At 71.9% G+C, this 113,246-nt stretch carries 101 protein-coding genes, 1 tRNA gene and 3 pseudogenes (2 of these 105 cut by a window edge); 57 read left to right on the top strand and 48 right to left on the bottom strand.

What is annotated here, in order from left to right; all coding sequences use genetic code 11:
* From ACIQOU_RS24445 to ACIQOU_RS24435, 3 genes are all read left to right on the top strand, one after another.
* Nucleotides 1-89, top strand: partial view of a transglycosylase family protein gene (locus ACIQOU_RS24445; protein ID WP_401538952.1) — the final stretch only. The gene continues 586 nt to the left of window position 1, outside the view; the window shows 89 of its 675 coding nt (coding positions 587-675); its start codon lies beyond the left edge, outside the window; the stop codon is at nt 87-89.
* A 112-nt stretch (nt 90-201) separates the two neighbouring features.
* Nucleotides 202-801, top strand: coding sequence for a transglycosylase family protein (locus tag ACIQOU_RS24440; protein ID WP_401538950.1), 600 nt, complete (start codon nt 202-204; stop codon nt 799-801).
* Nucleotides 802-1,147: 346 nt separating this feature from the next.
* Nucleotides 1,148-1,363 carry an I78 family peptidase inhibitor gene (locus ACIQOU_RS24435; protein WP_401538948.1) on the top strand — a complete coding sequence of 72 codons (216 nt, stop codon included), beginning with the start codon at nt 1,148-1,150 and terminating at the stop codon, nt 1,361-1,363.
* A 121-nt stretch (nt 1,364-1,484) separates the two neighbouring features.
* Here the strand turns inward: ACIQOU_RS24435 and ACIQOU_RS24430 are convergent, their stop codons facing one another.
* Together ACIQOU_RS24430 and ACIQOU_RS24425 are read right to left on the bottom strand one after the other, a co-directional pair.
* Nucleotides 1,485-2,519: a phosphatase PAP2 family protein gene (locus tag ACIQOU_RS24430; protein ID WP_401538946.1), complete on the bottom strand. Its 1,035-nt coding sequence runs from the start codon at nt 2,517-2,519 to the stop codon at nt 1,485-1,487.
* A 238-nt stretch (nt 2,520-2,757) separates the two neighbouring features.
* Complete coding sequence (locus ACIQOU_RS24425; RefSeq protein WP_401538944.1) at nt 2,758-4,038, bottom strand: hypothetical protein; 1,281 nt, start codon at nt 4,036-4,038, stop codon at nt 2,758-2,760.
* Between the two features lie 256 nt (nt 4,039-4,294).
* Here ACIQOU_RS24425 and ACIQOU_RS24420 point away from each other — a divergent pair, with 256 nt between their 5' ends.
* Together ACIQOU_RS24420 and ACIQOU_RS24415 are read left to right on the top strand one after the other, a co-directional pair.
* Nucleotides 4,295-5,899: an MFS transporter gene (locus tag ACIQOU_RS24420; RefSeq protein WP_401538942.1), complete on the top strand. Its 1,605-nt coding sequence runs from the start codon at nt 4,295-4,297 to the stop codon at nt 5,897-5,899.
* 531 nt (nt 5,900-6,430) lie between these two features.
* Nucleotides 6,431-7,600 (top strand): acyl-CoA dehydrogenase family protein, encoded by a 1,170-nt coding sequence (locus ACIQOU_RS24415; RefSeq protein ID WP_401538940.1) that lies wholly within the window; start codon nt 6,431-6,433, stop codon nt 7,598-7,600.
* A 37-nt stretch (nt 7,601-7,637) separates the two neighbouring features.
* Here the strand turns inward: ACIQOU_RS24415 and ACIQOU_RS24410 are convergent, their stop codons facing one another.
* Nucleotides 7,638-8,078: a cell division protein SepF gene (locus ACIQOU_RS24410; protein ID WP_401538939.1), complete on the bottom strand. Its 441-nt coding sequence runs from the start codon at nt 8,076-8,078 to the stop codon at nt 7,638-7,640.
* 325 nt (nt 8,079-8,403) lie between these two features.
* Here ACIQOU_RS24410 and ACIQOU_RS24405 point away from each other — a divergent pair, with 325 nt between their 5' ends.
* The 4 genes and pseudogenes from ACIQOU_RS24405 to ACIQOU_RS24390 all read left to right on the top strand — a co-directional run bounded on the left by ACIQOU_RS24405 (nt 8,404) and on the right by ACIQOU_RS24390 (nt 10,847).
* Nucleotides 8,404-9,576, top strand: coding sequence for a DUF5685 family protein (locus ACIQOU_RS24405; protein ID WP_401538937.1), 1,173 nt, complete (start codon nt 8,404-8,406; stop codon nt 9,574-9,576).
* Between the two features lie 152 nt (nt 9,577-9,728).
* Nucleotides 9,729-9,914: pseudogene (locus tag ACIQOU_RS24400) on the top strand (roadblock/LC7 domain-containing protein); the annotation flags it as partial.
* A gap of 29 nt (nt 9,915-9,943) precedes the next feature.
* Nucleotides 9,944-10,267, top strand: a complete 324-nt coding sequence (locus tag ACIQOU_RS24395; RefSeq protein WP_401538935.1) for a DUF742 domain-containing protein — start codon at nt 9,944-9,946, stop codon at nt 10,265-10,267.
* Nucleotides 10,251-10,847 (top strand): GTP-binding protein, encoded by a 597-nt coding sequence (locus ACIQOU_RS24390; RefSeq protein ID WP_401538934.1) that lies wholly within the window; start codon nt 10,251-10,253, stop codon nt 10,845-10,847. Before ACIQOU_RS24395 ends, ACIQOU_RS24390 begins: the two co-directional genes overlap by 17 nt.
* Before the next feature lie 81 nt (nt 10,848-10,928).
* Here the strand turns inward: ACIQOU_RS24390 and ACIQOU_RS24385 are convergent, their stop codons facing one another.
* The gene (locus ACIQOU_RS24385; RefSeq protein ID WP_401538932.1) at nt 10,929-11,873 is read right to left on the bottom strand and encodes an ABC transporter substrate-binding protein; all 945 of its coding nucleotides are present in this window, start codon (nt 11,871-11,873) and stop codon (nt 10,929-10,931) included.
* A 435-nt stretch (nt 11,874-12,308) separates the two neighbouring features.
* Between ACIQOU_RS24385 and ACIQOU_RS24380 the strand changes: the two genes are divergently transcribed.
* From ACIQOU_RS24380 to ACIQOU_RS24350, 7 genes are all read left to right on the top strand, one after another.
* Nucleotides 12,309-13,157, top strand: coding sequence for an amino acid ABC transporter permease (locus tag ACIQOU_RS24380; protein WP_401538930.1), 849 nt, complete (start codon nt 12,309-12,311; stop codon nt 13,155-13,157).
* Complete coding sequence (locus tag ACIQOU_RS24375; RefSeq protein ID WP_401538928.1) at nt 13,154-14,932, top strand: FAD/NAD(P)-binding protein; 1,779 nt, start codon at nt 13,154-13,156, stop codon at nt 14,930-14,932. Before ACIQOU_RS24380 ends, ACIQOU_RS24375 begins: the two co-directional genes overlap by 4 nt.
* Nucleotides 14,933-14,996: 64 nt before the next feature.
* Nucleotides 14,997-15,758 (top strand): amino acid ABC transporter ATP-binding protein, encoded by a 762-nt coding sequence (locus ACIQOU_RS24370; protein ID WP_401538926.1) that lies wholly within the window; start codon nt 14,997-14,999, stop codon nt 15,756-15,758.
* A gap of 36 nt (nt 15,759-15,794) precedes the next feature.
* Complete coding sequence (locus ACIQOU_RS24365; protein WP_401538924.1) at nt 15,795-16,874, top strand: LLM class flavin-dependent oxidoreductase; 1,080 nt, start codon at nt 15,795-15,797, stop codon at nt 16,872-16,874.
* The gene (locus ACIQOU_RS24360) at nt 16,871-18,175 is read left to right on the top strand and encodes an NtaA/DmoA family FMN-dependent monooxygenase (RefSeq protein WP_401538923.1); all 1,305 of its coding nucleotides are present in this window, start codon (nt 16,871-16,873) and stop codon (nt 18,173-18,175) included. Before ACIQOU_RS24365 ends, ACIQOU_RS24360 begins: the two co-directional genes overlap by 4 nt.
* Before the next feature lie 784 nt (nt 18,176-18,959).
* Nucleotides 18,960-19,862 carry a S1 family peptidase gene (locus tag ACIQOU_RS24355; protein ID WP_401538921.1) on the top strand — a complete coding sequence of 301 codons (903 nt, stop codon included), beginning with the start codon at nt 18,960-18,962 and terminating at the stop codon, nt 19,860-19,862.
* Nucleotides 19,863-20,490: 628 nt separating this feature from the next.
* Nucleotides 20,491-21,534 carry a S1 family peptidase gene (locus ACIQOU_RS24350; protein WP_401539033.1) on the top strand — a complete coding sequence of 348 codons (1,044 nt, stop codon included), beginning with the start codon at nt 20,491-20,493 and terminating at the stop codon, nt 21,532-21,534.
* Between the two features lie 117 nt (nt 21,535-21,651).
* Here ACIQOU_RS24350 and ACIQOU_RS24345 read toward each other — a convergent pair whose 3' ends face one another.
* Complete coding sequence (locus ACIQOU_RS24345; RefSeq protein WP_401538919.1) at nt 21,652-22,695, bottom strand: protein kinase family protein; 1,044 nt, start codon at nt 22,693-22,695, stop codon at nt 21,652-21,654.
* A gap of 361 nt (nt 22,696-23,056) precedes the next feature.
* Between ACIQOU_RS24345 and ACIQOU_RS24340 the strand changes: the two genes are divergently transcribed.
* From ACIQOU_RS24340 to ACIQOU_RS24325, 4 genes are all read left to right on the top strand, one after another.
* A complete protein-coding gene (locus ACIQOU_RS24340) occupies nt 23,057-23,581 on the top strand; it encodes a hypothetical protein (RefSeq protein WP_401538917.1) in 525 nt (174 codons plus the stop codon).
* 79 nt (nt 23,582-23,660) lie between these two features.
* Nucleotides 23,661-24,506 (top strand): DUF4097 family beta strand repeat-containing protein, encoded by an 846-nt coding sequence (locus ACIQOU_RS24335; protein ID WP_401538916.1) that lies wholly within the window; start codon nt 23,661-23,663, stop codon nt 24,504-24,506.
* A 180-nt stretch (nt 24,507-24,686) separates the two neighbouring features.
* Entirely contained in the window at nt 24,687-25,673 is a 987-nt protein-coding gene (locus ACIQOU_RS24330) for an ATP-binding cassette domain-containing protein (RefSeq protein WP_401538915.1), read from the top strand.
* Nucleotides 25,670-26,461: an ABC transporter permease gene (locus ACIQOU_RS24325; RefSeq protein WP_401538913.1), complete on the top strand. Its 792-nt coding sequence runs from the start codon at nt 25,670-25,672 to the stop codon at nt 26,459-26,461. Before ACIQOU_RS24330 ends, ACIQOU_RS24325 begins: the two co-directional genes overlap by 4 nt.
* 192 nt (nt 26,462-26,653) lie before the next feature.
* Here ACIQOU_RS24325 and ACIQOU_RS24320 read toward each other — a convergent pair whose 3' ends face one another.
* Nucleotides 26,654-27,754, bottom strand: coding sequence for an NAD(P)-dependent alcohol dehydrogenase (locus ACIQOU_RS24320; RefSeq protein WP_401538912.1), 1,101 nt, complete (start codon nt 27,752-27,754; stop codon nt 26,654-26,656).
* 373 nt (nt 27,755-28,127) lie between these two features.
* On the opposite strand from ACIQOU_RS24320, the gene ACIQOU_RS24315 reads away from it, so the two are divergent.
* Complete coding sequence (locus tag ACIQOU_RS24315) at nt 28,128-28,988, top strand: esterase/lipase family protein (protein ID WP_401538910.1); 861 nt, start codon at nt 28,128-28,130, stop codon at nt 28,986-28,988.
* Nucleotides 28,989-29,046: 58 nt separating this feature from the next.
* Here ACIQOU_RS24315 and ACIQOU_RS24310 read toward each other — a convergent pair whose 3' ends face one another.
* Nucleotides 29,047-29,385 (bottom strand): hypothetical protein, encoded by a 339-nt coding sequence (locus ACIQOU_RS24310; protein ID WP_401538909.1) that lies wholly within the window; start codon nt 29,383-29,385, stop codon nt 29,047-29,049.
* Nucleotides 29,386-29,570: 185 nt separating this feature from the next.
* Here ACIQOU_RS24310 and ACIQOU_RS24305 point away from each other — a divergent pair.
* Nucleotides 29,571-29,915: pseudogene (locus ACIQOU_RS24305) on the top strand (GNAT family N-acetyltransferase); the annotation flags it as partial.
* 243 nt (nt 29,916-30,158) lie between these two features.
* On the opposite strand, the gene ACIQOU_RS24300 reads toward ACIQOU_RS24305, so the two are convergent.
* Nucleotides 30,159-30,296, bottom strand: coding sequence for a hypothetical protein (locus ACIQOU_RS24300; protein ID WP_401538907.1), 138 nt, complete (start codon nt 30,294-30,296; stop codon nt 30,159-30,161).
* A gap of 141 nt (nt 30,297-30,437) precedes the next feature.
* Between ACIQOU_RS24300 and ACIQOU_RS24295 the strand changes: the two genes are divergently transcribed.
* The gene (locus ACIQOU_RS24295) at nt 30,438-31,043 is read left to right on the top strand and encodes a class I SAM-dependent methyltransferase (RefSeq protein WP_401538906.1); all 606 of its coding nucleotides are present in this window, start codon (nt 30,438-30,440) and stop codon (nt 31,041-31,043) included.
* 365 nt (nt 31,044-31,408) lie between these two features.
* On the opposite strand, the gene ACIQOU_RS24290 is transcribed toward ACIQOU_RS24295, so the two are convergent.
* Both ACIQOU_RS24290 and ACIQOU_RS24285 read right to left on the bottom strand, forming a co-directional pair.
* The gene (locus ACIQOU_RS24290; protein WP_401538904.1) at nt 31,409-31,909 is read right to left on the bottom strand and encodes a DUF402 domain-containing protein; all 501 of its coding nucleotides are present in this window, start codon (nt 31,907-31,909) and stop codon (nt 31,409-31,411) included.
* The gene (locus tag ACIQOU_RS24285; protein ID WP_401538903.1) at nt 31,890-32,819 is read right to left on the bottom strand and encodes a GNAT family N-acetyltransferase; all 930 of its coding nucleotides are present in this window, start codon (nt 32,817-32,819) and stop codon (nt 31,890-31,892) included. Before ACIQOU_RS24285 ends, ACIQOU_RS24290 begins: the two co-directional genes overlap by 20 nt.
* Before the next feature lie 71 nt (nt 32,820-32,890).
* On the opposite strand from ACIQOU_RS24285, the gene ACIQOU_RS24280 reads away from it, so the two are divergent.
* Nucleotides 32,891-33,265, top strand: a complete 375-nt coding sequence (locus ACIQOU_RS24280) for a GntR family transcriptional regulator (RefSeq protein ID WP_401538902.1) — start codon at nt 32,891-32,893, stop codon at nt 33,263-33,265.
* Nucleotides 33,266-33,380: 115 nt separating this feature from the next.
* On the opposite strand, the gene ACIQOU_RS24275 is transcribed toward ACIQOU_RS24280, so the two are convergent.
* Complete coding sequence (locus ACIQOU_RS24275) at nt 33,381-34,475, bottom strand: DUF5925 domain-containing protein (RefSeq protein WP_401538901.1); 1,095 nt, start codon at nt 34,473-34,475, stop codon at nt 33,381-33,383.
* Between the two features lie 167 nt (nt 34,476-34,642).
* Here ACIQOU_RS24275 and ACIQOU_RS24270 point away from each other — a divergent pair, with 167 nt between their 5' ends.
* Entirely contained in the window at nt 34,643-36,061 is a 1,419-nt protein-coding gene (locus ACIQOU_RS24270) for a xylan 1,4-beta-xylosidase (RefSeq protein WP_401538900.1), read from the top strand.
* A 45-nt stretch (nt 36,062-36,106) separates the two neighbouring features.
* Here ACIQOU_RS24270 and ACIQOU_RS24265 read toward each other — a convergent pair whose 3' ends face one another.
* The 6 genes from ACIQOU_RS24265 to ACIQOU_RS24240 all read right to left on the bottom strand — a co-directional run bounded on the left by ACIQOU_RS24265 (nt 36,107) and on the right by ACIQOU_RS24240 (nt 44,611).
* Nucleotides 36,107-39,814, bottom strand: a complete 3,708-nt coding sequence (locus tag ACIQOU_RS24265; protein ID WP_401538899.1) for a lipopolysaccharide biosynthesis protein — start codon at nt 39,812-39,814, stop codon at nt 36,107-36,109.
* Nucleotides 39,807-40,580: a polysaccharide deacetylase family protein gene (locus ACIQOU_RS24260; protein WP_401539031.1), complete on the bottom strand. Its 774-nt coding sequence runs from the start codon at nt 40,578-40,580 to the stop codon at nt 39,807-39,809. Before ACIQOU_RS24260 ends, ACIQOU_RS24265 begins: the two co-directional genes overlap by 8 nt.
* Before the next feature lie 19 nt (nt 40,581-40,599).
* Nucleotides 40,600-41,661 carry a glycosyltransferase family 2 protein gene (locus ACIQOU_RS24255; protein WP_401538898.1) on the bottom strand — a complete coding sequence of 354 codons (1,062 nt, stop codon included), beginning with the start codon at nt 41,659-41,661 and terminating at the stop codon, nt 40,600-40,602.
* The gene (locus tag ACIQOU_RS24250) at nt 41,658-42,479 is read right to left on the bottom strand and encodes a glycosyltransferase family 2 protein (RefSeq protein WP_401538897.1); all 822 of its coding nucleotides are present in this window, start codon (nt 42,477-42,479) and stop codon (nt 41,658-41,660) included. Before ACIQOU_RS24250 ends, ACIQOU_RS24255 begins: the two co-directional genes overlap by 4 nt.
* A gap of 347 nt (nt 42,480-42,826) precedes the next feature.
* Nucleotides 42,827-43,228, bottom strand: coding sequence for a hypothetical protein (locus ACIQOU_RS24245; protein ID WP_401538896.1), 402 nt, complete (start codon nt 43,226-43,228; stop codon nt 42,827-42,829).
* Between the two features lie 174 nt (nt 43,229-43,402).
* Nucleotides 43,403-44,611, bottom strand: coding sequence for a S8 family peptidase (locus ACIQOU_RS24240; protein ID WP_401538895.1), 1,209 nt, complete (start codon nt 44,609-44,611; stop codon nt 43,403-43,405).
* Between the two features lie 334 nt (nt 44,612-44,945).
* Between ACIQOU_RS24240 and ACIQOU_RS24235 the strand changes: the two genes are divergently transcribed.
* Entirely contained in the window at nt 44,946-45,752 is an 807-nt protein-coding gene (locus ACIQOU_RS24235; RefSeq protein WP_401538894.1) for an SGNH/GDSL hydrolase family protein, read from the top strand.
* Nucleotides 45,753-46,112: 360 nt separating this feature from the next.
* Here ACIQOU_RS24235 and ACIQOU_RS24230 read toward each other — a convergent pair.
* The 4 genes and pseudogenes from ACIQOU_RS24230 to ACIQOU_RS24215 all read right to left on the bottom strand — a co-directional run.
* Nucleotides 46,113-46,953, bottom strand: a pseudogene (locus ACIQOU_RS24230) (serine/threonine-protein kinase); the annotation flags it as partial.
* Between the two features lie 63 nt (nt 46,954-47,016).
* A complete protein-coding gene (locus ACIQOU_RS24225; protein WP_401538893.1) occupies nt 47,017-48,693 on the bottom strand; it encodes a nickel transporter in 1,677 nt (558 codons plus the stop codon).
* Nucleotides 48,690-50,276, bottom strand: coding sequence for a tetratricopeptide repeat protein (locus tag ACIQOU_RS24220; RefSeq protein WP_401538892.1), 1,587 nt, complete (start codon nt 50,274-50,276; stop codon nt 48,690-48,692). The genes ACIQOU_RS24225 and ACIQOU_RS24220 overlap by 4 nt, the downstream gene beginning before the upstream one ends.
* Nucleotides 50,277-50,411: 135 nt before the next feature.
* A complete protein-coding gene (locus ACIQOU_RS24215) occupies nt 50,412-51,941 on the bottom strand; it encodes a DUF4331 domain-containing protein (RefSeq protein ID WP_401538891.1) in 1,530 nt (509 codons plus the stop codon).
* Between the two features lie 155 nt (nt 51,942-52,096).
* On the opposite strand from ACIQOU_RS24215, the gene ACIQOU_RS24210 reads away from it, so the two are divergent.
* The 3 genes from ACIQOU_RS24210 (at nt 52,097) to ACIQOU_RS24200 (ending at nt 53,991) form a co-directional block, all read left to right on the top strand.
* Nucleotides 52,097-52,693 (top strand): sigma-70 family RNA polymerase sigma factor, encoded by a 597-nt coding sequence (locus tag ACIQOU_RS24210; protein WP_401539029.1) that lies wholly within the window; start codon nt 52,097-52,099, stop codon nt 52,691-52,693.
* Complete coding sequence (locus ACIQOU_RS24205; protein ID WP_401538890.1) at nt 52,690-53,598, top strand: anti-sigma factor domain-containing protein; 909 nt, start codon at nt 52,690-52,692, stop codon at nt 53,596-53,598. Before ACIQOU_RS24210 ends, ACIQOU_RS24205 begins: the two co-directional genes overlap by 4 nt.
* A 126-nt stretch (nt 53,599-53,724) precedes the next feature.
* Nucleotides 53,725-53,991, top strand: a complete 267-nt coding sequence (locus ACIQOU_RS24200) for a hypothetical protein (RefSeq protein ID WP_401538889.1) — start codon at nt 53,725-53,727, stop codon at nt 53,989-53,991.
* 291 nt (nt 53,992-54,282) lie between these two features.
* Here ACIQOU_RS24200 and ACIQOU_RS24195 read toward each other — a convergent pair whose 3' ends face one another.
* From ACIQOU_RS24195 to hmgA, 3 genes are read right to left on the bottom strand one after another with little or no spacing between them, the layout of a single operon-like run.
* Entirely contained in the window at nt 54,283-55,449 is a 1,167-nt protein-coding gene (locus ACIQOU_RS24195) for a type ISP restriction/modification enzyme (RefSeq protein ID WP_401538888.1), read from the bottom strand.
* 26 nt (nt 55,450-55,475) lie between these two features.
* Nucleotides 55,476-56,225: a GntR family transcriptional regulator gene (locus tag ACIQOU_RS24190; RefSeq protein ID WP_401538887.1), complete on the bottom strand. Its 750-nt coding sequence runs from the start codon at nt 56,223-56,225 to the stop codon at nt 55,476-55,478.
* 40 nt (nt 56,226-56,265) lie between these two features.
* On the bottom strand, nt 56,266-57,672 hold the full coding sequence (gene hmgA, locus ACIQOU_RS24185) for a homogentisate 1,2-dioxygenase (protein WP_401538886.1): 1,407 nt from the start codon (nt 57,670-57,672) through the stop codon (nt 56,266-56,268).
* Nucleotides 57,673-57,901: 229 nt separating this feature from the next.
* Between hmgA and ACIQOU_RS24180 the strand changes: the two genes are divergently transcribed.
* From ACIQOU_RS24180 to ACIQOU_RS24155, 6 genes are all read left to right on the top strand, one after another.
* Nucleotides 57,902-58,693 carry a hypothetical protein gene (locus ACIQOU_RS24180; protein ID WP_401538885.1) on the top strand — a complete coding sequence of 264 codons (792 nt, stop codon included), beginning with the start codon at nt 57,902-57,904 and terminating at the stop codon, nt 58,691-58,693.
* Nucleotides 58,690-59,376, top strand: a complete 687-nt coding sequence (locus tag ACIQOU_RS24175; RefSeq protein WP_401538884.1) for a TetR family transcriptional regulator — start codon at nt 58,690-58,692, stop codon at nt 59,374-59,376. The genes ACIQOU_RS24180 and ACIQOU_RS24175 overlap by 4 nt, the downstream gene beginning before the upstream one ends.
* Nucleotides 59,377-59,499: 123 nt before the next feature.
* Complete coding sequence (locus tag ACIQOU_RS24170; RefSeq protein WP_401538883.1) at nt 59,500-60,966, top strand: CitMHS family transporter; 1,467 nt, start codon at nt 59,500-59,502, stop codon at nt 60,964-60,966.
* Nucleotides 60,967-60,988: 22 nt separating this feature from the next.
* Nucleotides 60,989-62,218, top strand: coding sequence for an MFS transporter (locus ACIQOU_RS24165; RefSeq protein WP_401538882.1), 1,230 nt, complete (start codon nt 60,989-60,991; stop codon nt 62,216-62,218).
* A 438-nt stretch (nt 62,219-62,656) separates the two neighbouring features.
* On the top strand, nt 62,657-64,042 hold the full coding sequence (locus ACIQOU_RS24160; RefSeq protein WP_401538881.1) for an aldehyde dehydrogenase family protein: 1,386 nt from the start codon (nt 62,657-62,659) through the stop codon (nt 64,040-64,042).
* Nucleotides 64,043-64,052: 10 nt separating this feature from the next.
* Nucleotides 64,053-65,135, top strand: coding sequence for a Zn-dependent alcohol dehydrogenase (locus ACIQOU_RS24155; RefSeq protein ID WP_401538880.1), 1,083 nt, complete (start codon nt 64,053-64,055; stop codon nt 65,133-65,135).
* Between the two features lie 84 nt (nt 65,136-65,219).
* On the opposite strand, the gene ACIQOU_RS24150 is transcribed toward ACIQOU_RS24155, so the two are convergent.
* Nucleotides 65,220-65,861: a TetR/AcrR family transcriptional regulator gene (locus tag ACIQOU_RS24150; protein ID WP_401538879.1), complete on the bottom strand. Its 642-nt coding sequence runs from the start codon at nt 65,859-65,861 to the stop codon at nt 65,220-65,222.
* A gap of 73 nt (nt 65,862-65,934) precedes the next feature.
* On the opposite strand from ACIQOU_RS24150, the gene ACIQOU_RS24145 reads away from it, so the two are divergent.
* From ACIQOU_RS24145 to ACIQOU_RS24135, 3 genes are all read left to right on the top strand, one after another.
* Nucleotides 65,935-67,086 carry an acyl-CoA dehydrogenase family protein gene (locus ACIQOU_RS24145; protein ID WP_401538878.1) on the top strand — a complete coding sequence of 384 codons (1,152 nt, stop codon included), beginning with the start codon at nt 65,935-65,937 and terminating at the stop codon, nt 67,084-67,086.
* Between the two features lie 60 nt (nt 67,087-67,146).
* Nucleotides 67,147-67,392 carry a YiaA/YiaB family inner membrane protein gene (locus ACIQOU_RS24140; protein ID WP_401538877.1) on the top strand — a complete coding sequence of 82 codons (246 nt, stop codon included), beginning with the start codon at nt 67,147-67,149 and terminating at the stop codon, nt 67,390-67,392.
* Between the two features lie 80 nt (nt 67,393-67,472).
* Nucleotides 67,473-68,099 carry a TetR/AcrR family transcriptional regulator gene (locus ACIQOU_RS24135; RefSeq protein WP_401538876.1) on the top strand — a complete coding sequence of 209 codons (627 nt, stop codon included), beginning with the start codon at nt 67,473-67,475 and terminating at the stop codon, nt 68,097-68,099.
* Nucleotides 68,100-68,171: 72 nt separating this feature from the next.
* On the opposite strand, the gene ACIQOU_RS24130 is transcribed toward ACIQOU_RS24135, so the two are convergent.
* Complete coding sequence (locus tag ACIQOU_RS24130; RefSeq protein ID WP_401538875.1) at nt 68,172-68,633, bottom strand: MaoC family dehydratase; 462 nt, start codon at nt 68,631-68,633, stop codon at nt 68,172-68,174.
* Nucleotides 68,634-68,763: 130 nt separating this feature from the next.
* Between ACIQOU_RS24130 and soxR the strand changes: the two genes are divergently transcribed.
* Nucleotides 68,764-69,261: a redox-sensitive transcriptional activator SoxR gene (gene soxR / locus ACIQOU_RS24125; protein ID WP_401538874.1), complete on the top strand. Its 498-nt coding sequence runs from the start codon at nt 68,764-68,766 to the stop codon at nt 69,259-69,261.
* Nucleotides 69,262-69,485: 224 nt separating this feature from the next.
* On the opposite strand, the gene ACIQOU_RS24120 is transcribed toward soxR, so the two are convergent.
* Entirely contained in the window at nt 69,486-70,091 is a 606-nt protein-coding gene (locus ACIQOU_RS24120) for a hypothetical protein (RefSeq protein WP_401538873.1), read from the bottom strand.
* A 222-nt stretch (nt 70,092-70,313) separates the two neighbouring features.
* Between ACIQOU_RS24120 and ACIQOU_RS24115 the strand changes: the two genes are divergently transcribed.
* Nucleotides 70,314-73,124, top strand: a complete 2,811-nt coding sequence (locus ACIQOU_RS24115; RefSeq protein ID WP_401538872.1) for a penicillin acylase family protein — start codon at nt 70,314-70,316, stop codon at nt 73,122-73,124.
* A gap of 30 nt (nt 73,125-73,154) precedes the next feature.
* Here the strand turns inward: ACIQOU_RS24115 and ACIQOU_RS24110 are convergent, their stop codons facing one another.
* Together ACIQOU_RS24110 and ACIQOU_RS24105 are read right to left on the bottom strand one after the other, a co-directional pair.
* The gene (locus tag ACIQOU_RS24110) at nt 73,155-74,495 is read right to left on the bottom strand and encodes a serine-threonine protein kinase (RefSeq protein ID WP_401538871.1); all 1,341 of its coding nucleotides are present in this window, start codon (nt 74,493-74,495) and stop codon (nt 73,155-73,157) included.
* A gap of 81 nt (nt 74,496-74,576) precedes the next feature.
* The gene (locus ACIQOU_RS24105; protein WP_401538870.1) at nt 74,577-75,815 is read right to left on the bottom strand and encodes an exo-beta-N-acetylmuramidase NamZ domain-containing protein; all 1,239 of its coding nucleotides are present in this window, start codon (nt 75,813-75,815) and stop codon (nt 74,577-74,579) included.
* A gap of 164 nt (nt 75,816-75,979) precedes the next feature.
* On the opposite strand from ACIQOU_RS24105, the gene ACIQOU_RS24100 reads away from it, so the two are divergent.
* Genes ACIQOU_RS24100 through ACIQOU_RS24090 form a run of 3 tightly spaced genes read left to right on the top strand, consistent with a single transcriptional unit; the run spans nt 75,980 to nt 79,042 of the window.
* Entirely contained in the window at nt 75,980-76,750 is a 771-nt protein-coding gene (locus tag ACIQOU_RS24100; protein WP_401538869.1) for an SDR family oxidoreductase, read from the top strand.
* A complete protein-coding gene (locus ACIQOU_RS24095) occupies nt 76,747-78,411 on the top strand; it encodes a class I adenylate-forming enzyme family protein (RefSeq protein WP_401538868.1) in 1,665 nt (554 codons plus the stop codon). Before ACIQOU_RS24100 ends, ACIQOU_RS24095 begins: the two co-directional genes overlap by 4 nt.
* Before the next feature lie 37 nt (nt 78,412-78,448).
* Nucleotides 78,449-79,042: a TetR/AcrR family transcriptional regulator gene (locus ACIQOU_RS24090; protein ID WP_401538867.1), complete on the top strand. Its 594-nt coding sequence runs from the start codon at nt 78,449-78,451 to the stop codon at nt 79,040-79,042.
* A gap of 133 nt (nt 79,043-79,175) precedes the next feature.
* Here the strand turns inward: ACIQOU_RS24090 and ACIQOU_RS24085 are convergent, their stop codons facing one another.
* From ACIQOU_RS24085 to ACIQOU_RS24075, 3 genes are all read right to left on the bottom strand, one after another.
* Nucleotides 79,176-80,390, bottom strand: coding sequence for an acyl-CoA dehydrogenase family protein (locus tag ACIQOU_RS24085; protein WP_401538866.1), 1,215 nt, complete (start codon nt 80,388-80,390; stop codon nt 79,176-79,178).
* Nucleotides 80,391-80,396: 6 nt separating this feature from the next.
* Entirely contained in the window at nt 80,397-81,419 is a 1,023-nt protein-coding gene (locus ACIQOU_RS24080) for a phosphotransferase family protein (RefSeq protein WP_401538865.1), read from the bottom strand.
* 196 nt (nt 81,420-81,615) lie between these two features.
* A complete protein-coding gene (locus tag ACIQOU_RS24075) occupies nt 81,616-81,915 on the bottom strand; it encodes a hypothetical protein (RefSeq protein WP_401538864.1) in 300 nt (99 codons plus the stop codon).
* A gap of 87 nt (nt 81,916-82,002) precedes the next feature.
* Here ACIQOU_RS24075 and ACIQOU_RS24070 point away from each other — a divergent pair, with 87 nt between their 5' ends.
* Nucleotides 82,003-82,947, top strand: coding sequence for an NADP-dependent oxidoreductase (locus tag ACIQOU_RS24070; protein ID WP_401538863.1), 945 nt, complete (start codon nt 82,003-82,005; stop codon nt 82,945-82,947).
* Nucleotides 82,948-83,079: 132 nt separating this feature from the next.
* Here ACIQOU_RS24070 and ACIQOU_RS24065 read toward each other — a convergent pair whose 3' ends face one another.
* From ACIQOU_RS24065 to ACIQOU_RS24050, 4 genes are all read right to left on the bottom strand, one after another.
* Nucleotides 83,080-83,403, bottom strand: a complete 324-nt coding sequence (locus ACIQOU_RS24065; protein WP_401538862.1) for a DUF202 domain-containing protein — start codon at nt 83,401-83,403, stop codon at nt 83,080-83,082.
* A gap of 133 nt (nt 83,404-83,536) precedes the next feature.
* The gene (locus ACIQOU_RS24060) at nt 83,537-83,929 is read right to left on the bottom strand and encodes a YidH family protein (RefSeq protein ID WP_401538861.1); all 393 of its coding nucleotides are present in this window, start codon (nt 83,927-83,929) and stop codon (nt 83,537-83,539) included.
* Nucleotides 83,930-83,939: 10 nt separating this feature from the next.
* Entirely contained in the window at nt 83,940-84,464 is a 525-nt protein-coding gene (locus ACIQOU_RS24055; protein ID WP_401538860.1) for an NUDIX hydrolase, read from the bottom strand.
* 26 nt (nt 84,465-84,490) lie between these two features.
* On the bottom strand, nt 84,491-85,393 hold the full coding sequence (locus ACIQOU_RS24050; RefSeq protein ID WP_401538859.1) for a DMT family transporter: 903 nt from the start codon (nt 85,391-85,393) through the stop codon (nt 84,491-84,493).
* A 431-nt stretch (nt 85,394-85,824) separates the two neighbouring features.
* Here ACIQOU_RS24050 and ACIQOU_RS24045 point away from each other — a divergent pair, with 431 nt between their 5' ends.
* From ACIQOU_RS24045 to ACIQOU_RS24030, 4 genes are all read left to right on the top strand, one after another.
* Complete coding sequence (locus ACIQOU_RS24045; protein WP_401538858.1) at nt 85,825-86,775, top strand: hypothetical protein; 951 nt, start codon at nt 85,825-85,827, stop codon at nt 86,773-86,775.
* Nucleotides 86,776-86,833: 58 nt separating this feature from the next.
* Entirely contained in the window at nt 86,834-88,342 is a 1,509-nt protein-coding gene (locus ACIQOU_RS24040) for an APC family permease (protein WP_401538857.1), read from the top strand.
* A 102-nt stretch (nt 88,343-88,444) separates the two neighbouring features.
* Nucleotides 88,445-89,170: a molybdopterin-dependent oxidoreductase gene (locus tag ACIQOU_RS24035; protein ID WP_401538856.1), complete on the top strand. Its 726-nt coding sequence runs from the start codon at nt 88,445-88,447 to the stop codon at nt 89,168-89,170.
* On the top strand, nt 89,154-89,780 hold the full coding sequence (locus ACIQOU_RS24030) for a cytochrome b/b6 domain-containing protein (RefSeq protein WP_401538855.1): 627 nt from the start codon (nt 89,154-89,156) through the stop codon (nt 89,778-89,780). The genes ACIQOU_RS24035 and ACIQOU_RS24030 overlap by 17 nt, the downstream gene beginning before the upstream one ends.
* A 323-nt stretch (nt 89,781-90,103) precedes the next feature.
* Here ACIQOU_RS24030 and ACIQOU_RS24025 read toward each other — a convergent pair whose 3' ends face one another.
* From ACIQOU_RS24025 to ACIQOU_RS24010, 4 genes are read right to left on the bottom strand one after another with little or no spacing between them, the layout of a single operon-like run.
* Nucleotides 90,104-91,129: an L-idonate 5-dehydrogenase gene (locus tag ACIQOU_RS24025; protein WP_401538854.1), complete on the bottom strand. Its 1,026-nt coding sequence runs from the start codon at nt 91,127-91,129 to the stop codon at nt 90,104-90,106.
* A 14-nt stretch (nt 91,130-91,143) separates the two neighbouring features.
* A complete protein-coding gene (locus ACIQOU_RS24020; RefSeq protein ID WP_401538853.1) occupies nt 91,144-91,902 on the bottom strand; it encodes a glucose 1-dehydrogenase in 759 nt (252 codons plus the stop codon).
* 27 nt (nt 91,903-91,929) lie between these two features.
* Nucleotides 91,930-93,327: a GntP family permease gene (locus ACIQOU_RS24015; protein WP_401538852.1), complete on the bottom strand. Its 1,398-nt coding sequence runs from the start codon at nt 93,325-93,327 to the stop codon at nt 91,930-91,932.
* Nucleotides 93,328-93,357: 30 nt separating this feature from the next.
* On the bottom strand, nt 93,358-93,876 hold the full coding sequence (locus tag ACIQOU_RS24010; protein WP_401538851.1) for a gluconokinase: 519 nt from the start codon (nt 93,874-93,876) through the stop codon (nt 93,358-93,360).
* Between the two features lie 174 nt (nt 93,877-94,050).
* On the opposite strand from ACIQOU_RS24010, the gene ACIQOU_RS24005 reads away from it, so the two are divergent.
* On the top strand, nt 94,051-94,752 hold the full coding sequence (locus ACIQOU_RS24005) for a FadR/GntR family transcriptional regulator (protein ID WP_401538850.1): 702 nt from the start codon (nt 94,051-94,053) through the stop codon (nt 94,750-94,752).
* 83 nt (nt 94,753-94,835) lie between these two features.
* Here ACIQOU_RS24005 and ACIQOU_RS24000 read toward each other — a convergent pair whose 3' ends face one another.
* The 4 genes from ACIQOU_RS24000 to ACIQOU_RS23985 all read right to left on the bottom strand — a co-directional run bounded on the left by ACIQOU_RS24000 (nt 94,836) and on the right by ACIQOU_RS23985 (nt 101,155).
* The gene (locus tag ACIQOU_RS24000; RefSeq protein WP_401538849.1) at nt 94,836-95,237 is read right to left on the bottom strand and encodes a YchJ family protein; all 402 of its coding nucleotides are present in this window, start codon (nt 95,235-95,237) and stop codon (nt 94,836-94,838) included.
* Between the two features lie 63 nt (nt 95,238-95,300).
* Nucleotides 95,301-96,635, bottom strand: a complete 1,335-nt coding sequence (locus ACIQOU_RS23995; protein WP_401538848.1) for a M1 family metallopeptidase — start codon at nt 96,633-96,635, stop codon at nt 95,301-95,303.
* 95 nt (nt 96,636-96,730) lie between these two features.
* Complete coding sequence (locus ACIQOU_RS23990) at nt 96,731-100,585, bottom strand: Pls/PosA family non-ribosomal peptide synthetase (protein ID WP_401538847.1); 3,855 nt, start codon at nt 100,583-100,585, stop codon at nt 96,731-96,733.
* 482 nt (nt 100,586-101,067) lie between these two features.
* Nucleotides 101,068-101,155, bottom strand: a tRNA-Leu gene (locus ACIQOU_RS23985).
* 198 nt (nt 101,156-101,353) lie between these two features.
* Between ACIQOU_RS23985 and ACIQOU_RS23980 the strand changes: the two genes are divergently transcribed.
* The 3 genes from ACIQOU_RS23980 (at nt 101,354) to ACIQOU_RS23970 (ending at nt 104,354) form a co-directional block, all read left to right on the top strand.
* Nucleotides 101,354-102,679, top strand: coding sequence for a M20/M25/M40 family metallo-hydrolase (locus ACIQOU_RS23980; protein WP_401538846.1), 1,326 nt, complete (start codon nt 101,354-101,356; stop codon nt 102,677-102,679).
* Between the two features lie 157 nt (nt 102,680-102,836).
* On the top strand, nt 102,837-103,070 hold the full coding sequence (gene chpH / locus ACIQOU_RS23975; RefSeq protein ID WP_401538845.1) for a chaplin ChpH: 234 nt from the start codon (nt 102,837-102,839) through the stop codon (nt 103,068-103,070).
* Between the two features lie 141 nt (nt 103,071-103,211).
* Entirely contained in the window at nt 103,212-104,354 is a 1,143-nt protein-coding gene (locus ACIQOU_RS23970) for a chaplin family protein (RefSeq protein ID WP_401538844.1), read from the top strand.
* 97 nt (nt 104,355-104,451) lie between these two features.
* On the opposite strand, the gene ACIQOU_RS23965 is transcribed toward ACIQOU_RS23970, so the two are convergent.
* Nucleotides 104,452-104,640 carry a DUF5703 family protein gene (locus ACIQOU_RS23965; RefSeq protein ID WP_005485166.1) on the bottom strand — a complete coding sequence of 63 codons (189 nt, stop codon included), beginning with the start codon at nt 104,638-104,640 and terminating at the stop codon, nt 104,452-104,454.
* Between the two features lie 47 nt (nt 104,641-104,687).
* On the opposite strand from ACIQOU_RS23965, the gene ACIQOU_RS23960 reads away from it, so the two are divergent.
* On the top strand, nt 104,688-105,383 hold the full coding sequence (locus tag ACIQOU_RS23960) for a hypothetical protein (protein ID WP_401538843.1): 696 nt from the start codon (nt 104,688-104,690) through the stop codon (nt 105,381-105,383).
* Nucleotides 105,384-105,514: 131 nt separating this feature from the next.
* Here ACIQOU_RS23960 and ACIQOU_RS23955 read toward each other — a convergent pair whose 3' ends face one another.
* Nucleotides 105,515-107,905, bottom strand: a complete 2,391-nt coding sequence (locus ACIQOU_RS23955; protein ID WP_401538842.1) for a helix-hairpin-helix domain-containing protein — start codon at nt 107,903-107,905, stop codon at nt 105,515-105,517.
* Nucleotides 107,902-108,888 (bottom strand): aldo/keto reductase, encoded by a 987-nt coding sequence (locus tag ACIQOU_RS23950; protein WP_401538841.1) that lies wholly within the window; start codon nt 108,886-108,888, stop codon nt 107,902-107,904. The genes ACIQOU_RS23955 and ACIQOU_RS23950 overlap by 4 nt, the downstream gene beginning before the upstream one ends.
* Before the next feature lie 172 nt (nt 108,889-109,060).
* Here ACIQOU_RS23950 and ACIQOU_RS23945 point away from each other — a divergent pair, with 172 nt between their 5' ends.
* Nucleotides 109,061-110,116, top strand: a complete 1,056-nt coding sequence (locus ACIQOU_RS23945; protein ID WP_401538840.1) for an LLM class F420-dependent oxidoreductase — start codon at nt 109,061-109,063, stop codon at nt 110,114-110,116.
* 143 nt (nt 110,117-110,259) lie between these two features.
* On the opposite strand, the gene corA is transcribed toward ACIQOU_RS23945, so the two are convergent.
* Nucleotides 110,260-111,255, bottom strand: a complete 996-nt coding sequence (gene corA, locus ACIQOU_RS23940) for a magnesium/cobalt transporter CorA (protein ID WP_401538839.1) — start codon at nt 111,253-111,255, stop codon at nt 110,260-110,262.
* Between the two features lie 62 nt (nt 111,256-111,317).
* Here corA and ACIQOU_RS23935 point away from each other — a divergent pair, with 62 nt between their 5' ends.
* The 3 genes from ACIQOU_RS23935 to ACIQOU_RS23925 all read left to right on the top strand — a co-directional run.
* Entirely contained in the window at nt 111,318-112,004 is a 687-nt protein-coding gene (locus ACIQOU_RS23935) for a histidine phosphatase family protein (protein ID WP_401538838.1), read from the top strand.
* Nucleotides 112,005-112,073: 69 nt separating this feature from the next.
* Entirely contained in the window at nt 112,074-112,664 is a 591-nt protein-coding gene (locus tag ACIQOU_RS23930) for a DUF3090 domain-containing protein (RefSeq protein ID WP_401538837.1), read from the top strand.
* Nucleotides 112,628-113,246 carry the 5' portion of an SCO1664 family protein gene (locus ACIQOU_RS23925; protein WP_401538836.1) on the top strand. 200 nt of this gene lie beyond the right edge of the window, so the window shows 619 of its 819 coding nt (coding positions 1-619); the start codon lies at nt 112,628-112,630; the stop codon falls past the right edge of the window. Before ACIQOU_RS23930 ends, ACIQOU_RS23925 begins: the two co-directional genes overlap by 37 nt.

Raw genomic sequence — 113,246 nt, 5'->3', positions numbered from 1 at the left:
CCAGCTGGCAGCGGCTCTACGCGGCCAACAAGGCCGTCATCGGCGGCGACCCCGACCTGATCGTCCCCGGGCAGCAGCTCAACCTCTGACGCGCGGCGGGCCCCGGTACGGGCCCCGCCCGGTCCTCCGACCGGGTGGGGCCCGCGGCCGTCCCGGACGCGCCACGACCACCCCGCCGCCCGCGCTGCCTAGCGTGGCCCGATGCCCCGCATCCCGATCGCCCTCGCCGCCGCCCTGCTCGCCGTGTTCCTGCCCGGCACCGCCGAGGCCGCGCCCCGGCCCCCCGCGCGCGTGCCCTACCCGTGCGCGGGCGACGAGTGGCCCTGGGGCTGCGTCGCCGACTGCGAGAGCGGCGGCCGCTGGGACGCCAACACCGGCAACGGCTTCTACGGCGGCCTGCAATTCTGGCAGCCCACCTGGAAGGAGTTCGGCGGCCTCGGGTATGCCGCGCGCGCCGACCTCGCCACCCGCGCCCAGCAGATCGCCGTCGGGCAGGAGGTGCTCGCCGTGCAGGGCTGGGAGGCCTGGCCGGAGTGTTCCAAGCGGTACGGCCTCGCGGGCCGCGTGTACACGGTGAAGCCCGGTGACACCCTCGCGTCGATCGCGCGCAAGTACGGCGTCCGGGGCGGCTGGCAGGGGCTGTACGAGGTCAACAAGGACATGGTCGGCAGCCGTCCGGAGCTGCTGAACGTCGGCACCCTGCTGGTCATCCCGAAGGGCTCGGGACGCGCTCTGCCGCCGGTCCCCGAGCGTGTCGTCTTCGGCCCGCCCGCCTCGGCCCGGCCCACGGGGACGCGGTGAGGGAGGCGGGTATTTCTTACGGGCTGTCAGTTTTCGGGCGCCCGTGCGAAATCGGCTGGGAAAGGGGTTTTCCGGGACCCTCCAGGGCTGTTCTCGGGGCGTATTCCGGCCGGGGGCGTGAGGGGTGGCGGAGCGATATTCATGGGTCCCGCACAGCGCCTGTGAATTACATGGGAGCGGCCCGGAATGGCGCGCGGAAGTCGGCTTGAACCGCTCGATCGTGTGAGGGAGTTCGACCGAAACGCGTGTCGTGATCCTGTGACAGAAGCGTGACCGGAGAGGTGCGCGCGGCCCTCGGCGACCGTCCCGGCTTTCCCGCTCGCGCCGGGGGGCCTAGCGTGGCGGTATGGCACCGATACCCACTCCGCAGCCGGAGCCCCAGGACAGTCCGGACGGCTATGTCGGCCTCGGCACGGCCGACGCCGAGCACCGCGCGCGGGAGCGCGGCTGGACCACGGTGCGCTCCCTGCCGCCGGGGACGATCATCACCATGGAGTACCGCGTGGGCCGGCTGAACTTCGAGGTCGAGCACGGCCGGGTGACCCGGGCCTGGAAGGGCTGAACGGGCCGGCACCGACAGCCGGTACGGCATGACGAAGGCCCCGGTCCCGTGGTGGGGACCGGGGCCTTCGGCTGCGCGGACAGGGGGTGCGTACCGGCCCCGCAGCTCGGTCGTGCGCCGGTCAGTTGCCCGTCAGGGGGCGGGCGGTGGAGGTCGGCGCCGAGCGCGGGATACGGTCGGCGTGCGGCGGCCGACGGCTGCCGATCGGGGTGACCGGGGTGCGCTCGCCGCGCGTGGTGTGCGGCACCGGGGCCAGGTGGTAGGCGGGGGTGCGGGCGGCCCGGCCGGTGCCGGAGACCGTCTCGCGGGCGGCCGCCTCGTCCTGGGCGGTGACGGTCCGCGGCTTGATCATCACGGGGGCGCCGACCGGAGCGGCCGGCACCGGGGCGAGGGCGCCGCGACGGGCCCGCCAGCGGTCGCGCAGATCGAAGAGGGCGACCTCCGCGCGGGCGATCAACGGCTCGCACCAGGGCAGCGCCAGCAGGATCAACAGCCCGGCGGCCCACCCGAGAAGCACATCGCTCAGCCAGTGCGTACCGAGGTAGACGGTGGCCATGCCCACGCCCAGCGAGGTCACCGCGGAGAGGGCGGACAGCCAGCGCCGCGCTCTCGGCGTGGAGGCGAGGTAGGCCAGGATTCCCCAGGTCACCACGGCGTTGGCGGTGTGACCGCTGGGAAATATATCGCCGCCGAGACCCATCTCGTTGGCCCCGATGGTCGTCGCGTAGTGCGGTCCCAGGCGGCCCATGCCGAGCTTCGCCGCGCCCACCGTGCTGTTGAGCAGCAGCAGCGAGGCACCGAGCGTGAGCAGCGGACGCAGCGTGTGCTGCCGCCAGGAACGCCAGCCGAGCCAGGCCGCGACCATCACCGCGGTGGGGCCGCGCTGGCCGAGGACCACGTAGTAGTCGACGAACCAGTGGATGCCCGCCCACTGCTGGTACGGCCGGAAGAACATGACCTGCCAGTCGAGACGGACCAGCCAGGAAGTGATCACCACGGCCCACACGATCGCCAGATAGAAGGCGAGTGTTCCGGCGAACAGTGCGACCCGGTGTCTGCTCATTCTGGGCACGTCGATGTGCGCCGGCCGTTCCGGCTCACGGTCCAGCCTGGCGAACACCCGGTCCAGACGGGTGAGGTTTCGTTCGGTACGCACCCAATCGACGTTACAGCGAGTGAGCTGTGTTCCCGGGCGAATCAGCGTCTTTGTGATGACGATGTGATGTGGGATTCCTCTCAGGCGGGCGTTTATTTCCCGAGAATCCGCAATCCTGAACGATCCTCTCCTGCATTTCCTTTGATCATTCCGGGGGGAAATTTTATCCGGATTATGAATTCGTTCACCGAATCCTGGCCCGCACTTCTGCGGACGCTCACCGGGAGTACCCGGACGCTCAGGGCGGCCCCGAGCCGTTCAGCCAGAACGCCCCGTACGCCGCCGACGCCACCGCGACGGCGCCCACCACCAGCGCCGCCGGGCGGGTCCGCAGCCGGGCCAGCGCCAGGGCGAGCGGGAACAGCAGCGGGAACGCGGGCAGCAGCAGCCGGGGCTTCGAGCCGAAGTAGCTCGACGCGCACAACGCCAGCGCGGTGACGACACCCGCGTACACCAGCAGCGCGAGCGGCTGCCGTTGCCGGACGCAGGTGACGTACAGCCACAGCAGCAGGACCACACCGACGATCAGGGCGAGCCCCGCGAACACCGCCGGGAACGACGTCAACTTCCCGGCGATGAAACGGGCGAAGGCCCAGCCGCCGTCGAACCCGTTGCGCCAGCCCGCCTGGACGTCCAGGTAGCCCAGGGGGCCCAGGCCGGTGTGGAAGCCGACCCACAGCACGTAACCGGCGGCCCCCAGGGGCGCGAACAGCATGCCGAGGGCGCGTCGGGTGCGGGATGCGCCGGAGTGGGGCGCGCGCGAGAGGGCGTGCGATGAGGGGCGCGCGCTGGGCGAGATGGCCGCGCTCCGGGGTACCCCGAAAGAGGTACCCGACGGGGAGGAGGGAGCCCGGGCAGGAGAGGGGGCGCCTTGGGACGACGAGGGCTCGTGGAGGAACGAGGTGAGGGCGGCCGCCCAGATCGCGGCGACCAGGGCGAGGCCGACCGGCCGGGTCAGGCCCGCGAGCAGCGCCAGCAGGCCCGCGCTCACCCAACGGCCGGTCAGGACCGCGTACAGCGACCACGCGGCGAGCGCGGTGAACAGGGACTCGCTGTACGCCATCGACTGCACGATCCCGACCGGCAGCAGCGCCCACACCAGCACCGCGCACCCACCCGCCCGGCGCCCGTACACATGGTCCGCGACCGCGAAGATCCCCCAGGCCGCGACCAACGAGGACAGCAGCGCGACGACGAGACCGGCGTCCGCGTACGACAGGGGCGTCACCGCCGCCAACCCCCGCTCCAGCCACGGAAGCAGCGGGAAGAACGCCAGGTCGGAGTGGACATCGCCGTTCGGGAGCCGCACCTCGTAGCCGTACCCGTTCCCGGCCACCCGGCTGTACCACAGGGCGTCCCAGCGGGCCGTCAACAACGTGTACGCGCTCGTGCCGCGCGCCCCGCTCCACCCCATCAGCGCCAGCAGCCCCAGCGCGCGGACGGCCAGGTACCCGAGGAGGGCGGGGGCGGCGCGGCGCAGGGCGCCCGGCGGCGCGGCACGCGGTTCACGTTCGATCACGGCACCGATTATCGACGGCGCACGGTACCCGCCCTCCGGACGCTGCGTGACGGGACCGGTGGAGAGTGGCGTACACCACACGGCTGGGCGGGGGCTCTGAGAGGTCCGCCACGTGGCCGACGCGCGAACTCGCGTACGCTGCGTGTCACTCGCCAACGGTGCGCGGGCCGGGGACCACCGCTCCTCCCCGGCCGAGTCACGGGGAGTCCCCACCCCGTGAACCCGCCGAAGGCGAGGAACATCTGGGAGGTACGACATGTCCGGGACGACCACGGCTGCCGCAGCGCTGCGCCGTCGGGCGGCCGGGGCCGGTGCCAACCGCTGGGTCGTTCTCGTCGTCCTGTGCGTGAGCCTGCTGCTGGTCGCGGTCGACGCGACCGTGCTGCACGTCGCCGTGCCCGCCGTCACCGAGGACCTCAGACCCGGCGCGATCGAACTGCTCTGGATCGTCGACGTCTATCCGCTGGTCTGCGCCTCGCTGCTGATCCTCTTCGGCACGCTCGGCGACCGGGTCGGCCGCCGCCGCATCCTGCTCCTCGGCTACACCCTGTTCGGGGTCGCCTCCGGGATCGCCGCCCTCGCCCAGGACCCCCAGGTGCTGATCCTGGCCCGGGCGCTGCTCGGCGTCGGCGGCGCCATGATCATGCCGGCCACGCTCTCCATCCTCCGCCAGGTCTTCCCCGACCGGCGCGAACGGGCCGTCGCCATCGGCCTGTGGAGCGCCGTGGCCGCCGTCGGCGCCGCCGCGGGACCGCTGCTCGGCGGGTTCCTCCTCGAACACTTCTGGTGGGGCTCGGTCTTCCTCGTCAACATCCCGCTGATGCTGATCAGCCTCCCCGTGGGACGGCTGGTGCTGCCCGAGTCGCGCGGCAGTGCCGACGGCCCCTGGGACGTGGTCGGCGCGCTGATGGCCGCCGGTGGCCTGTTCGGCATGGTCTTCGGCGTGAAGCGGCTCGGGGGCGGGGAGCCGGTCGTGAACGTCCTCACCGTGGCGCCCCTGGTCGTGGGCGCGGCGCTGCTCGTCCTCTTCGTACGTCGGCAACGGCGACGCGCGCATCCCCTGGTGGACCTGCGGATGTTCTCCCGTCCCGCGTTCAGCACCTCCGTCGGCTGCATCGTGCTGGCCATGCTCGCGCTGGTCGGCCTCGAACTGATCGCCGCCCAGTACCTGCAACTCGTCCTCGGCCTGTCCCCGTTGCAGACCGGGCTGCGGCTGCTGCCGCTGACGTTCGCCGCGATGGCCTCGGGGCTCGCCGGGGCGCGGATGCTGCGGCGGTTCGGGCCGCGCCGGATGGTGTGCGTCGGGTTCTGCCTCACCGCCGTCTCCGTGCTGCTGCTCACCGCGATGGGCGCCGTCGACAACCCGGGGCTGCTGCTCCTCGGGTTCGTGCTGCTCGGCTTCGGCCTGGAGATGACGTTGTTCGGGGCGTACGAGTCGATGCTCAGTGAGGCTCCGCCGGAGCAGGCGGGTGGGGCGGCGGCGATCGGCGAGACGTCGTACCAGCTCGGCGCCGGGATGGGCATCGCGCTGCTCGGCAGCGTCATGAACGCCGCGTACGCGCCCGGGCTCGCGTCCGTGCGCGGGGTGCCGGCGTCCGCGTCCGCCGCTGCGGGGCATTCGCTCGGGGAGGCCTACGACGTCGCCGGGCGGCTCGGGGGGCCTGCGGGAGTCGCCCTGCGCGTTGCGGCGCGGGACGCGTTCGTGCACGGGCTGCATGTGACGTTGTTCGTCAGTGCGGGGTTGTTGGTGCTCGGGGCGGTGATGGCGTTGCGGTTGCCGCGGGTGATGCAGTGTGAGGTGGGTGGGGGTGTGGGGGTGCCTGCGCCTCGGGAGTCCGCGGAGGCGCGGGTCTCGGTCTGACGCCGGCCCCGGCGTCCCGCCCTTTGCCCACCCACGCACCGCCCATGGCCGTCGGCCGGGGGGCTCGGGTCGCCCGTGGGGGCGGGGGTTCGTCGGCGGGTGCGGCGCCGTGGGTCCGTCTTTTGCCCGCCCACGCGCCGCCCGTGACTGTCGGCTGGGAGGCCGGGGTCGCCCGTGGGGGTGGGGGTTCGTTGGCGGGTGCGGCGCCGTGGGGCCGTCCTTGCCCCGCCCACGCGCCGCCCGTGACTGTTGGCTGGGAGGCCGGGGTCGCTCGTGGGGGCGGGCGTTCGTTGGCGGGTGCGGGTTCGTTCTTGTCGTGCCTGCGCGCCGTCTGTGACTGTGGGCCGGGAGGCTTGCGTCGCTCGTGGGGGTGGGGGTTCGTTGGCGGGTGTGGGTGCGTTCTTGTCGCGTTTGTGCGTCGTTTGTGGCTGTGGGTGAGGGGCTTGCCTTGTTTGTTGGTGGACGGGGGGTGTGGGGGGTCGTAGCTTCTGGGGTGGAGGGGGCTGGCGGTGCTTGGTTTGGAGGGTTTTGATGGGGTTTGATTCGGCTGATCCGCTCGGGATCGATGAGCTGCTCGGCGTCGAGGATCTGGATGTTCGGGGGGTCGTGCGGGGGTGGGCGCGGGAGCGGGTCGTGCCGTATGTGGGGGAGTGGTACGAGGCCGGGGAGTTGCCCGGGATTCGGGAACTGGCCCGGGAGTTGGGGAGCCTCGGGGCGCTCGGGATGTCGCTCAGCGGCTACGGCTGCGCGGGCGCCAGCGCCGTTCAATACGGTCTTGCCTGCCTGGAGTTGGAGGCCGCCGACTCCGGGATTCGGTCGCTCGTGTCGGTGCAGGGGTCCCTCGCCATGTACGCGATCCACCGGTTCGGGAGCGAGGAGCAGAAGCAGCACTGGCTGCCCCGGATGGCCACCGGTGAGGCCATCGGATGCTTCGGGCTCACCGAACCCGACCACGGCTCCGACCCCGCGGGGATGCGCACGTACGCCCGGCGCGACGGCGCCGACTGGGTGCTCAACGGGCGCAAGATGTGGATCACCAACGGCTCCGTGGCCGCCGTCGCCGTGGTGTGGGCGCAGACCGAGGGCGGGATTCGGGGGTTCGTGGTGCCCACGGAGACGCCGGGGTTCGCGGCGCCGGAGATCAAGCACAAGTGGTCGTTGCGCGCTTCCGTCACCAGTGAACTCGTGCTCGACGACGTGCGGTTGCCCGGTGACGCCGTGCTGCCGGAGGTCACGGGGCTGCGGGGGCCGCTCAGTTGTCTGTCGCACGCCCGCTACGGCATCGTCTGGGGCGCGATGGGCGCCGCACGCAGCTGCTTCGAGACCGCCCTCGACTACGCGAAGACGCGGGAGCAGTTCGGTCGGCCCATCGGGGGCTTCCAGCTCACCCAGGCCAAACTCGCCGACATGGCGGTCGAACTGCACAAGGGAATCCTGCTCGCCCACCACCTGGGGCGCCGCATGGACGCCGGCCGCCTGCGTCCCGAGCAGGTCAGCTTCGGCAAACTCAACAACGTCCGCGAGGCGATCGAGATCTGCCGTACGGCGCGGACGATCCTCGGGGCCAACGGGATCTCCCTCGAATACCCCGTCATGCGGCACGCGACCAATCTGGAGTCGGTGCTGACGTACGAGGGGACCGTCGAGATGCACCAGCTCGTGCTGGGCAAGGCGCTCACCGGACTTGACGCCTTCCGGTGAAACCCTGCGCGGGGCAGGGCCGGTGAGCGGCCCTGCCTCAGCTCTGGTTGAAGAACCCGTCCGACCGGTGCGCCGCCGGCTCGCCGCTGACGATCTCCGTGTCGGCGGGCGTGAGCAGGAAGACGCGGTTGGACACCCGGTCGATGGAACCGCGCAGCCCGAAGATGAGCCCGGCCGCGAAGTCGACCACGCGCTTGGCGTCGGTCGCGTCCATCGCGGTCAGGTTCATGATGACCGGGACACCCTCGCGGAACAGCTCGCCGATGGCGCGGGCGTCCCGGAAGCTGTCCGGGGTGACCGTGCCGATCCGGCGGTCCTTCTGCTCGGCCAGGTCCTCGGCCACCTTGACCCGAGGGTCGGTGACCCAGGCCTCCCTGGGCTGCTCGGTCCCATCGGAGTAGTCGTCGTCGTAGTAACGCTCGTCGTCGTTGTCGTCGACGAGGCCAAGCCAGGCACTTGCCTTGCGTACCGATCCCATGGACGCCTCCTCTCACAGCGGTCTGTCTTGTCTTCCGCATCCCTATGGTCATCCATGATGCGGACGGCGTGCCAAGTGGTTAGACGCCGTGCGGGGGGTTTGTGACGGTACTGGTGCACAGCGAATACGTCGAGAGGCCGGATGCCCCAAGGGTCCCGTCGTACACCACTGCTGACTGTGAGTGAAATATGATTCTTCACGGCGTACGGGTGACGGATGCGTCGTACGGGTGAACGTAACGGGAGATACCGTGCTTGTTACTTTGCGACCGTTCAGCGCCTGATCAGACCGTCTGAATGTCCTGTATGTCCGGGGGGAAACGCGCATGTTCGGAATGGTGAGGCCGTGTCGGCACCGGCTCGGTGAGCGTCTCAACGCCCAGTGGATGGCGCATCTGTGCGGACTCTGCCTCGCGCTGCGCACCGACCACGGCCAGTTCGCGCGCGTGGTGACGAACTATGACGGGCTGCTGCTCTCGGTCCTGACGGAGGCTCAGGCCGAGCGGGCGGCGGCGGAGCGCCGAACGGCCGGGCCGTGCCCGTTGCGCGGGATGCGCACCGCGTCCGTCGCGCGGGGCGAGGGCGCCCGGCTCGCCGCCGCCGTCTCGCTGGTCCTCGCCTCGGCCAAGGTGCGCGACCATCTCGCCGACGGGGACGGGCTGCTGGGCCGCGCGCCGGTCGCCCTCGCCGCCCGCCGGGTGGCCGCCCGCTGGGGCGGCGCCGGTGCCAGGACCGGCGCCGACGTCGGCTTCGACACGGCGGTGCTCGTCGACTCCGTGGAACGGCAACTCGGCATCGAGGGCCTCGCCGGGCCCGGCACGCCGATCCTGACGGTCACCGAGCCGACGGAGACGGCCACCGCGGCCGCCTTCGCGCACACCGCCCATCTCGCCGGGCGGCCCGGCAACGCGCCGCCCCTGTCCGAGGCGGGGCGGCTCTTCGGGCGGCTCGCGCACCTCCTGGACGCCGTGGAGGACCGGGACGCCGACGCCGCGTCGGGCGCCTGGAACCCGCTCACGGCCACCGGGACGCCCCTCACCGAGGCCCGCAGGCTCGCCGACGACGCCCTGCACGGCATCCGACTCGTCCTGCGCGAGGCCGAGTTCACCGACGGCGCCCTCGCCCACCGGCTCCTCGTGCAGGAACTCGCCGCCTCCGTCGACCGCGCCTTCCGCACCGGCTGCGCGCACGACGCCGCGCCATCGGCGTCGTTTCCGCAGGCGCCGCCCGGTGGTCCCGGTGCCCCGCTGCCCCCGGGGTCTCCGCGCCGTGATCCGCGCGGGCTGCTCGCGGGGTGCGCGGTGTGGGTGGGGCTCGCCTGCACCTGCCAGATGTGCTGCGGCCAGTTCGAGGACCCGTGGAGCCGTAAGCGCCGGGACGGGCTGTGCGAGCAGTGCGACGGCTGCGGCGACTGCGGCGACTGCTGCCCGGACTGCGGGGGCTGCTGCGACGGGTGCGATTGCTGTGACTGTGATTGCGGGTGCGACTGCGGCTGTTGAGCCGCCGCCCCCCCGCTGTCCCGTCGGCCGGCCGCCCCGGCCGCCCCGGCTGTCCCGTCGGTCGGCCGCCCCGGTTGTCCCGTCGGCCGTGCCGTATCGGCCGTGCCGAATCGGTCGCGCCGTATACGGGATGTGGCGTGGCCGGGCGGCACGTCGAGATGGGGCGCGGTTTCCTGCTGGTCTCCGCGGTGCGTGACGGCAGCTGTCTCGGCGTCCTCGCCGACAGCAGTGGTGAACTCGGCCTCGTCGGCTACGAGATGGCCGTGCTCGCCGAACGCGCGGGCGATCTGTTGAACCCGGCGCTCATCGCCGATCTGCGGCAGGCGTTGCCCCGGTGAACGGTGGCGGGTCCGGGGACGTACCCCCCGTGGAGGACGCGACGTTCGTGCGGCCGTTCATCATCACCGGCGGTCGCGCCGAGCCGACGCGGGCGGACCTGCGCCTGGAGACGCTCGTCGTCGCCGTTCAAGGACCGGACGAGACGCTGGAGTTCGAGCGCCGGCACATCGTCGCGGTGTGCGCGCAGCCGACCACGGTCGCCGAGGTGGCGTTCAAGGTCGGGGTGCCGCTCGGGGTCGCCAAGGTGCTGATCTCCGATCTCGTCGTGGCCGGCCGGCTCATGTGCCGGCACCCCGCGGAGCTGCCGCTCCCGATGCTGGAAAGGATCAGGGACCATGTCCGGGCGCTCTGACAGGATCGTTCCGCTCGCCGTGAAGATCGTGGTGAGCGGCGGCCTCGGGGTCGGCAAGACCACGTTCATCGGGGCCATTTCGGAGATCGAACCCCTCGACACCGAGGCGGCGATGACCCAAGTGTCCATCGGCGTCGACTCGTTGGAGGGTGTCGAGTCGAAGACCACGACGACGGTCGCGCTCGACTTCGGGCGGATCACCCTCGACCCGACCATCGCGCTGTACCTGTTCGGGACGCCCGGACAGGACCGGTTCTCGTTCCTCTGGGACGACCTGGTGGAGGGGGCGCTCGGTACGGTCGTCCTCGTGGACACCCGGCGGATCGAGGAGTGTTTCCCGGCCGTCGACTACTTCGAGGCGCAGGGGCAGCCGTTCGTCCTCGCCGTGAACCGATTCGACGGCGCCGACCGCTTCGACCCCGAGGAGGTACGGGAGGCGCTGGGGCTCGGGGACGTGGTGCCGGTCCTGGAGTGCGACGCGCGGGACCGGGGGTCCGTACGCGATGTGCTCGGCGCGCTGATGGACCGGGTCGTCGGGGTGCGGACCGACTCCAGGAGGAAGGCGGCGCTGGTGCGTTGACGCCGGGAGCGCCGTGAGGGTGAGGGGCGTGGGTCCGTGCAGCCGGGTCCACGCCCCTGGTCCGCGTGCGGGGTTGAGGTGTCAGCCCTTCAACTCCGGTGGGGAGATCTGGGACGTGGGGATCGCCGACGCCGTCGTTCCCCACTTCTTGAGGATCTTCGCGTAACTGCCGTCCGCGATCAGCTTGTTGACCGCCGACCGGAACGCCGGGGCCAGGTCGCTGTGCTTCTTGAAGGCGAAGCCGACATCGAGACGGTGGAATTCGTTGAGGAACTTCACGCCGCTCTGCTGGGAGACCGCGTAGCGCAGGCCGTTGATCGTGGACATCACGATGTCGCTGCGGCCCTGCTGGAGCGAGGACCAGATCGCGCCCTGCTCGCTGTACGTCTGCACCTGGTACGCCTTCTTCCCGGCGTCCGTGCACAGGTGCTTGTTCTCCTCCAGCGTCGCTTCGAAGGTGGTGCCGGCGCCGGTCGCGACGTTCAGACCGCACAGCTGCTTGAGGTCGGTCACCTTGCCGAGCTTGCTGTCGTCGCGGGTGGCGAAGCCCTGGCCGTCGTTGATGTAAGTGACGAAGTCGATGGTCTTGCGCCGTTCGTCGGTCACGCCGAAGTTGCTGGCGCCGACGTCGTACTTGCCGCTGTCGAGGGCGGGCAGGATCGCTTCGAAGCTGGCCTGTTCGGTCTTCAGGCGGATGCCGAGCACCTTTGCCACCGCGTCCGCGAAATCGACGTCCTGGCCGGTCAGCGTGGTGCCGTCGGCGAGATAGGTGGTGCCGGGCGGGGTGCCGCCGACGCTGAGGGCGAGGGTCAGGGAGGTGGTGCGGGCGGGCAGGAGTTTCGCCGACGCCGGGTCCTCGGCGATGCCGGAGACGACGTCCGTGGTGGGGATCTGGTCGGCCCCGGCCGCCTTGCCGACGGTGTCACCGCCGGTGTCCGAGCCCGAGCCGCAGGCCGTGAGCAGCAGGGTCGCCGAGGTGATCAGGGCGAACGGGGTGAGGAACCGGGCGCGCGAAGGCGTGCGCATGGGTGCGGTCTCCTGGAAGAGAGGAGGAGAAAAAAGGGGGCGCGAGGGGAGGGGAGCGCGTGTGAAGGCGGAGCGACGAAGCGCTGAGAGCGTCCGGTCCGGTCAGCGGACCTGGCACGCGGCGGGTCGGCTCAACAGGAAGAGGACCACACGCGACCGAAGTCGATGTGGGAGCGCGTGACCAGCCACTGCTGTGGATGCATGGGCCCAGTGGAACAGGTCTCCGAATCTCCGTCAACGACTTGAGACGTACCGTTCACATCATGGACAGCCTTGACAGTTGGGGGAAACGGCGCCGTACAGTCGACGGACGGCCCTGCTGAGGGGCTCGGCCGTAGCGCGCCGTCGAGGCGCGTCCGTGTGAAGGCACCACCCGTGTTCGCCATCCCCCACGCCCGGCGTCGATCGAGCAGGGGTCCCACCACGGAGCCTCGCATGTCATCCGACACCCTCGCCCAAGAACCCGCCACCGCCGCACCGGCCGATGTCCTGCCGATCGTTGCGCAGCGCCGCTACGGGCAGTGGGCCGCCGCGGCCGTCGTGCTCGGGCTGCTCGCCGTCGTCGTCCAGTCGGTGCTGCGCAACCAGGCCTTCCAATGGGACGTCGTCGCCGCCTACTTCACCGCGGACTCGGTGCTGCGCGGACTGTGGCTCACGCTGTGGCTGACCGCCGTCGTGATGGTCCTCGGCTTCGCCCTGGGCACCCTGCTCGCCGCCTGCCGACTCTCCGCCAACCCCGTGCTGAGAGCGGTGAGTTGGGGATACGTGTGGCTGTTCAGGTCGATCCCGATCCTGGTGCAGCTGCTGTTGTGGTTCAACATCGGGGCGCTGTACCCGGTGCTGTTCGGGGTACGGACCGTGGATCTGCTCGGTCCGGTGACCGTGGCGATCGTCGGACTCACCCTGCACGAGGCCGCGTACGCCGCCGAAGTGGTGCGCGGCGGCATCCTCTCCGTCGACCGGGGTCAGATCGAGGCCGCCGAGGCGCTCGGCCTGAGCCGGTGGCGGCGCTGGCGGCGGATCGTGCTCCCGCAGGCGATGCGCGCCATCGTGCCGCCCGCCGGGAACATGCTGATCGGCACCCTCAAAGGCACCTCCATCGTCAGTGTCATCGCCGTCAACGACCTGTTGTTCTCCGCCCAGTTGATCTACCACCGCACCTACCAGGTGATCCCGCTGCTGATGGTGGCGACCCTCTGGTACACCGTCGTCACCTCGGTGCTGAGCGTGGGCCAGCACTACGTCGAGAAGCGCTACGCGCGCGGAGCGGGGCGCACCCGATGAAACCCAGCCTGGTGATCGTCGGGGCCGGTCCGCGGGGGACCGGTCTCATCGAGCGGATCGCCGCCAACGCCCCTGAGCTGTACGCCGGTTCGGGCCTCGACATCCACCTCGTCGACCCGCATCCGCCGGGCGCCGGGCGGATCTGGCGGCGGGCGCAGTCGCCGTTGCTGTGGATGAACTCCCATGCCGAGGACGTCACCATGTTCACCGACGAGACGGTGGTCATGGCGGGCCCGGTGCGGGAGGGGCCCACGCTGCACGAGTGGGCCGGGGTCGAGGGCCGGCTCTTCGCGGACCGCCGGTTGCAGGGCGACTACCTGAGCTGGGTGCACGAACAGGCCGTCGCCGCCCTGCCCGACGGGATCACCGTCCACCACCATGTCCGGCGCGCGGTGCGGGTGACCGGGGCGCCCGAGGGAGGTCAGCAGGTGTGGCTCCAGGACCGGCCGCGCCCGCTGGTGGCCGACCTGGTGGTGCTCACGATGGGGCACCTCGACGCCGAACTCGACGCGGAGCAGGCCGCGTTGGCCGCCTACGCCGGCACGCACGGGCTGGTCCATCTGCCGCCCGACTTCACCGCCGACAGCGACCTGTCCGCGCTCCGGGCGGGCGAACCGGTCCTGGTCCGCGGGTTCGGCCTGGCCTTCGTCGACCTGATGGCGCTGGTCACCGAGGGGCGGGGCGGGCGCTACGACGGTGACACCTATGTGCCGTCCGGGCGGGAGCCGGTGCTGTACGTCGGGTCGCGGCGCGGGGTGCCGTACCACTCGAAGATCGGCTACGACTGGACGGGCGAACGGCCGCCGCTGCCGAGGTTCTTCGGACCCGCGCAGGTCGACGAACTGCTGTCCCGGGAGGGCGGGTTCGAGTTCCGGGCCGACATCTGGCCGCTGGTGGAGAAGGAGTTGGGGTTCGCCCACTACCACCGGCTCTTCGCCGTCCACCCGGAGCGCACCAGCGTGGCCTGGGACGTCTTCGAGGCCAAGTACGCGGCCGCCGAAGGCACTTCGGAACGGGCCGCGCTCATCGCCTCCGCCGTGCCCGACCCCGCCGACCGCCTCGACCTGGACGCGCTGGACCGGCCCCTGGAGGGCGTGCGGTACGGGTCCCACGAGGAGTTCCAGGAGGGGCTGCGGGCCTACGTGGAACGGGACTTGACGCGACGTCATGATCCCGGGCACAGCGAGGATCTGGCCGTCTTCCTCGGACTCCTCTCCGTGTACGGGCAGTTGATCCGGCTCGGCGGCATCGGGCCCTGGTGGCACGGCTTCTTCAGCTACCTCGCCTCCGGCCCGCCCGGACCCCGGCTGCGGCAACTGCTGGCCCTGTCCCGCGCCGGGGTGGTGAGGTTCCTGGGCGCCGACACCGTCGTCACCGCCGAGGACGGGGTGTTCCGGGCGTCGAGTCCCACCGTGCCGGGTGCCGTCGTCGAGGCCCGTGCCCTGGCCGAGGCGCGGCTGCCCGAGCCGACCCTCGGCCGCGCCCGGGACAGCCTGCTGCGCGCCCTGCACGCCGACGGCGCCACCGAGACGCCGGACGGGCTGCTGCGGGTCGACCCCGCCGACGGCCGCATTCTGGACCGCGACGGACGCCCGCATCCGCGCCGTTTCGCCCTCGGCCCGCACACCGACGCCCGGGCGCCCGGCGCCTTCACCCGGCCCCGCACCGGCGGCCCCGCCTTTCGGCAGAACGACGCGACCGCACGGGCCGCGCTGGAGTTCCTGCGCGAACAGGCCGACGAGGAACGGGAGTTGGATGCGGGTGAGGCGCCATGAGCCGCCTGCCCCGGTCGGCCGGGGCCGCCCGCCCGTCCACTCGACTACCGCAAGGACTCCCGCGATGAGCGTCATGGTCGACATCAGGTCCGTCCACAAGAGCTTCGGCGCGCTCGACGTGCTCCGGGGCATCGACCTCCAGGTGCGCGCCGGGGAGGTCACCGTCGTCCTCGGCCCGTCCGGGTCGGGCAAGTCGACGCTGCTGCGCACGGTCAACCACCTGGAGAAGGTGGACCGGGGCACGATCAGCGTGGACGGCGCGCAGATCGGCTACCGGCGCTCCGGCGGGAAACTCCACGAACTCCCCGAGCGCGAGGTGCTGAAACAGCGCACCCGGATCGGCTTCGTCTTCCAGCACTTCCATCTGTTCCCGCATCTGACCGTCCTGGAGAACGTCGTCGAGGCGCCCGTCCACGCGCTGAAACGCCCCCGCAAGGAGGCCGAGGCCGCCGCCCGCCGCCTCCTCGACCGGGTGGGGCTCGCGGACAAGGCCGACGCCTACCCGAAGCTGCTCTCCGGCGGTCAGCAACAGCGCGTGGCCATCGCCCGCGCGCTCGCCCTGGAGCCGAAGCTGCTCCTCTTCGACGAACCGACCTCCGCGCTCGACCCCGAACTGGTCGGTGAAGTCCTCGACGTCATGCGGGACTTGGCGCGCACCGGCACCACGATGATCGTCGTCACGCACGAGATCGGATTCGCCCGCGAGGTCGCTGACACCGTGGTGTTCATGGCTGACGGCAGGATCGTCGAACAGGGGCCGCCAGGAAGGGTGTTGGACGCCCCGGCACAGGAACGGACGCGGGCTTTCCTGTCCAAGGTTCTCTGACCTCCCGTCCCGGAAGGTCTCTTCGGAAGGGTTTCCATGACCTCAACGCACGGCCGGGGGCTGCTGCATCTGGCCGCCGCCGTCGACCACGAGGCGTCCTACGACGGCAGCTGTCACCTGGAGTCGGTGCGGCTCGCCGAGCGCGGCGGACTGGACTTCGTGACGCTCAACGACTCCTTCGGCCGCCCCGGGCCCGACGCGCTCGCCGTCCTGTCCCGGGTGGCGCCCGCGACCACCCGGATCGGCCTGGTGCCCACCGTCACGACCACCCACACCGAGCCGTTCCACGTACAGGCCGCCGTCGCGACCCTCGACTGGGTCAGCCGGGGCCGGGCCGGCTGGCGGATCGACGTGTCCGGCACCGAGGGCGAGGCGCGTCTGTTCGGGCGCCGACACGCCGCGCCCGCCGAGGAGTTGTGGCAGGAGGCCGGTGAAGTCGCGGACGTGGCCGCCCGGTTGTGGGACAGCTGGGAGGACGGCGCGGAGATCCGGGATGTCCCCACCGGCCGTTTCATCGACCGGGACAAGCTGCACCACGTCGACTACACCGGCACCACGTTCGCCGTGAAGGGCCCCTCCATCGTGCCGCGCCCGCCGCAGGGCCACCCCGTGCGGGTGGTCGACGCGACCGAGGGCGCCGCCCGCACCGTCGCCGCCCGGTACGCCGACGTGGCCCTCGTGCAGGCCACCAGCCCGGCCCAGGCGGCCGCCGTACGCCAGCAACTCCGCTCCACGGCAGCGGAGTTCGGCCGGGACCCCGGCACGCTCCGGGTCCTCGCGAGCCTCCTCGTCGACCTCGGTGGCGGTGAGTGCGCGGCCGAGCGCGGACACGGCGGCGGCGGACCCCGGCCGACCGTGCAGGGCCCGTTGTACCGGGGCGGCCCGGTCGACCTCGCCGAACTGATCGCCCACTGGCACGCCGCCGGCGTCGTCGACGGCTTCCACCTCACCCCGTCCGAACCACGCCGGGACCTGGAACGCCTCGTCAACGGCACGGTCGCGCTGCTCCAACACCGGGGCCTGTTCCGCACGTTCTACCCCGGCAGCACCCTGCGCGAGCATCTCGCCCTGGCCAGGCCCGCCAACCGGTACGCCACGACCGGGGGCACCTCATGACCGTTCGGCCGCGTCGGCGCCTGCATCTGGCGGCGCACTTCCCCGGCGTCAACAGCACCACCGTGTGGGCCGATCCGCGGTCCCGGTCGCAGATCGAGTTCGCGTCGTTCGCGCATCTCGCGCGCACCGCGGAACGCGGGCTGTTCGACTTACTCTTCCTCGCGGAGGGGCTCCGGCTGCGCGAGCACAAGGGGCGCGTCCACGATCTCGACGTCGTCGGACGCCCCGAGTCGCTCACCGTGCTGTCCGCGCTGTCCGGCGTCACCGAGCGGCTGGGGCTCGCCGCCACCGTCAACGCGACGTTCAACGAACCGTACGAACTCGCCCGCAGATTCGCCACGTTGGACCATCTCAGCGGCGGCCGGGCGGCCTGGAACGTGGTCACCTCCTCCGACGCCTTCACCGGCGAGAACTTCCGGCGCGGCGGCTACCTCGACCACGCCGACCGGTACCAGCGGGCCGCCGAATTCCTCGCCACCGCACGGGAGTTGTGGGACTCCTGGACGCCGGAGGGCATCGCGCGGCCGTTCGCGCACCGGGGGCGGCACTTCGACATCGCGGGTGAGTTCACCGTGCCGCGCTCACCGCAGGGGTACCCGGTGGTGATCCAGGCCGGGGACTCCGCCGAGGGACGGGAGTTCGCCGCCGCCTCCGCCGACGTGATCTTCACCCGGCACGGCACCCTGGCGGAGGGGCGCGCCTTCTACGCCGATGTGAAGCGGCGGCTCGCGAGGTACGGGCGCGGCCCGGACGACCTCAAGATCATGCCCGGCGTCGGCGTCGTCCTCGGTGACACGGCGGCCGACGCACGCGAACGGGCCGCCGTCGTCCGGCGCCGACAGGTCTCCCCGCAGAACGCGCTCCTCGCCCTGGAGCAGATCTGGGGCGCCGACCTCTCCTCCTACGACCCCGACGGGCCCCTCCCCGACATCGACCCGGTACCGGGCCCCGCGCTCACGCGGGGCCGGACCCGGCGCGGGGACACCGTCGCGCTCGCCGAGAAGTGGCGGGCGCTGTCCCGTGAGAAGGGGCTGTCCATCCGGGAGACCGTGATCGAGGCGGGCGGCCGACCGTCCTTCGTCGGCACCCCCGCGTCCGTCGCCGAGGAACTCGACAGCTACGTCCGCCACGAGGCCGCCGACGGTTTCGTCCTCGTCCCGCACCTCACCCCGGACGGCCTCGACGACTTCGTCGACCGCGTGGTCCCCCTCCTCCAGGAACGCGGCGCCTTCCGCACGGCGTACCGGGGCACGACCCTGCGCTCCCACCTCGGCCTGCCCACACCGGGAGAGGAGCGGTGAGTGCGGGTGTGCCGGGAGGGGGACCGGTACGCAGGGGCGGGTGGATTTATTCAGACGGCGACTTTCGGCCATCCCCGGTGCCGGGGCGGCGTCGGGGACGGCGATCCGCGCCGGGCGGTGCCGGGGTGGGGCACGCCGTTTGGCGTGGTGCGGGGCGTGCGGGGGTGAGTGGGGCGGGGGTGCGGGCCGGGCGGGAGCGCGGGTTCGGCTTCGGCGGAAAGGTGGCGTCCATCGCCTGATGGGCGGGCGGAGGTGCGGGTGGGGCGCGGTCGTGGTGGGCGGGGCGTCGCGGGTGACCCTTGCCGATCTCACCAGCGGGAACGGTGGTTGTCGCCTCCGGTTCCGAGGGGCCGGGCGGGTCCGATGCCGAGGGGCGTGCGGCCGTTGATCCCGTTCGCGCCCTCCTGCTTCCGTGCGCCTTCGCGGAGTGCGTCGGCTGCGCCTTGTCCCGCGAACGGCGATGCCCTCGATGTGCCGGTCGCGGCGGGGGAGCGCAACCTGCGCTGACGTGCGGGGAGTTGACGTCTGCGGGGGTTCGGCGGCCCGTCGGGCGCCGCGTGCCGGGACGGCGCCGGGGCGGATACCTAAAGGTTCCCCCATGGTTGATTCAAGGGTTGGCGGCCGAAAGGCGCTCTTGCGCCCGTCATCGGTGCGGCCGAATACTCCCCCTCAGCGCTTGTCAGGGGCACGGCAACGTTCGGATTCCGGACGGTCGTCCTTCTGGCTGCGCCTCACGGGCCCGACCCCACGAGGGCCCCCGACTTCCCATGTGGAGGAACGACAAGTGAGGATCAAGCGCACCACCCCCCGCGGCGGCATCACGAGACGGACTCGGCTGGTCGCCGTCACCACCGGCCTCGTGGCCGCGGCAGCGATCGCGATCCCCAACGCGAACGCGGCTGACGTCACCACGTTCAGCGCCTCCCAGCTCAAGAGCGCCAGCAACTCGGTGCTCGACGCCGATGTCGCCGGCACCGCCTGGTCCGTCGACCCGAAGACCAACCGGGTCGTCGTCACCGCCGACAGCACGGTCTCCCAGGCCGAGATCGCGAAGATCAAGGAGCAGGCGGCGGGCAACGCCGGCGCGCTCACGATCAAGCGGACCGCGGGCAAGTTCAGCAAGCTGCTCGGTGGCGGCGACGCCATCTATGCGAGTAGCTGGCGCTGCTCGCTGGGCTTCAACGTCCAGGACAGCAGCGGCAATTACTACTTCCTGACCGCCGGTCACTGCACCGACGGCGCGGGCACCTGGTGGTCGAACTCGGGTCACACCACCACCCTCGGCACCACCGCGGGCTCCAGCTTCCCCACCAACGACTACGGCCTCGTCCGCTACACCAACACGTCCGGTGTCTCCGGCGCCGTGGGCAGCGTCGACATCACCAGCGCCGCCACGCCGTCCGTGGGCACGACCGTCTACCGGCGCGGTTCCACCACCGGCATCCACAGCGGCCGGGTGACCGCCCTCAACGCGACCGTCAACTACGGCAGCGGTGACATCGTCTACGGGATGATCCAGACGACGGTCTGCGCCGAGCCCGGTGACTCCGGCGGCTCGCTGTACTCCAACAGCGGCATCGCGTACGGCCTGACGTCCGGCGGCAGCGGCGACTGCACGTCCGGTGGAACGACGTTCTTCCAGCCGGTGACCGAGGCGCTGAGCGCCTACGGGGTCCACGTCTTCTGACTCTTCTGATCCGATCCGCTCCGGCGGTATCGGGCAGGGCCCGGCAGACCAGGGGCGAGCCCCCGCACGCAACCGGCGTGCGGGGGCTCGCCGTTGTGTGTGGGGGCGGGTGCGGGGCCGCCGTGTGGGGCGTTGGCCTCTGCCCGTGAGGTGCGGGGCGCCGTGGGCGGGTGTGCACCCGCGTTCTTGGAACAGGGGCGCCTGCGGGGGGGGCCTTCGGGTTCGTTGTCGTGGGGCGGAGTGGGCTTTCGGGGTGCCCAGGGTGCCTAGGGGGACCTTAAGGGGGTCTTAAGCGGGGGCTGGTATAGGTCTCAAACAGGGTGCCCCGCGCGGCTGATGGGTGATTTCAAGCCACCCTGATCCTCACCCTCTGCCGATGGTTACTCGCCCGTAGTGTTTGCAGTGCGAATTTTCCTGCGTCGACTGCGAACGCATGGCGGCGCGGGTGTGCGGCGAGTGTTCGCCCGCGCGTCTGGAAGTCGACCTTGTGTGCCCCCTGTGTGTCTCGGAATAGTTGGCGCCTGTCAACCAGCCTTCCGGCTCGTGAGGTCCCCACTACCTCTCGGGCCGACCCCCCACAGGAGGACGCGAGTTGAAGCACCGACGCATACCCAAGAGGCGGATGGCCATGGCAGGCGCGGGCGTTGCCGCACTGGTCGTCGCCGGAGTCACCTTCCAGACTGCGAACGCCAGTGAGCCCGTGAAGGACGCAGCGCCGCGCACCCTGTCCGCCCCGGCGGCCGGAAAGCTCGCCTCGTCCCTCGGCCGGGAGCTGGGCGCCGACGCGGCCGGCACGTACTACGACGCGAAGGCCAAGAGCCTCGTCGTGAACGTCCTCGACGCGAGCGCGGCGAAGACGGTCGAGGCGGCCGGCGCCCAGGCGAGAATCGTCGAGAACTCCCTCGCCGAACTGAAGGGCGCCCGCGCGACCCTCAAGAGCGACGCGACCATCCCGGGCACCTCCTGGGTGACCGACCCGACCACCAACAAGGTCGTCGTCACCGCCGACCGCACGGTCTCCAAGGCCGAGTGGGCGAAGCTCACCAAGGTCGTCGAGGGGCTCGGCCAGGTCGCCGAAGTCAAGCGCACCCAGGGGGAGTTCAAGCCCCTCATCGCGGGCGGCGACGCGATCACCGGCTCCGGCTCGCGCTGCTCCCTCGGCTTCAACGTCGTCAAGGACGGCGAGCCGTACTTCATCACCGCCGGACACTGCACCGAGTCGGTCTCGACGTGGTCCGACTCCAGCGGCGTGATCGGCACCAACGAGGAGTCCAGCTTCCCGGAGAACGACTTCGGCCTCGTCAAGTACACGTCCGACGTCGACCACCCGAGCGAGGTCGACCTCTACGACGGCTCCGCGCAGGCCATCACGCACGCCGCCGAGGCCACGGTCGGCGAGAAGGTGACCCGCAGCGGCTCGACCACCCAGGTCCACTCCGGGACGGTCACCGGTCTCGACGCCACCGTGAACTACGGCAGCGGCCAGGTCGTCAACGGCCTCATCCAGACCGACGTCTGCGCCGAGCCCGGCGACAGCGGCGGCTCGCTCTTCGACGGCGACGCGGCGATCGGCCTCACCTCCGGCGGCAGCGGTGACTGCACGTCCGGCGGGGAGACGTTCTTCCAGCCGGTCACCGAGGCGCTCTCGACGTTCGGTGCCGAGATCGGCTGACCCACGGGGCCGGGCCCCACACCGGCTCCCCCGAAGTCCCGTCCCTCACCCGAGGGGCGGGACTTTTCGTCGGGCGCGGGATCAAGGTGCTCTATCGGTGGGCGGGATCAAGGTGCTTTATCGGTAGGCGAGTTGGCGGCGGATCGTCTCCGCCGGGTACGGCGTCCGACGGTCCTCGTCCTGCACGGCGATGTAGAAGTCGGTGAAGGTCGCGGCGATCGGGGCGAGGCGGATGAGCGTCTCGACGGCTCCCGGGGGCGGGCCCGCCGGTGGCCGCGCACCGTCCGCGCAGGCCCGGATCAGCGCAAAACGCTCCGCGCGTCCGACGTCGTACAGGCCGCTGAACAGCCAGTTCACCAGGTAACTGCGCGTGTAGGCACGGTCGTACTGGCGGTGCGTGGCGAAGAAGTCGGCCTCGGCGGGGGAGAGGCGGAAGCCGTCGGCGAGGGCGAGGCCGAAGTCGGTGAAGTACAGGCGGCGGCCGTCGGTCAGGACGTTCTGGAAGTGGGCGTCGAAGTGCATCAGGCCACGGGCGTTCATGAACGACGTGCCCAACTCCAGCTCCCGTTCGACCAGTTGGCAGGCCCGCTCGATCGCCGCGTCCCCGGCCCGCACCTGCTCGCCGAGCCACTCGTGCAGGGTCAGCGGGAAGTACTCCAGGAACAGCACCAGGCTCGCCGGGGACTCCCGCAGCCCCTCGATCCTTCCGCGCACGGCCACGTGGCCGTCCCAGTACGCCACCGCCCGCTCCACGTCGGCGAGTTCGGCGGGCAGATCCGGTGCGGGGCCCGGCAGCATCCGCCAGTGGTACAGGAGCGGGAACCCCTGATGCCCGCCCGCGAGAACCCAGTTGGTCGTCATGACGTGCGCGGCCAGCTCCCGCCACGCCCCGAACCCCGGCCCGCCGACGCCGTACTGGCAGATGAGCGGCAGCCCGTGCAGGTTCGCCGTGGAACGAGCGTGCTCCGGCAGCAACTCCCTTGCCGTGAGCGGCACTCGCTTCACGAACACCGGTACGCCCGAGACCTCCAGCCGGGCCGACCTCCCGCCGATACCGCTGCCGAGGGGGGTGGCGGTGCTCAGGAGTTCCCTCAGCTCTTGATCGCTGTACAGGGAGAGGGCGGTGGATGCCTCGGCGTGGGCGGTGGGGCGGGTGTCCATGAGGGTCCTTCGCTCGGGCACGGCACGGTGGGGAGGTCCGGGGTGGGTGTCGTCTGTTGCTGTCTTCCCTTTGCTGTCTTCCCTTCTGGGGTGTGGGGGAGTGCGGTCGGGGTGGTGTTCGGTTTGCCGTTCGTGCGGTGTGGTGCGGTGGGGTGTTGGGGGTGGGGCCTGGCGGTGTGGTGCGTGGCGTGGCGCCGAGTGGTGCGGGGTGGCGCCACTCTGTGGTGATGTGGCGCCGCGATGGCGTACGTGGCTCTGACCTGTGCTGATTGGTTGGTTCGTCAACCTGGTGAGGGGGCTTGTACCTCGTGTTGCGTCATGGGGCTTGCCAATGGCGCCATTGTGGCGCCATTATGGGGTCATGGATCTCACGCCGTATGTCGAAACGCTGCACCGGGAGCTGGCGGTGGCCGCCGAAGCCGGGGGTGACGAAGCTCGTGAGCTGGCCGAGCGGCTGACCACGCCGCTGGAGTCGGCCACCCGGCTGACCCTGCTCAATGTGCTGTCCGCCGCCATGGACGAGGTCACTCGTGAACTCGCCCCCGGCTCGGTCGACGTACGGCTGAGAGGCCTCGACCCCGACTTCGTGGTGGTGCTGCCGCAGCACGAGGACCTGAGCGGACCGCACGACGTACCGGCATCGGCACCGGTGCCCGCTCCGGTGCCGGTCGACACGGACGAGGGTGGCACCGCTCGCGTCAATCTGCGACTGCCCGCCCACCTCAAGACCCGCGCCGAGGAGGCGGCGGCCGCCGAGGGCCTCTCGGTCAACGCGTGGCTCGTGCGCGTCGTGTCCGCCGCGGTCGACACGGGCGCCGCCGCCACCCCCCGTACCCCCGGCAAGGCGAAGAGCATCGGCCAGAGCTTCACGGGCTGGGTGCGCTAGCCGGCCGTTCGGAACGACTTCACTCACTTCACGTCCCACCTGCGGGGACGCCACGGACACCCAAGAGGACGGGACCGTCATGCCTTCTTTCGACACTCCCCAGCCGATCTCGGTCAACGCCCACGTGGACGCGGGGGCCATCCAGTTCACGGCGGCCGACCGCGCCGACACCGTCGTGGAGGTGGCTCCGCGCGACCCGAAGAAGGAACAGGACGTGCGGACCGCCGAGCAGACCGAGGTCACCTACTCGGGCGGCCGGTTGCAGATCAGGACGCCGAAGCAGCGCTACCTCTTCGGACGCACCGGCACCGTCGACATCACCGTCGAACTGCCCACCGGCTCCCGGGTGGAGGCGCTCGGCGGATGGGCCGAGGTGCGCGGCGAGGGGCGCCTCGGCGAGGTCCGCGTGAAGACCTCCTCGGGCGACGTCCGCCTCGACACCACCGGCCCACTGCACCTGACCGCCTCCCACGGCTCCATCACCGTGGACCGCGTCGAGGGCGCCGCCGAGATCACCACCAGCTCCGGCAGCATGCGCGTCGGCACGGTCACGGGCGTCGCCGTCCTGAAGAACTCCCACGGCACCACCAGCATCAACGACGTCACCGGCGACCTCCGGGTGAACGGCGCCAACGGCGACATCATCATCGAGCGCGCCCAGGGCTCCGTCCGGGCCACCACCGCGAACGGCACCTTGCGGGTCGCCGAGGTCGCGCGCGGGAACGTCCAGTTGGAGACCTCCTACGGCGCCATCGAGGTGGGGGTACGCGAAGGTACCGCCGCCTGGCTCGACGTCAGCTCGGGCTTCGGGAGCGTGCACAGCTCGCTGACCGCGTCGGAGGGGCCCGAGGAGTCCGAGGACGCCGTCGAGGTCCGCGCCCGTACGCGCTACGGAAACATCGACGTCCACCGCGCCCGCGCCTGAGAGCCCCCCGGCCGCCGTTCGCCCCACTCTCCACAACTCCGCTCCACACCTCCGCCTCAGAGAACTCCACCTCCGCCTCAGAACTCCGCGCCACCCCTTCACGCCGGTGCTCCTCGCCGGTGCTCCAGTTCCGCACTCCACACCACTCTTCGACCGGGAGGGCGCATGCCTTCGTCCGTCATGTCCACATCCAGGCGCGGTCACGGTCAGGAGCCGCCCGCCGCCATCTCCGCCGTCGGCCTGCGCAAGTCCTACGGCGACAAGCTCGTCCTCGACGGGATCGACCTGCACATCCCGACCGGCACGGTCTTCTCCCTGCTCGGCCCGAACGGCGCCGGCAAGACGACCGTCGTCAAGATCCTCTCCACCCTCATCACCGCCGACGCCGGTGACCTCCACGTCGGCGGTCACGACCTGGCCGTCGATCCACAGGCCGTGCGGGCGGCGATCGGCGTCACCGGGCAGTTCTCCGCCGTCGACAACCTGATCACCGGCGAGGAGAACATGCTCCTCATGGCGGACCTGCACCATCTCTCCCGCCGCGAGGGGCGCCGCACCGCCGCCGACCTCCTCGAACGCTTCGACCTGACGGACGCCGCGAAGAAGCCCGCCGCCACCTACTCCGGCGGCATGAAGCGCCGTCTCGACATCGCGATGACGCTGGTCGGCGACCCGCGGATCATCTTCCTCGACGAGCCCACCACCGGCCTCGACCCGCGCAGCCGCCACACCATGTGGGGGATCGTCCGCGACCTGGTCGCCGGCGGCGTCACCGTCTTCCTCACCACCCAGTACCTCGACGAGGCCGACGAACTCGCCGACCGCATCGCGGTGTTGAGCGACGGCAGGATCGCCGCCGAGGGCAGCGCCGAGGAGCTGAAGCGGATCGTCCCGGGCGGCCACGCACGGCTGCGGTTCACCGACCCGGCCGCCTACCGGTCCGCCGCCGTCGCCCTCGGCGAGGTCACCGCGGACGACGAGGCACTGTCGTTGCAGATCCCCAACGACGGCAGCCAGCGCGCACTGCGCTCCCTCCTCGACCGGCTGGACTCGGCCGGTGTCGAGGCGGCCGGGCTCACCGTGCACACCCCCGACCTCGACGACGTGTTCTTCGCCCTGACCGGCGGAGCGAAGGTCCCCCACCAGCCGAAGAAGGCAGTCCGATGAGCGCCCTCTCCCTCGCGGTACGCGACTCGAACACCATGCTGCGCCGCAACCTGCTGCACGCGCGCCGCTACCCGTCCCTCACCCTGAACCTCCTGCTCACGCCCGTCATGTTGCTGCTGCTCTTCGTCTACCTCTTCGGCGACGTGATGAGCGCGGGCATCGGCGGCGGCCCCGCCGACCGCTCGGCGTACATCGCCTACCTGGTCCCGGGCATCCTGCTGATGACCATCGGCGGCACCGTCGTCGGGACCGCGGTGTCCGTCTCCAACGACATGACCGAGGGCGTCATCGCCCGCTTCCGCACGATGGCGATCCACCGGGGCTCGGTGCTCGTCGGGCATGTCGTCGGCAGTGTGGTGCAGGCGATGGCGAGCGTGGTCCTGGTGGGCGCCGTCGCCGTGGCCATCGGGTTCCGGTCCACTGACGCCACGGTCCTGGAGTGGCTGGCGGCGTTCGGACTGCTGGTGCTCTTCGCCCTCGCGCTCACCTGGATCGCCGTCGGCATGGGCCTGATCAGCCCGAACGCCGAGGCCGCCAGCAACAACGCCCTGCCGATGATCCTGCTGCCGCTGCTGTCCAGCGCGTTCGTCCCGGTGGACGCGATGCCGGGCTGGTTCCAACCGGTCGCCCAGTACCAGCCGTTCACCCCGGCCATCGAGACGTTGCGCGGGCTGCTGCTCGGCAGCGGGATAGGTGACAACGGGTGGCTCGCGGTCGGCTGGTGCGTGGGGCTCGCGGTGCTCGGGTACTTCTGGTCGACGTCGAGGTTCCACCGCGACCCGAGGTAACCGCCCGGACGGGCGCGGGCGGCCTCCCGCACCGCCTCTCTCCGCGCCTCTCCCCGCGTGTCTCCGCACCGGGTTCCGCCGGAGGGCGGCGTACTCCGACATCACGTCGGGTGCACGCCGCCCGCACGACGGGCGGTGCCGGTGGGGAACGGGTGCTCGTTGCGGGCCCCGCTCGAAGGTTCAGCCGAAGCGTCAGTCGAAGGTGAGGACCGGCTTGATGGTGTCGCCCCGTTCCGCGTCCTCGACCGCCCGGTTGATGTCCGCGAAGGCATACGTCGTGATCAGCCGGTCGAAGGGGAAGCGGCCCTGCTGGTACAGGTCGACGAGCTGGGGGATGAAGACCTGCGGCACGCTGTCGCCCTCGATGATGCCCCGCACGGTACGGCCGGACAGCAGGGTGAACGTGTCGAGCGCGACCTCGCTGCCGGGTTCGGAGGCGCCGATCAGGCCGCAGGTGCCGCCCTGGTTGAGGGCGTCGACGGCCTGCCGCAGCACCGCTGGGACCGCCGTGGCCTCCAGGCTGTGGTCCACGCCCTCGCCGCCGGTGAGGTCACGCAGCCGCTGCACGGTGTCGCCCTCGGTGCCGTTGATGACATGCGTGGCGCCCAGCTCCTTCGCCAGTCGCAGCCGTCGTTCGTTGATATCTATGGCGACGATGGTGGTGCAGCCCGAGACGACCGAGGCCAGCACGGCGCTGAGACCGACCGCGCCCGCGCCGAACACGGCGATGCTGCTGCCCGCCGCGGGGCGCAGGGAGTTGAGGACACTTCCGGCGCCGGTCTGGATACCGCAGCCCAGCGGACCGAGCAGCTCCAGCGGGGCGGCCGGGTCGACCTTCACGACGTTGCGCTCGTTGGCCAGGGCGTAGGTGGCGAACGACGACTGGCCGAAATAGACGCCGTTCACATCTCCGGACGTCCGGTGCAGGGGGGTGCTGCCGTCGGGGCGGGCGCCGGCGAAGTTGTAGGGGAAGGCCTGGAGGCAGTAGGCGGGGCGGGCCTGGACGCACATCCGGCAGGTGCCGCACGAGTTGAACGTCAGCACGACATGGTCGCCGGGCACGACACCGGTGACGCCGTCGCCGATCGCCTCCACGATCCCCGCGCCCTCGTGCCCGAGCACGGCGGGAAGCGGCATCGGGAACCACTGGTCCCGCACGATCAGATCGGTGTGGCACACGCCCGAACTCACCAGCCGGACCACGATCTCGCCATGCCGAGGCTCGTCCAGTTCGAGCGGCGCGAGCACGAACGGGGCACCCTTGGCCTCGGTCAGCGCGGCGGTGATCTGCATGGAAACTCCTTGCGGTCGGTCCTTGTGAACGGCAGAGCAGAAACGCGCACATGGCGTGATCTGTCTGTTCGCCCCCTAACTACCCGCAACGACCATGAAGTTATGAGTCACACCCCGGTATGAAAGTGAACTGATGGGGTTCCTGGGGTCGGATCGGTCGAGAGGGGCCCGCTCCCTGGGGTGCTCTGCACCGGGGAGATCGAGGCTGGGTGGGTTCCGGTTCAGGGCACGGTTCGTGTCGGAAGTTTTTACTTGCGCGTAACTTCACAGTTGAACTACTCGACCGTAACTTGGCGATTGGAAATCATGCTCGTGATCCGGAACACAGGGCGTGAGCCGTCACGCATACCTTGAGCCGCAAGGAGATCACCCGGTGCTGCCCTGGAAACGAGTGCTCAGACCGCTGAGCGCGGTCCTTCTGGCCGCCGCTGTCGCCGTCGTCCCCGCCACCGCCGCCCATGCCGCATCCGCGCCGAGTAGCGGATGGAACGACTACTCCTGCAAACCGTCCGCCGCGCATCCCCGCCCTGTGGTACTGGTCCACGGGACGTTCGCCAACTCCGTCGACAACTGGCTCGGTCTCGCCCCCTACTTGAAGCATCGCGGCTACTGCGTCTTCTCCCTCGACTACGGCCAACTGCCCGGCGTTCCCCTCGTCTTCGGTCTCGGCCCCGTCGACAAGTCGGCCGCGCAGCTCTCCGCGTTCGTCGACAAGGTGCTCGCCGCCACCGGCGCCGCCAAGGCCGACCTCGTCGGTCACTCGCAGGGCGGCATGATGCCCCGCTACTACCTCAAGTTCCTCGGCGGAGCCGCCAAGGTGAACGCCCTCGTCGGCATCGCGCCCGACAACCACGGCACCGACCTGCTCGGACTCACCCGCCTGCTCCGGTACTTCCCCGACGTCTCCGACCTGATCTCCACCGCGACCCCGGGCCTGGCCGACCAGATCGTCGGCTCGGCCTTCCTCACCAAGTTGAACGCGGGCGGCGACACCGTGCCCGGCGTCCACTACACCGTCATCGCCTCGAAGTACGACGAGATCGTCACGCCGTACCGGAGTCAGTTCCTGAGCGGACCGGACGTGCACAACGTCCTGTTGCAGAAGCTGTGCGCCCTCGACTTCTCCGAGCACGCGGCGATCGGGCTCACCGACCGGATCACCTTCCACGAGGTGGCCAACGCCCTCGACCCGGCCCGCGCCACCCCCACCACCTGCGCGTCGGCGATGAGTTGACGCCCGTCGGGGTCTGTCCGACCTGAGCCGCCGGACAGACCCCGCCCCCGTCCATTCGTCAACGGCCCTGTCGGACACCGCCGTTCACCGCGCGACGCCGGACGGACCCGAACAGGGTCGCCGCGCCCAGCGCCAGCACGGCGGCCCCGCCCACGGCGACATGCCAGGTGCCCTCGTTCGAACCGGTCGCCGCGAGCCTCAACGTCCGGTGGCGCCCGGCGGCGTCGCCGACGCGGACGCCGTTCCAGTCGTGGAGCGCCTGCGTCCCGCCGGTCGACAGGGTCGGCGTGAGCGGCGCGACCACGGCGGCCGTGATGGTGGTCGTGGTGGCCGACGTGGTGGTTCCTCGGCGTGCGGGCGTGCCGTTCTTGGGGGTCATGGAAGCCATGGGTGCCATGGGGACTCCTCGGATACGGCCTCGGCTGGCGGGAGCGGCGCGATCAGAAGTTAGCCCCTGGGCGGTGGGAAATCGCCTGCTGAGGAGGGGGTGGGGAGATCCTTATGGCGGCGTTAAGGGAGTGCTGAGGTTGCGCTCAGGTAGGTACCGTTCGCGGCATGACGCCCGATGAGATCCGGCCCGCCGCCGCCGCGAAGGTGTTCGTGACCGGGTGGCCGGTGGTCGGGCTGGTCTTCGTCGAGGTGCGTGAGGGGCATCTGTTCGTCGACAGCATCGCCGTCCATCCCGACGCGCATGGCAGGGGGGTGGGGCGGCGGTTGTTGCGTTTCGTGGACGCACACGCGCGTGAGTTCGGGCTGGTCGAGATCAGGCTCTATACGAACGCGCTGATGTCGGAGAACCAGGTGATCTATCCGCGCTACGGCTATGAGGTCGTGGAACGTCGTGTCGACGGTGCGTATGACCGCGTCCACTACCGCAAGCGGGTGACCTCGGGGGGCACGTTGCCCCCGGCGGGCATGTCCGCCTGAAGGCGGGGCGGTCGCGGGTCGCGTGCGGGTGCGGGTGCGGGTGCGGGTGCGTGCGGGTGCGTGGGGGTTGCTCGCGCAGTTCCCCGCGCCCCTAAAAGACGCGCAGTTCCCCGCGCCCCTGAAAGACAGGCGGTTCGTCGGGGTGCGGGTTCGTTGTGGCTGGTCGCGCAGTTCCCCGCGCCCCTAAAAGACGCGCAGTTCCCCGCGCCCCTGGAAGGCGGGCGGTTCGTTGGCTGGGGCCGGTCAGCCGTCCGGCCACCAGGTGCGGGCGATGTCCTTGCGGATCTCCGGGCGCGCGGTGGGCCGTTGCTCGGACTCCTCCCGCACCCGGCGGGAGTCCGGCTTCCTGATCAGGGGCTTCTGCACGGTCGTCCGGCGCATGACTGCCTCCTCACCGTGTCTGCCGAGTTCCCTGTCCTCCAGGACGGCAGACGCTTTCCCGGGAGGGTGACTCATCTGCCGGGGTCTGTCAGTGGCGGCCGTCACGTCGGGACTGTCAGTGGCGGGTGTCACTCTGGGGTCATGACCAACGACCGCACGCTCGACGGCACCGACTGGGACGCGCTGGCCGCCACCTTCGACGACGAACCCGACCACGGGCTGCGCGACCCCGGAGTGCGCCGCGCCTGGGCCGAACGGCTGGCGGGATGGTTGCCGGGGCGGCCCGGTGAGGTGCTCGACCTCGGCTGCGGCACCGGCAGCCTGTCGCTCCTCGCGTCCGAGCAGGGGCACCGGGTCACCGGCGTCGACCTCGCGCCCGCCATGCTCGCGCTGGCCAGGGCGAAGCTCGCCGGGCGCGACGCGGAGTTCCTCGTCGGCGACGCGGCGGCGCCCCCGGTCGGGGAGCGGCGTTTCGACGCCGTGCTGGTCCGGCACGTGCTGTGGACGCTGCCCGACCCCGCGCACGTCCTGCGCACCTGGCGCGGGCTGCTGCGCCCCGGCGGCCGGCTCATCCTCGTCGAGGGCATGTGGGGCACCGTCGACCCGGCTGGCATACCCGCCGACCAGCTCACCGCCCTGCTCGCCCCGATCGCCCCGCACGTGCGCGTGGACCGACTGTCGGACGACCCGGCGATGTGGGGAGGGCCGGTCGAGGACGAGCGGTACGCGGTGATCGCGGCGCTGTGAGCGAGGGGCTCGCGGGGGCGTCCGGCCTGGTCGGTGGTGCCGTTCGCCGGGCTGGGCATGGTCGGCGTGCCCGCCGCGCCGCTCCCCTCGTCACGTCAGCCGCGTGGCCAAGTCGGCAGCCTGGTCATCCGGTCGCCCCGTTCGCCGCGTCCGCGAGGCCCGCTCACCGCACCGCACCGCACCGCGTCCGCTCACCGCACCGCGTCCGCTCACCGCACCGCACCCGCTCACCGCACCGCATCCGCTCACCGCACCCGCACCGCGTCCGCCCCGCTCGCCGCACTGTGCCCGTCAGGCCCGCCACCGCACCGCGTGCGTCCGCCTCACCGCCCCACCCCCACTCCCACCCCCGCCCCCGCCCCTCCTCAGCCCAGAAGTGTCGTGAAGTCCGCTGTGCGGGCCAGTCTCTCCAGTTCGGTCAAGGCTGATGTTGCTGATGTTGCCGCCTCGGGGTCGCGGTCCCGTAGGCCGCTTGCTGTGAACTCGTCCTCGTCCAGGCGGCGGACGTCGGTGCCGTCGGCCGAGCGCCACAGGTCCAGGTCGAGATCCTCGACGACCAGTTCGGTGCCGGTCAGCACGGCCGGGCGGGCGATGTCGCAGTACCAGCCCTTCAGCACGCCCGAGGAGTCGCGGACCTCCTTCACCGCGTACCAGCGGTCCCGCCAGAAGTGCTCCGTGAACACATCACCCGGCTCGAACCGCACGAACCCGAAGTCCCGCACGCCCGCACCCGCCCAGGGTGCGCGCACGGTGAGGTGCGTGCCGTCGTCGTGGAGCAGCTCGGCCTCGTAACAGATCTTCGTGCGGCCGGACTTGACCAGCCGCACCGTCAACCGGGCGGTCGGGTCAGCCGAGTTCGCGGACATACCGCACCTCCGTCGCGCGGATCTCGTAGCCGAACCACTGGTTGACGGCGAGCATCGGTCCGTTGCCGCTGTCGTTGCCGGTCAGGGCCTCGGTGAGACCGGCGGCGCGGGCGCGGTGCAGGGAGGCGTTCTTCGCCAGCTTGGCGAGACCTCGGCCCCGGAACGCGCGGGCGGTGCCGGTCATCCCGGAGGCGTAGCGGGTGGAGCCGTCGGTGTGGGCCACGGTGAAGGCGGCGGGGCGGCCGTCGACGACCGCGACCGTGGACAACTCCCGTTCCAGCGACGGGTGTTCCCAGGTCGACCTGAGCCACGCCTCGTAGTCGGCCAACTCGGTCTCGACGTCGCTGGGTTCGTCGGACGTCGTCTCCGCGTCCAGGGCGAACAGCGGGCGGGGATCGTTCGCGAAGTCGGCGAGAGTACGCAACTCCACGCCCGGCGGCGGGGGTTGGAGCGGCGGGAGCGCGGCGGCGGTCAGGTCCAGGCGCAGGAAGTGGGCGGTGCGGCCGGAGCGGTAGCCGTGCCGTTCGGCGAACGCGCGGTCCGCGGGCGTGTCCAGCACCCAGGAGAACAGCTTCGTCGCCCCGTGCGCGATCAGGTGTTCCTCGGAGGCCCGGACCAGCCCCGTGCCCGCGCCCCGGCCCAGACGCTCCGGGTGGACGTAGACGTTGAGGTACCCCTGGCCCGGCTCGGGGCTGTCGTGCAGCAGCGCCACCTGCGACGTGCCGATCACCTCACCGTCCTCCTCCGCCACCAGGGCCCGGCGGCGGGCGGCCGGGGCAGTGCCGGTGAGGCTGTGGCGGATGGCCTCCGCCGTCCACAGTACATACGGAAGGGCCAGGTGGCGGACGTGGGCGAAGCGCTCCACATCGCCCCGGTCCTCGATGCGGAGGTCACGCACGATCAGGGTCATGAGGGCGCACGCTACGGGGCGGCCGCATCCGGATGCCTCTCATTTTCCGGCGGGTACGGGACAATCGCCGAGTGACCTTGAAGATCCACATCGATGACAGTGCGGCGCCCTACGAGCAGGTGCGGGCGCAGATCTCCGCACAGGCGCGGACCGGAACGCTGCCCGTGGGGTACCGGCTGCCGACCGTGCGGGGGCTCGCCGAGTCGCTCGGCCTGGCCGCGAACACGGTGGCCAAGGCGTACCGGGCGCTGGAGGGCGACGGGGTGATCGAGACGCGGGGGCGCAACGGCACGTTCGTCGCCGCCGCGGGGCAGGCGGCCGAGCGGGAGGCGGCGTCGGCCGCGCAGGCCTACGCGGAACGGGTACGGCGGCTCGGCCTCGACGAGGACACGGCCCTCGCGACCGTACGGGACGCCCTGCGCGCGGGGTACGGGACAGCGGGGTAGCCCGGAGGAGCAGCCCGGGGGGAGGGGAGGGGGACGGGGGACCTGGGGGCTACGGGGCCTGCGGGCCGCCCGGGTCGCCCCCCCCCGCGTCGCCTCCGAGTACTACGGGTTCCCCCTACAGGTACAGGCCCGCGTCCGTGCCCTCTCTCGGTTCGGGCAGGGAGGTCGGGGACGTGCCTCGGCGCAGGGCGAAGAGTTCGGCGAGGGTCGCGCCCTCGCGGCCCACGCCCTCCTCCGTGCCGAGCCAGGTGACCGCCTCCGGGCGGGTCAGGGGGCCGATCTCGATGCGGGCGAGGCAGCGGCCGGGACGGACGACGGCCGGGTGGAGCCGTTCCAGATCCTCGTTGGTGGTCACGCCGACCAGGACGTTGCGGCCCTGGCCGAGCAGCCCGTCCGTCAGGTTGAGCAGCCGCGACAGCGCCTGCCCCGCCGTGTGCTTGGCCTCACCCCGGATCAACTCGTCGCAGTCCTCAAGCAGGAGCAGCCGCCAACGGCCCTTGCCGGTGCTGTCGTCCTCGCCGATCGCGATGTCCATCAGATAACCGACGTCGGAGAAGAGCCGCTCGGGGTCGAGGACGCAGTCCACCTGGCACCAGTCCCGCCAGGAACGGGCCAGCGTGCGCAGCGCCGACGTCTTGCCGGTGCCCGGCGGGCCGTGCAGCAGCAGGAGCCGGCCCGCGATGTCCTCCGGGGTCGTCTTCATCAGCCGGTCCATCGCATCCGCGACCGGCGCCGTGTAGTTGGGCCGCACCTCGTCCCAGGTACCGGCGGAGATCTGCCGGGTGGTGCGGTAGGGGCCGCGCCTCGGGGAGACGTACCAGAACCCCATCGTCACGTCGTCCGGCTGGGGTTCGGGCTCGTCGGAGGCGCCCTCGGTGGCCTGGTCGAGGACGGTGCGGGCCAGCTCGGCGCTGGTCGCCGTGGCGGTGATGTCCGCGCCACGGCTCCAACGGGAGATCAGCAGCGTCCAGCCGTCGCCCTCGGCGAGCGTCGCGCTGCGGTCGTCGTCCCTGGCCACCCGGAGGACCCGGGCGCCGGGCGGCAGTAGGGTCGCCGCCGATCGCACCCGATCGATGTTCACCGCGTGGGAGTACGGCTGCTCGCCTGTCGCGAAACGGCCGAGGAACAGCGCGTCGACGATGTCGGACGGCGAGTCGCTGTCGTCGACGTTGAGCCGGATCGGCAGCACGTCGTATGGGTTCGCAGACATGCCGCCCATGATCCGGCACGAGGACGCCCCGTGCACCCCGTTTCGGTGGTGCGCCGGGCGTGTCCACCGGGCATCACGCGCCCCTTGTGCCCCATGTGCCCTCCTATGGAACGGTGCTTCCGCGACCTCTGCCCCACCCCGTCCCGGCCCGGCTACTGTTGCCCACGATGCGACGGCACGGGTGTACCGCGGAGGTCGGACAGGTGCGGCGGTGGCGGCTGGCCGCACTGCTCGGGGTGGCCGTGGCGGTCCTGGCCCTGCTGGTGACCCTGATCCACACGTTGCCCGGCGACGGCCCCGACACCGCCGGGACCTCCCGCGACGGCACCCGCGCGTACGGCACCCCGGGGTCCCCGCCCGGAGGCGACCGCCCCGAGGTCGGCTGGGGCTTCACCCACACCCAGTACAGCGCCGACGACGGTGACGACGCCGCCACCGCACGGGTCGAGCAGCGCGTCAAGGGCGTCGGGGGACTGCCGCAGGACCAGGCCATGATGGGCTGGGGCGCCGACAACCCCGAGCCGGTGAAGGGGCGTTACGACTTCGGCGCGATGGACCAGCGCATCGACTTCATCCGGAGGTCCGGCGGCATCCCCGTCGTCACCCTGTGCTGCTCCCCGGACTGGATGAAGGGCGGCACCTCCGGCGTCGGCCACACCGACTGGAGCCAGGCCGCCCTGGAGCGAGCCCCGCTGCCCGAGCACTACGCCGACTTCGCCGCGCTCGCCGCGACGGTCGCCAAGAGGTACCCGGACGTACGGCACTTCATCGTCTGGAACGAGTTCAAGGGATTCTGGAACGACGCCAGGTCCCGCTGGGACTACGAGGGTTACACCCGGCTGTACAACCTCGTGTACAAGGCGCTGAAGAAGGTCGACAAGAACATCATGGTCGGCGGCCCCTACCTCGTCATGGACAGCCTCGACCCGCGATCGAGCGACGCCTCCCCCACGTTCAAGGGGAGTTGGGGCGCGATGGACCAGCGGGTCCTGGACGCCTTCTCCTACTGGAACCGGCACAAGGCGGGCGCCGACTTCGTCGTCGTCGACGGCTCCAGCTACACCAACGACGACGAGCTGCTGCCGGACGAGTTCGCGGCGACCGACAAGTTCACCGCCGTCGGGGACTGGGTGCGGGCGCGGACCGGGGATCTGCCGCTGTGGTGGTCCGAGTACTACGTCGAGCCCGCCGACGGCGACGACCAGCGCCGGGACTGGTCCGAGACCCGCCGGGTCGCCGTCCAGGCCGCCGGTCTGATCGCCATGGTCAAGGGCGGCGCCACCTCCGGTTTCTACTGGAACCCGGAGAAGAAGAAGGGCACCGACTGCCCCGGCTGCCTGTGGACGCCGACCTACGACGCCGACGGGGGACGGGAGTTGCCCCTGTTCGGGCTGGTCTCCCGCTTCCACCAGGAGTTCCCGCCCGGCACCCGGTACGAGACGGTGACCGCCGACGACGAGGTACGCGTCCTCGCCGACGACCGCACCGCCCTCGTGGTCAACACCCGGAACCGGACGATCAGCGCGAAGGTCGACGGACAGCGCTTCGCGATGCAGGCCTACGAGGTCACGTGGCTGAAGCGGTAGGCCACTTCAGCCACTCACCCGGACAGCTCCTGCTCCGCCGTCGCGCTACTTCATCGTCAGGAACCGCAGCACCAGTGACGCCAGGAACACCGCGAGCAGGGGCAACGAGAACCAGAAACTGCCCTGCATCCAGTGGAGTCGGCGCACGCCGGGCCCGCCCGCGACCCGCACCAGCTCCCGTGCCGTCAGCAGCACGATCAGCACCAGCGCGGCGATCCCGCCCACGATCGACCACGGCGTCCAGGTGATCCGCGGCCCGATCGGACCCGGGTCCGCCTCGACCACCGCGCCCGCCGGTCGCTGCCGCAGGGTGTAGAGCGTGGCGTCGCCGTTGCCGAGGACTTTCTCCAACTCCGGCCGCCGGTCCAGGCTTTGGAGCAGCCGGGGTGCCCAGTCGGCCGGGTAGCCGATGTCCATCTCCAGGTAGGCGGCCTGGCTCGCGCCCACGATCAGATACGAGTTCGGGCCCGCGTCCCTGAGCGCCTTGACGAGCCCGGACACCAGCGCCGGGTCGCTCGGCGCCAGGGTGGGGACATAGGCGACCTTCTCCATGTCCCGCGATCCCCACGGCATCGCCGGGGTCACGTCGTTCACCGGGTCCTCGCTCAGCCACAGCAGCCGGACCGTCGGATCGTCGTGCGCGTACACGTAGTTCATCGCGGCGACCTCGCCCGGCCGGGTCCGCTCGAACGCCTCGTTTCCCAGGCGGGCCACCAGGAAACCGCCCATGAGCAGCAGCCCCACCAGCAGCGCGGCCAACGGCGCGAGGCTCACCCGGTCCTTGGCCCGCTCCTCGGGGTTGACGCCGGTGCGTGGGAACAGGGCGAGCCCGGTCAGCAGGGCGGCGCCGGGCAGCGCGAACAGGAAGACGCGCAGGGCCATTTCACCGCCGTAGGACTGCATGCCGAAGCCCAGGAACGGGACGAACGTCAGCACCAGCAGCGAGCGTTCCCGGTACCGGTGGGAGCGCCGTCGCCACCAGCCCCAGCAGGCGAACGCCATGACCGCACCGGCCAGCAGGACGCGCGCGTACAGCACCAGCTTGTGGGCCGGACTCCCGCCCTGGATACGGCCGGAGACCGACGAGGAGACGTTGCCGCCGATGCCGCCGATCCCGCCGAACAGGTCGTCGAAGTGCCCCGACCAGTACGGCTCGGCCATGAACCCCAGCCAGCCGACCACCAGGACGCCGAACAGGACGGGCAGACCGAGGAGTTCGCACCGCTTGACCAGGACCAGCACCGTCAGGACGCCCAGCATCATGAACGGGGTGAGCTGATGGGCCGGGACGCTCGCCGCGAACAGGCCGATGACCACCAGGAGCAGAACGGCCTTCTGGCGCCGGTCGGTCGGCTCGACCTCCAGCTCGCCCGGCCGCATCGCCCTCCACACCGGCCGGGGCGCCCGGAACCACACCAGCAGCATCGCCACGAACACCAGGTACAGCAGATACGTGAAGCCCTGCGGGGAGAAGTAGTCCTGGCCGACCCAACTGCTCAGCGCGAACACCCAGATGCCGGTCCAGCGGGCCCGCCAGCTCGCCCGCAGGGCACGCGCCAGCAGGAACAGCGGGGCCAGACAGGCCAGTTCGAGGAGCGTCGGCCACCAGCGGATGACCTCGGTGAGGTCCGTGACCCCGCACGCCTTCGCGACGAACGCGGCCACCGCGAAGAAGCCCGGCCAGCTCCAGCGCGCGTCCAGGTCGGGCACGGCCGACCCGGTGCGGTCGATGTAGTCGAGGAACCCGAGGTGCTGCCAGGCCGTCGGGAACCGGGGTTCCGACTCGACGACGGCGGGCAGCGCGTGCAGGGACACCACCGTCGCGACCAGCGTGACCAGCAGCAACGCCTTGTGCTCACGGCTGCGCCCGAGCAGCGCGCCGAACACCACCACGAGCAGCGCGGCCCCGGCCATCGTCGCCGGTGGCAGCACCGAGATCAGGCCGAGGCCGCCCATCCGGTCGAGGTCGGCCGCGCCGAGCCCCAGGGCCGGAACCCAGTACAGCAGCAGCGCGACGGCCAGCAGACCGGCCAGCACCGCCACGGCCCGGGACGGCCGCCGCCGTTCCCACCAGGAGCCCGGCACCCTCGGCGGCGCGAGGAACTCCTCGTTCTCCGGCGCGAGTTGGGCCTCTCCACTGGGCGCCACCGGCATTACCGTCTCGGGCGCGGGGGCCCGGTGCGGCTCGGCCCGTGGCCACAGCACGAGGGTGCCCGTCGGCGGGGTACCAGGACCCGGCCGTACGTCCGGGCGCCGTTCCGGGTGGTCGACGTCGAGGTGGACGCCGAGCGCGAGGGTGTCGCTGTCCAGCGCCCACGCCGTCCCGTGCCGACGCGGCTGCCCCGGGCCCTTCCATACGCGCAGGTCGGAGAGGTCCCCGTCGGGCGCCATGTCGTCCGGCACCGCACGCGCGGGCGCCGCCTTGAGCGTCCGCAGCAGCTTCGGGGCGGCGAGGGCGACGATGACCGCGAGGCTGGTGATCTCGGCGATCCCGGCGCCGGTCAGACCCATCCGGGGGAGCAGCAGCAGCGTCAGACCGAGCACCAGCACGCACAACAGGCCCTGCAACCAGGCGAGTCCGGCCGTGCGGCTCTGTGCCCGCAGCACCGCGAAGTACGTCTCCATCACGACCCGCAGCAGCGCGCCCACCGCGAACCAGCGCAGCAGCGGCGTCGCCGCGTCCGCGTACCCCGGGCCGAACGCGCCCAGAATCCACGGCGCCGCGACGAACAGACCGCCGCACACCGGCAGCATGATCCGTGCCATCCGCCGCAGCGCGGCACGGGTGTCGGCGGCCAGCCGCGCCGGATCGTGCGAGCCCTCCACGGTGAGCGAGGCGCCCATGTTGATGGCGAGCAGGTTGACCGTGCCGCCGATCGTGGTGGCGATGTAGAAGTACGCGTTGTCCTGGGAGCTGACCTGCGAGGCGATGATCACCGGGATCAGATAGACCACGGCGAGCGAGAACAGCGAGCCCGTGTAGTCACCGGCCAGGAACCGCCCGACCTCCTTGAGATCCGGGGGAGTTGCGTGCCCCTCGGTGGCCCGCGCGTGCCGGGGCACCAGCCGCCGGAACACCAGCCAGCCCAGCGGCACCACCGAGGTGGCGATCGCCGCGACCCACGACACGAAGACACCGGCCGCCGGGATCGCCACCGCGAAGGCGACCAGCAGCCCCAACTTCACCACGGAGAAAAGGGTGTTGCCCACCGGCACCCAGGGCGCGCTGCGCAGCCCGGTCAGCACCCCGTCCTGGAGCGTGAGCAGATTCCAGGCGACGACGGCGAGCAGGAACCCGGCCCCGCCGAGCGGCCCGTGCAGGAACCGGTACGACGGCCCCCACCGCTCCAGCGTCAGCAGGAAGATCCCCGCCGCCACCGCCACGACCAGTGAACTGCCCGCGTACGTACGGAGGATGAGCCGCCCGGTGTGCCGTCCGGCCACCGGGATAAAGCGGGCCAGCGCGCCGGTCAGCGTCACCGCCGTCAGACCCGCGAGGAACTTCATCGCGGCGATCGCGGCCGAGCCCTGACCGACCGCGCTCTCCGTGTAGGAGTGGGCGGCGGCCAGCCAGAAGCCGAGACCGAGCACGGCGGAGATGCCCGTGTTCAGCATCAGGGCATAGGCGTTGCGGAACAGCTGTCCGCTCCCGTCGGAGTGGCCGAGCCCGGGCAGCCTCAGCCGTCGCCCCGGCGGCTCGGGCGGCTGGTCCGGGGGCGGCGCGGGTGCGGTCGTGGTGGTGGTGTCAGACACGGGAACGGATGGCCTTCCGGCGGACCTGGCGTGCTCTGCGGACCAGTGCGTACCCCTGCGTGAGGGTCCGGTCCCGGACGAAGGTGCGGGCGATGGCGCGGCCCTGGAGCAGCCGCTCGAACTCCTCGATGCCGGTGCGGCGCCGCACCGTGACGCGCCGCAGCGCGTACGGGCCCTGGGCGCGGCGGGCCAGGTCGTTGCCGACGGCGAGCGCCTGCGCGTAGCCCGCCTGCCGCACGGCGAGCCGCACCCGGCGACTGGAGTAGCCGTACGGATAGGCGAACGAGGCCGGTGCGGCGCCCAGTTCACCGGCGACGACCTCCTTGCAGTGGACCAGTTCCCGCCGCAGCCGTCCCTCGTCGAGCTGGTCGAGTTGCGGGTGGGAGTGGCTGTGGCCGCCGATCTCCACCCCGGCGGCGGCCAGTTCGCGTACCTGGTCCCAGTCGAGCATGGTGTCCGGGGCGGCGCCGGTCTCGTGGGCGCCGCGCAGCCAGCCGGTGCAGACGAACAGGGTGGCGGCGAAACCGTGCCGGGCGAGCACCGGCAGCGCATGGCGGTGCACGCCCTCGTAGCCGTCGTCGAACGTGATCAGCAACGGCCGTCTGGGCAGCGCCCGTTCACCGCGCCAGCTCGCCGCGAGGTCGGCCGTGCGGATCGGCGTGAACCCCGACGCGCCGATCAGGGAGAGCTGTTCGGCGAACGACGCCGGGGTGACCGACAGACCCCGGGCGGCGTGGCTCGGGGTGGCCGCGACGGAGTGGTACATGAGGATCGGCACGGGCACGTCAGCCACCGGACACCTCCCGACGCCCACCAGGTCTCCCCGGGCTGCCGTCGGGCGACGTCGCCGCCGCCGTCGGCCGGTTCCCGATCTCCGTGACGGAGTAGGAGGCGGCGCCCCGGCGGGCCCGTGCGGTGCCGATCAGGTAGCCCGTGGCCGCCATGAGCACCCCGGCGACGATGGCGCCCGCCCGGCCCGCGCCGCCCGGTCTGGCCAGCACGGCATCGCGCAGCCCGCGGGCGACGCCGGCCGGCAGGACCCGGGTGGTGTACCGGCGTTCGGACTCAAGTCCCTTGGCAGCGCCCACACGTCGGGCCACCAGCGCCTTGGAGAGGCCCTCGGCGTAGGCGCGGGTGCGGAAGTACCGGAAACGCTCACGGGCTGCGGGCACCCGGTGGTGGATCACCGCCCGGTCGTCGATCAACAGCACGGCGTCGGGGCGTAGGTGGGTGAGGCGGATGCACAGTTCCGTCTCCTCGCCGCCCAACGGCCGCCGGTCGCCGTCGCGTCCGATGCCGGTGGCGAAACCGCCCGCCGCCTCGAACGCCGCGCGCCGGAAGGAGGCGTTGCCGCCGAGGACGTTGCGGACCCGGACCCGGCCGGGCGGCAGGCCCTTGTAGGTGCAGCCCACCACCCAGTCGAACTCCTCCGGGAACCACGCCGGTCGGCGGCCCGACGCCCAGATCGGCAGGGTCCGGCCGCCGACCGCCAGCACCCTCGGGTCGGTGTACGCGGCGGCGAGCCGGCCGAGCCAGTCGCGTTCGGCGACCGCGTCGTCGTCGAGGAAGGCGATCACCTCGCCGTGTGCGGCGGCGATACCGGTGTTGCGGCCCGAAGACAGGCCGCGCGGGCCCGCGTTGGCGAGCACGCGCACCCCATGGCCGTCGGCGCACTCCGGGTACTGGTGCGAAAGCCGTTCCAGGAGTGGGGTGTTGTGGTCGACGACGAGGAGAATCTCCAGGGCCGGACGGGACTGGGCGCGCACCGAGTCGACCGCCGCGAGGATGTCCTCCCAGCGGTCCTCGGTGTACACGCAGATCACCACGGAGAGATCAGGACCGCTCAAGACGCCTCTCCCGGTGCGGAGTCGAGCAGGGGGGAGCGGCGCACACGGCGGCGCAGGGCACGCCGGTTGGAGCGTTCCGCGAGGATGACCTTGAGGACCCGCAGCCCGTCCCGCACCGCGCGCAGATTGCTGGTGCCGTGGATGCGGAGGTACTCGTGGCTCGGGATCTCCTGGACCTTCAGGCCCGCCTTGACGACCCGGATGTTCATGAGGGTCTCGACCTCGAAGCCGGTGCAGTCGAGGTCGATCGTGTCCAGGCAGTGCCGCCAGAACGCGTTGTAGCCGTAGCACAGGTCGGTGTAACGGGCGCCGAACTTGCGGTTGACCAGGGTGCACAGCGCCCAGTTGCCGAGCTTGCGGACGAGGGTCATGTCGTCGGTGCCGCCGCCGTTGGCGAAGCGGGAGCCCTTGGCGAAGTCGGCGCCGGAGACCAGCGCGGAGACATAGGAGACGATCTCGTTGCCGTCGGCCGAGCCGTCCGCGTCGATCATCACGATGATGTCGCCGCTGCACGCCTCGAACCCGGCGATCAGCGCGTCCCCCTTGCCCCGGCCGGACTGCTCGACGACCTTGACGCGCGGCCACAGCGAGCGCGCCACCTCGACGGTGTCGTCGGTGGATTTGCCGTCCACCAGCACGACTTCATGTATCCACTCCGGCAGCGTCTTGAAGACGTACGGCAGATTCTCGGCCTCGTTCATGGCCGGGATCACCACGCTCACCGGCGGCGCGATGGCCAGGTAGGAGGAGACGGGCCGGTATTTTCCGGCGGTCGACGGTTCGTGGCCGGTGGCCGCGGGCCGCAGAACAGAACTCATAGGTCTGGTCCCTCTCGTCGGGCTGGGCCGCCCGCCCCTGGGCGGCGGCCCGGCGACATACCCGGTTCGAAAGGGGGGTTCTCACCCGTGCGGCAGGCCGGAGCGGCGCTCCGTGCGTGTCGGATGAGCTGGCAGAACTGGCCTGCTGCCCGGTGGCAGTCGGCCGCGCGGCACGGCCCGGCGACCCGTTCGGTCCCCGGGCACGGCACCCCCCTACCGCGCCTCACCCTCGGAGCCGTCGCGGTGCCCGGGCCCTCCCCTTGAGCCGCTTGACGATGGTCCGATGTGGGTGAGATGGACGACGGTATTGATGATTGAACCCGTATCGCAAGGCCTGTGTGGCAGCCTCACGTTTTAATTGGTTTGACCGTTGCACAACGTAGAAGAAGAACAAGGCTGATCGCGGTGATCGTGACGATTCCACCCTGGATCGACCAGCTGTGCAGGGTCAACATCCCTTGTGCTACCAGCATGTTGACGACGATCGCACCGGCGATCGAGGCGAGCGTGCGGCCCAGGGGCTCCAGCCCGCGCAGCAGGACCGCGAGCGCGGCGCCGGGTGCGGCGAGCAGGAAGAACAGGGTGAACGGGCCGCGCAGCGGGGAGTGCGAGCCGGTGAGCGCCAGCAGCACACCCGTCCCCCCGACGGCCGTGGCGGCGCCCGCGAGCAGCGGCGGCAGGTCATTCGGCCCCGGCCTGGCGTACCAACTGCGGTGTGCTGACGGTCTGTTGAAGCCTGTGGACTGCATGGGCGACGTGCCCCCCGAAGCGCCGGATGACGGGCTTCAATGTCGCGCAGGGCGAGAGGGCCGTCAAGACGGGGCCATCGGTTCTGCCCCGATCGCGTGGACCTGTGAACACGCGTTCCCCGGAGGCGCCGGCTGCCTCCGGGGAACGGTCGTGCGCGTGGGGTGGTGCGGGGGTTACGGGACGAGCTTGAGGAGCTTGTTCGGCGAGCCGGTGCCCACGCTGGTCAGGGCGTTCGACGTGGCGCCGTTGACCAGTGCGGTGGAGACCTGCGCCGGGGTGGCCGAGGTGTGCCCGGCGAGGTAGACGGCGGCGGCACCCGCGACGTGCGGCGCCGCCATCGACGTACCGGAGAGGGTCGCCGTCGCGGTGTCACTGGTGTGGTAGCCCGCGACGATGGACGAGCCGGGCGCGAAGATGTCCAGAACCGAACCGTAGTTTGAGTAACTGGCCTTGGCGTCCGTGTTGGTGGTCGCGCCGACGGTGATCGCGGCGGCGACCCGGGCCGGGGAGTAGGAGGAGGCGCTGGCGCCGTTGTTGCCCGCCGCGACCGCGTACGTGACGCCGCTGGCTATGGAGCTGGAGACGGCCGCGTCCAGGGTGGAGGACGCGGCGCCGCCCAGCGACATGTTGGCGACGGCCGGCGAGGTGTGGTTCTCGGTGACCCACTCGATGCCGTCGATGACCCCGGCGGTGGTGCCACCGCCGGAGTTGTCGAGCACCCGCACGCCCACGACCTTGGCCTTCTTGGCGACGCCGTAGGTGGACCCGGCGATCGTGGTGGCGACGTGGGTGCCGTGGCCGTTGCCGTCGGCGGCGTTGGTGTCGCCGTCGACCGCGTCGTAGCCGTAGGAGGCGCGGCCGCTGATCTGGGTGTGGGTGATGCGCACGCCGGTGTCGATGACGTACACCGTCACGCCGCTGCCCGCGGTGTCCGGGTAGGTGTAGGAGCCGGACAGCGGCAGCGCCGCCTGGTCGATGCGGTCGAGGCCCCAGGGGGCGCTGGACTGCGTGGTGTCGGCGAGCTGGACGCGCTGGTCCTGCTCGACCGAGGCCACCGCCGGGTCGGCCGCGAGTCTGCGGGCCTCGGTGGCGGAGAGCGTGGCGGTGTAGCCGTTCAGCACGGTGTCGAACGTCTTGCGGACCGTGCCGCCGTACTCCTGGACCAGTCCGCGTCCGGCGCTGGAGGCGGCCTTGAGGCCGGCCGACTTCTTCAGCGTGACGATGTAGCTGTCCTTGACGGCCGTGGGGGAGCCGGCGGCGAGGACCGTGCCCTCGGCCGGGGCGGCCTGGGCGGGCAGGACGGTGAGCCCGCCGACCAGGGTGGCGGTGGCCAGGCCGACCGTGGCGGCGAACCGGAGCTTGTTGCTACGCAGTGGTGCCATGAGAGGGGTCCTCCTCTAGGCGGGGCGCGCCTGGGGCGGGCGCGCACCTGTGGGGAGTGCACGCGTCGTCGCGCACACCACCTGGAACGTCGCGTTCCCGTTCAAGGTTGAGTAAAGGGTCGGCCAACTACGGGGGTAGATCAAGGGGTTGAGCCGCCGTCAACAAACCTGTCATGCCCACGTAACGGAACGCGGGGTGAACGCGCGGGGCGAACGCGCGGCGGCGGAGGATACGCGCGGGACAGCCTTGGCATGCACACTTCCGGAGTACTTCCGCATGACGCGCGTAGTTGCTACGACAGTAAGGGCAGAGATCCTGCTAAAGGGAGGTTCCATGAGACGTTCCCGAATTGCCGTCCTCGTGAGCTCACTCCTCCTCGCCGCCGGCACGGCCCTGACCGGTGCCACCGCGGCGCAGGCGTCCGAAACCGCAGCAACCGGAGGCTATGTGGCCCTCGGTGACTCCTACTCATCCGGCGTCGGAGCGGGCAGCTACATCAGCTCCAGCGGCGACTGCAAGCGCAGCACGAAGGCCTACCCCTACCTCTGGGCCGCCGCGCATTCACCCTCGACGTTCGACTTCACCGCCTGCTCGGGCGCTCGTACGAGTGATGTTCTCTCGGGCCAGCTGGGCCCGTTGAGCACCGCCACCACGCTCGTCTCGGTCAGTGTCGGCGGCAACGACGCCGGGTTCGCCGACGTCATGACGACCTGTGTCCTCCAGTCCGACAGCTCGTGCCTCTCCCGGATCGCCACCGCGCGGACCTACGTGACCAGCACCCTCCCCGGCCGACTCGACTCCGTCTACTCGGCGATCAGCGCCAAAGCCCCGTCCGCCCACGTCGTCGTGCTCGGCTACCCCCGCTTCTACAAGCTCGGCACCACCTGTGTCGGGCTCTCCGCCGCCAAGCGCACGGCGATCAACGCCGCAGCCGACCTCCTCAACACCACCACCGCGAAGGCCGCCGCCAACCACGGCTTCAGCTTCGGTGACGTCCGCGCCCCCTACACCGGCCACGAACTGTGCTCCGGCAGTGCCTGGTTGCACAGCCTCAACCTGCTGAACGTCGGCGAGTCCTACCACCCGACCGCGGCCGGCCAGTCGGGCGGCTACCTGCCCGTCCTCACCAACGCGGCCTGACCGTCAGGGCGTTGCGGACGAGGTGTCCGTGGGGGAGGCCCCGTCCGACGGGGTCTCCTGCCCGCACCTCACCGGCCGCGATGTCGTCCACCACCTCCGAACTCCCCCTGTCACGAGGCGGGTTGCCCGGATGAGGGCGCAGCAGCACGTACGTCAGTCCACCGAGGGCGAGCGCCAGGAGCAGCACACCCACGATCAGCGCACCTGAGCCTCGGTGCTCGCGGCCCGGCGCTCTCCCCTGCGGTCTCTCCGGCGCTCTCCTCGGAGGGCGAGGCGGGGCGTCGGGGGCGCGGGCGGGCCGCCGCACCGGTGGGTCAGGTGCCGGGTGCCTGGTGGCCGTCGGGGCGATGCCGTGCGGGTGCGCGCGAGGTGTGGCGCCCGCCGCGACATGGCGCAGCTCCTGCTCGGCCCGTTCCGCGGACGGCCGTTGACCCGGTTCCTTGCGCAGCAGCGCCGCGACGACGGGTGCCAGCGGACCGGCTCGGCGGGGTGGCGGCAACTCCTCGTCGACGATCGCGCGCAGGGTGTGGAGAGGAGTGTCGTGCCGGAACGGCGAGACGCCCTCGACGGCCGCGTACAGCAGCACGCCGAGCGCCCACAGGTCCGACTCGGGGCCCGGGGTGCGGCCCAACGCCCGTTCCGGCGACAGGAATTCGGGCGAGCCGATGACCTCGCCGACCCTCGTCAGCGCCGAACTCCCCTCGACCTGGGCGATCCCGAAGTCGGTGAGGACCACGCGGCCGTCGTTCGACAGCAGCACGTTGGCCGGTTTCACGTCCCGGTGCAGCACCCCGGCCGCGTGCGCCGACCGCAGCGCGGCCAGCACCTCGGCGCCGATGTACGCGGCCCGCTCCGGCGCCAACGGGCCCTCGGCGTCGAGGAGTTCGGCCAGCGAGATGCCCCGCACCCACTCCATGACGATCCACGGGCGGCCGCCCTCGGTGACGACGTCGTACACCGTCACCACATTGCGGTCGGTGATCCGCGCCGCCGCCCACGCCTCCCGCTCCAGACGTAGGTACAGACGCTCCATCTCCTGGGCGGCGAGCCCGGCGGGCGGGCGCACCTCCTTGACGGCGACCTCACGGTGCAGCACCTCGTCACGGGCCCGCCACACGGCTCCCATCCCGCCCTCGCCGAGCGGGGCCAGGAGCCGGTAGCGGCCCGCGACCAGACGTTCACTGCCCGGCTCTTCGGACACGGGGTCCCTCCGTCACGGCCGTCCCTTCCACTCCACTCCATACGGTCTCTCGGCAGATACGGCTCAACTGAACGCCGTCGCAACGCCCTTGAGCACCAGGCCGACCCCGACCGCCACGACCAGCGACGCCGACAGCAGCGGCACCGACCTGCGGACCAGCAGCGCGGTGGGGCGAGCCGTCCAGCCGGGGCGCCGGTCCAGCACCCGGTTCATCCCGGTGCCGACCTTCACGACGGCGATCCCGGCGGCGGTGAGGGTCAGGGCCAGGCCGACGCCGTACCCCACGACCAACAGCAGCCCGAACCACGCCTTCCCGAGCGCCGCCGCGCCCACCAGCACGACGACGGCCGACGGACTGGGCACCAGCCCCCCGGCGAACCCGAGCAGGATCGTGCCCCGCAGCGTGGGGGCGATGGGGTGCGAGTGGGTGACACCACCGTGGGTGTGGACGTGGGCCGAGGTGTGGTCGTGGGGGTGGTGGTGCTCGTGGGAGTGGGTGATGTGGCCGCCGTGAGGTGAGGATGCTGTCGCCTGGGCGGTGGGTGCCGTGGCGGTGGGCGCCGGGGCGTGCGCGGAGGCCAGGACCAGGGCGCGTTCCGGGGCCCTTTCGGCGTGGGGATCGGTCTCGTGCGGATGTATAGGCGCAGGGGCATGCGGGTGCGGGTGGCCGTGCCCATGGTGCCCATGGTGCCCATGGTGCGCGTGGCCGTTGCGCCAGGCTCTGCGGGCGAGGGTGAGGCCTGCCGCGATGACCAGGGCGCCGCTCGCCGTGCCGAGCCAGGTGATGACCGAGGGGGCCGCCGCTGAACCCGCTGTGACCAGGAGGCCGAGGGCGACCACGCCCAGGGTGTGGGTGACGGTCACCGACGCGGCCAGCGGCAGGACGTCCTTGAGGCGGGCCCTGCCACCCCGGGCCGCCGCCGTCGCGGCCATCAGGGTCTTGCCGTGGCCCGGGGCGAGCGCGTGCGCCGCGCCCAGGGCGACGGCGATGAGCAGCGCGAGGGCGGCGAATCCCAGGGTGAGGTCGTGGCGCGCGACCAGCGACTCCAGGGCGCGGGTCCAGCGGTCGGCGCCACGCGGCAGAACGGCGGCTGCCGGGGCGTTCTGCCGAGGCTCGGCCAGCGCCGGGCCGCCCGGCCGTATCCGCAGCGACGCGGACGCCGCATCGGCGGGGGAGGCGAGCAACTCCGTCGGGTAGCTGGTCAGTTCACGGGAGACGGAGGTCTTCGGCACGTCCGACGCGGTGAGCGTCATCCGGTCGCCGCGTGCCGTGATCTCCCGCCAGCCGGGGCCGGTCGAGGCGCCCGCGCCGTGGAAGCGGACGTCGACGGTGGCGTCGCTCGGCAGCGGGGCGGTCAGCGCGCACCGGACGCGCAGGGTGTCCAGACCGGCCTGCCCCGGCCGGACCCGGGCCGTGCTGCTGCGGACGGTGAGGGCGGACTCCCGTCCGTCAACGGTGACATGGGCGTCGTCGGCTGCCGCAGCGCACCGTGCGCGGGCCCACGCGGTCAGGCCGAGCCGCTTGACGGCGGGGGCGGCCTGCGTCGCCGGGATCTCGGCGAGGTCCTCGACGTGGTCGACGCGGAGGGTGCCGGGGGCGGCGATGAGACCGTCGTAGCGGTTGACGGTGAAGTTGCCGAGGGGGTGGGCGCTCGCGTCGGCGGCAGGGGCGAGCAGGAGCGCGCAGACGGCGGCGGAGACGGCCGCGCCGAAGGTCAACAGGCGGTGCGGGGAGGTCACTTGGCGGCCTCCAGCACCTTGCGGGCCTGGCGGGCGCCGAGCGGGGAGAAGCCGGGGTTCAGCTTCAGGGCCGCCCGCAGGGAGGCGAGGCCGTCGCGCTCATGGCCGGTGGCCCGCTCGATCATGCCCCGGTGATAGAGGAACGCGGCGTTGCGGTACCCGGTCGCGGTGGCCTCGCGCGCGTGCGAAAGGGCCTGTGCGTCACGGCCGTTGACGTGCAGGGCCCACGCGAGGGCGTCGGCGGTGTGCACGGTGTGACGGCGGGCGTACTCGGCGCGGGCCGCCCGCAGCGCCGACGCCCGGTCCCCGTGGTCGGCCGCGGCGAGGGCGGTGTCGAGATCGACGTCGACGCCGCCCGCACGGGCCAGCGCGGTCCACGCGTCGACCAGGGCGTACTGGTCGGCGGCCTTCGCCGCGTCGCCGTCGGCGCCCCTGGCCTCGTACAACTCGCCGAGTGCGACGAGCGGGCCCGGGAGCGGATAGCGGGCGACGACCTGTTCCATGCCCTTGATGGCCTCGGCGCGGTCGCCGTGCGCGGCCTGGGCGCGGGCGCGGCCCTCCAGCGCGGGGAGGTAGTCCTCGTCGGCGGCGAGGGCGCGGGCGTAGTCGTCGAGGGCGGTGGTGTAGTCGCCCTGGTTCCAGGCGAGTTGGCCGAGCTGGGCGGCCACGTAGGCGCGGTCGCCTGCGGCGGTGGCGCTCGCGAGGGCCTGCTCCAGGACCCGGCGGGCGGTCCGCACATCGCCGCGCAGTTCGTGGACGTAGGCGTAGCGGGTGAAGACGGGGATGCCGGGGCGCCGGGTGTCGGCGGTGTCGGCGGCCTTCGACGCGTCGGCGTAGCGCCCGAGTTCGACGAGCGCGTCGACCCGCGAGGACAGGGCACGCTCGCTGTACGGGTTCTCCTTCAGCACCCGGTCCGCGTAGTCCAGCGCCCGGTCGAACTGGTGCCGGGCGGCGGCCAGGGCGGCCCGGCCGGTGAGGGCCTGCTCATTGCCGGGCCGGACGTCGAGCGAACGCTTCAACGCCCGCTCGGCCTGCGGGTAGCGGGACGGGTCGCCCTGGGTGCGCGCCTGCTCGACGTAGGCAAGCCCGAGCGTGGCCCAGCCGCCGAAGTCCCGTGGCTGTGACCGCAGATGGGCTTGCAGGGCGGTGATGCTCGCGTCGAGGTCGGCACTGTTCACCAGCGCCGGGGACACCGCGTCCGGCGCTGCGGCGACAGCACGCCCGCCGCCGTCCCGCAACACCCCCACGGCAAGGGAACCGGCGGTGAGCGCGAGCGCCAACAGCAGCGCCGAGCCGCCGAGTTGAAGGGCCCGCGCCCGACGGCCGACGGTGACCCGCTGCTCGGGTCCGACGGCCAGGGAACCGGAGTCCCGCTCATCGGGCGTGCCCGGCAGCGGAGTTGACGCCGTCGCCGTCGCCGTCGCCTCGGTGGACGCCGGCCCGGCGGTGTGGTCGCCCCGCTCCGGATCGTCGACCTTCCTCGGGTGGTCGACCGACTCCGGGTCGGCGTCCCTCGTCGGATCGGCGTCCCTCTCAAGGTCGGCGTCCCTCGTCGGGTCGGTGGCGTTCTCGCGCGGGCCCATGCCCTCTCCTCGGCTCCTGGTCGATACGGGTGCGTCGATACGGGTGCGTCGATGCGTGTGCGGGGTGCTGGGGGCGCGGCCCGCGCCGTGGGGGAACGGAATCGAGCGGGCCGCGCCGGTCGTGGGGCCGCCGGATCAGTACCGGCGGCGCATCCGCAGCCACCACAGCAGGCCGCCGCCGATCAGGGCGATACCGGCCGCACCGGCGCCCGCGGACGCCGTGATCAGCCCCATGTTCCCGGTGCCGGACGTACCGGCCGGCTGGAGCGCGTCGCCGAGCTGGCTGCGGACGTCGTTGTCGCCGCTGACCCCCTTGGCCCGCGCACCGCGCGAACCCGCCGTCGGATTGGCCAGATACGGGAAGGACTTGCCGAACGTCTTGTCGTTCTTGTCGACCGCGTCGCCCAAGTCGTTCTTGGCGCCGACCAGTTCACCTTCGACCACCTGGAGCGCGGCGTCGATCACGTCGTCCGTGAGCCGACGGCCGTTCGGGAAGCCCGCGTTGTCGCCGTCGAGGACACCGAGCCGCTTGGGGCTGTGCGCCGGTGCGATCGAGGTGTTGAGGCGGAGCTGCTCCGAAGGGGTCACCTTCGGGGGCTGGTTGAGGCCCTCGACGCCCTTCAGGAACACATCGACCAGGTCGTCACGCGGCTCGGCGGGCGCCTCGATCTTGTAGATCTGCTCGATGAGCTTCGGCAGCTCCGGATGCGTCACGTTCTCCAGGAACTGCGCGTCGTCCTTCGGCTCGGACGCGTTGAACGTGTCCTTGTCCTTCAGCGGGTTGACGACCTCGTTCACCAACGGGTTGCCCAGGCGCGACACCTGCGCGTAATAACCCTGCGCGTTGCGGCGCTGCGTCGTCGACCAGATGCCGACGATCGGCTGGTCCTTCGACTCCGTGATCATGTCGGTCGGCAGTTGCAGGGCGATGGAGTTGACGTTGTAGCCCTTGAGGGTGTCCCGGCCGACCTCCGAGAGGTCCCCGCCGTACAGCAGGTCGAAGACGCGCAGGTCCAGGAAGAACGGGTCGTCGGCCTGGCCCGCGAAGGTCTGGGCGCCGTTGGGCAGCTTGTAGATCGCCTCCTTGCGCAGCGCGTCGTAGTCGGGCATCGACGCCTTGCCGACGTTCGACGGCGCCACCGGCACGTTGTCGGCGACCTTCGTCCTCGACATCTCCTTCCCGCCGTGCAGCTTGATCAGCTCCAGGTCGTAGGTCTGCGTGATGTTGAGATCGGGGTCGTCGAGGCTGGTGACGGGACCCGTGTTGTAGAGGAACGTCTTCTCGTTCTTGGTATGCGTCGTGAACGTGTACCGCAGGAGCAACTCCCCTTCCGCGTCACCGTTGTTGTCGATGTGCAGGTCGTACTGGGCGTCGTCCGCGAACGTGAAGAAGTTCGGACCGCCGGCCGGGTCCTCGAACGGAATCCAGTTCGCGATGATCGTCGTGGTGTCCGGCTTGTCCGGGCTGACGAACGCGTACACGTCCGTGTTGTCGTACTGCGGCTGCCCCGAGATCAGCGGGGCCTCCCGGTGACTGGAGGCGACAGCCGCCCCCGGCTCCAGCGCGGCCACGCCGGCGGCGGCGAGCCCGCCCGCCGCCAGTGCGCCGCATACGAGGGTCGCGAGGCTCCTGCGCCCCGCACCGCTGATCGAGTGAGGTGTCATCCCGTCCGTCCTCCGTGCCGACTTGCTTGACGAACGGGGATTCGGAGAGCCGCACGGCCCGGATTGGTCGAACCCGAAAACTTTTTTCTTCCCTCCCCGACCCGCGTTTTCGGCCCGTAGATCCGTAACTCCCCAGGGAGGTGGGTGTGTTGCGGATGCCTGGGGTGGCGGGACGGTCCGGATGCGGCGGCCGGCGGGAGGGGGACCGAGAGGAGGCGGACGTCCTGCTGATGCGCGTCGCGGGCGGCGACCAGACGGCGTTCGAGTCGCTCTACGGGCTCGTCTCGGGGCCGGTCTTCGGACTCGTACGGCGCGTGCTGCGCGACCCCGCCCAGTCGGAGGAGGTGGCCCAGGAGGTGCTGCTCGAACTCTGGCGCTCCGCAGGCAAGTTCGACCCCGGCCGGGGCAGCGCCCTGTCCTGGGTGCTCACCCTCGCCCACCGGCGCGCCGTCGACCGCGTGCGCAGCGCCCGCGCCGCCGGGGAACGCGAACAGCGCGAGGCACACCGCTCCCACAGCCCCGCCTTCGACCAGGTCTCCGAGGAGGTCGAAGCGGGCCTCGAACGCGAATGGGTGCGCCGCTGCCTGACCCGGCTCACCACCCTCCAGCGCCAGTCCGTCACCCTCGCGTACTACGACGGCTACACCTACCGCGAGGTCGCCGAACGCCTCTCGCTGCCGCTGGGCACCGTCAAGACCCGGATGCGCGACGGGCTCACCCGGCTGCGGGACTGCCTGGGAGGCGCCGCGTGAGCCTCTTCGACCGCCTCCTCGGCCGCGCCGACCTGCACTCCCTCGCCGCCCCCTACGCCCTCGACGCCCTGGAACCCGCCGAACGGGTCCGCTTCGAGAAGCACCTCGCCCGCTGCACCGCGTGCGCCGCCGAGGTCCGGGTGCTGGCCGAGGACGCGGTCCGGCTCGCCTGGTCCGCCGCCGCACCGGCGCCCGCCGCGCTGCGCGACCGCGTTCTGGCCGCCGTGCGCGCCACTCCGCAGGAGCCCGCCCCGGCGCGCGGGCGCAAGGCCCAGCTCCCGCCGCACGTCTGGGGCGCGCAGCCCCCGCCAGGACGCGCCCGCGCACCCCGGACGACCCGGACGACCCGGACACCCCGGACGACCCGGACACCCCGGATGATCCGGACACCCCGTACGACCCGTACATCCCGTTCGTCCCGCGAACGACGGCCGCTCTTCGTGCCGTTCGCCACCGCCACGGCCGCCGCAGCCCTCGTCGTCGCCTCCCTCTTCGCCGTCCAGGCCGACCGCACCCAGCGGGAACTGGACTCCGCGCGCGCCCAGTCGCGTGACATCGCCCACGTTCTCGCCGCCCCCGACGCCCGCGCCGACGCCGGCCAGGACGCCCAGGGGCGCGGCATCACCGTCATTGCCTCCGCCTCCGAGGGCGACGCGATCGTCACCCTCAGCGGGTACGACGACCTCGACGGCGGACGCGTCCACCAACTCTGGCTCATGCGCCCCGACACCCGGCCCCGGTCGCTCGGCCTCTTCCGGGGCGGCGACACGCCCTTGGTCGTGGCCGACCTCGAAAAGTCAGCTACCTCACTCGCTGTGACCGTCGAGCCGGACGGCGGCTCGCCCCAGCCCACAAGTCAGCCGATTGTCCAACTCGCCCTGAAATCGCTTGGATTCGGAGAGTAATCAAGGAGGAGTCGTCAACACCCCTGCGGGGAAGGTGAATCCTGTGACCGAGATACACGGGTGCCTCGCAGGGGCGATAGGGTTACCCTGCCCGGGCCGGGTGGACTCGTACGGGTGGGGAGTGACATGGAACAGATAACACGCAGCAGGGCCAGGGTCCCTGCGATCAGCTGCGGAAGCGGTGCGACCAAAGCGCGCCTCGACCGCCATCTCGCGGTGCTGGCTGGTCCTGCCGTCCCTCAGCGGGAGGCGGAGGAAGCCACGTTGCTCATGCGGGAGCTGACCGCGCGCAGAACCGTGCAGAACCGTAGTGATCGGGGTGTTCGGGTGCGGCGGGTGTCGCTCTTCGCGCCGTTGCGGCGGCTGAGTCGTTCGCTCTTCGGCGGGCGCTGAGCCGGTAGCCCCTCTTTCCGTCTCCGTACGTAGCACTCCGCCCGCGTTCGTGCACTGAGACGTGACGTGGCCTCCGTTCGACGTGGTCTGTCGTGCGGGGGTTTGCGTTTGCCGTGAGTCGGCCCCCTACTTTTCGCGCCGTGCGCCGCAGGATCTTCCTGCCGGGTGCGGCGCCGTCGTGGTTTTGTGCCCACGCGGCGGAGCCGCACATCGATACAGCCGCCGTTGCCCCCGTACATTGATGCGGTTTCGTGCTGCTTGGGTAACAGATCTTTGCCCACTCTTCGCCCCTTATGTCAGGGTTAGTTGGCCTTCTGGGCCTTCCTCTTTGTGGTCGAGGATGGAGGAGGGCGAGTGGGTCCAGCGTGGGGGTGGGAGGACGGCGGCCCGGTGGAGGTCCCTGGTGGTGAGGGGGGACGTCACGGACAGCGACGTGGGCTGCTGGGCCCGCGCTTCCGCGGTCAGGGTCAGGACCGTGATCAGTTCCAGGAGTTCTGATGTCCAGGGCTGGGGCCAGCTCTGGGGGCGGATCGCCGTCAGGCCCCCCTCGGGCTCCGGGGAGGTCGTGCGGGCGGTCAGCCACTCCTCCAGGACGCGGGTCCGGGACACCTGGAAGTCCCAAGCCGCCCTGGGCACCGGGGAGATGCGCCCCTCGTCGAGGTGCAGGGTCTCCTCCTCGCGGTCGTAGTGGACGGACCGTGGGCGAGCGGGGAGCGGGGCGCGGACATAGGGGCGGCGGCCCCCCGGGAGCTTGGGGCGTTCGCCGTCGCGGAGCATCAGCCACAGGGTCCGGCGGCCCGACTCGACGCCCTGGGACCAGAGTTCGGGGTCCGCGGTGAGCGGCACCGTCAGGTCGGGGCGGACCGCGATGACGATCCAGGCCAGAACGTCCAACGGCGTGAGGGCCAGGCCGAGTCGGGCGGCGAGGTGCTCCAACAGGCCCGGGGCCAGGTTGGGTTCGGCGGCGCCGGGGCGGCGGAACAACGGGCGCACGCGGCCGGGCCGGAGCAACGGGAGGTGCGGCGTGGCCAGCAGATGCGGAGGCTCGGGCGCCGACGCCGTTTCCACCACGAACACCTGCCCCGCGTCCGCCACCCGCCACAACTCCGGGCGGGCCACGTCGATCAGGCGATGGTCGGGGATCAGCCACTGCTCGTCGAACGGCGCCGCCAGCACCCGTACCGGCTCCGCGCACGGCCCCGACGCGCGGCCCAGTCGCTCCGTACCGGCGGACCGGCCGGGCAACTGCCCCACCGCCGACTGCGGGGTGCGGGCACGGGTCGGTTCGAAGAGGGCCTCGCGGTCTGGGCCCTCCGCCTTCAGCAGGGCGTCCCAACGGGCCTTCAGGGAAGCCGGATCGGGGCCCGTCGGCCACCCCCGGCCCAGCCGTGGCGGTGCGACGGACCACGGCATGAGGTCCGCCAGCGGCGGAGCATCGTCGTGCGTCACGCTGGGCATCGTAAGGCCTGTCACCGAGCGTCGTCTCAGGTGGCGTCCAGCGTCACCGTGAAGGAGAACCGGTCGCCCCGGTAATGGATGACAGCCACGTCGAGGACCCGCCCCGCCGGGTCGTAGGTGACGCCCGTGTAGTGCAGGATCGGGCTGAGCAACGGCACGTCGAGCAGCCGCGCCGTCTCCGGATCGGCCAGCCGCGCCTGCACGGTGTCGGTGATCCTGGCGATCTCCACACCCGCGAGATCCTGAAGCACCTTGGTCATCGGGCGGGACACCAGGTCCGCCGGGTCGAAACGGTCGGCGAGTTCGGGACGGACGTAGTTGCGGGCGTGGTTGGTCGGCTCGCCGCTCTCCTCCTCGCCGCGCAACCGGTGGAACGTCGCCACCTCGCCCACGTCCCGGAAGTACTCGGCGAGTTCGCTCGGTACCGGCGCCCGGCCGTGGTCGAGAAGCTCGGTCACCATGCCGGACTGCTGGGCCACGATCGCGTCCACCGAGCCCAACAGGCGTACCGGAGACCCCCGTTGCACACTCGGCTCGATGAACGTGCCCCGGCGCCGATGCCGGGTGATCAGCCCCTCGTCCTCCAACTCCTTCAGCGCCTGCCGCATGGTCAGCACACTCACCCCGTAATGGCCCGCCAACCGCTCCTCCGTGGGCAGCCGCAACGGCTGCTCGGGCGAGCGGCCGAGTATCGACGCCCGCAGGGACTGCGACACCTGGTACCAGAGCGGCAACTTGCGGTTCAGGACGATCGAGTCGGGGGCGAAGGAGGTCACGGGGCCGTCCGTACCGTCGGCGGGGCTGCGGTCGCCACCATTAAACCGAGCCGAAGTGCCGCTCCAGACCCCGCCATACGTCGTCGTAGCCCTCCTGGAGGTGCTCGGCGCCCGCCGCCTGCGAGGTCAGCGTGAGCGGCCAGCGCGTCTCGAACATGAACGCCAGCCCGTCGTCGATGCGTTGGGGCCGCAGCTCGGCCGCGCTCGCCCGGTCGAACGTCTCCCGGTCCGGGCCGTGCGCCGACATCATGTTGTGCAACGAGCCACCGCCCGGCACGAATCCGCCCTCCCCGGCCGCCTTCGCGTCATAGGCGCCCTCGATCAGCCCCATGTACTCGCTCATCACGTTCCGGTGGAAGTACGGCGGCCGGAACGTGTCCTCGCCCACCAGCCAGCGCGGCGCGAACACCACGAAGTCGACACCGGCCAGGCCCGGGGTGTCCGACGGCGACGTCAGCACCGTGAAGATCGACGGGTCCGGGTGGTCGTACGAGATCGTCCCGATGGCGTTGAAACGGCGCAGGTCGTAGACGTACGGCAGATGGTTGCCGTGCCACGCGACGACGTCCAGCGGGGAGTGGTCGTAACGGGCCGTCCAGAGGTTGCCGCAGAACTTGTTGACCACCTCGACCGGACCCTCCACCTCCTCGTACGCGGCGACCGGGGCCCTGAAGTCCCGTGCGTTGGCAAGGCCGTTGGCGCCGATCGGGCCCAACTCGGGAAGCCGGAACGGAGCACCGTAGTTCTCGCACACATAGCCGCGCACCGTCCCGTCGAGCAGCTCCACCCGCAGCCGCACCCCACGAGGGACCAACGCCACCTCGCCCGGCGCCACCCGCAGCAGCCCGAACTCCGTGCGCAGCAGCAGCCGTCCGCGCTCCGGCACGATCAGCAACTCCCCGTCGGCGTCGCTGAAGACACGCTCCATCGACGCGTCGGCGTGATACAGGTGCACGGCCATCCCGGTGCGCTGAGCCGCGTCGCCGTTGCCGCCGACGGTCCACAGCCCGGCCAGGAAGTCGGTGCCGGGCGCCGGTGCGGGCAACGGGTTCCAGCGCAGCCGGTTCGGGTCCGGCGGCACCTCCGTGAACGGGCCCGTGCGGATCGCGCCGCCCGCGGTACGGGTGAACGCCGGGTGGGCCGCGGAGGGGCGGATGCGGTAGAGCCAGGAACGGCGGTTGTGGGCGCGCGGCTCGGTGAACGCCGTACCGCTCAGCTGCTCCGCGTACAGGCCGAGGGGCGCGCGCTGCGGGGAGTTGCGCCCCTGGGGAAGCGCCCCGGGCACCGCCTCCGAGCTGTGCTCATTGCCGAACCCGGAGAGATACGACAGCCCCTCCGTACCGTCCACGGCAGCCGCGCGGTCCGGACCGCCCTGCCCCGGGTCCTCCCGCCCCGCCGCCCCTTCCCGTCCAGTCGGCCCCGCCGCCCCGCTCGCGTCCCCGGTCATGGTCTCTCCCTCGCGCTCCGAATCCTCTGCATCACCGTAGGATTGCGGTTTCCCCGCCGCAAGGGGAACGGCGAACCCGGCCCGGCCGCCGGGCATGGACGCGGGGCCCGGACGCCCGGACCGGCCCGTAGGGGTTCCGCCCTACCTCCGAGGTAGTCACCATCAGGGGCCACCGGAACCAGACCTCAGAGGGATTCGCCCGCGAAGGCCGGTGTTCTACGCTCCGACCATGTCGTGGATGCGGGGGCCCCTCGCCGTAGTCGCGGCCTGCGTCCTGCTGTTGGCCGGGATCGCGGGCTGCTCCTCCGGCGACGGCGGGGGCAGCGGTGGCGGTGGGAGCAACGGGGGCAACGGCGGCCGGGGTGGCGGCGGGAGCGCGGTCTCGCCCTCGCCGGCGGGCAAGGTGCTCGACGGGACCGACAAGGAGGGACGGCACTACCGGGAGGTCCCCGAGGAGGGGGCGCCCGAGGTCGGCATCGAGGTCCAGCCGGACGCCGACGACTCCTGGAACGTCCGGCTCACACTCCGGCACTTCCGGCTCTCGCCCGCCGGTCCCAAAGCGACAGCGGTGTCCGGCCGGGGCTTCGTCCTCCTCTACGTCGACGACCGCCTCGTCACCCGGCTGCGCGAGACCGCCTACCGGATACCGGCCCGCCTCGTCCCCCGCGGCACCCACCACGTCACCGCCCGCCTCTACGCGGACGACAGCACGGTGTGGGCGGCGGCGGGCGAACCGATCGAGAGCACCGCCGACATCACGGCATCCGGCACGGAGGCCACGGGGTCCGACGGGGAGGACGCTGCCCTCGACACCGACATCACGGCATCCGGCGCCGAGGCCACCGCCCCGGGTGCCGCCGCCCCCGACACCGAAGCCACCGCCCCCGACACCGACGTCACGCCGCAAGGTGCCGTCGGCCCGGCCGTGTTCGGCCGACCGGGCAGCGCGGGCGAACCGCCGGGTGCCGAGGTCCGTACCGGGGGACGAGGTTCACCCGCTCCTGCCGGAAAGGCATCATGATGCCCGTGCCCCACGCGACCCCCCTGCGTCGCGCGCCCGTGCAGCGGCGCAGCGCCGAACGCCTCACCCGCATCCTCGACGCCTGCGCCGACCTCCTCGACGAGGTCGGCTACGACGACCTGAGCACCCGGGCCGTCGCCCAGCGGGCCGGCGTCCCCATCGGCTCGGTGTACCGCTTCTTCGGCAACAAGCGGCAGATGGCGGACGCGCTCGCCCAGCGCAACCTGGAACGCTTCACCGAGCGGGTCGCCGACCGGCTGCGGCACACCGGCACCGGCGGCGCTGGGAGCACCGGGGGCGTTGAGGTCCCCGGAGCCGTCGGGGATTCCGCCCGTCCCGGCGAGGGTGGCTGGCGTGCCGCCATGGACGCCGTGCTCGACGAGTACCTGACCATGAAGCGCACCGCGCCCGGCTTCTCCCTCGTCGACTTCGGCAACCAGATACCCGTCGGCTCCCGTCACGCCGAACCCAACCACCGCGTCGCCGACCGCCTCGCCGAGCTGCTCTCCGGCCACCTCGACCGGGCGCCGGACGACGATCTGCGCCGCACCTTCCTGATCGCCGTCGAGACCGCCGACACCCTGGTCCACCTCGCCTTCCGGCTGGACCCCGACGGGGACGAACGGGTCATAGCGGAGACCCGGGAGATGCTGCGGGCGTATCTGGGCCGCGTACTGGACTGACCTGGAGTTCTGCGCTTATTGCTCGCATGTCAACGTCTTGTTAACGCCATTTGAACGGACCTAACGTCATCCCACCGCCGGTCCCAGGTGGGATGTTCAAAGGCGAACGTTAGGTATCCACTCATGCTGACCATCCTCGGCTTCACCATGATCGCGACCTTCCTGGTCCTGATCATGCTGAAGAAGATGTCGCCCATCGCGGCGCTCGTGCTGATCCCGGCGCTGTTCTGCGTCTTCGTCGGCAAGGGTGCCCACCTGGGCGACTACGTCATCGACGGCGTCACCAGCCTCGCGCCCACCGCGGCCATGCTGATGTTCGCGATCGTCTATTTCGGAGTCATGATCGACGTCGGGCTCTTCGACCCGATCGTGCGCGGCATCCTCAAGTTCTGCAAGGCGGACCCGCTCCGGATCGTCGTGGGCACCGCGGTCCTCGCCGCGATCGTCTCCCTCGACGGTGACGGCTCGACCACCTTCATGATCACGGTCTCGGCGATGTACCCGCTGTACAAGCGCCTGAAGATGTCCCTGGTCGTGATGACCGGCGTCGCCGCGATGGCCAACGGCGTGATGAACACCCTGCCGTGGGGCGGCCCGACCGCCCGCGCCGCCACCGCCCTCAAGCTGGACGCGAGCGAGATCTTCGTCCCGATGATCCCGGCGCTCGCCATGGGCATGGTCTTCGTGATCGCCCTCTCCTACGTCCTCGGCCGCCGTGAGCGCACACGGCTCGGCGTGCTGACGCTGGACGAGGTGCTGATCGACGAGAAGGCGACCGCGACCGAGACGGTGCTGGTCGGCGCCGGTGCGGAGACCGAGGCGGGCAACGGCTCCGGTACCGGCACCACCCCGGCGTCCCTGGGCGGTTCGGGTTCCGGCACCGACGCGGACCTCCCCGAGGAGCCCGCCAAGAAGTCCGCCGACGCCGACGAGGATGACGACGACGACTTCCAGGGCCTCGACCCGCACCGCGCCACCCTGCGCCCCAAGCTGTACTGGTTCAACGCGCTGCTCACGGTCGTCCTGCTGACCGCCATGATCATGGAGCTGCTGCCGATACCGGTGCTGTTCCTGCTCGGCGCCGCGACCGCCCTCACCGTCAACTTCCCCCACATGCCCGACCAGAAGGCCCGCCTCGGCGCCCACGCCGAGAACGTCCTGAACGTCTCCGGCATGGTCTTCGCCGCCGCCGTCTTCACCGGCGTCCTCCAGGGCACCGGCATGGTCGACCACATGGCCAAGTGGCTGGTCGGCAACATCCCCGACGGCATGGGCCCGCACATGGCCTTCGTCACCGGCGTCCTGAGCATCCCGCTGACCTACTTCATGTCGAACGACGGTTTCTACTTCGGCATCGTCCCGGTGCTCGCCGAGGCCGGTGCCGCCCACGGGGTCTCGCCGCTGGAGATCGCCCGCGCCTCCCTCGTCGGCCAGCCCCTGCACATGTCGAGCCCGCTGGTCCCCGCCGTCTATGTCCTGGTCGGCATGGCGAAGGTGGAGTTCGGTGACCACACCCGGTTCGTGGTCAAGTGGGCGATCCTGACATCGCTCGTGGTGCTCGGGGCAGGGATTCTGTTCGGAATCATCTGACCACCCGTAGGAGGACTTCGTCATGGTGTCCGGTGGGAACCGCGGCTGGCTGCTCCGCCTCGTCATCGCCTTCGGGTTCGCGCAGGGGGCGGTGTCGATGGCCCGGCCCGCCGTCTCCTACCGGGCCCTCGGGCTGGGCGCGGACGAACGCGCGATCGGTGTCATCACCGCCGTCTACGCCCTGCTTCCGCTCTTCCTGGCCGTCCCGCTCGGCCGCCGCACCGACCACGGCCGCTGCGCGCCGCTGCTGCCGGTCGGCGTGGTCCTGATATCCGGCGGCTGCGCGCTCAGCGGCCTCGCCGACTCCCTGGTCACGATGGCCGTGTGGAGCGGGGTCATGGGCCTCGGCCACCTCTGCTTCGTCATCGGCTCCCAGTCGTTGGTGGCCCGCCAGTCCGCGCCGCACGAACAGGACCGCAACTTCGGCCACTTCACCATCGGCGCCTCCCTCGGCCAACTCGTCGGCCCGATCGCCGCGGGCGCGCTGATCGGCGGCCACGACATGGCCGCGACCAGTGCGACGGCCCTGCTGGTGGCGGGTGCGGGCGCGGCCGCCGCGTTCACCTCGCTGTGGCGCATCGAGGACCGAACGGCCCTGACGTCCCGTCCCGCGCCGGGCGACCGGGTGCCGGTCGGCCGCATCCTGGGCGCCCGGGGTGTCCCGGCGGGCATGCTCATCAGCCTCTCGGTGCTGTCCGCCACGGACATCCTGACCGCCTACCTGCCGGTGGTCGGCGAGCACCGGGGCATCGCACCGGCGGTGGTCGGCATCCTGCTCAGCCTCCGCGCGGGCGCCACGATCGCCTGCCGCCTGGTGCTCACGCCGTTGCTGCGGCTGCTCGGCCGGCCGACCCTGCTGACGGTGACCTGCTTCCTGGCGGCGGTGCTGTGCGCGGGGGTCGCCGTCCCGGCCCCGGTGTGGGCGCTGGGCCTGATGCTGGCGGCCCTCGGTTTCTGCCTGGGCGTCGGCCAGCCGCTCTCCATGACGACGGTGGTGCAGGCGGCCCCCGACGGCGCCCGTTCCACGGCCCTGGCCCTCCGCCTGACCGGCAACCGCCTCGGCCAGGTGGCCGCCCCGGCGACGGCGGGCCTGGTGGCCGGAGTAGCGGGCGTGGCGGCCCCCTTCGTCATGCTGTCAGCCCTCCTACTCCTCTCAGCCACCACAGCCCTACGCACCCCCCATTCCCCCACCCCACCCACCCCAGCCCCAGCCCCCCAAAGGCAAGCAGGAAACAGCACAAAAACCCCCTAGCCAGGGGCGCGGGGAACGGCGCAAACACCCCACGGCCCATCACGCGCCCACGCACCTCAGCCCCCCCAGGGGCGCGGGGAACGGCGCGAGAACCCCCACGGACCCGCACGCGCCCACGCACCTCAGCCCCCCCCCAGGGGCGCGGGGAACGGCGCGAGAACCCCCACGGCCCGGCGCGGGTCCACGCACCTCAGCCCCCCCAGGGGCGCGGGGAACGGCGCGAGAACCCCCACGGCCCGGCACGCGTCCACGTACCTCAGCCCCCCAGGGGCGCGGGGAACTGCGCGAGAACCCCCACGGACCCGCACCCGCCCCACGACCTGTCAGGCCAGGGGCGCGGGGAACTGCGCAAAAACCGCCGCCCCCCACCCCCACACCTGGCGTGCCAAAACTATCGCCGCTAGTTTGACCCGGAGGACGATTCACGGAGGCCGCACGATGAAGCCACACCCCGACCTGTACCTCAACGGCGCCTGGCGCCCAGCAGAGGGCGATGCCCTGATCGAGGTCATCAACCCGACCGACGAGCAACGCATCGGCCACGTCCCCGCAGCCACCCCCGCCGACATCGACGCAGCGGTCAGGGCCGCCCGCACAGCCCTCCCCGCCTGGTCCACCACCCCACCCACCGCCCGCGCAGCACACCTCACCGCACTCCACGACATCCTCACCGCCCGCAAGGACGAGATCGCCGAGACGGTCACCGCGGAACTCGGCTCCCCCCTCCCGTTCTCCCAGGCCGTGCACGCCTCCCTGCCCATCGCCGTGGCCGCCTCCTACGCCGAACTCGCCGCCACCCACCCCTTCGAGGAGAAGGCCGGCACCTCGACCGTCCACCTGGAGCCGATCGGCGTGGTCGGCGCGATCACGCCCTGGAACTACCCCCTGCACCAGATCGTCGCCAAGGTCGCCCCCGCCCTCGCCGCGGGCTGCGCCGTCGTGCTCAAGCCGGCCGAGGACACCCCGCTCACCGCCCAACTCTTCGCGGAGGCGGTCCACGAGGCGGGCGTCCCGGCGGGCGTCTTCAACCTCGTCACCGGCCTCGGCCCGGTCGCCGGGCAGGCCCTCGCCGAGCACCCCGGCGTCGACCTCGTGTCGTTCACCGGCTCCACGGCCGTCGGCCGTCAGATCGGCGCGACCGCGGGCGCCGCCCTGAAGAAGGTCGCCCTGGAACTCGGCGGCAAGTCCGCCAACGTCATCCTGCCCAGCGCCGACCTGGCCCGCGCCGTCAACGTCGGCGTCGCCAACGTGATGTCCAACTCCGGTCAGACGTGCAGCGCGTGGACCCGGATGCTGGTGCACAGCGACCGGTACGAGGAGGCCGTCGCCCTCGCCGCGACCGCCGCGGCGAAGTACGGCGACCGGATCGGCCCGCTGGTCAACGCCAAACAGCGGGCACGGGTGCTGAGTTACATCGACAAGGGCATCGCCGAGGGCGCCCGCCTGGTCGCGGGCGGCACCCAACCCCCGCGCCCGCAGGGCTACTTCGTCAGCCCGACGGTCTTCGCGGACGTCACACCCGACATGGTGATCGCGCGGGAGGAGATCTTCGGCCCGGTCCTGTCGATCCTGCGCTACGAGGACGAGGAGGACGCCCTGCGCATCGCCAACGGCACCGTCTACGGCCTCGCCGGCGCGGTCTGGGGCGAGGAGGCCGAGGCCGTCGCCTTCGCCCGCCGCATGGAGACCGGGCAGGTCGACATCAACGGCGGCCGCTTCAACCCCGTTGCCCCGTTCGGCGGTTACAAGCACTCCGGGGTGGGCCGGGAACTCGGCACGCACGGCCTCGGGGAGTTCCTCCAGACCAAGTCCCTCCAGTTCTAGGAGCGTTCCCATGGTTCGTGCGGCCGTCCTGCCCGCCGTCGGCGCCCCGCTGGAGATCACCGAGATCGACCTGCCGCAGCCCGGCCCCGGCCAGGTCCGCGTCCGCCTCGCCGCCGCCGGGGTCTGCCACTCCGACCTCTCCCTCTCCAACGGCACCCTGCGCGTCCCGGTCCCCGCGGTCCTCGGTCACGAGGGCGCCGGCACCGTCGTCGCCGTCGGCCCGGACGTCACCGGAATCGCCCCCGGTGATCAGGTCGTCCTCAACTGGGCGCCGTCCTGCGGCCGTTGTCACGCCTGCTCGCTCGGCGAGGTCTGGCTCTGCGCCCACGCCCTGGACGGCGCCGCCGACGTCTACGCCCACCGCACCTCCGACGGCACCGACCTGCACCCCGGTCTGAACGTCGCCGCGTTCGCCGAGGAGACCATCGTCGCCGCCCGCTGCGTACTGCCGTTGCCCGCCGGCATCCCCCTCACCGACGCGGCCCTCCTCGGCTGCGCCGTCCTCACCGGCTACGGCGCCGTCGTCCACGCGGCCCGGGTCCGCGCGGGCGAGTCGGTGGCCGTCCTCGGCGTCGGGGGAGTGGGGCTCGCGGCGCTCCAGGCGGCGCGCATCGCGGGCGCCGGACAGCTCGTCGCCGTCGATGTCTCCCCGGAGAAGGAGGAGTTGGCGCGCGCGGCCGGGGCCACCGACTATCTGCTCGCCTCCGACACCACCGCCCGCGACCTGCGCGCCCGCACCGGCAAGCAGGGCGTCGACGTGGCGATCGAGTGCGTCGGCCGGGCCGCCACCATCCGCGCCGCCTGGGACTCCACCCGGCGCGGCGGCCGCACCACGGTCGTCGGCATCGGCGGCAAGGACCAGCAGATCACCTTCAACGCCCTGGAACTCTTCCACTGGGCCCGCACCTTGGCGGGTTGCGTCTACGGCAACGCCGACCCCGCCCGCGACCTGCCCGTCCTCGCCGACCACGTCCGCGCCGGACGCCTCGACCTGGGCACGCTGGTGACGGAACGGATCGCCCTGGACGGCATCCCGGCGGCTTTCGAGGCCATGCTCGCGGGCAAGGGCGCCCGGGCTCTGGTCACCTTCTGACCACACCGGGACCGAGTCAACTCCGGCCGCGCAGCAGGACGTTCGACCGGCCGCGCGGAAGGACGTTCAAGCCCCCCACGCCTCCTAAGACGTGCGGGCCACCCGGGTGTACTGCTCGGTCAGGCCGTCGAGCAGGGCGGTCAGGCCGGTCGTGAAGGCCCGTTCGTCGATCTTCTCCTGCTGGTCGGCGAGGAGATGGGCCTGACCGAGGTGGGGGTAGTCGGCGGGGTCGTAGGCGTCGGCGTCGTCGACGAAGCCCCCGGCGAACGAGCCCAGCGCCGAGCCCATGATGAAGTACCGCATCAGCGCGCCGATCGAGGTGGCCTGCGCAGGGGGCCAGCCCGCGTCGACCATCGCCCCGTACACCGCGTCGGCGAGCCGCAGTCCGGCCGGGCGGCGGCCGGGGCCCCGGGCAAGGACCGGCACGATGTTCGGGTGGTCGCGCAGCGCCGCCCGGTAGGAGACCGCCCAGTCGTGCAGCGCGGTCCGCCACGCCCGGCCGTCCTCGAACATCGACAGATCGACCTGCGCGCTCACCGAGTCGGCGACCGCCTCCAGGATCTCGTCCTTGGTGCGGAAGTGGTTGTAGAGGGACGGCCCGCTGACGCCCAGCTCGGCGGCGAGGCGGCGGGTGGAGAGGGCCGCGAGGCCTTCCGCGTCCACCAGCATCCGGGCCGCCCCGACGATGCGGTCGGTGCTGAGCAGGGGCTTGCGCGGTCGGGCCATGGCGTACATAGTAGGGCTGCGACCAGAAACTAGCACTGCTAATTAAAAGTGACGTCTCGGTGGGGTGACCGGCATGAACCTGGAACTCGACGCGGAGCAGACCGCCGTCCGGCAGCTCGCCCGCGACTTCGTGGACCGCGAGATCGCCCCGCACGTCGTCGCCTGGGACCGCGCCGAGGCCGTAGACCGTTCGCTCGTCAAGAAGCTCGGCGAGGTCGGCTTCCTGGGCCTCACCGTCGCCGAGGAGTACGGCGGCTCGGGCGGCGACCACCTCGCGTACTGCCTGGTCACCGAGGAGTTGGGGCGCGGCGACTCGTCGGTGCGCGGCATCGTCTCCGTCTCCCTCGGCCTGGTCGCCAAGACGATCGCCGGGTGGGGCGACGCGGAGCAGAAACGGCGCTGGCTGCCGGGGCTCACCTCCGGTGACCTGGTCGGCTGCTTCGGCCTCACCGAGCCAGGCACCGGCTCCGACGCGGGCAACCTCACCACCCGGGCGGTACGCGACGGCGACACCTACGTGATCAACGGCACCAAGACGTTCATCACCAACGGCACCTGGGCCGATGTCGTCCTGCTCTTCGCGCGCTCCACCGACGCCCCCGGCCACCAGGGCGTCTCCGCCTTCCTGGTCCCCGCCGACGCCCCCGGCCTCGCCCGCCGCCCGATCCACGGCAAGCTCGGCCTGCGCGGCCAGGCCACCGCCGAACTGGCCTTCGAGGACGTACGCGTCCCGGCCGACGCGCTGCTCGGCACGGAGGGGAAAGGGTTCTCGGTCGCCATGTCGGCGCTGGCCAAGGGGCGGATGTCGGTCGCCGCGGGCTGCGTCGGGATCGCCCGGGCCGCCCTGGACGCGGCCGTGCGCTACGCGGGCGAGCGCGAGCAGTTCGGCAAGCCCATCGCCCGCCACCAACTGGTGCAGGAGCTGCTCAGCGACATCGCCGTCGACGTGGACGCGGCCCGGCTGCTGACCTGGCGGGTCGCGGATCTGATCGACCGGGGCGAGCCGTTCGCCGTCGAGTCGTCCAAGGCCAAGCTGTTCGCGTCGGAGGCGGCGGTGCGGGCCGCCAGCAACGCCCTCCAGGTCTTCGGCGGCTACGGCTACATCGACGAGTATCCGGTCGGCAAGCTGCTGCGCGACGCCCGCGTGATGACCCTCTACGAGGGCACCAGCCAGATCCAGAAACTGCTCATCGGCCGTGCCCTGACCGGCGTTTCGGCGTTCTGAGTAGCGACCTGAGTAGGTCGGCGGATACGGCCGGTGCCGGGTGCGCCGATGCTGTCCCGTATGAGTGACACGCCGGGCAAGCAGCAGAACACGGCCGCCTTCCACGGCCAGGCCGTCGCGTCCTTCGCCGTCGCCATGGCCGCGACCGCCGTCGGCATCTTCAAGCTGGAGGCCGACGCGTGGGTGCGGGCCTTCCTCTCCATCGCCGTCCTGTACCTGGTCACCTCCGCCTTCACCCTCGCCAAGGTGGTCCGCGACCGCCAGGACGCCACCGACCACCCCTACGGCCGCTTCGACAAGCCCTGAACCCCTGGTGGGTGGACTAAGCGGGCGCTCACCTTCGGCGGTAGGGTGGGGCCGATGTCGGCGAGAGGGGCAGGCGAGCGATGAGTACCGCGCAGGAGACGACCGGCGGCGAGGTCGAGCCGTGGGAGCAGGTCACCCCCGACGCGGCCCGGCGTCTGCTCGTCGCGGCCGTGGAGGCGTTCGCCGAGCGGGGCTACCACGCCACCACGACCCGTGACATCGCGGGCCGCGCGGGCATGAGCCCGGCCGCGCTCTACATCCACTACAAGACCAAGGAAGAGTTGCTCCACCGCATCAGCCGGCTCGGCCACGACAAGGCGCTGGACATCCTGCGCACCGCCGCCCGCGCCGAGGGCACCCCGACGGAGCGGCTCGCGGAGGCCGTCGGTTCCTTCGTCCGCTGGCACGCGGGCCGACGCACCACGGCCCGGGTCGTGCAGTACGAACTCGACGCGCTCGGCCCCGACGCCCGCGCCGAGATCCTCGGCCTGCGCCGACAGGTCGACGCCGAGGTCCGCGGCATCGTCGAGGACGGCGTCGCCGCCGGGGAGTTCGACGTCCCGGACGTGCACGGCACCACCCTCGCGATCCTCTCCCTCTGCATCGACGTGGCCCGTTGGTTCAACGTCGAGGGCCCCCGCACCCCGGACGAGGTCGGCGCGCTCTACGCGGACCTCGTCCTGCGGATGGTCGGCGCCGCCGAGTAGGCCGCCCCCAGGGGCCGTTGGACGACCCCGGAGGCGAAACGGCGCCCTGCGCAACGGAGTTGAGCGGCGGGCCTAGAGGTAGTAGCGGGACACCGACTCCGCCACGCACACCGGCTTGTCGCCGCCCTCACGCTCCACGCTGAAGCCGACGGTGACCTGGACGCCGCCGGTCACGTCCGCGACGTCGTTGATCCGCGCCGTCGCGCGCAGCCGCGAGCCGACCGGCACCGGGGCGGGGAAACGGACCTTGTTGGTGCCGTAGTTGACGCCCATCTTCACGCCCTCGACGTCCAGCAGCTGGGGCCCGAACAGGGGCAGCAGGGACAGCGTCAGATAGCCGTGCGCGATGGTCGTCCCGAACGGCCCGGCGGCCGCCTTCTCCGGGTCCACGTGAATCCACTGGTGGTCGCCGGTCGCCTCGGCGAACAGGTCGATCCGCTTCTGGTCGATCTCCACCCAGTCGGTGTACCCCAGCTGCTCGCCCACCGCCGCCTTGAGTTCCTCGGCGGACGCGAACGTCCTCGGCTCTGCCATCTCCCGGCCTCCCGGCTCACGCGCCCGGGCGTCCGCCCGCGCGGCTATCTCTAAGCAACTGCTTAGCATGGTCGGACGGGATTCCGATGTCAACGGACCATCGGCGCGGCCGGCTCGGTAGGGTCGAGAAGTGCCCCAGATTCCCGAGAAGATCCACGAACTCACGGTCGGCCAGCTCGCCGCGCGCAGCGGCGTCGCCGTCTCCGCCCTGCACTTCTACGAGGCCAAGGGCCTGATCAGCAGCCGCCGTACCTCGGGCAACCAGCGCCGCTACCACCGTGACGCGCTGCGCCGGGTGGCGTTCGTGCGGGCCGCTCAACGCGTCGGCATACCGCTGGCCACGATCCGCGAGGCCCTCGCCGAACTCCCCGAGGAGCGCACCCCGACCCGTGAGGACTGGGCGCGGCTGTCGCAGGCGTGGCGTTCCGAGCTGGACGAGCGCATCAGCCAGCTCAACCGGCTGCGGGACCATCTCACCGACTGCATCGGCTGCGGCTGCCTCTCCCTGGACACCTGCGTCCTCTCCAACCCCGACGACGCCTTCGGCCAAAAAAGCTCCGGCTCCCGCCTCCTGGTCCCCCACAAACCCACCCCCAACCCCAGACTCAACCCCGGGAACGGCAAGTAACTCAAGGGAGGCGAGGGGTTCTTGTAGAGGTAGGGCCACAGCAACGCCGGCGTTTTTTAAGGGGCGCGGGGAACTGCGCGACCAGCCACGACGGCGCGGCACCCGCCCGACAACCTGTCCCGCCACTCTCGTGGGCGCCCGGCCAACCCCGCAGGGGTGGCAAGTGGCGTCGGCCAAAAAAGGGGGCGCGGCATCCCCAGCGCACCCCCACCCACTCAGGCCACTCAGGCCACTGAGACCAACAGCCTGTCGCGCCGAGCCTCGGCCAACGCCTCAGCCGTCAGCACAGGCCGCGGCACAAGAATCCCGCACCGAGCACAGACCGGCCCCGCCGAAGGCTCATGGTCCAGGTCGTACTTCCAGATCAACCGCGCCCCACCGCACACCGGACACCCCGCCCCCGGCGCCCGCTCAAGCGCGGAGATGAGCCGCCGCAACACCTCACCCAGCGGTTCACGGGGATGAACCCGCGGGTCATCGCACCACGCGACCCCGAACCCGCCCCAGGTCAGCCGGTGCCAGTCATCCACCGTGCCCGGCCTGCGCAGCCCATCGTGCTTCTCCTTCTTGCGCCGCTCGGCGAACTCGGCCTCATAGGCCAGCCAGACCGAACGCGCCTCTTCCAGTTCCGCCAGTGCGGCCACGAGCCGCACCGGGTCGGGGGAACGGTCCTCGGGACCGAACCCGGCCCGGGAGCACAAGTGGTCCCAGGTCGCCCTGTGTCCGTAGGGAGCGAATCGCTCCAGGCATTTGCGCAGCGAGTAGCGCCGCAGTGCCAGATCGCTCCGTGGATCTCGGACCTGTCTCGCCAGACTCCGGAAACCGGCCATCGCCCTGCACCTCCGTCACACCTGCACCTGTACTTCGGTCACTTCGGCGTCTCCGTACGGACGTCGCCGAATAGACGTATCGACACGCGATTCGGCTCCCTCCGATTGCACTGCCCTCCTTCAGCCCGTGCCCCGACTCTGGGAAGTGACGCATGTTCACCTTCCAACCCGGGGATACCGGCGGTAACATCCCGGCTCATCCTCGTCCCGGCAGGAGTCGCCATGCCACGGCGTGTCCCACGCACTGTTCTCGACAGTCTGAGAACTCCCCGCGGATTCCACGGGTTCCTGAAAACCACAGCCGTATGCACCTTGATTGCCGGACTTTTGTCTCCGCTTTCCCAAGCGGTGGCGGCCGAGCAGGCCACCGGACAGACGACCGCGCAGGTCACGGCGGCCAACGACTACTGCGGCGGCCAGTGTTCCGACATCCTGCCGCCCGGTGAGAACGGCAACGCCACCCTCGCGCAGATCCTCCTCAACCAGGCCTTCGGCACCCAGCCCGACCACGCCGAGGACCAACTCGGCCCGTACGCCAACCTCGCCACCGGCTCCTCCGGCCTCACCGACGCCAAGATCAACACGTTCTTCAACGACGCCTCGTTCGGGGTCGCCTCCGACCAGATCGCCTCCACCGAGAAGCCGGCCGGCCGCACCGACGTGACGATCGTGCGGGACAAGAAGGCGGGCATACCGCATATAACCGGCACCACCCGGTACGGCACCGAGTTCGGCGCCGGGTACGCGGCGGCCGAGGACCGGCTCTGGCTGATGGACGTCTTCCGGCACGTCGGACGCGGCCAGCTGACCACCTTCGCCGGCGGCGCCGCCTCCAACCAGGGCCTGGAACAGGAGTTCTGGCGCAACGCCCCCTACCGCGAGGCCGACCTCCAGGCGCAGATCGACTCCGCCGTCGCGAGCGCCGGTGCCCGGGGTCAGCAGGCCCTCGACGACGCCAACGCCTACCTCGCCGGCGTCAACTCCTACATCGACGCCTCCGACAGCGGCCGTTACTTCCCCGGCGAGTACGTCCTCACCGGGCACAAGGACTCCATCACCAACGCCGGCACCATCGACCACTTCAAGATCACCGACCTGGTCGCGCTGGCCTCCGTGATCGGCGCCCTCTTCGGCTCGGGAGGCGGCGGCGAGGTCAACAACGCGCTCTCGCTGCTGGCCGCCCAGTCCCAGTACGGCGTCGAACAGGGCACCAAGGTCTGGGAGTCGTTCCGCGAACGCAACGACCCCGAGGCCGCCCTCACCGTCCACGACGGCACCAGCTTTCCGTACGCCGCCAAGCCCGCCACCGCCCAGGGCCAGGCGCTCCCGGACGCGGGCTCGGTCACCCAGGAACCCCTGGTCTACGACCGCACCGGCTCCGCCGCCACCACCGGTGCCGCCACCGCCTCCACCCAGGCCGCCGCCACCGCGCTGACCTCGGCCAAGCGCGGGATGTCCAACGCCCTGGTGGTGAGCGGAAAGTACACGGCCAGCGGCCACCCGGTCGCCGTCTTCGGCCCGCAGACCGGGTACTTCGCCCCGCAGTTGCTGATGCTCCAGGAGATCCAGGGCCCCGGCATCAGCGCCCGGGGCGCCTCCTTCGCGGGCCTGAGCATGTACGTCGAACTCGGCCGGGGCCAGGACTACTCGTGGTCCGCGACCACCTCGGGCCAGGACATCATCGACACCTACGCCGTCGAACTGTGCGAGGACGACTACCACTACCTCTACCACGGCACCTGCACGGCCATGGACGAGGTCGAACAGAAGAACGCCTGGACCCCCACCACCGCCGACGGCACCGCCGCGGGCTCCTACACGATGCGGGTCTGGCGCACCGCATACGGGCCGGTCGAGTACCGGGCGACGGTCGGCGGCAAGAAGGTCGCCTACACCACCCTGCGCTCGTCCTATCTGCACGAGGTCGACTCGATCATCGGCTTCCAGATGCTCAACGACCCCGACTACGTGAAGGGCCCGCAGGACTTCGAGAGCGCGGTCCAGCACATCAACTACACCTTCAACTGGTTCTACGCCGACTCCCAGCACACCGCCTACTACAACAGCGGCGACAACCCGGTGCGCGCGACCGGCGTCGACCCCGACTTCCCGGTGTGGGCCCGCGCCGCCTACGAATGGCAAAACTGGAACGGCGCCACCAACACCGCCGACTACACACCGGCGTCGGCCCACCCCAACTCCATCGACCAGGACTACTACATCTCCTGGAACAACAAACAGGCCCTCGACTACGCCTCCGCGCCCTGGGGCGACGGCTCCGTGCACCGCGCCGACCTCCTGGAGGACCGCGTCAAGAAACTCGTCGCGGCCGGAGGCGTGACCCGTACCTCGCTGGTGAAGGCGATGGCCGACGCCGCCCTGACCGACCTGCGCGCCGAGGACGTGCTGCCCGAACTCCTGAAGGTCGTGGGCAGTTCACCGGTGACGGACGCCACGGCCGCCGCCGCGGTGACCAAGCTCCAGACCTGGGTCACCGCGGGCGCCCGACGCACCGAGACGACGGCGGGCTCGAAGACGTACGCGAACGCCGACGCGATCCGTCTCCTCGACGCCTGGTGGCCGCTGCTGGTCAAGGCCGAGTTCCAACCCGGCCTCGGCACCGACCTGTACGACGCGATCAGCACCAACCTGCCGATCGACGAGTCACCGTCGGCCGCGCACGGCCCGACCGGCGCCCACGCCGGAAGCTCCTTCCAGTACGGCTGGTGGAGCTATGTCGACAAGGACATCCGGTCAGTGCTCGGTCAGTCCGTGCAGGGCCCCCTCGCCCAGACGTACTGCGGCGGCGGCAGCCTCAGCTCCTGCCGCGACCTCCTCATCAGCACCCTGAAGACGGCGGCCGGTCTCACCCCCGCCCAGGTCTACCCGGGCGACGACCAGTGCTCGGCCGGCGACCAGTGGTGCGCCGACTCGATCGTCCAGCGCACCCTCGGCGGCATCAAGCACGGCAAGATCAGCTGGCAGAACCGGCCCACCTACCAGCAGGTGGTCGAGTACACCTCGCACCGGTGAGCCACGGCTGAACTCCCCGCTGGCGGCGGGTCAGACGATCCGGCCCGCCGCCAGCACCACCCGGGCCAGCTCCGGGTGCACGATGTCGCTGTGCGCCCCGCACGGCGGCCCACCGCGCCGGACGACGGCCGAGGCGTCGACGTTCACACAGCCCGACGTCGGCAGCGGCCCGCGCAGCGCCCCGGCGAGGTCGAGCACCTTCGTGCCGGGTACCGCCTGGACCCCGTCGTGGCCCATCGCCCCCCACTTCAGGCCCAGTTGGGCGGTGATGTCGATGCCGAGCAGCGAGTCGTCCTGGTCCGCCATCCGGGACGCGAGCGGATACAGCGCCCCCAGCGCCGTGTCGTACCGCGAATGGCAGCTGACCAACGGCCCGTCGATCCGCTTCTGTTGCCCCTGGAGCACCCCGCCCGTCCGCACGTCGAACGGCAGCCGGGCCGCGAACGTGTAGTGCGAGAACGCCCCTTGGAGCAACGTCACCGACTTCACCGTGCGCACCCCGTCGGGCAGCCCGCCCAGCGCGAACGACACCAGCCGCCCGCCGAAGCTGTGTCCGACCAGATGCACCCGCACCCCGGGCGCCGACACCGCCAACTGCCCCACCACACGCCCCAGTCCACGTTCGCCGACGGTGCCCGCACGCCGTTTCATCGCGTAGTACGTGGTCTGCCGCAGGAGTTCGAGGGCGCCGTCCCAGGGATTCGGCAGCGTGAAACTCTCAAGTGGGACAGGGGAGTTGGGGCCCCCGGTGAGGGAGTCGAGGCCGGTGAGGGCCTGGGCGAACTCGCCGCAGAGCGTCGCGGTGTCCCCGGTGAGCAGCAGCGGCGCGCTCTGCGGCACGCCCTCGGCGAGGGTGTCGGCGGCGAACAGCGGCTGCGGCCCGCCGGGCACCACCTCCACCAACTCCCGCACCAGCCGCCCGAACTCCGCGAACTCCCCGTCTCCTGACACACGTTGGTCCAGCATCCGGGAGATGCGCTCGATCAGCGGCGCCTTGCCGGGGAAGGTCTCCAGGAGCGCGTGCCGGGTCTCCTCGTCGAGCGCGGGGGCGTCGGCCGGCGGGGGAGCGGCCAAGGAGGGCGCGTAGTCCGGGACACGTTCGTCGCAGAACAGCATCGACGGCCAGATCACCCCCACGTACCCGACCCTGGCCCGGGGGGCGAGTTCCGGGATCGGCGCGAAGAAGCTGCTGTACAACTGGGTCGCGCCCGAACGGTCGTTGTTCCAGCCGTGCGCGAAGACGATCAGATCCTCCACCTGACGTCTCGTCACCTCGGCCAGCAGCCTGTCCCGTTCGGGTCCGTCGACGTCGCCGTCCGCGTCGAACGTCAGCTCCCAGTACGGTCCGACGCTCATCGCAGGATCTGCCATGACGGGCTCCCTCGTCCCCCGAACTGTTCTGATGTGGGCGCATCGTCCCGCCACCGGGCGACAATGACCAGACGAGGCGGCTCACCCATAGAGGAGATATTGCTCTCGCACCCGGGAGAAGGCGGCCAGTTCGTCCCGCCAGGCCGCCACCACCTCGTCGGTGCCCGCCCCGGCGTCGATCATCGTGCGCACCCGGGCCGACCCGGTGAGCCGGTCGATCCAGTGATCGGCGCGCCAGGCGAACCCGCTCCACACCCGCCGGGCGGTCACCAGCAGCCCGATCCCGGTGCGCACGGGGTCGTAGGCGGCCCGGTCGTCCACATGGAGCTGCACGCCCCCCACGGTCCGCCCCTGGAACTTGGAGAACGTCGGCGCGAAGTACGCCTCCCTGAAGTGCACGCCCGGCAGCCGGAGTCGGCCGACAGCCGCCGCCCACCGCCCGTCGACGCCCTCCGCGCCGAGCAGCTCGAACGGCCGGGTCGTGCCACGCCCCTCGGAGAGGTTGGTGCCCTCGAAGAGACACGTACCGGCATAGACGAGGGCCGTGTCCGGCGTCGGCATGTTCGGGCTCGGCGGCACCCAGGGCAGGGCGCCGGTGTCGAAGAAGTCGGAGCGCCGCCAGCCGCTCATCCGCACGGTCGTCAGCGCGAGCGGCGCGGCCAGGAACTCCCCGTTGAACAGCCGCGCCAGCTCGGCGACCGTCATCCCGTGCGCCTGCGCGATCGGCTCCCGCCCGACGAACGACGCGAACTCCCGGTGCAGCACAGGCCCTTGGGCCGCCCGCCCGCTGACCGGGTTCGGCCGGTCGAGCACCACGAACCGCAGCCCGAGCGGCTGGGCCGCCGCCATGCAGTCGTAGAGCGTCCACACGTAGGTGTAGAAGCGGGCGCCGACGTCCTGGATGTCGAAGACGACCGTGTCGACGCCGGACGCGGCGAACACCTCGGTCAGCGCCCGGCCGCTCGTGAGGTACGTGTCGTAGACGGGCAGCCCGGTCGCCGGATCGTCGTACCGCCCCTCGGAGCCACCGGCCTGCGCGGTGCCACGGAACCCGTGCTCGGGCCCGAAGACGGCCGTCAACTCCACCCGCCGGTCGGCGTGCAGGACATCGACGATGTGCCGCAGGTCCCGGGTGACCCCGGTCGGGTTGGTGACGATCCCGACGCGTCGGCCGCGCAGGGCCGCGTAACCGGTCGCGGCGAGGTTCTCGAAGCCGGTCCGCACGGGTGCACGGCGGCGGACGGACGCGTCGGCGGGGGTGGACGCGGTCAGCGGGAGGACGGTCGTCGCGCTGAGGACGGCTCGTCTGGAGAGGCGCATGAGGGCACCGTAGGAGGCGCGGCGGACCCTGCACAGTCACCGCCCGGACACGGCCTGTCGCCCCTGCTCGGGCGCCCGCCGAGGGCGGTACGAACACCCTTCCGTCGCACATACCGACCGGTTAGTCTGGGCGGGCAGTGAGCCGCGATCGACGGAGATTGAGGGTGAAAGCCGTGCAAGGTGCTGGTGTGGTGGTCACGGGAGCCGGCGGTGGCATAGGGGCCGCCCTCGCCCGGCGGTTCGCCGCCGAAGGCGCCCGGGTCGTCGTCAACGACCTCGACGCCCCGCGCGCCGAAGCCGTCGCCGGCGAGATCGGCGCGATCGTGGTCCCCGGCGACGCCTCCACCGTCGTCGCGGCCGCCCGGGACGCGCTCGGCGGCACCATCGACGTCTACTGCGCCAACGCCGGCGTCGCCTTCGAGGACGCCGGACCCGGTGAACCCTTCGACGAGCACAGCTGGGCCACCTCCTGGGACGTCAACGTGATGGCCCACGTCCGCGCCGCCCACGAACTGCTCCCGGCGTGGCTGGAACGCGGCTCGGGACGGTTCGTGTCCACGGTGTCCGCCGCCGGACTGCTCACCATGATCGGCGCCCCCTCCTACAGCGTCACCAAGCACGGCGCCCTCGCCTTCGCCGAGTGGCTCTCCCTGACCTACCGGCACCGGGGCCTCAAGGTGCACGCCATCTGTCCGCAGGGCGTGCGCACCGACATGCTGGAGGCCACCGGCAGCGCGGGCGACCTGATGCTCAGGCCGACCGCGATCGACCCGGCGGACGTCGCCGACGCCCTGTTCAAGGGCATCGCCGAGGACCGCTTCCTGATCCTGCCGCACCCCGAGGTCGCCGGGTACTACCGGAATCGGGCCGCCGATCCCGACCGTTGGCTGTCCACCATGAACCGCCTCCAGAGCACGTGGGAGCAGGCACGATGACCGGTCCCACCTACGCCGACCAGCCCTGGACGGCCCTCCTGACCGACGTCCAGCGGGCCCCCGTGCACCCCGACGAGTCCCTCGTCCACGCCCTGCGCCGCGTCGTCGCCGAGGCCCCGGACCAGGTCTTCCTCACCTACTTCGACGGCCGCCTCAGCTACCGCCAGGTCGACGAACTCAGCGACTCGGTCGCCGGGTACCTCGCCGCCCACGGGCTCCGGCGCGGCGACCGGGTGGCGGTGCTGCTCCAGAACTCCCCGCTCTTCGTGCTCGCCCTGCTCGGCGTGTGGAAGGCGGGCGCGATCGTCGTCCCCGTCAACCCCATGTACAAGTCGGCCGAGGCCGGCCACGTCCTGCGGGACTCCGAGGCGGCCGCGCTGATCTGCTCCGACCGCGCCTGGGAGACGTACCTGCGTGCCGTCGCCGCCGACTCCCCGGTGCGGATCGCCCTCACCGCCTGCGAACGCGACTTCCAGACCCGCGACGACCCCCGCGTCCTGCCCTTCGAACGGCTCGCGGTCGCCGCCGACGCCGAAGATCTCGCCATGGTCGCCCGCGACGGCTACCCGGCCCCCGGCGACCGGACCGTCGGCGGCGACGACATCGCCCTGATCAGCTACACCTCCGGCACCAGCGGCACCCCCAAGGGCGCCACCAACACCCACCGCAACATCATGTACAACGCCGAACGCCAGCACACCGGCCTCGGCCTGCCCACCGCGCCGGTCTACTACGCGCTCGCCCCGCTGTTCCACATCACCGGCATGGTCTGCCAACTCGGCGCCAGCCTGGTCAGCGCGGGCACCCTGGTGCTGACCTACCGCTTCGAAACCGGCGTCGTCCTCGACGCGTTCCTGGAGCACCGCCCGCACTACACGGTCGGCCCGTCCACCGCGTTCATGGCGCTGGCCGCCCAGCCCCAGGCGACCCGCGACCACTTCTCGTCGTTCGTGGTCATCTCCTCCGGCGGCGCGCCCGTGCCGCCCGCGCTGGTGGAGAAGTTCCGCGCCGGATTCGGCCCCTACATCCGCAACGGCTACGGGCTCACCGAGTGCACCGCCCCCTGCGCCTCCGTCCCGCCCGGCCTTGAGGCCCCCGTGGACCCGGCCTCCGGCACCCTCGCGGTCGGCGTGCCGGGCCCCGACACCGTCGTCAGGATCATCGACGACCACGGCGCCGACGTCCCCTTCGGCGTCCAGGGCGAGATCGTGGTGCGCGGCCCGCAGGTCGTCCCCGGCTACTGGCGGCGCCCCGAGGCCACGGCGGAGACCTTCCCGGACGGCGAACTGCGCACCGGCGACATCGGCTTCATGGACCCGCAGGGCTGGCTGTACGTCGTCGACCGCAAGAAGGACATGATCAACGCGTCCGGCTTCAAGGTGTGGCCGCGCGAGGTCGAGGACGTCCTCTACACCCACCCGGCGGTGCGCGAGGCGGCCGTCGTCGGGGTGCCCGACGGCTACCGCGGGGAGACCGTCAAGGCGTACATCAGCCTGCGGCCAGGCGCCGAGGTGGCCCCGGAGGAGTTCGCGGCGTACTGCAAGGAGAGACTGGCCGCCTACAAGTACCCGAGGCAGGTCGAGATCCTGCCCGAGCTGCCGAAGACGGCGAGTGGGAAGATCCTCCGGCGGGAACTGCGTTCCACCGAGAAGGACGCGTAACAGCAGGCAGCAGGTTCGAGAGGCAGGTGGCGGCCCAGTGCCGAGAACGACGGACCCGGACGGCGTCCCCGTCCCGCAGCGGCTGCTGGCCGCCGCCACCCGGCTCTTCGCCGAGCGGGGCTACGACCGCACCTCCGTACAGGAGATCGTCGAGGCGGCCGGCGTCACCAAGGGCGCGCTCTACCACTACTTCGGCTCCAAGGACGACCTCCTGCAAGAGGTGTACACGCGCGTGCTGCGCCTTCAGCAGGAGCGCCTGGACGCCTTCGCGGACGCCGACGAGCCGGTCGAGAAGCGGTTGCGGGCCGCCGCCGCCGACGTCGTCGTCACCACGATCGCCAACCTCGACGACGCGATGATCTTCTTCCGCTCGATGCACCACCTCAGCCCCGAGCAGAACAAGCAGGTCCGCGCGGAACGCCGCCGCTATCACGAACGGTTCCGCGCCCTGGTCGAGGAGGGGCAGCGCACCGGCGTCTTCTCCACCGCCACCCCGGCCGACCTGGTCGTGGACTACCACTTCGGGTCCGTCCACCATCTGTCGACCTGGTACCGCCCGGGCGGCCCGCTCGGCGCCCAGGAGGTCGCCGACCACCTCGCCGACCTGCTGCTGAGGGCGCTGCGGCCGTAACCGGCGACCCGGGCCGGGCACGAGGCACGAGGGAAGCAGGGCACAAGTAATGCGCGCGCGTAAGGGGCGCCCGCAATGGCGGACGCCCCTTACGCATGCGCGTCGCAGGAGCCTCTTGGGCTCACCCGGTGGCTCAGAGGTACTTCTTCAGCTCCCGGCGGGCCAGGGACCGCTGGTGGACCTCGTCCGGGCCGTCGGCCAGCATCAGCGTGCGGGCGCTCGCGTACAGCTCGGCCAGCGGGAAGTCCTGACTGACCCCGCCCGCGCCGTGCAGCTGGATCGCCCGGTCCAGGATGCCGACGACCGTGCGCGGGGTGGCGATCTTGATGGCCTGGATCTCGGTGTGGGCGCCCTTGTTGCCGACGGTGTCCATCATCCAGGCGGTCTTCAGCACCAGCAGCCGCAGCTGTTCGACGGCCACGCGCGCGTCCGCGATCCAGTTCTGCACCACGCCCTGCTGGGCCAGCGTCTTGCCGAACGCCGTGCGGGAGACCGCCCGTCGGCACATCAGCTCGATGGCCCGCTCGGCCATGCCGATCAGCCGCATGCAGTGATGGATACGGCCGGGGCCGAGCCGGGCCTGCGCGATGGCGAACCCGCCGCCCTCCTCGCCGATCAGGTTCGACACCGGCACCCGCGCCTGGTCGAAGAGGACCTCGGCGTGCCCGCCGTGGGAGTGGTCCTCGTAGCCGAACACCTGCATGGCCCGCTTCACCGTGACGCCCGGGGTGTCACGCGGGACCAGCACCATGGACTGCTGGCGGCGGATGTCGGCGCCGTCCGGGTCGGTCTTGCCCATCAGGATGAAGATCTTGCAGTCCGGGTTCATCGCCCCGGAGATGTACCACTTGCGGCCGGTGATGACGTACTCGTCGCCCTCCCGCCGGATGTGGGTGGTGATGTTGGTGGCGTCCGAGGAGGCCACCTCCGGCTCGGTCATCGCGAACGCCGAGCGGATCTCGCCCGCGAGCAGCGGCTCCAGCCACTGCTTCTTCTGCCGCTCGTCGGCGAACTGCGTGAGCACCTCCATGTTCCCGGTGTCCGGTGCCCCGCAGTTGGTCGCGGTCGGCGCCAGCTGCGGGGAGCGGCCCATGATCTCGGCGAGCGGCGCGTACTGGAGGTTGGTGAGCCCCGCGCCGTACTCGGCGTCGGGCAGGAACAGGTTCCACAGGCCCTGGCGACGGGCCTCGGCCTTCAGCTCCCCGACCACCGCCGGGGTGTCCCAGGGGGAGGACAGGGCGGCGCGCTGCCGCTCGGCGACCTCCTCGGCCGGGTAGACGTACTCGTCCATGAAGGCGAGCAGCCTGCCGCGCAGTTCCTCGGTGCGGGCGTCGTACGCGAAATACATGGCTGGTCAGCCTTCCTGAAGAGTGGTCAGGCCGTGCTCGATGAAGACGGGTACCAGTTCGCCGATGCGGTCGAAGCCGCCGCCGACGGTCTGGCCCAGGGTGTGGCGGTAGTGGATGCCCTCCAGGATCACGGCGAGCTTGAACCACGCGAACGCCGTGTACCAGGCGACCTGCGACACGTCCCGCCCGGAACGCGCCGCGTACCGCTCGACCAGCTCGGCCGGTGCCGGGTGCCCGGCGGCCGACGCGGTGGTGGAGATGGGGGAGTCGGGCAGCTCCAGCGGAATGCTGTACATGACCAGCAGCCCGAGGTCGGTGAGCGGGTCACCGAGCGTGGACATCTCCCAGTCGAGGATCGCGGTGATCCGGTCGTCGGCGCCGATCAGGACGTTGTCCAGCCGATAGTCACCGTGCACCACCGCCGGGGCCGGAGAGGTCGGCAGCCGGCGCCCGAGCATCCCGTGCAACTCGTCGACGCCGGCCAGCTCACGGGTGCGGGAGGCGTCCAACTGCTTGCCCCAGCGCCGCAGTTGCCGGTCGAGGAAGCCCTCGGGGCGCCCGAAGTCGGCGAGCCCCACCGACGCCGGGTCCACCGCGTGCAGCTCGACCAGCGTGTCCACCAGGGACAGCACCGCACCCCGGGTGCGCTCGACGCCGAGCGGCGCCAGCTCCTCGGCCGTGCGGTAGGGGATGCCCTCGACGAACTCCATCACATAGAACGGCGCCCCGAGCACCTCCTCGTCCTCGCACAGCAGCACCGGACGCGGCACCGGCACCTCGGTCGGATGCAGGGCGCTGATCACCCGGTGCTCACGCTTCATGTCGTGCGCGGTCGCCAGCACATGCCCCAAAGGCGGCCTGCGCACGACCCATGTGGAGTCGCCGTCGGTGACCGTGTACGTGAGGTTCGAGCGTCCGCCCTCGATCAGCCGTCCGGTCAGCGGGCCGTGCACCAGCCCGGGACGCTCACGGTCGAGCAGTCCGCGCAGCCGGTCGGGGTCGAGACCTGGCGGATGGTCGGGGCGCATCGATGCTCCTCTGCGGGCGCGGGAACGGAACCCGACCCATGATGCCGACCGGTCGGTATGTAGTCCAGTGCCGGGCGACGACGTGATCGGGACCACGGCACACCGACGGCCCCTCGCGCCCCCGGCGAGAGGCCGTTGTCGACACGTTTCAACCGATCAGACCGATCAGACCGATCGGGGCGACCGATCAGGCGGATCAGTGATCGTCCCAGTGCCCCTCGTGCGCCGCGTGCCGGTGGCCGTCGTGCAGATAGTCGACGTGGTCGCGGTGGGCGACGGCCGGGTGTCCGCACCCCGGACCGTGCTGGTGCTCGTGGGTGGCGTGCGGGGCGTGACCCGCGCGCTCGCACTCGTCCCAGTGGCCGCCGTGCTCGCGGTGCAGATGACCGTCGTGCGCGTAGTCGACGTGGTCCCCGTGCGGCACCTCGGTGTGCCCGCAGCCGGGGCCGTGGGTGTGCGTGTGGGAGGCGTGTTCCAGGTGGGGGGTGGTGGTCATGGTGCTCACCTTCGGTGTGCGGGGCGATCGGGGCATATGGGGTCATCCCGGTTGCGTGGCGTCCGGCCACCCCGGAGGGTCGGTGACATGAGAGGCATCAGCTACCGCCGCTACGGCGGCCCCGAGGTGCTGGAGTACGGCGAACTGCGCGACCCCAAGGTCGGGCCCGACTCGGTCCTGGTCAAAGTATGCGCGGCGGCCGTCAACCCCGTCGACTGGAAGAGCCGTGCGGGGTACCTCGACCCGATTCTGGACGCGGTCTTCCCGGTGATCCCCGGCTGGGACGTCTCGGGGGTCGTGGTCCAGCCCGGTGCGGCGGTCTCCGAGTTCGCGGTCGGCGACGAGGTGATCGGGTATGTGCGGGAGGACTTCCTGTCCCGGGGCACCTTCGCCGAGTACGTCGCGGCGCCGGTGCGCACCCTCGCCCGCAAGCCCCGCAACCTCTCCTTCACCGAGGCCGCAGGTCTCCCGCTGGCCGGGCTCACCGCCTACCAGGTGCTGTACAAGGTGCTGGAGGTAGGGCGCGGCGACACGGTCCTGGTGCACGCGGCGGCCGGCGGCGTCGGCTCCATCGCCGTCCAGCTCGCCCGGCACCTGGGCGCCCGGGTGATCGGCACGGCCAGCCCCGCCAACCACGACTACGTGCGTGAACTGGGCGGCGAGCCCGTGGCGTACGGCGAGGGCCTGGCGGAACGGGTGCGAGGTCTTGCCCCCGAGGGCGTGGACGCCGCGTTCGACACGGTCGGCGGCGAGGCCCTGAGCGTCTCGGCCCAACTCCTCGCTCCGGAGGGCAGGTTGGCCTCGATCGCCGACCCCGACGTGGTGGCCTACGGCGGCCGCAACTACTGGGTCCGCCCCGACGCGGCCGACCTCCTCCGCCTGACGGAACTGGCAGAACAGAACGTCATCACCGTCCACGTCTCAAAAACGTTCCCCCTCCCCGAAACACCCCAGGCCCACCTCCTGAGCGAACAGTCCAAAACAAGAGGAAAAATCGTAGTAACAATCAACTGGCAAACAGAGGAAACCTGATTCAGCCAACGGCCAGGCAGCGCCCCAAAGGGGCGCGGGGCTGTTTTCGATGTGCGGCTCCGCCGCGCGGGCGCGACCAGCCCCAACGGCGCCGCACCCGCCAAACAACCGTTCCACCCGCCCCCGCAGGCGCTAAAACACTATGACCGCCGCACAAACCGCCAACGCGACCGTGCACAGCACAGCCATGGCGGCATGCCGAGGAGCCAGAGCCACCGGCGCCCCACCAGAAGCCAGCACCCGAATCCGCCGATGCGCGAGCATCAGAAACCCCACCCACAGCAGACAGCACACCCCACAAGCCACCACCCCCGCCCCGGACGCCGAGTCCCGAAGAACCGTCCGCACAGCCAACACCGCAGCCACCGTCCCCGCGAGCGTCGTCCGCCGCCACGCCAACAACGTCCGCTCAGGCTGAAGCCCAGGATCACGCTCGCCGCCGTTCACGGACCCCACCTCACCAACAGGCCCCCGCCCACGGCGCCGCCGTTGACCGACCGCCCCCACCCCACCGGCACGCCCCCGCCCACGGCGCCGCCGTTCACCGACCCCACCCCACCGGCACGCCCGCGCTCACCGGGACGGCCCCTCACCCCTCCCACCCCACCAGCACCACCACGACCATCGCGACGGCGACCACCGCGACCATCACACCGAGCAGCGCCGGGAACCGGGAGACCGGCAGATCCTCCCCCCGCCGCATCGCCCGCTCGCACCGCACCCAGTGATTGACCGCGCGCAGGGAACACAGCACGCCCGCCGCCAGCAGCGCCAGCGCGAGCCCGACCCGCCAGCTCCAGGGCAGGTCGGGCAGGAACTGGTCGACCGCGAAACCGCCGCCGATCAGCGCGAGCGCGGTGCGCAGCCAGGCCAGGAAGGTGCGTTCGTTGGCCAGGGAGAAGCGGTAGTCGGGTGTGCCGCCCTCCTCCCGGATCTCCTGCGGGGCGAACCACAGCCGGACGTTCCGCGAGAATTCGATCACCCTGCCGATTTTATCCGGGGGTGTGCGAACGGAACTCCTTGAGCCGTTGGTAAGCGGCCAGCCCGTCCGCGACCCACTCCCACTGCGGAAGCCGCCGCTCCAGTTCCGCGTCGGTGAGGAAGTCGTGCCAGGCGACCTCCTCGACCTGCGGGCTGACCGGCAGTACGCAGCGCACCTCGTGCACGGCGGACCACCAGGAGTGCCCGGTGCCGGGGTCCTCGTACAGGAACGTGAAGAGGTGCCGGGGCTGCGGCAGACCGGTGACGCCGAGTTCCTCCTCGGCCTCGCGCAGGGCCGCCGACGCGTAGGACTCGCCCGCGCCGACGACCCCGCCCACGAACATGTCGTACAGGGAGGGATACACCAGCTTGGTGGAGGTGCGGCGGTGGACGAAGACGCGGCCCTCGGCGTCCCGGACCTGGATGAACACGCACCGGTGGCGCAGGCCCCGCGCGTAGGCCTCGCCGCGGGGCGCCCGGCCCACGACGCGGTCGTTCTCGTCGACGATGTCGAGGATCTCGTCAGCAGCGCTCATGCCGCCCATCCAAGCAGGCGCGGCGGTCAGTGGTGCCCGTGTTGCAGGAGGTCCCGGACGCGGTGGTGCCTGCCCGAACCGGCCGGCATCGCCGGGTGCATGCCCAGCAGCACGATGCCGAGGACGATCGCCGCGAGGCCGGCCGCCTCCCAGGCCAGCGCCCCGGTGTCGGTGCGCAGCCGGTCGCCGAGGAAGCCGACCCCGCAGACGATCCCGGCCAGCGGCTGGGCGGCGGTCAGCGCGGGCAACGACATCCGCAGCGGCGCCGTCTCGAACGCGCTCTGCACCAGGATCAGCCCGGTGACGCCGATGGCCAGCACGGCGTACGGCTGCCAGCCGGTGAGCACCTCGGTGAGGCCGCCCGCGGCGAACCGCTGCCCGGTGACCCGGGTCAGGGCGTCCTGGACGCCGTAGAGGAGGCCCGCGGCCAGGGCCAGCAGGACCGGGGCGCGGTTCATCCGGGAGCGCTTGGCGTACCCGGTCAGCAGCAGGGCGGTGCCGACCATCACGCCGATGATCAGCCAGTGCCGCAGCGGGTCGCTGATGGCGGTCCCGCCGCGTGGCTCACCCGCCAGGATGAACGCCGTCACCCCGCCCGCGAGCAGCACGAGCCCCGCCCAGCCCTGGCGGCCCAGCGACTGCCGGGTCTGGTGGCGGGAGAGGGCGAGGGCGAACAGGAGGTTGGTGGCGAGCAGCGGTTCGACCAGGGAGATCTCACCCCGGCCGAGCGCGATCGCGCCGAGCACCATGCCGGCCACCATCAGGGCGATGCCGCCGAGCCAGCGCGGCATCTTCATCAGGTCCAGGAGCAGCCGGGGGGAGAGGAAGTCGCCGAGCGGGGCGTGCTGGGCCGCGTTCTGCTGGAGCACGAACCCGAAGCCGAGGCAGCAGGCAGCACTCACGGCGAGAACCAGAACCAGAACCGACACGCTGCGTACCTCGATCGAATTCGCCGGGTCACGGGTGCGTCGTGGCCGACTGTAGCGTTCCCGCGCGGGGAGTGCCCCTGGGAGTACCCGGCCCGTGGGGAGCGCCCCCGGGAGCACCCGGCTCGCGGGAGGTGGCCCGGCCACACCGCCCTGCCTCGACAACGGCGGTGACATGACCGTTTCGCCATGGTGCGGGCCCGGCGAGGAAGGCGCCATGGCCTACGCCACACGGGTGAGCGGCGACGCGTGCGCGGACCTGCGGATGTGCGGGTCGGGTGAACCACAAGTGCCCCTGGATCAACGGTAGTTGAACCATGGAGGAGACCTGGTGAACTTGACGGGGAGCGTTGGCTGAGGGTTTGCTGTGCGTGATCAGTTGACGGCAGTCCGACATCCTGCCGCCGAGCCGCGTCGCGTGAGGAAGTCCCGCGGTGTCCCCACCCCCGCCACCCCTGCGCCGCACCCGCACCCGCGCGGACCGCACCCCCGACCCGGCCCTCGACGACGCCGAACTCGTCGCCGCCCGCGCCGCGTTGACCCGGGGACGCTGGCAGGCCGCCCGCTCCCTGCTGGCGCACACCGGGGACGACTGGGACCGCCGTGGCCACCGCGTCACCGTCCTCGCCCGGGAGCCCTCCACCACCGCCTGGGCCCGCGACTGGCTGCTCGCCGACCCCGACTCCGCCGACGCCGCCGTCCTGCTCGGCCTCGCCCTCACCCACCAGGTGCTGCGCGGCAGGGAGAAACCGTTACGGGCCCGCGAGGCCTGCCAGGCCGCCATCGTGCGCCTGCCCACCGACCCCACCCCCTGGCTCGGCCTGCTCCTGCTGGAACACGCCCAGGGCACCGGGCAGACCACCGAACAGCTCTTCGACGAGATACGCAGCCGCTACGCCGACCACCACCACGCCCACCATCTGATGGTCGCCCACCTCGCCGCTCGCGGCGCGGCCGCCGGACCCGACCCGCTCCACGAGGTCTACGACTTCGCCGGCTGGGCCGCCGAACAGGCCCCCGCCGACTCCCCGCTGGCCGTCCTGCCGGTCGTCGCGCACGCCGAGCGCTACCGCGCCCTGGCCGCCGCCGGACACGAACCCGCCGACCCGGCCGCCTCCGGGCACTGGAACGGCCGCCGGGCCCGCCAGGTCATGAAGGGCGCCTTCGACTGGTGGCTGGAGTGGGAGCACGAGGGCCACCCGCGCCGCCTCGTCGACCTGAACTTCCTCGCCCACGCCAAGGTCTGCGAAGGCCGGGGCGCCGAGGCCGCCGCCCTCTTCCACCGGATCGGCGACCACCTCACCCCGGCCCCCTGGTCCTACCCGGACCGCGACCCGCACGCCGCCTTCCGCGCCGCACGCGCCGCCGCGCTCGGCACCACGTGACATCCTCACCCCGACACCGGCACGCCCCCAGGCGCCCCACCGAAGGACGGTCCCCGCGATGACCCCGGGCATCAGTACGTTCAAAGGGCGGGAACGGGCCCTGCGCGCCGACCGCCTCGGCACCTCGGGCCTGCTGCTGTCCGTGCTCGCCGCGACCGGCCCGCTCCTGGTCGTCGCCGGTGTCATGCCCACCACATTCGCGGTGATGGGGATCGTCGGCCAGCCGCTCCTGTTCGTCCTGCTCGGCGCCGTCCTGCTCCTCTTCAGCGTCGGCTACGCCGAGATGAGCCGGCACGTGCACAACGCGGGCGCCTTCTACGCCTACATCTCCCGGGGCCTCGGCGGCACCGCGGGAGCGAGCGCCGCGCTCGTCGCCCTGGTCGCCTACAACGCCCTCCAGATCGGCATCTACGGCCTCTTCGGCTTCGAGGTCTCCGGGCTCCTCGCCACCTACGCGCACCTGGACCTCGCCTGGTGGGTCCCGGCGCTGGTCGGCGTGGCCATGGTCGGGGCACTGGGCTGGCTGAAGATCGACGTCAACGCGCGTGTGCTGGGCCTCCTGCTGATCATCGAGGTCGCCCTCGTCGTCGTCTTCGACGTGGCCGCCCTCACCGGCCCCGCCCCCCAGGGCCTGTCGCTGCGCGCCTTCGACCCGGACACCCTGACCGGCGCGGGCGTCGGCACCGCCCTCTGCTTCTGCATCGCCGCCTTCACCGGCTTCGAACAGGCGCCCGTGTACGCCGAGGAGACCAGCCGCCCGCATGTCCTCGTTCCGCGCGTGATGCTCCTCGCGGTCACCTTCGTGACCGTCTTCTTCGCGCTCAGCTCCTGGGCGTACACCGTCGCCACCGGTCCCGACGCGATCGTGTCCACCGCGCGCGGGCAGAGCGCCGGGCTGCTGTTCTTCCTCACCGAGTCCCGGCTCGGCACGGCGTTCACGGACGTCCTGCACGTCCTCTTCGTGACCGGCATGTTCGCGGCCCTGCTCAGCTTCCACAACGTGGTCGCCCGCTACGCCTTCGCGATGGGCCGCGAGGGCCTGCTGCCGCGCACCTTCGGCCGCACCACCGGCACGAGCGGCGCCCCCGGCACCGGCTCCCTGCTCCAGACGTCGATCGCGGCGCTCATGGTGGCCGTCTTCGCACTCGCCGACGACCGCCCGGTCGGCGACCCCACCGAACCGGTGCTGCACCTGTTCACCTGGTTCGGCAACGTCGGTGCGCTCGGCGTCATCGTGCTGATGGCGGCGGCGTCCTTCTCGGTCGTCGTGTTCTTCGTCCGGCGCGGCGCCGCCCGCGCCCAGGGCTGGCGGCTGGCCACCTCGGTCGTGGCCGGCCTCGCCCTGCTGGTGATCGCCGGCTACACGGTGAAGGACTTCGACATCCTGGTCGGCGCGGGCCCCGACTCCGCCCTCAGCCTCCTCCTGCCCGGCATCATCGCCGTCGCCCTGCTCGGGGGCCTGGCCCAGGGCGCCCTGCTGCGCTCCCGGTCCCCCGCCTCCCACGCCCGCATCGGCCTGGGCAACGAGGCGTTCCAACTGGACAAGGCGGCCGGGGAGAAGCCGTAGTCCCGCGCACGGGAGGCCTCCCGACGTAAGAAGTGCACGCGAATACCCGACGACCACCGGAGTCTGGTGCGGGGACCGGTGCCGAGGGTGTTCGATGGATACGTGAACGATGAACCACCCGAGGAGCGGGGCACCCCGGTCGGCCGCCGGGTGCTGCTGGGCACCCTCGGCCTGGGCGCCCTCGGCGTGGTGACGGCCCCCGCCCTCCAACGCGGCCTGGAGGGCTTCCTCGGCGCGGCGGCCGACAAGGACCCGACGGGCCTGACGGGCCTGCTCCCGAACGGCGGCGGCTTCCGCTACTACTCGGTGACGTCGTCGGTCCCACAGAAAACGGCGGAAACGTACCGACTCAAGGTCGACGGCCTGGTGGCGAACCCCACCACCTACACGCTGGCGGATCTGCGGGCGCTGCCGCAGACGAGACTGGTGAAGGACGTCCAGTGCGTCACGGGCTGGCGGGTGCCGGGGACGCCGTTCGAAGGCGTCCGCCTGTCGAGGCTGCTGGACGCGGCCGGGGTGCGGTCGTCGGCCGGCGCGGTCCGCTTCACGTGCTTCGACGGCGCGTACACCGAGAGCCTGACCCTGGACCAGGCCCGCCGGTCCGACATCCTGGTGGCACTGCGGATGCAGGACAAGGAACTGGCCCACGAGCACGGCGGCCCGGTGCGCCTGTATGTCGCGCCGATGTACTTCTACAAGTCCGCCAAGTGGCTCTCCGGCATCACCGTCACCGAGCACGTCGAGCCCGGGTACTGGGAGGAACGCGGGTACGACGTGAACGCGTGGGTAGGCCGTTCGAACGGACGGGACGATGACCCCACGAACTGAGGCGGCCACCGTGCCGTCCGTCGAGGTACGCCGGTTCGGCGCCGCCCAGCGCTGGGTGCACCGCGCGACGGCCGCGCTGATGGGGGTGTGCGTGGTGACGGCGGCGTGTCTCTACGTGCCCCAGCTCGCGGAACTCGTCGGCCGCCGTGACCTGGTCGTCCGCGTCCACGAGTGGGCGGGCCTCGCCCTGCCGCTGCCGGTCCTGGCGGGCCTGGTCTCCCGCCCGTTCCGCGCCGACCTCGGCCACCTCAACCGCTTCGGCCCGCACGACCGGGTCTGGCTGCGGGCGGCGCTCCGCAGGGACCCACGCCGCGCTTCCCGCCCGGCGGCGAAGTTCAACGCCGGGCAGAAGATCTACGCGGCGTGGATCGCCGGGGCGAGCCTGGTGATGCTCGGCACGGGCCTGTTGATGTGGTTCACCCACCTCACCCCGATCCTCTGGCGCACCAGCGCGACCTTCGTCCACGACTGGCTGGCACTCACCATCGGCGTGGTCCTCGCCGGCCACATCGGCATGGCCCTGGCCGACCCGGAGGCGAGAAAGGGCCTGAGAACAGGAAGGGTCACCCAAGACTGGGCCACCCAAGAACACCCCCTCTGGCGCCCCTGACCCCGAGGGCCTTGTGCGCCGGAGAGAAACGCAGGCCGGCATCAACCAGCCCGTGGGGGTTCCCCCTCTGGGGGAGTTCGAGGACGAGGCCGTCCAGGCCGAAGGGGGGGTCTGGGGGCGCAGCCCCCAGGTCTCTTCGGCGCCGGGGAAACGCCGGTCGGCATCAACCAGCCCGTGGGGGTTCCCCCTCTGGGGGAGTTCGAGGACGAGGCCGTCCAGGCCGAAGCGGGGGTCTGGGGGCGCAGCCCCCAAGGCGGGTCGGGAAAGGGAAGGGGCGGCGGGGGCGCATCCCCCGTCGCCCCACCCCACCGGACAGCGAACCGTCAGGCTCCGAAGTCCAGCAACACCTTGCACGACCGAGCCCGATCCGCCGCCAACTCGAACGCCGCCTCCGCATCCCGCACCGGAACCACCGCACTCACCAACGCGTCGAACCCCGCCTCGGAGGCAAGCAACCGCAACGCCTCATCGAACTCGGAGTCGAACCGGAACGCCCCCCGCAGCTCGATCTCCCGGCTCACCACGAGGTTCCCGGCGAACGGGCTCTGCCCCGGCGGCAGCATCCCCAGCTGCACGACGACCGCCCCGCGCCGCACCCGCCGCAGACACGCGTCCAGCCCCGCCGCCACCCCGGACGCCTCGATGGCGACATCGGCCTCCACGGGCCACCCGGGATCGTCGGGGTCGTCGGCCCGGACGAGCACGTCGGCCCCGGCCAACCGCGCGTACTCCAGGGCCGCGGGCAGCAGGTCCGTCGCGATCACCTTCGCCGCCCCCGCGGCCTTGGCCGCCGCGATGACCAGGCACCCGATCGGCCCGGCCCCGGTGACCAGCACCTCACGCCCGCGCACGTCCCCGGCCCGCCGCAGCGCGTGCAGCGCGACGGAGAGCGGCTCGGCGAGCGCGGCCCGCAGCGGTTCGAGCCCCTCGGGCAACGCCCGCAACTGCTCGGCGGGTACCACGACATGGTCCGCGAACCCGCCCTGGACGTGCGGGAAACGGGCCGCGCTGCCGAGGTAACGCGTGTCCCGGCAGACGTTGCGCCGCCCGTCCACGCACTCCGGGCACACCCCGCACGGGGTCGCCGGGTGCACGGCGACGGCCGTCCCGACGGCGGGCCCGGTGGCGTCGGGGCCGTAGGAGACGACGGTGCCGACCACCTCGTGACCGAGCAGCATCGGTTCCCTCAGACGGAAGTCGCCGACCCCGCCGTGCCGCCAGTAGTGCAGGTCGGAGCCGCAGACCCCGCCGTAGCGGACGGCGACGAGAGCCTGTCCGGCGCCCGGCTCGGGCACCGGCAACGTGTCCACGCGCAGGTCCCCCTGGCCGTGGATGACACAACCCAGCATCTTCTGGTCCTCCTTCACAGGACGCTCGTCATGCCGCCGTCGACGTACAGGATCTGGCCGCCGATGAAGTCGGCGGCGGGGGAGGCGAGGAAGAGCACGCCGCCCACCAGGTCCTCGGTGCGGCCCCAGCGCCCGGCGGGCGTGCGCTTGCGCACCCAGGCGCTGAACTCCTCGTCGGCGACGAGGGGTTGGGTGAGTTCGGTCTCGATGTAGCCGGGGCCCAGGCCGTTGACCTGGACGCCCTGCGGCCCCCAGTCGGCGCACATGCCCTTGGTGAGCATCTTCAGGGCGCCCTTGGTGGCCGAGTAGGGCGCGATGCCGGGGCGGACCACCTCGCTCTGCAACGAACAGATGTTGATGATCTTGCCGTGGCCGCGCTCGGTCATCCGCCGGGCCGCCGCACGCCCGACCAGGAACGCGCTGGTGAGGTTGGTGTCCAGGATGCGGTGCCAGTCCGCGTCGGTGAACTCCAGGAGCGGGGCGCGCAGTTGCATGCCCGCGTTGTTGACGAGGATGTCGAGCGGGCCGACCCGTTCCTCGACGTCGGCGATCCCGGCCTCGACGGAGGCGCTGTCGGTGACGTCGAAGTCGGCGGTGTGCACGTCGCCGGGGAGCTTCGCGGCGGCCTCGGCGAGACGGTCGCGGTCACGGCCGTTGAGGACCACCGTGCAGCCGGCCTCCAGCAGGCCTTGGGCGAGGGCGAGGCCGATGCCCCGGCTGGACCCGGTGACCAGGGCCGTCCGGCCGCTGATGTCGAACAGGGGGTGACTCATTTTTCCGAACCTCTGGTTTCCGTGCCGCTAGATGACCAGCGAGAGGAGCAGGACCGTACCGCCGGCGACCACCGAGATGATCACCTCCATGACCGACCAGGTCTTGACGGTCTGGCCGACGTCGAGGCCGAAGTACTCCTTGACCAGCCAGAACCCGGCGTCGTTGACATGGCTGAAGAAGACCGAACCGGCCCCGATGGCGAGGACGAGCAGCGCCGTGTGGGTGCTCGACATGTCGGCCGTGAGCGGGGCCGCGAGGCCGGCCGCCGAGATGGTCGCCACCGTCGCCGAGCCCGTCGCGAGCCGGATCGCCACCGCGATCAGCCAGGCGAGCAGCAGCGCCGGTATCGACCAGTCCTTCGATATCTCCAGGATCATCTGGCCGACCCCGGAGTCGATCAGCGTCTGCTTGAAGCCGCCGCCCGCGCCGACGATCAGGAGGATGCCCGCGATCGGCATCAGCCCCTTCTCGACGGCCTCGGACAGCCGTTCCCTGGAGAACCCGGCGGGCCTGCCCAGCGTGAACATGCCGACGAGGACGGCCGCGAGCAGCGCGATCAGCGGCGAGCCGACCACGTCGAACACGCGCTGCACCAGGTGGGCCGGGTCGTCCACGACGATGTCGACCAGCGCCTTGGAGAGCATCAGCACGACCGGCAGCATGATCGTGGCGACCGTGACACCGAAGCCGGGGCGTTTGTCCAGGTCCTCCGAGGGGCGCTGCGGGATCATCCGGTCCGGCGCCGGGGCGTCCACCCAGCGGGCCGCGACCCGCGAGAACAGCGGCCCGGCGATGATCACCGTCGGGATGGCGACGACGATGCCGAGGGCCAGCGTGAGCCCCAGGTTGGCCTTGACCGTGTCGATAGCGGCCAGCGGCCCGGGGTGCGGCGGGATCAGGGCGTGCATCACGGACAGGCCGGCCAGCGCCGGGATGCCGATGCGCATCAGGGAGTAGTTGCCGCGCTTGGCGACCATCAGCACGACCGGGATCAGCAGCACGATGCCGACCTCGAAGAAGAGCGGCAGCCCGATCACCGAGGCGATCAGCACCATCGCCCACGGCATCGAACGCCCGCCCGCCTTGGCGAGGATGGTGTCGACGATCTGGTCGGCGCCGCCCGAGTCGGCGAGCAGCTTGCCGAGGATCGCGCCGAGCGCGATCAGCACCCCGACCCCGGCGACCGTGGAGCCGAGTCCGGTGGTGAAGCTGGCGATGGCCTTGTCGAGCGGGGCCCCGGCGAACGCGCCCAGGGCGAGCGAGCCGATGGTGAGCGCCAGGAAGGCGTGCACCTTGAACTGGGTGATGAGCAGGACGATGACGGCGATCCCGGCCAGCACGGCGATGCCCAGGTGGGCATGGCCGGCCGAGGTGATCGGCTCGACGGTGTCCGCTGCCAGCATCTCGACGCTGAGTCTGGTCACGGTGGGTTCCTTGCGGGGAGGTGCGGAAAGCTACAGGGCAGAGTCGGGAAGGGCGTCCAGCGCCTTGACGGCCCGCTCGGTGATCTCGTCGGGGGACCCGGCGACGTCCACGGCCACGCCGGCCTCGTCCGCCTCCAGCGGCTGGAGCGTGGCGAACTGCGAGTCGATGAGCGCCGTGGGCATGAAGTGGCCCTGGCGGTGCGACATCCGGTCCTCGATCAGGGCGCGGTCGCCGGTGAGGTGCACGAAGACGACGCCGGGGGCGGCGGCGCGCAGCCGGTCGCGGTAGGACCGCTTCAGCGCCGAGCTGCTGACCACCCCGCCGAGCCCGGCCCGGCCGTGCGCCCAGCCGCCGATGGCGTCCAGCCACGGCCAGCGGTCACCGTCGTCGAGCGGGGTACCGGCCGACATCTTGGCGATGTTGGCCGGCGGGTGGAAGTCGTCGCCCTCGGCGTAGGGAACGCCGAGCCGCGTCGCCAGCAGGGGACCGATGGTGGTCTTGCCGGTGCCGGCGACTCCCATGACCACGACGACGTGGGGGGTGCTCATCGCTGCCTCGCTGTCTTCTTCGACGTCTGCTGCGCCACCCGGACGCCGGACCCGGTGGCCACGGCGACACAAGGTGTCGACGTAACTGAAACCGATTAGGTACGACAAATTCAAGAGGGTGCGACATATAAGTCTGACCTTTTGCTGGTGTGACGCGCCCCGTACGCTGAGTGCATGAGCACACCGGGCCGGGGGCTGCACGGCCGAGTACTGGACACCCTCGGGCCTGAGATCACCGGGGGCGGCTATCCGCCGGGCAGCGTGCTGCGCACGGACGCCCTCGCCCAGCGCTTCGACGTCTCACGGTCGGTGATGCGGGAGGCGGTGCGGGTCCTGGAGTCCATGCACCTCGTCGAGTCCCGCCGCCGGGTGGGCGTGACGGTGCGCCCCAAGGCCGAGTGGAACGTCTACGACCCCCAGGTCATCCGCTGGCGGCTGGCCGGCTCCGACCGCCCGCACCAGCTCCGTTCCCTCACCGTGCTGCGCTCCGCGGTCGAACCGGTCGCCGCCGGACTCGCCGCCCGCCACGCGAGCGCCGCCCAGTGCGCCGAACTCACCGAGTGCACCCTCGGCATGGTCGCCACCTCGCGCGGCCACCAGCTGGAGAAGTACCTCGTCCACGACGTGGCCTTCCATCGGGTGATCCTGGCCGCGTCCGGCAACGAGATGTTCGCCCGCCTCGGCGATGTGGTGGCCGAGGTGCTGACCGGCCGCACTCAGCACGAGGTCATGTTCGAGGACCCCGACCCGGCCGCCGTCACCCTGCACGTCCAGGTCGCGGAGGCGGTCCGCGCGGGCGACGCGGTCCGCGCCGAGGAACTGACCCGCGAGATCACCATGGGCGCCCTCCAGGAACTGGACATCCTCGCCCCCTGACCTGCCGACCTTCCTCTTGGCCGCGCCGGTACCCTACCGAGCGCCCAACGCCGCTGCCCTGCCCGCCAGTTCGGCCCCGCCCCTCACTCCAGGATGTCCCCGTCCACGTACAGCCAGGCCCCGCCGACCCGCTCGAAGCGGCTGCGCTCGTGCAGGCTGCCGCCCGTGAAGGAGGCCCGGAACGTCACCGTGCCGGTGGTGTGGAAGGCGGTGCCGTCGGTGGCGTCCAGGATCTCCAGGCCCGTCCAGCGGGTGCCGGGGTCCAGATCGAGGCGGGCCGGACGGGTCGCCGGATGCCAGGTGCGCAGCAGATACGGCTCGTCGAGCCGGACGAACGCCGTGTACCGCGACCGCATCAACGCCTCCGGCGTCGGCGCGACCTCCCCGCGATGGAAACGGCCGCAGCAGGCGTCGTACGGCTCACCCCGCCCGCACGGACAGCTGGCGGGACGGGCCGGAGCGGGACGGGAGGCGCGTGGGGACATGAACGCCATTCTCCCGCACCGCACCGCCGTTGCGGCGCCGCCCCCGGTGGTGCCCGCTCCCCGCTATCCGAGCCCCGGCCGGGGGAGCGGGGGCAGGCGGGTGCCGTGGACCCACGCGTCGAACAGGTCGTCCAGCGGCTCGTCCGTGTAGCGGGCCGCGTGCGCCTGCAAAGCCTGCGTGGTCACCGCGCCGCCCCGGTGCGAGGCCGCCCAGCCGCGCAGCATCCCGAAGAACGCGTCGTCGCCCAGCGCACACCGCAGCGCGTGCAGGGTCAGACCGCCCCGCTCGTAGAGCCGGTCGTCGAACATCCACTTGCGGCCCGGGTCGGACAGCCGCAGGTCCTGCGGCAGCGTCGACAGCAACCGGTGCGCCACGGCGGCCAGTTGCTGCGCGCTGCGGCCGCCCGAACGCTCCGACCAGAGCCACTCGGCGTACTTCGCGAACCCCTCGTTCAGCCAGATGTGCCGCCAGTCGGCGATCGACACACTGTTGCCGAACCACTGGTGGGCCAGCTCGTGCGCCACCAGCCGCTCCGAACCCCGGGCCCCGTCCACGTGGTTGGCGCCGAACAGCGACAACCCCTGTGCCTCGACCGGCACATCGAGTTCCTCGTCGGTCACGACGACCGCGTACTCGTCGAACGGATACGGGCCGAACAGCTCCTGGAACAGGTCCATCATCGCGGGCTGCCGCGCGAAGTCCCGGGAGAACTGGGGGAGCAGATGCGCCGGGAGATGCCCGTGCTGCGGCACCCCGCCCGGGCCCGGATCACCGAGCAGCAGCGTCTGGTACTTGCCGATCGCCAGACCCACCAGATAGCTCGACGTCGGCGCCGCCTGCTCGTACACCCAGGTCGTCGTCGACGCCTTGGTGGTCCGGGTGAGCAGCCGCCCGCCCGCCACCACCGAGTACGCCGACGGCGTCGTGATCGAGATCTGGTAGGACGCCTTGTCGGCGGGCCGGTCGTTGCACGGGTACCAGGACGGCGCCCCCACCGGCTGGCTCGCCACCAGCGCCCCGTCCTCCAGCTCCTCCCAGCCAAGACCGCCCCAGGGGCTCGCGACCGGCTTCGGATTGCCCGACCACTGCACCTCCACCGTGAACGCGGTCCCGGCCCGCAACGGCTTCGCCGGACGCACCCGCAGCTTGCCGCCCCGGTGCGTGTAGTGCGCGGGCCGGCCGTCCACCCGGACCCGGCCGATCCTGAAGTCCGCCAGATTCAGCTGGAGTTCGGCCAGCGGCGCGCGCCCCGCTATGGCGTTGATGCGGGCCGCGCCGCCCAGCCGGTTGGGCCCCGGCCGGTAGTCCAGCGAGAGTTCATACCGGTGCACCCGGTAACGGGCATCGCCGTTGGCCGGGAAGTAGGGGTCCGCACCCGCTGGTTGCTGCACTGCCACTGCCGTATCCGCTCCCTGCGCCGTCTGGCCGCCGCCCACCGGTGCGCCGCCCGGAACCCCGTGACCGCCGGCGGGTGGCGGGAAGCCACCCGCGCTCACGGACGCCATGCCTCGATCGGGTTCCCGAGCCAACGGGTGTCGTCCGGGACGGATTCCCCGGCCATGACGAGCGACGCGGGGCCCAGCGTGGTGCGGGCCCCGATCGTGCTGCCGGGCAGCACGATCCCGCCAGGGCCCAGTGTGGCGCCCTCTCGGAGGACCACAGTATCCGTCCGCAAGATCCGGTCGTGGAAGAGGTGGGTCTGGAGGACGCAGCCCCGGTTGACCGTCACCCCGTCCCCCAGCGTGACCAGGTCCGTCTCCGGCAGCCAGTAGCTCTCCACCCAGGTGCCCCGGCCGACCCGGGCGCCGAGCCCGCGCAGCCAGGCCGTCAGCACCGGCGTCCCGGGCACCGAACCCGCCAGCCACGGCACGGCCACCACCTCGACGAACGTGTCCGCCAGCTCGTTGCGCCACACGAACGACGACCACAGCGGATGCTCACCGGCCCGGTGCCGCCCGACAAGCAGCCACTTCGCGCCGATCGACAGCAGCCCGGCCAGCACCCCCGCCGCCAGCAGCACAAGCCCCGACAGCAACGGCGCCCACACCCCCAGCACGCACAGCGCGGCCACCGTCCCGACCGCGAGGGCGGCCGAGCAGAACACCGGCACGATCCGGCACAGCTCCACCAGCGCCCGCGCCCACAGCAGCCGGGCCGGCGGCTCATAGGTACGGCTCTGGTCGCCGTCGGAGGCCCGGCGCGGCAGCTTCACCGGCGGCAGGCCCAGGTAGGAGCTGCCCTTCTTCGCCTTCTTCGGCGTCGCCGACAGCACCCCCACCAGACCGCCGTCCGGCACGCTGCGGCCCGGCGCGGTCATCCCGGAGTTCCCGAGGAACGCCCGCCGCCCGATCTCAGCGCGCCCGATCCGCATCCAGCCGCCGCCCAGCTCATAGGGCGCGGTCAGGGTGTCGTCGGCCAGGAACGCGCCCTCACCGACCGTCGTCAGCGACGGCAGCGCCAGCACCGTCGACACCTCGGCGCCCGCCCCGATCCGCATGCCGAGCAGCCGCAGCCACACCGGCGTCACCAGCCCCGCGTACAGCGGGAACAGCGTCTCCCGGGAGCGGTCCATCAACTGCGTGACCGTCCACGCCTGCCAGCCGATCCGGCTGTGCGTCGGATGCGTGCCCTCCCGCAGCCCCACGCTCAGCAGCCGCACCCCGACCAGGATCAGCAGCGCGTACGCCAGCCCGAACGCCAGCGTCGCCGGCACCAGCGCCAGCGCCACCCCGCGCAACGGCGCCGCCGGGTCGATCAGCGCGTCCACGACCAGGAACGCGACCCCGGCCGCCACCAACGGCAGCAGGGTCAGCGCCAGCCCCGTCAACCCGTACATGACCCGCCAGTACGTGCCGCGCTGCGGCCGCTCGGCCGGCCAGTTCCGCTTCGCCTTGCCGAGCTTCACCGCGGGCGCCCCGGCCCAGCGCTGCCCGGTGGTGATCTGCCCGGCCACCGCCGAACCCGGCGCCACCTCGGCCCGCTTGCCCACCCGGGCCCCGGGGAACAGGATGCTGCGCGTACCGACCACGGCATGCGCACCCACCTTGACCTGCCCGATCTCCAGCCGGTCACCGTCCAGCCAGGTGCCCGACAGATCCACCTCGGACTCCACGGCGGCGCCCCGGCCCAGCTTCAGCAGCCCGGTCACCGGCGGCAACGAGTGCAGGTCCACCTCCGGACCGACCTTGGCGCCCAGCGCCCGCGCGTACCGCTCAAGCCACGACCCGGTCAGCGAGGTCGCCCCGCTGAACTCGGCCAGCCGCTCCGCCGTCCACAGCCGCAGATGCACACTCCCGCCCCGCGGATACCGGCCGGGCCCGACGCCCCGCAGCAGCAGCCGCGCCCCGCCCGCCGCGATCGCCAGCCGCCCCGGCGGACTGAACAGCAGCAACGCCCCCGCCCCGACCACCCACCACGACGCGGTCGGCAGCCACGTGTACGACGGCAGCAGATTCCCGAGGGTCGCCAGCGCCACCGTCCAGCGCAGCCCCAGCAGCGTGAACAACGGCACCAGAAGCAGCAGTTGCAGCACCTTCGCGCGCACCGGCACCGGCGTGATCACCCGCGCCGCGCTGTCGTCGTGCGCCGACCGCTCCAGATGCCGGGCCAGCTTGCGCAGCACGGGCTGCTGATAGATGTCGAGGACGGCCGCGTTCGGATACCGGGTCCGCAGCAACGTCGTCAGCTGGGCCGCGCCCAGGCTGCTCCCGCCGATCGCGAAGAAGTCGTCGTCCGCGCCCGACACCGGCACCCCGAGGACATCCGTCCACTGCTCGGCGAGCCACGCCTCGGTGCCGTAGAGCCGCTCGACCGGGCCGCCGGTGTCCAGGTCCTTCAGCGGCCAGGGCAGCGCGTCCCGGTCGACCTTGCCACTGGTCCGCGTCGGCAGCTCGTCGACCGGCGCGAGCAGCGGCACGAGCGCGGCGGGCAGCGCGGCCCGCAACGTCTCCACCGCCGTCGACTGGTCCCAGCCGTCCTGCGTGACGACATAGCCGACCAGCAGTTGATTGCCGCCCCGCGCGGTCCGTACGGCGGCCGCCGCGCCCGCGACGCCGGGCAGCGCCTGGAGCGCGGTGTCGACCTCGCCGAGTTCGATGCGCCGCCCGCCGAGCTTGATCTGCTCGTCGGCCCGCCCCAGGAACACCAGCCCCTCGGGCTCGGCCCGCACCAGGTCACCGCTGCGGTACGCCCGCTCCCAGCCGAGCGACGGAAGCGGCGCGTACTTCTCCGCGTCCTTCTCGGCATCGAGATACCGCGCGAGCCCGACCCCGCCGATCACCAACTGCCCGCTGGCGCCCATCGCGACGGGCACCCCGGCCTCGTCGACGACGGCCAGCTCCCAGCCGTCCAGCGGCAGCCCGATCCGGATCGGCTCCTCACCGCTCATCAACGACGCACACGCCACGACGGTCGCCTCGGTGGGCCCGTACGTGTTCCAGACCTCCCGCCCCTCCGTCACCAGCCGCTGCACCAGCTCGGGCGGGCACGCCTCACCGCCGAAGATCAGCAGCCGAACGTCGTTGAGGGTCTCCGACTCCCACAGCGCGGCCAGCGTCGGCACCGTGGAGACGACGGTGATCTCCTGCTCGACCAGCCAGGGCCCGAGGTCGGCGCCGCTCCTGACCCGCGCCCGGGGCACCGGCACCAGACAGGCGCCGTACCGCCAGGCCAGCCACATCTCCTCGCAGGACGCGTCGAACGCCACCGAGAGGCCCGCCATCACCCGGTCGCCGGGCCCGACCGGGTCGTCGGTGAGGAACAGCGCGGCCTCCGCGTCCACGAACGCGGCGGCGCTGCGGTGGCTGACGGCGACGCCCTTGGGCTTGCCGGTGGAGCCGGAGGTGAAGATGATCCACGCGTCGTCGTCGACGCCGGGGCGGGCTGCGGGCACCTCGGACCGCCCGTGCAGGGTCAGTTCGTGCCCGGCGCCGATCACGCCCCGCACCTCGGCCTCGCCGAACACCAGCTCGGCCCGCTCGTCGGGGTCCTCGGCGTCCACCGGCACATAGGCGGCACCGGCGGCGAGCACGGCGAGGATCGCCACGTACAGATCGTTGGTGCCGGACGGCACCCGCACCCCGACCCGGTCGCCGCGTCCGACGCCGGCCGCGTCGAGCCGTTGCCGCAGCCCTTCCACGCGGGCCGCCAGGGCCCGGTAGGTCAGCCGGTCGGTGCCGTCGTCGAGCGCCAGTTCGTCGGGGCAGGAGCGCACGGCCGCGTCGAAGACGTCGACGAGGGTGCGCGGGGAGGCGGCCGGGCCGCCGGAGAAACGTGCCGTGTCACCGAGCCGCTCGCGAATCTCTTCGTCGAGCAGGCCGAGAGCGCTGCTCTCGTGTGTGGCTGCCATCGGGTCCTCGCGTCTCGTTCCCGGAACCTCCGGGGCGCTGGCGGGCCCGCAGGTCTGCCTGGGGTTGTCCGGGTCCAGCTCCGTAACAAGCCGGATATTTTAGTACGACACTATGTCTCACCTGCTGGTTCGGCGACCCGGCACCACCGAACGGGCCCCCGGGGCTGCCCGCCCGACCCCGGTGACCTGTGGATCTTCCTCCGGGGGAGAGATGGCCCACATCGCCCCGATGCGGCGGGAAAGCCACGGTTCAGCACGGCCGTTCACCCCGGAAGCCCCACCAGCCAAGCCCCCGCACAAGACCGTCCGGAACCAGCGGAACAGACAGCAGAAGACGCCTGGAAGAAGCTCAGGGAGCCCGAGGAGACAGAGGCGAGGAGACAGACAGAACAGACAGAGGGGGAGACCGGCCAGAACCGGTGGGGCACACAGAAGAACTCCCAGCCGGACGAATCCGCACTGGGAGTTCTCTGAACCATCTGTGGTGTCCGAGGGGGGACTTGAACCCCCACGCCCGTTAAAGGGCACTAGCACCTCAAGCTAGCGCGTCTGCCATTCCGCCACCCGGACCAGGTGTCTGTCGCGCGGGCGTTGCCCGTGGCGACAGAGAAAACACTACCAGGCTTTCGGAGGGCTCCTGATCACCCCTGGTCACCTCCCGCTCCCGGCGTGAACGGCGTGTGACGGGCCGGGCCCGGTCTTGGGGACGGGGTGCGGAGCGAGGGAGGATGAGGGCAACCACCAGCAGTGACAGCGGGAGGAAGCAGCGTGAGCGAGACGGACACGGCGCAGGCCGTCAGGGGCGAGGACGAGGTCGTCGACCTCTGCCGCGAACTGATCCAGATCGACACCAGCAACTACGGCGACCACTCGGGTCCTGGCGAACGCAAGGCGGCCGAGTACGTCGCCGAGAAGCTCGCCGAGGTGGGCCTCGACCCGCAGATCTTCGAGTCGCACCCGGGCCGCGCCTCCACCGTGGCCCGCATCGAGGGCACGGACCCGTCCCGGCCCGCCCTCCTCATCCACGGCCACACCGACGTCGTTCCGGCCAACGCGGACGACTGGACGCACCACCCGTTCTCAGGCGAGGTCGCCGACGGGTGCGTGTGGGGGCGCGGCGCGGTCGACATGAAGGACATGGACGCGATGACCCTCGCGGTCGTCCGGGACCGGCTGCGCAGCGGCCGCAAGCCCCCGCGCGACATCGTCCTCGCCTTCCTCGCCGACGAGGAGGCCGGCGGCACCTACGGCGCCCGGCACCTCGTCGACAAGCACCCCGGGCTCTTCGAGGGCGTCACCGAGGCGATCAGCGAGGTCGGCGGGTTCTCCTTCACGGTGAACGAGCAGCGGCGGCTCTATCTGATCCAGACCGCCGAGAAGGGCATGCACTGGATGAAGCTGACCGTGGCCGGTACCGCCGGGCACGGCTCGATGATCCACCGGGACAACGCCATCACCGAGCTGTCCGAGGCCGTCGCCCGCCTCGGCCGCCACACGTTCCCGGTCCGTGTCACCAAGACCACCCGCGCCTTCCTCGACGAACTCGGCGACGCCCTCGGCACCGAGCTGGACCCCGAGGACATGGAAGGCACCCTGGCCCGGCTCGGCGGCATCGCCAAGCTCATCGGCGCCACCCTCAGCAACACCGCCAACCCCACCCAGCTGGGCGCCGGTTACAAGGTCAACGTCATCCCCGGCGAGGCCACCGCGCACATCGACGGACGGTTCCTGCCCGGGTTCGAGGAGGAGTTCCTCACCGACCTCGACCGCATCCTCGGCCCCCGGGTCAAGCGCGAGGACGTGCACGCCGACAAGGCCGTCGAGACGACCTTCGACGGGGCGCTGGTGGACGCGATGCAGTCCGCGCTGCTCGCCGAGGACCCGGCCGCCAAGGCGATCCCCTACATGCTCTCCGGCGGCACGGACGCCAAGTCCTTCGACGACCTGGGCATCCGGGGCTTCGGCTTCGCGCCGCTCAAGCTCCCGCCCGAGCTGGACTTCGCCGGGATGTTCCACGGCGTCGACGAGCGGGTGCCGGTGGACGGACTCAAGTTCGGGGTCCGGGTGCTCGACCGTTTCCTGGACGCGTCCTGATCGCACACCGGGCCGGATAACCAGATCATTCGTCCGCCTGTGCGGGAGCGACTGAGAAGAGTGAATCCGACCATAAGCTCGTAGCTCCATTACTCCTTCCTCGTTACGGCAGGGTGCGATCCGCTACCTGGGGTCGTCTTGCCAACTAGGAGGAACAATGATCAAGAAGGTCGTCGCCGCTGCGGCTGCCACCGGTGGCCTGGTTCTCGCGGGTGCGGGTCTGGCCGTCGCCGACTCCGGTGCTCAGGGTGCCGCTGTGCACTCCCCGGGTGTCGTGTCCGGCAACGTCATCCAGGTTCCCGTGCACGTCCCGGTGAACCTGTGCGGCAACACGGTCTCCGTGATCGGGCTGCTGAACCCCGCCTTCGGCAACACCTGCGTCAACAAGTGACATCGGCCCTCTGAGGGTCGTCCCATACCGGTCGGCCCCGGAGCGCGCGCCATGCGCTCCGGGGCCGACCGGTTTTTCCGGACCACATTCCGGACCTGATTTTCTGATTTCTGGACAAGGGCGAAGGCAGGGATTTCAGCAATGCGACAGGTCACCCGCAAGGGCCTGATGACTGTGGCGGCTGCGACCGGTGCAGTGGCCGCCGCCGGGGGGTACGCGCACGCCGACTCGGGGGCGAGCGGCGCGAGTTCACACTCTCCCGGCGTGCTGTCGGGCAACACGGTGCAGGCACCGGTGCACGTTCCGGTGAACGTCTGCGGCAACACGGTCGACGTCGTCGGGCTCCTCAACCCGGCGTTCGGCAACCGGTGCGCCAACGTCAGCCAGGGCGCCGGGGGCGGCGCCGGACACGGCGGCTCCGGCGGGAAGGGCAGCGCCGGGGGCGCGCACGCCGGCGGTCACTCCGAGGGCTCACCCGGCGTCGGCTCCGGCAACACCGTGCAGGTCCCGGTGGACGTCCCGGTGAACCTCTGCGGCAACAACGTGAGCGTCATCGGCATCGGCAACACCGTGACGGGCAACGACTGCGCCAACGGCGGCGGCACGAGCACCGGCCACCACGGCACCCCTCCGGGCGGCGAAACCCCGGGCAACCCCGGCCACCCGGGCAACCCCGGTCACCCCGGCCAGCCTGGACATCCAGGACACCCGGGGAACCCCGGTCACCCCGGCCAGCCTGGACACCCGGGCAAGCCTGGCGAGCCGGGCCACCCCGGTCAGCCTGGACACCCGGGGAACCCCGGCCACCCCGGTCAGCCTGGACACCCGGGCAAGCCTGGCGAGCCGGGCCACCCCGGTCAGCCTGGACACCCGGGCAAGCCTGGCGAGCCGGGCCACCCTGGACACCCGGGGAACCCCGGTCAGCCTGGGCATCCGGGGAACCCTGGCCACCCGGGTAACGGCGGCCACAACCCGGGGCATCCCGGTCACGGGGGCCACGGCGGCCACACCCCCGGGCACCCGGGGCACCCCAGCACCCCCGGTACACCGGCCCACCCCGGTACGCCGACCACCCCGGCGACCCCCAGCGCTCCGCCCACCCACCGGGCCACGACCCCCATCGCGTCCTCGCACGTGAGTCAGCCGGGGTCCGGGGTGACGGGCGGCGGCGCGCAGCTCGCGCACACCGGCAGCGAACTGCCGCTCGGCCTCGCCCTCCCGGTCGGCGCCGGCGCGCTGCTCGCGGGTGCTGTCCTGTACCGCAAGGCGCGCGCGGCGGCCTAGCCCGACGCGGTCCGGGGCGGCCCGGAACCGCACCCCAGTGGGCCCCGTGGACGCGGGGCCCACACACCTTTCCGTTGTCCGTCCCCGCCGCCGCAGCTCACCACGTGGCTCGCACCTGGCGGATGATCCGCCGCCGCAACCGCACCCTGCGGCTGCCGTCGCGCAGCAGGCTCAGTCGGTCCAACTCCCAGTGTCCGTACTCGGCATGGTCCGTCAGCAGACGTGTGGCGTCCTTGCGGGAGACCCCGCGCGGCACGTACACGTCGACAAATTCGTATTCCGGCATCGCATCTATTGTGCGGGCTGGGGCCCGGTACGGATAGCGTCTGCACTATGTCTGATGCTGAGCAGCCCACCGCTGCCGAGGTACGCGCCGCCGCCGAGGCGGTCAAGACCGCTCTCGACCGCCACCTGGCCGCGGTCGAGGGGCGGTCGGGGGAGGACGACCCGGCCGTCTACGAGGCGTTCAACCAGCTGGCGGCCGCCGCCGAAACCTACGACGAGCTGCTCTACGACCGCTATGACGAGGTCACCCCCTTCGAGATCCCCGGCACCGAGGACACCCTCCCGCCGTACGGGGGCCCCGAGGAACCGAACGCGCTCAGCGTGCTGATCCGCCGCGACTACACCGTGGCGCAGCCCCAGCGGCTGCTGGCACAGGCGCAGCGGATCGAGGCGGCGGACTTCGAGGCCGGCGCGGACCCGACGCCGACGGCCTCCGGCACCGTTCCCGGGGCGCTGGGCATCCTGTTCGGCGAGTTCGAACCGGACGAGATCGCCTCCCGGCACAAGGAGTTCGGCCTGGAGGAGGGCGACTCCACGCTCTGGGTGACGGCGGCCGAGGAACCGGCCGACCCGGGGGAGTGGCTGGAGGCACCGTTCGACCAGGTCGACTCCGAGGACGTGGTCTGCCGCTTCGACGTGAGCGCGGTCTTCGACGACGAGGACACCGGCGACGACGACATCGACGACCTGGACCCCGACCTCGACCCCGACGAGGACCTGGAACCCCTGGACGCCGACCGGTAGTCCCGTCGCACCGACCGACCTGACGTGGAACGACGGAGACGGCGGCGGTGGTCACGGAGGGAACCCGCCCTCCACGACCGCCGCCGCCGTCCTCGTCGTTCCCGCTGCCCGGGTCTGTCGAGGTCCCGGCCTCAGCCGACCGTGGCCGGGACCTGCGGGGCCAGCAGGACGGGGAGCCGGGTGGTGCGCGGCTTGGCCGGGACCTCGCCGACCGCCCGCGCGAGCGCCTGCTCCACACCGTGCACCACGGACAGATGCCGCTCCGCCCGGCCGAACGCCGTGTACACCCACGGGCGGTTGAGAGCCTGCGCCGCGTCACCGGGCAGCACCACGACCACCGCCGGCCAGCGCGCCCCCGCCGCCTGGTGCGCGGTGACCGCCCACCCGTGCCGCACGTCCCGCTCGACCCGCTCCTTCGCGACGACGACGGCGCCGCCCGCGCACGTCAGGTGCAGCCCCTCGGCGTCGGCCTTCACCACCGTGCCGGTGACCGTGCGCCCCGGCGCGGGGGAGTGGGCGACCCGGTCGCCGGGGTCGAAGCCGCCGAACCGGCCGGGGCCGGGATTGAGACGTTCCTTGAGGGCGGCGTTCAGGGCCCGGGTGCCGGCCGCGCCACCGTGGCCCGGCGTGATCACCTGGGTCTCCTCGGTGGGCACGCCGATCGCCCGGGGCACCGAGTCCGCGACGAGCTGCACGGTGCGGTGCACGGCCTCGCCCGCGTCCCGCACCGGGACGATCACGACCTCCTTGCCGGGGGCCTCGACCTGGTTCAGCTCGCCGACGCCGATGCCGGAGACCAGCTCGCCCAGCGGGCCGGGGTCGGGCACACGGGAGGAGATCTGCGGGCAGACCCGCGCCGCCAGCAGATCCGCGAACACCCGCCCCGGCCCCGCCGACCACAGCACCCCGGGATCACCGGCCAGCACCAGGCGTGCCCCGTCCGGCAGCGACTCCACGAGCAACGCGGCCCCCTCGACGTCCAGTTGAGGCGCGTCGAGCACCACGAGGAGGTCCAGGGCGAAGGCCCCGTCGGCATCCCGGCCCGGGCCCTCGGCGCCGGTGAGGAGCCCGGCGACGGTGGCCACGGAGGCGGCGGCGTCGTCGGCCAGGAGGCGGGCGAAGCGGTCACGGCCGGCGTCGGTGTGTGCGGCCGCCCACGCGCGCAGGCCCGCGCCGGTCGCCGTGCGCAGCAGGGTCGCCGGTTCGACCAGCGACGCCTCGCCGCCCGTGTGCAGCACCAGGGCGCCGGTCCCCACGGCACGCAGCAGTTCGGCGGCGGAGCCCCGGGCCGAGTCGGCGGCACGCTCCCAGGCGTCGGCCGAACCGTCGCCCTTCGGCACGGAGTTGATCAGCCGGGCCAACCCGTCGGCGAGGCTCTCCTCCGCGAGCGCGTACCGCTCCAGACCGACCAGCACCCGCACCGGCCGTTCCTCGCCCTCGCCCTCGCCCTCACCCTCGTCGTTGTCGCCGTCGTCGTTCTCGTTCGTGGACTCCTGGCCTGGCGCGGGCCGTGGTGCGGTCGGGTCGAGGGCGTCCTCGAAGACCAGCGCCTCGGCCTCCGCGACGGCGTTCTGCACGGCCTCCTCGGGGTCCGGCACGCCCTGCCGGCCCAGCGCGGCGAGCAACGTCGGCATCTCCAGCACCGTGTGCCCGGCCACGGCGGCCTGCTCCAGCAGCCACCCGGTGACGGCCCGGCCCCGACGTTCGTCGTCCGGCGCGCACGCGGCGCCGAGCAGCGCCCGCGCGAACCCGTCGGCCTGCTCGGGCCGGACGCCGCTCACCCTCAGCAGCAGCCAGGGGTCGGCCCGCAGCCGCTCCCCGGCGTCCTCGCCGAGCGCGGCGGCGACCTGCGGCGCGAGCGTGTCGGGCGCACCGCCCTCGCCGAGCACCCGGCGCACCGAGTCGACGGCCCCGGGCGCGGGCGCCTCGGCAGGCGTCGGCCGGGGCACCCGGACCGGCTCGGCGGCCGCCGGACGCGGGGCGGGTTCCGGGGCGGCGAAGACGGTCGCGGCGGGCTTCTGGCCGCTCTCCACGGCCCGCACGGCGGCGAGCAGGTCGGCGGCCTTCCCGCTGAGCTTCGTCCCGGCCTCGATCGCCTGCTCCCGCTCGGCCTTCCGCCGCGCGATCCGCTCCCGCTCCACCCGCTGAGCAGCCAACTCGGCCGCAGCCTCACTGAGCTGAGCCTTGCCGGCCGCGTCCCCCTCACCGGCGGCCGGGACACCACCCTCGCCGTTCACCGGCGCATCACCCGCAGCCAGGTCCCCCACGGAGCCCTCGCCGTCACCCTCACCCGCAGGGGCGCCGCCGGCGTCCGAACCGGCTCCGCTCCCGTCCTCGGCCAGCTCCCCCGCCGAGTCCCCGGCGTCCTCCGTACCGCCCCCGGCGCCCGCACCCTCTGCCCCCGCGCCCCCCGCGCCTCCCGTGTCCCCCCGGACGTCGGCCCCCGGGCCCGGTGTCCGGGGGGTGGGTGTCACCGGGGCCGGTTCCTCCGTGGGGGCGGGGGTTTCGGGCTGTGTGCTCACAGCGTGCTCCAGTCGTGATCGGGATAGCGGTGCACCGGTGCCGACACATCGTCGAGCGCCCGGCAGATCTCGTCAGGAAGACTAAGCGCCTCCACTGACAACGCGGCCGTGAGCTGCTGCGCGTTGCGCGCGCCGATGATGGGCGCGGCCACGCCGGGACGGTCGCGAATCCACGCCAGGGCGACCTGGAGGGGCGTCACCGCGAGGCCGTCCGCCGCGGTCTGCACGGCGTCGACGATCCGGCTCGCGGTGTCGTCGAGGTAGGGCTCGACGAAGAGCGACAGATGGTCCGACGCCCCGCGCGAACCGGGCGGCAGCGCGTCGCCCCGGTACTTGCCGGTGAGGACCCCGCGGCCCAGCGGCGAGGACGGCAGCAGGCCGATGCCGAGATCCAGCGCGGCCGGCAACACCTCGCGCTCCACGCCCCGTTGCAGCAGCGAGTACTCCATCTGCGTGCTGGCCAGGCGGGTGCGTATGCCGGGCATCGCGAGCTGCCAGGTGCCCGCCTTGGCGAGCTGCCAGCCGCAGAAGTTGGAGACGCCCGCGTACCGGGCGCGGCCGCTGGAGACCGCCAGGTCGAGGGCGTGCAGGCTCTCCTCCAGCGGGGTGTCCGGATCGAAGGCGTGCAGATGCCAGACGTCGACGTAGTCCGTGCCGAGCCGGGCCAGGGAGGCGTCCAGGGCGGAGAGCAGATGGCCGCGCGAGCCGTCGTAGCGCCGGTCGGGGTCGGGCACCCCGCCCGCCTTGGTCGAGATCACCAGGTCCCGGCGCGGCACGAGCCCCTCCATGAGGCGCCCGAGGAGGTACTCGGCCTCCCCGTCGCCGTACACGTCCGCCGTGTCGACGAGGGTGCCGCCCGCGTCCCAGAACGTCTTCAAGAGGTCCGCGGCGTCATGCTCGTCGGTGTCCCTGCCCCAGGTGAGGGTGCCGAGTCCGATACGGGACACGCGCAGGCCGGTCCGGCCGAGATGCCTCTGCTCCATGAACGGCGACATTACTGGCCATGACCTGCGGTGTGGGCACCTGTGGATAACCAGTTCCCGCAGCCAGGCCCCCAGTTGGGCCCGCCCGTGCGCAACGCCACTGCCCCAGGACGCCCCCCGCGCGCTAGGGTCGGCGGCACAGGGACGTTACTGATCGGTAAGGGGAATCGGGATGCAGCTCGGGATCAACCTCGGCTACTGGGGCGGCGGAATGGACGCGGACAACCTCGCCGTCGCCCAGGAGGCGGACCGGCTCGGGTACGCCGTCTGCTGGGCCGCCGAGGCCTATGGGTCGGACGCGGCGACCGTGCTCACCTGGGTCGCCGCCAAGACCGAGCGCATCGACGTCGGTTCGGCGATCTTCCAGATCCCGGCCCGGCAGCCGGCCATGACCGCGATGACCGCCGCGACTCTCGACTCCCTCTCCGGCGGCCGCTTCCGCCTCGGCCTCGGCGTCTCGGGACCCCAGGTCTCCGAGGGCTGGTACGGCGTCAAGTTCGACAAGCCGCTGGCCCGCACGCGTGAGTACGTCGAGATCGTCCGCCGGGCGATGACCCGCGAACGCCTCTCGTACGACGGTGCCCACTGGACGCTGCCGCTGCCCGGCGGCCCCGGCAAGCCCCTCAAGCTGACCGTGCACCCCGAACGCGAGCACATCCCGCTCTACATCGCGGCGATCGGCCCGAAGAACCTGGAGCAGACCGGCGAGATCGCCGACGGCGCCCTGCTGATCTTCCCCTCCGCCGAACACCTGGAGGAGACCGCGATCCGGCCCCTGCGCGCGGGCCGCGAGAAGGCGGGCCTGACCCTCGACGGCTTCGACGTGTGCCCCACGCTCCCGATCTCCCTCGGCGCGGACGCCGACGTCCCGGCCCTCGCCGACGCCTTCCGCCCCTACACCGCCCTGTACGTCGGCGGCATGGGCAGCCGCAAGCAGAACTTCTACCACCAGCTCGCCCGCCGCATGGGCTACGAGCAGGCCGCCGACGCGATCCAGGACGCCTACCTCGCGGGCGACAAGAAGGGCGCCGCGGCCGCCGTTCCGCACGACCTCATCGACCGGACGACGCTGCTGGGCTCCGTGGAGCGGATCGCGGACCGGATGAAGGAGTACGCGGCCGCCGGGGTCACCACCCTGACCCTCTCGCCCGCCGGCTTCACCCTCGACGAGCGGATCGCCTCGCTCCGCGCCGGCACCGAGGCCCTGGAACTGGCCGGACTGGTCTGACCCGGAGACGGGGGGACCGCTACGGCCGTGGTGGGGGCTCGGGGGTCTCCCCGCCACGGCCGTCACGGACAACAACGCGCCCGCCGCAGCCCGGGTTACGCCCGCGCACCTCACCCGTTCGGCGGACGCGTCCGCGCCCCCGCTCACAGCCAGCCACGCCTCTTGAGCGTCCGGTACAGCAGCACCTCAAGGACGGCCATGATCGCGATGACCGCCGGGTAGGACCACACCCAGTGCAACTCGGGCATGTGATCGAAGTTCATGCCGTAGATGCCCGCGATCATCGTGGGCACCGCGGCCATCGCCGCCCACGCGGAGATCTTCCGCATGTCGTCGTTCTGCCGGACGCTCATCTGCGCCAGATGCGCCGACAGGATGTCCGACACCAACCGGTCAAGGCCCTCCACGGAGTCGTTCACGCGCGCGAGATGGTCGCTCGCGTCCCGGAAGAACGGCCGCGCCTGCTCCCGCACGAACGGCACCGGCAGCCCGCTCGTCCCCAGCCCCGACAACCGGGTCAACGGCGGCGCCAGCGGCCCCGTCGCCCGCCGGAACTCCAGCACCTGCCGCTTGAACGTGTAGATCCGCGACGCCGTGTTGCGCGAGCCGCCCCGGTCCGGCGAGAACACCTCCGCCTCCAACTCCTCCAGGTCCGTCTGCAACTCGGCCACCACGTCCAGATAGTGGTCGACGACGTCGTCGCAGATCGCGTACAGCACCGCCGTCGGACCCTTCTCCAGGATCTGCGGCTCCGCCTCAAGACGGTGCCGTACCGCGTGCAGCGGCGACCCGCTGCCATGACGGACGGTCACCACGAAGCCGTCGCCGAGGAAGACCATCACCTCGCCGGTCGTCACGACGTCGTCCTCCGGCTCGTACCCCACCGGCTTCAGCACCATGAACAGCGAGTCGTCGTACACCTCCAGCTTGGGCCGCTGATGTGCCTTCAGGGCGTCCTCCACCGCCAGCGGATGCAGCCCGAACTCCTGCGTGACGAGCCCGAACTCCCGCTCCGAGGGCTCGTGCAGCCCGATCCACACGAACCCGCCCGCGGCCCGCGCCTCCTCCAGCGCGTCGGAGAAGTCCGCCGGGCCCTCGCTGCGGCGCCCGTCCCGGTAGATGGCACAGTCGACGATCACGGAGCGTATTCTCCCGTCGCCCGCCCTCCACCGCATCCCGTCGTGTGCCTACCCTGGGCCGCATGCCCACGTTGATCCTCGTCCGGCACGGACGCTCCACCGCCAACACCGAAGGGGTGCTCGCCGGCTGGACGCCCGGCGTGGCCCTCGACGAGCGCGGCACCGCACAGGCCGCCGCACTGCCCGGGCGCCTCGCCGACCTGCCGCTCTGCGAGGTCGTCGTCAGCCCCCTGCAACGCTGCCAGGAGACCGTCCGGCCGCTCCTCGACGCCCGCCCCGACCTCACCGCGCACGACGAGGAACGCATCGGCGAATGCCACTACGGCGACTGGTCGGGGCGCAAACTCGCCGAACTGAGCGACGAACCCCTCATGGAGGTCGTCCAGGCCCACCCGACGGCCGCCGCGTTCCCCGGCGGCGAGTCGATGCGCGCGATGCAGCACCGCGCCGCCGAAGCCGTACGCGAGTGGAACGCGCGCGTGGAGCGCGACCACGGCCCCGACGCCGTCTATCTCATGTGCTCGCACGGCGACATCATCAAGTCCCTGATCGCCGACGCGCTCGGACTTCATCTCGACCTCTTCCAGCGGATCTCCGTGGAACCCTGCTCCGTCACCGCGATCCGGTACACCCGGCTGCGGCCCTTCCTCGTCCGGCTCGGCGACACCGGCGACTTCGCGTCGCTGGCCCCGCGCGCGACCCCGCCGGCCGACGACGCCCCGGTGGGGGGCGGTGCGGGCGCACCGTGATCGTCGGGCGCAGTAGGGTGAACCGGTCGCATTAGCGTCGCCCTCATCCACGACTCCAGGAGACAGGACGTGTCCCGTCAGGTGTACCTCTACGACCCGCCGGACCGTTTCGTGGCGGGCACGGTCGGGCTGCCCGGACGCCGTACGTTCTTCCTCCAGGCCACGGCGGGCGCCCGGGTGACCAGCGTGGCCCTGGAGAAGACCCAGGTCGCCGCCCTCGCCGAACGTATGGACGAACTCCTCGACGAGGTCGTCAGGCGCAGCGGCGGCAGCGCGGCCGTCCCCGCCGTCGCCCCCGCCGAGATCTCCGACACCGCCCCCCTGGACGCCCCCGTCGAGGAGGAGTTCCGGGTCGGGACCATGGCGCTGGCCTGGGACGGCGAGGAACAGCGCATGATCGTCGAGGCGCAGGCCCTCGTCGAACTCGACGCCGACACCGACGAGGATCTCGCCGAGGCCGAGGAAGCCCTCCTCCAGGACGAGGAGAACGGACCCCCGATGCTGCGGGTCCGCCTCAGCGGCACGCAGGCGAGGGCCTTCGCCAAGCGCGCCCTGGACGTCGTCAACGCCGGACGGCCGCCGTGCCCGCTGTGCAGCCTCCCGCTCGACCCGGAAGGACACGTATGTCCGCGCCAGAACGGATACCGCCGCGGAGCGTGACCACCGCCGACCACCTCACCCGGGGTGACCTGACCGTGCGCGGCCAGATCCGGGACGCCTCCAACGCCGTTCTGCACTGCACCGTCGCCCACGCGGGCGAGGACATCACCTGCGTCTACAAGCCGGTACGCGGTGAACGCCCGCTGTGGGACTTCCCCGACGGCACCCTCGCCCAGCGCGAGGTCGCCGCCTACGAGGTGTCCGAGGCCACCGGCTGGGGGCTGATCCCGGTCACCGTGCTGCGCGACGGGCCCTACGGCGAGGGCATGTGCCAGCAGTGGATCGACGGCGAACCCGGCGCCGAACTCCTCGCCCTCGTCGACGCCGAGGAACCCGGACCGGGCTGGAAGGCCATCGGCTTCGCCGAGGTCGACGAGGGGAAGACGGCCCTGCTGGTGCACGCCGACGACCAACGGCTGCGCCGCCTCGCCGTGCTGGACGCCGTCATCAACAACGCCGACCGCAAGGGCGGCCACCTCCTGCCCGGCCCCGACGGCCGCCTCTACGGCATCGACCACGGCGTCACCTTCCACGCGGAGAACAAGCTGCGCACCCTTCTGTGGGGCTGGGCGGGCGAACGCC

This window comes from Streptomyces sp. NPDC091279 (assembly GCF_044757465.1).
Taxonomy (GTDB): Bacteria; Actinomycetota; Actinomycetes; order Streptomycetales; family Streptomycetaceae; genus Streptomyces.
This window is presented reverse-complemented; position numbering and strand designations above follow the sequence as displayed.

Coding starts and splice junctions, on each gene's coding strand:
- ACIQOU_RS24440 (WP_401538950.1), top strand. CDS start 202: ATGCCCCGCATCCCGATCGCCCTCGCCGCCGCCCTGCTCGCCGTGTTC.
- ACIQOU_RS24435 (WP_401538948.1), top strand. CDS start 1,148: ATGGCACCGATACCCACTCCGCAGCCGGAGCCCCAGGACAGTCCGGAC.
- ACIQOU_RS24420 (WP_401538942.1), top strand. CDS start 4,295: ATGTCCGGGACGACCACGGCTGCCGCAGCGCTGCGCCGTCGGGCGGCC.
- ACIQOU_RS24415 (WP_401538940.1), top strand. CDS start 6,431: ATGGGGTTTGATTCGGCTGATCCGCTCGGGATCGATGAGCTGCTCGGC.
- ACIQOU_RS24410 (WP_401538939.1), bottom strand. CDS start 8,078: ATGGGATCGGTACGCAAGGCAAGTGCCTGGCTTGGCCTCGTCGACGAC.
- ACIQOU_RS24405 (WP_401538937.1), top strand. CDS start 8,404: ATGTTCGGAATGGTGAGGCCGTGTCGGCACCGGCTCGGTGAGCGTCTC.
- ACIQOU_RS24390 (WP_401538934.1), top strand. CDS start 10,251: ATGTCCGGGCGCTCTGACAGGATCGTTCCGCTCGCCGTGAAGATCGTG.
- ACIQOU_RS24385 (WP_401538932.1), bottom strand. CDS start 11,873: ATGCGCACGCCTTCGCGCGCCCGGTTCCTCACCCCGTTCGCCCTGATC.
- ACIQOU_RS24380 (WP_401538930.1), top strand. CDS start 12,309: ATGTCATCCGACACCCTCGCCCAAGAACCCGCCACCGCCGCACCGGCC.
- ACIQOU_RS24375 (WP_401538928.1), top strand. CDS start 13,154: ATGAAACCCAGCCTGGTGATCGTCGGGGCCGGTCCGCGGGGGACCGGT.
- ACIQOU_RS24370 (WP_401538926.1), top strand. CDS start 14,997: ATGAGCGTCATGGTCGACATCAGGTCCGTCCACAAGAGCTTCGGCGCG.
- ACIQOU_RS24365 (WP_401538924.1), top strand. CDS start 15,795: ATGACCTCAACGCACGGCCGGGGGCTGCTGCATCTGGCCGCCGCCGTC.
- ACIQOU_RS24360 (WP_401538923.1), top strand. CDS start 16,871: ATGACCGTTCGGCCGCGTCGGCGCCTGCATCTGGCGGCGCACTTCCCC.
- ACIQOU_RS24350 (WP_401539033.1), top strand. CDS start 20,491: ATGGCAGGCGCGGGCGTTGCCGCACTGGTCGTCGCCGGAGTCACCTTC.
- ACIQOU_RS24345 (WP_401538919.1), bottom strand. CDS start 22,695: ATGGACACCCGCCCCACCGCCCACGCCGAGGCATCCACCGCCCTCTCC.
- ACIQOU_RS24340 (WP_401538917.1), top strand. CDS start 23,057: ATGGATCTCACGCCGTATGTCGAAACGCTGCACCGGGAGCTGGCGGTG.
- ACIQOU_RS24335 (WP_401538916.1), top strand. CDS start 23,661: ATGCCTTCTTTCGACACTCCCCAGCCGATCTCGGTCAACGCCCACGTG.
- ACIQOU_RS24330 (WP_401538915.1), top strand. CDS start 24,687: ATGTCCACATCCAGGCGCGGTCACGGTCAGGAGCCGCCCGCCGCCATC.
- ACIQOU_RS24325 (WP_401538913.1), top strand. CDS start 25,670: ATGAGCGCCCTCTCCCTCGCGGTACGCGACTCGAACACCATGCTGCGC.
- ACIQOU_RS24320 (WP_401538912.1), bottom strand. CDS start 27,754: ATGCAGATCACCGCCGCGCTGACCGAGGCCAAGGGTGCCCCGTTCGTG.
- ACIQOU_RS24310 (WP_401538909.1), bottom strand. CDS start 29,385: ATGGCACCCATGGCTTCCATGACCCCCAAGAACGGCACGCCCGCACGC.
- ACIQOU_RS24300 (WP_401538907.1), bottom strand. CDS start 30,296: ATGCGCCGGACGACCGTGCAGAAGCCCCTGATCAGGAAGCCGGACTCC.
- ACIQOU_RS24295 (WP_401538906.1), top strand. CDS start 30,438: ATGACCAACGACCGCACGCTCGACGGCACCGACTGGGACGCGCTGGCC.
- ACIQOU_RS24290 (WP_401538904.1), bottom strand. CDS start 31,909: ATGTCCGCGAACTCGGCTGACCCGACCGCCCGGTTGACGGTGCGGCTG.
- ACIQOU_RS24285 (WP_401538903.1), bottom strand. CDS start 32,819: ATGACCCTGATCGTGCGTGACCTCCGCATCGAGGACCGGGGCGATGTG.
- ACIQOU_RS24275 (WP_401538901.1), bottom strand. CDS start 34,475: ATGTCTGCGAACCCATACGACGTGCTGCCGATCCGGCTCAACGTCGAC.
- ACIQOU_RS24270 (WP_401538900.1), top strand. CDS start 34,643: ATGCGACGGCACGGGTGTACCGCGGAGGTCGGACAGGTGCGGCGGTGG.
- ACIQOU_RS24260 (WP_401539031.1), bottom strand. CDS start 40,580: ATGTACCACTCCGTCGCGGCCACCCCGAGCCACGCCGCCCGGGGTCTG.
- ACIQOU_RS24250 (WP_401538897.1), bottom strand. CDS start 42,479: ATGAGTTCTGTTCTGCGGCCCGCGGCCACCGGCCACGAACCGTCGACC.
- ACIQOU_RS24245 (WP_401538896.1), bottom strand. CDS start 43,228: ATGCAGTCCACAGGCTTCAACAGACCGTCAGCACACCGCAGTTGGTAC.
- ACIQOU_RS24240 (WP_401538895.1), bottom strand. CDS start 44,611: ATGGCACCACTGCGTAGCAACAAGCTCCGGTTCGCCGCCACGGTCGGC.
- ACIQOU_RS24235 (WP_401538894.1), top strand. CDS start 44,946: ATGAGACGTTCCCGAATTGCCGTCCTCGTGAGCTCACTCCTCCTCGCC.
- ACIQOU_RS24220 (WP_401538892.1), bottom strand. CDS start 50,276: ATGGGCCCGCGCGAGAACGCCACCGACCCGACGAGGGACGCCGACCTT.
- ACIQOU_RS24215 (WP_401538891.1), bottom strand. CDS start 51,941: ATGACACCTCACTCGATCAGCGGTGCGGGGCGCAGGAGCCTCGCGACC.
- ACIQOU_RS24210 (WP_401539029.1), top strand. CDS start 52,097: ATGCCTGGGGTGGCGGGACGGTCCGGATGCGGCGGCCGGCGGGAGGGG.
- ACIQOU_RS24200 (WP_401538889.1), top strand. CDS start 53,725: ATGGAACAGATAACACGCAGCAGGGCCAGGGTCCCTGCGATCAGCTGC.
- ACIQOU_RS24195 (WP_401538888.1), bottom strand. CDS start 55,449: ATGCCCAGCGTGACGCACGACGATGCTCCGCCGCTGGCGGACCTCATG.
- hmgA (WP_401538886.1), bottom strand. CDS start 57,672: ATGACCGGGGACGCGAGCGGGGCGGCGGGGCCGACTGGACGGGAAGGG.
- ACIQOU_RS24180 (WP_401538885.1), top strand. CDS start 57,902: ATGTCGTGGATGCGGGGGCCCCTCGCCGTAGTCGCGGCCTGCGTCCTG.
- ACIQOU_RS24175 (WP_401538884.1), top strand. CDS start 58,690: ATGATGCCCGTGCCCCACGCGACCCCCCTGCGTCGCGCGCCCGTGCAG.
- ACIQOU_RS24170 (WP_401538883.1), top strand. CDS start 59,500: ATGCTGACCATCCTCGGCTTCACCATGATCGCGACCTTCCTGGTCCTG.
- ACIQOU_RS24165 (WP_401538882.1), top strand. CDS start 60,989: ATGGTGTCCGGTGGGAACCGCGGCTGGCTGCTCCGCCTCGTCATCGCC.
- ACIQOU_RS24160 (WP_401538881.1), top strand. CDS start 62,657: ATGAAGCCACACCCCGACCTGTACCTCAACGGCGCCTGGCGCCCAGCA.
- ACIQOU_RS24155 (WP_401538880.1), top strand. CDS start 64,053: ATGGTTCGTGCGGCCGTCCTGCCCGCCGTCGGCGCCCCGCTGGAGATC.
- ACIQOU_RS24150 (WP_401538879.1), bottom strand. CDS start 65,861: ATGGCCCGACCGCGCAAGCCCCTGCTCAGCACCGACCGCATCGTCGGG.
- ACIQOU_RS24145 (WP_401538878.1), top strand. CDS start 65,935: ATGAACCTGGAACTCGACGCGGAGCAGACCGCCGTCCGGCAGCTCGCC.
- ACIQOU_RS24140 (WP_401538877.1), top strand. CDS start 67,147: ATGAGTGACACGCCGGGCAAGCAGCAGAACACGGCCGCCTTCCACGGC.
- ACIQOU_RS24135 (WP_401538876.1), top strand. CDS start 67,473: ATGAGTACCGCGCAGGAGACGACCGGCGGCGAGGTCGAGCCGTGGGAG.
- ACIQOU_RS24130 (WP_401538875.1), bottom strand. CDS start 68,633: ATGGCAGAGCCGAGGACGTTCGCGTCCGCCGAGGAACTCAAGGCGGCG.
- ACIQOU_RS24120 (WP_401538873.1), bottom strand. CDS start 70,091: ATGGCCGGTTTCCGGAGTCTGGCGAGACAGGTCCGAGATCCACGGAGC.
- ACIQOU_RS24115 (WP_401538872.1), top strand. CDS start 70,314: ATGCCACGGCGTGTCCCACGCACTGTTCTCGACAGTCTGAGAACTCCC.
- ACIQOU_RS24110 (WP_401538871.1), bottom strand. CDS start 74,495: ATGGCAGATCCTGCGATGAGCGTCGGACCGTACTGGGAGCTGACGTTC.
- ACIQOU_RS24105 (WP_401538870.1), bottom strand. CDS start 75,815: ATGCGCCTCTCCAGACGAGCCGTCCTCAGCGCGACGACCGTCCTCCCG.
- ACIQOU_RS24095 (WP_401538868.1), top strand. CDS start 76,747: ATGACCGGTCCCACCTACGCCGACCAGCCCTGGACGGCCCTCCTGACC.
- ACIQOU_RS24085 (WP_401538866.1), bottom strand. CDS start 80,390: ATGTATTTCGCGTACGACGCCCGCACCGAGGAACTGCGCGGCAGGCTG.
- ACIQOU_RS24080 (WP_401538865.1), bottom strand. CDS start 81,419: ATGCGCCCCGACCATCCGCCAGGTCTCGACCCCGACCGGCTGCGCGGA.
- ACIQOU_RS24075 (WP_401538864.1), bottom strand. CDS start 81,915: ATGACCACCACCCCCCACCTGGAACACGCCTCCCACACGCACACCCAC.
- ACIQOU_RS24070 (WP_401538863.1), top strand. CDS start 82,003: ATGAGAGGCATCAGCTACCGCCGCTACGGCGGCCCCGAGGTGCTGGAG.
- ACIQOU_RS24055 (WP_401538860.1), bottom strand. CDS start 84,464: ATGAGCGCTGCTGACGAGATCCTCGACATCGTCGACGAGAACGACCGC.
- ACIQOU_RS24040 (WP_401538857.1), top strand. CDS start 86,834: ATGACCCCGGGCATCAGTACGTTCAAAGGGCGGGAACGGGCCCTGCGC.
- ACIQOU_RS24030 (WP_401538855.1), top strand. CDS start 89,154: ATGACCCCACGAACTGAGGCGGCCACCGTGCCGTCCGTCGAGGTACGC.
- ACIQOU_RS24025 (WP_401538854.1), bottom strand. CDS start 91,129: ATGCTGGGTTGTGTCATCCACGGCCAGGGGGACCTGCGCGTGGACACG.
- ACIQOU_RS24020 (WP_401538853.1), bottom strand. CDS start 91,902: ATGAGTCACCCCCTGTTCGACATCAGCGGCCGGACGGCCCTGGTCACC.
- ACIQOU_RS24010 (WP_401538851.1), bottom strand. CDS start 93,876: ATGAGCACCCCCCACGTCGTCGTGGTCATGGGAGTCGCCGGCACCGGC.
- ACIQOU_RS24005 (WP_401538850.1), top strand. CDS start 94,051: ATGAGCACACCGGGCCGGGGGCTGCACGGCCGAGTACTGGACACCCTC.
- ACIQOU_RS24000 (WP_401538849.1), bottom strand. CDS start 95,237: ATGTCCCCACGCGCCTCCCGTCCCGCTCCGGCCCGTCCCGCCAGCTGT.
- ACIQOU_RS23990 (WP_401538847.1), bottom strand. CDS start 100,585: ATGGCAGCCACACACGAGAGCAGCGCTCTCGGCCTGCTCGACGAAGAG.
- chpH (WP_401538845.1), top strand. CDS start 102,837: ATGATCAAGAAGGTCGTCGCCGCTGCGGCTGCCACCGGTGGCCTGGTT.
- ACIQOU_RS23970 (WP_401538844.1), top strand. CDS start 103,212: ATGCGACAGGTCACCCGCAAGGGCCTGATGACTGTGGCGGCTGCGACC.
- ACIQOU_RS23965 (WP_005485166.1), bottom strand. CDS start 104,640: ATGCCGGAATACGAATTTGTCGACGTGTACGTGCCGCGCGGGGTCTCC.
- ACIQOU_RS23960 (WP_401538843.1), top strand. CDS start 104,688: ATGTCTGATGCTGAGCAGCCCACCGCTGCCGAGGTACGCGCCGCCGCC.
- ACIQOU_RS23950 (WP_401538841.1), bottom strand. CDS start 108,888: ATGGAGCAGAGGCATCTCGGCCGGACCGGCCTGCGCGTGTCCCGTATC.
- ACIQOU_RS23945 (WP_401538840.1), top strand. CDS start 109,061: ATGCAGCTCGGGATCAACCTCGGCTACTGGGGCGGCGGAATGGACGCG.
- ACIQOU_RS23935 (WP_401538838.1), top strand. CDS start 111,318: ATGCCCACGTTGATCCTCGTCCGGCACGGACGCTCCACCGCCAACACC.